We start from the raw sequence: 115,343 nt of genomic DNA, 5'->3' as shown, positions 1-115,343 counted from the left end.
AAATCCACGATAACACAAGAATCTTCCTCTAGTACGTGGAAATTTCGTTTATCAATGTTCAGTCTTCTACAGAAGGCAGAGGAAAGATCCATTCTAACATAGGAATCTTTTTAAATCCTCTACTTGCGAAGGTCCGTAAACACAGTTTCGGCGTATCGATCCGTCATGCCTGCTACAAAATCGCAAACGCTTCTATCCAATCCCTCCGATTCGATTCGTATCCTATAAATCTCGGGAATTTCATTCGGATGTTGTTGGAAGTATTTAAAAAGGACGTGGATCATATCCCTCCCTTGATCGCTCGTCTTTATAACGGAAGGATGTCTATATAAGGTCTTATATAAAAAGGATTTTAATTCTCGAACTTTTTCCCCGAACTCTAGATCGAACCCTATGATTTTTTTTCCTTCTGCATACGATCTATTTAAATCGTTCCGGTCTCTAATTTTATATTCAAGAAGGCGACGATAAACTACATCGATGATATGAGACACCATGCCGTTGGTCAGTTCTCGAATCGTCGTTCGAATCCGGACTTTCTCGTTTACTTTCGGATAGCGCTCCTTGGTTTTACGGCTCGTTTCGTTCCAAAGTCTGATCTCTTCCAACTCTTGCGAGCGAAGATAACCCATCTCCAATCCGTCCTCGATATCATGATTCGTATAAGCGACTTCGTCGGCGAGATCGGCGCACTGCGCTTCGAGACTAGGACCTTCCTGCTTTCTTTCCAATCCGAGGGACGAGATCGAATATTCGGCGCCGTGTTTCATCAGACCCTTTAAAGTTTCGATGGAAAGATTTAGCCCGGGGAATTCGGGATATCGAGTTTCGAGATATCTTACGATTCGTATCGATTGTTTATTATGTTCAAAGCCGCCCGAAACGGACATTAATTCCGCGAGCATATCCTGTCCTGCGTGACCGAAAGGAGTGTGACCTAGGTCATGCGCGAGAGCTATGGTCTCGGCCAGTAAAGAATTCAAACCCAAAGCGGCAGCAATCGTACGGGAAATTCCGGCAACTTCGAGAGTATGAGTTAATCTATTTCTGTAATTTTCTCCGACAGAATAAACGAAAACCTGCGTTTTGTATTGAAGTCTTTTAAACGCGCTCGAATGAACCACCCTATCTCGATCTCGTTGAAACGGAAGTCGATAGGAATGCTCTTCCTCCGGATATTCCCTCCCCCCCGTTCGATCATGGGGAACGGCATATTCGGATAACAGGGAATTTTCCAGCTCAGATAGAGCGAGTCGATCTCGGAACACTTCGTACCAGAATCCGACATGGATAAGTATGCAGCAAGCCAAACATTTGATCCTTATTCGACCGACTAATATGAATTTCGGAATTCTATTTTTTTCTGTCCTCTTTCCCCCCCTGCGGATTTCATTGGTAGGAATTCCTTTTACCGGGAAGTCTTACACTACTCTCTATGGATTTTCTTGCAATTTTAGTAGATTTCTTCTCAGGCTTCGGCCAGGGTTTCGCTTATATTGCCGTATTTGCGACTCTCCTCCTCTGCGGATTCGGACTTCCGATTCCGGAAGACGTTTCCCTGGTTTCAGGCGGAGTGATAGCCGGACTAGGATATGCGAACGAGCATATCATGTTTGCCGTGGGCATGGCTGGGGTTTTATTCGGAGACGGGACAGTGTTCCTGCTCGGGAGAATTTACGGGGTCCGTGTTCTACAGATTCCTTTCATAGCTCGGTTCATCACGCCCGAGAGGTTCGAAAAAGTTCAGGAAAAATTTTCTCAGTACGGAAATTGGGTCGTTTTTATGGGTAGATTCATGCCCGGCCTTCGTATGCCGATTTATTTGACCGCAGGTACTTCGGATCGAATTTCATTCTTTCGTTTCCTAAGTTTAGATTTCGCGGCGGCAGCAATATCGGTCCCCATTTGGGTCTATCTAGGTCATTACGGAGCCAGCAATTTAGATACTCTAAGGCATTGGATGCATCAGGGCCAAGCGACCGTCTTCGGAATCGTCGGGGCCGTTCTGATCATCGCTCTGGCCACATTTTACATTAAGAAGAAACTCGCCGTAAGGGAATAGTTTTACTCGACATTCTTTCCTATTCCACTATTGTCTGGTTAGATATGGACGTCCTCGGTCAGCCGGTCTTGGTGCTGAACGCAACCTACGTTCCGGTTGCCATTCGTACGGTAAGGGATGCGATTGTTCTTCTTCTTCTCAATAAAGCGCAATTAATCAAAGACGAAAAAAAACTCCTGATTCGTTCCGAAAAATTAAAGTTAACCGCACCCAGAATCATCCTTCTGACGGACTATTATAAGGTTCCGAGAAAACGACACAAACTCTCCAGGGAAAATATTTTTCTCCGGGACAATTACGAATGCGTATATTGTAAACGGAAACTCCCTACTTCCAGACTTACCCTAGATCATGTGATACCGAAAAGTCGGTGGGAAGAAATCGCCAAAGAACGGAAACCCGCCGAGTATCATACCTGGGAAAATCTAGTAACTGCCTGCCGCGATTGCAATACTAAGAAGGGCAACAAGCTGCTTCATGAATTGAAATGGGAACTTCCTGAAAATCGGTCGACAAACAGAAGGCGTATCCCACTGTTTTCCGTATCCGACCAATTGGCCGAAAAATTCGGTTGGGCGGAATATATCCGCATATAATGAATCAAAATACCGTAACGATCCGGTCAGCAATTCTTCCAATCTTCTGTCTATTTGTAGCAATTACGGGATGTTCGAGAAATTATTCGAATACTCCCATCGTAACCGCTCCTCCTACGATTATCGGTATCGCCCCGATTGCCACAGGATATGAAATTCGTTTGCGCGCCGGTAATGCCGAATTTCTTTTTAACGGGTATACCCTATTTACCGGAAGCACGGCATTCGATTCAAGGAACCCCTCTAGTTTTTCTCAAGGTATTCCCTGCCAATTACCCCTTAATCTTATTCCGAACCAACCGATCGAATACTCGATCGAAGTCAGTCCGACTGCCGGGCCTCTAGCCGTCGTTCCGACCGGCTCATCGCAAAATCCGAATCGGGTCTGTAAAATCGTTACGACCATTTCAACCGGACAATATGTAACTCTGCGATCTTCCGTATTGGCTTTAAATTTGGTGGGCGGTACGGCCAAAGACGTATTCGTATTCTCTTTACCTTCCAATACGCTTATCGTTCCGTAAAGATTTAGGATCGAAACCAAACTCCGATCCTTTTTAAGGTTTCTTCGGCATCCGATCTCCAAATGCTAGCCGGATAATTCCGGATGAATTCCTGTAATGCGGTCTTCGCTTCCAGTAAGTCGATTCTTAGCTTTCTAAGTTCGGGGTTTTCTTCGGGATTTAAAAAAACGGGATTTCCTTCCGTCTTTTTAAAATATTCCTCCAAAGCATCTGCGGCTATTTGTTTAGCGGCTTTGTACGCTAAAAAACCGTCGGCATCCTCTCTTCGTCTTTCTTTATCAGAATAAGACGGAGATTCTTCCTGTTTATCCAGCGATTCGAGGAGGATATCCCGCAAATTTACCAGTTCCTTAAACAGAACGTCGCTTTCAAATTCGCCGGAATCAGGATGGTATTTTCTGGATAATTCTCTAAACCTAGATCGGACTAAGTCTTCGTTGTATTTTTTGGGAAGTCCGTAAAAATCAAGCGCCCGACTTAACAGGTCCCCGTCTTCCAACCGCTTTTCCTTTGGGCAAGAAATTTCTTTAATTGGATATTGGCTTGAACGAGATTCAATTCTTTCTGGTACTCGGATAAGATCCGTTCCATTAAAGAACCGACTCTTTCGTTTAGAGCTCTCGATTCTTCCAGTTTACGAAAAAGTTCGTCCGCCAACTGAATCATATTGAGAGACTGCGGAGTGGATTCCTCCAAGAGTTCTATCTTTCTGTCCAGGGAAAACATTCTCTCGACGAGATTCGAATTCTGTCCTTCGATTTTCGCCGCAGTCTCCCCGTCACCATGCCCCAAAACTTCGAGCTGCCGTTTTTGGAGTGAAATGACTTCGTCCAACAGATTTATTTTTCGGCCGTACAACTCCGATAAGGAATCCTCTCGGGAACCGAATTGCTTGGTTTCTTTCCGTTTTGGCACTGCGAATTTCCTCCTCCGGCAAAAACCGGAGTTTGTGGAATTAACCTTGGAGAGAGAGTCCCCCGCTACGAGTGCCTGGAGTCGGCATCGCCACTACGGAACCTTTTTCTTTTTTCTCTACTTCGTCCCAGGCGTTTTTAAGATCCTCAAGATATTTGATAATTTCTTTCATAATCTCGGAATCTTTGCGCATATTGGCCTCTAAAAGACGTTTTTTTACGTAAACGTAAATACCGAGCAGGTTATTTGCAACCTCTCCGCCGTCTTCTAAATTCAAAGCCAGCATCAATTCCGTAACAATATCCTGGGCTTTCAGGATATTGTTATTAACCACATCATACTTGCGGGGCGTATTATTTTCTATCGCCACATTTAAGAAGCGAATCGCTCCTTCATAAAGCATTACGATAAGCCGTCCCTGACTCACAGTAGAAATTTCATTGGATTTGTACTGTTCGACAGAGGCCGTCGATTTTCTAGCAAGTGACATGTGTCTCTCCTGAAATACTCTTCGACAAAATCAGGGACCGCCTTAACGTAGGTGGATAATTCTTAAGCGTATCTTGAGCGAAAATTCTTGGCAAGCCTGTTTCCTAAACCTAGAAAAAAGCTTGTTTTTTTAGCCTCCGGCCGCGGGTCCAACTTGGAAGCCGTCCTTTCGGCGTTCAAAAAGCGAAAAATTGCGGGAATTCCTCAGTTTTTGTTTTCGGACGAGCCGAATGCAGCAGCTATCAACATCGCGACCAAGTACAGTCTGCCAAGTAAGGTATTGGACTATAAATCTTTCTCCCGTAAGGAAGAGTATCATGCCTCCCTTCTAGAAATCCTAGATGCGGCAGCCCCTGATCTAATCGTTGCCTGCGGTTATATGAGAATTCTACGACCGGAAATCATTCGTAGATTCGAGAACAGAATCATCAATATTCATCCGTCGTTATTACCCTCTTTTCCGGGATTGAATGCGCAAAGGCAGGCGTTCGAATACGGAGTCAAAATTGCCGGATGCACCGCTCATTTTGTGGACGACGGCGTGGATTCCGGACCCATCATTCTCCAAGGATCCGTGAAAATCGACTCGAAGATGACGGAAAGAGAATTGACTCTAGCCATTCTCAAAGAGGAACATAAAATCCTGCCTCTCGCAGTGAAACTATTCTGCGAAGATAGGCTCTCCATTAAAAATAGGAAGGTCTCCATCCTCTAGCATGATTAAAATAAGCCGCGCACTCATTTCTGTTAGCGAAAAAACCGGTCTCATCGGTTTCGCCAAGTATCTCGATTCCAAAGGCGTCGAAATCATCTCCACGGGAGGAACTCTAAAAGTCTTGCAGGACAGCGGAATTAAAGCAGTCGCAATCGATGACTATACCGGCTTTCCGGAAATTCTAGATGGTCGGGTTAAGACCCTTCATCCGAAAGTCCATGGAGGACTCTTAGGCGTAATTTCCAATCCGGAGCACCAAAAAAAAATGGATGAGCTTGGAATCCCGAAGATAGACCTGGTCGTCGTGAATCTCTACCCGTTCTTAAAAACGGTCTCTAAGCCCGGAGTCCAATTGGACGAAGCCATCGAGAATATAGATATCGGCGGTCCTTCCATGATCCGATCCGCGGCGAAAAACTATCGGCATACGATCGTAGTCACCGACCCGAACGATTATAAAACGGTGGAAGAGTCTATGGCCGTAAACGAAGGCTCGGTCGATGCGGATACTTCCTTTCTTTTGATGAGAAAGGCATTCTCTCATACCAGCATGTATGATACGGCGATCTCTTCCTGGTTCAATAAACTGGCGGGGGAAAAATTCCCCGACATACTCAACCTCTCATTCACTAAAAAGCAAAAGCTCAGATACGGAGAAAATCCTCACCAAGGTGCCGCATTCTACGAACCTCTTTTCACGAAGAGCGAATTCTCTCCCCTGCAAGGAAAGGAACTTTCCTTCAACAACATGTTGGATTTCGACTCCGCTTTCCATATATCCGCTTTATTACCCGATAATACCGTTTGTATCATAAAGCACTTGAACCCGTGCGGAATCGCGTATGCCGACGATCCGTTGGAAGCATTTCGCTTAGCAAAGAGGACCGATCCTATTTCCGCATTCGGAGGAGTCATCGGTATTAAAGGAAATGTTTCGGGGGAACTAGCGGCTTTGATCGGAGAATTATTCGTCGAAGGCGTGATTGCGCAGAAGTTCGATAAGGAAGCTCTGGAGTATTTCTCCAAAAAACCGAATGTTCGTTTAATAGAGATTGAAAACTTCCAAGAAGCGTTGGATGAAATGGACCTGAGACCGATCCATCACGGGCTGCTATTACAGGATCGGGATTACGCTACAATTTCGGAAAAAGACCTAAAAGTGGTGACGAAGAAGCAACCTACCGAGGAGGATATTCGCGGATTGATGTTCGCTTGGTCCACGGTTAAGTTTATTAAGTCGAACGCCATCGTGTACACCGAGGAGAATGCGACTTTGGGAATCGGCGCAGGCCAAATGTCCAGAGTAGACTCCGTCCAACTTGGAGCCACAAAAGCGTTAAATGTAGGACTCTCCGTCGTAGGGTCTTACGTGGCAAGCGACGCCTTTTTTCCCTTCCGGGATGGAATCGACGCGATCGCAAAGGCGGGCGCGAAGGCCATCATCCAACCGGGAGGTTCTATTCGGGATGAAGAAGTAATTCGAGCCGCCGATGAGCACGGCCTGATTATGGTGTTTACCGGCATGAGGCATTTCCGACACTAAAATGGAATTTTTTCTCTATCTAATTTTCTTCGCGTTTACGCTATCTTTTCTGTCCTTAGCGGATTATTATTTCGGGTTATTATTCCTGAGCGGAAAGGATATGTTTGCGAAAAGCGAACTTACGGATTGGATCAGAATTCTTCCTTCTAAAATACTTCAAATTTTCGAAGCCGGAGGAAACCTTCAATACGGATTGATTTCCTTCGGATTATCCGCCTTCGTCTCGTACATCTGGACATTGACGGGAGGACTTATCGGAGCCCCACATTATGCGGATTCGTTCGGAAACTACTTCTTTCTCTCCTTTTTGATGCCCGGCTTATTATTGGCGTTTTATCCTGCCCTGGCTACGGAAATTCTAAAATCTACTTCGAATTCCCGTCCGGATTCTTTCTTAGCCAGATTTTTAGGGCAGGAAATTCCTTTCCTCTCCGGCGTCTTCGTTTCCGTAATCGCATCGAACTTGGCAGTTTACGGACTCTATCACGAAATCGCGTTTTTGTTCGTACTTCCTAATATTGCAATTCTTGCAATCCTCTTGATTCTGAGATGGAACGGAAAGGTCCGATTTGGAGGCATTCGGCTGGATCGACAAGAGCCGCATGAGGATGATTTCGGCGAAGATTCCTAATACAAATCGGTTCTTTTGCCGATAGGGTAATTATGAAAGGGCTAACTTTACCTGCGATTTTCGTTTCCGTTCTTGTTCCGATTTGCGGGGTATTCGCCCAGTTTCCGGGAGACGATACGTCTAGAAATAATCGTCAAGCCGGCAGCCGACCGACCCTTGACGGGTTTGCGGAAGTAGCTTGGGAATCAACCTACGCTCAAGTCAGGGAAAAATTTCTTTCCTTAGCCACCAATCCGGACAGCGGCGAAAAAGTGGAGATCATCAACGAAGATAAAGAGAAGTCCCTGCTAATACGAAGAAACGGAATCTTCTATGTTTATCGCTTTTACTCCACACCTAAACTCGTCCTCGATTCCCGACCAAAGCAAAAGCAGGTTCAGGCGAATCCGCCTCCCGCAAACGAGGAGGAAGGTCATAATGAACCGGGCAAATTATTTTCCGTCGGAGTTTCCTTTCGATATCTTCCGGGAAAGGAAGTGCAAGATAAGCTGGAGAATAAATACGGCAAGCCCAAGAAAGAAACTCTGGATGAGAAAAAAATCGGCGGCGCTGCAATCTGGGAATTAACCAACGAAAAGGAAGTTCCTCCTCGCGGCGGATTCGTCGTTCAATGGAAAGAAGCCTACAAAAAGCAGCCTTTCACTCGCAGAGTCGATTATTTTAGTTCTAAACTGAAGGCTCAGATAGAAAAAGAATATAAGGAATTCTTTTCCGCGGAAGAAATTAAAACTTTGCGGGATCTGATTCCTTGATCCAAGGGCAGGGTTTCCTACTTATTTAATTCTCTCGCAGCCCGGAGCCTCGATCAGCATCTAAAATCGGATTGACCCTCTACCGGGATAGAAACGACTATCCTAGTAGATCATCCTTCGAAATCGGAGCTCACTTGTGGAATTATATTTAGATACGGCAAACGTCGACGAAATCAAAGAGATTGCCTCGTACGGCCTACTCGACGGGGTTACTACCAACCCTTCTCTTATCGCAAAATCGGGACGTAACTTTAAGGAAGTGATCAAGGAAATTTGCGCGATTGTCCCCGGTCCCGTAAGCGCGGAAGTTCTCGCCACTAAACACGAGGAAATGTTGAAAGAGGCGGATGAACTCGTAGCTATCGCCAAAAATGTCGTTATCAAAGTTCCCTTAATCCCGGAGGGATTAAAAGCGGTCGTAAAATTGACCGAAAAAGGAATTCCGACTAACGTGACATTATGCTTTTCCGCTCCCCAGGCTCTTCTTGCCGCTAAGGCCGGTGCAACGTATATTTCCCCCTTTATAGGCAGAGTCGATGATACCTCTTGGGACGGAATGGATTTGATTTCCGAGATCCGCGAAATTTACGATAACTACGGTTACGAGACGAAAATACTCGCCGCCTCCATTCGCGGACCCATGCACTTGAAAGAATCCGCGCTACGAGGAGCCGATTGTGCGACTATGCCGATCTCCGCTTACCAGCAGCTTTTCAAACATCCTCTAACCGATATAGGGTTGGAGAAGTTTTTAGAGGACGCTAAAAAACTAAAATGGTGAAATCAAGGATCTCGATGTAACGTCAAGGCCCGCAAAATTTGCGGGCTTTTTTATACCAGGTGATAAATCGAGAAGCCCTATTTCAGATAAGCCGCCTGTTTTCGAATTATCTAGGCAACTTATATTTTCCGTAATAATCGTTCATTAAAAGCCGAATTTGATCCACTATGCAGAAGATATCCTGATGGGAAGCATCGTAATACTTATCACATGAATTTGCGACGTTCATGTCCACGGAACGTGCATCGTATTTATTTGCGAGTTCCGTTACCCTTGGCCACCAAATTTTGTCCAGACCCAGTTCGTAATATCCTTTTCGATAACCGTCATACACGCGCGGCCATACGATATATGCGACTATTCCATTTTCCTTACAGAGTTTTAAGAATTCTTCCACAAAGAAAAATTGCGTATCGGACACTGTAAAACCGGAAAGGTAAATGCTCTTTAGGCGAATCGCGTCTTTTGCGAGTTTTTTCGGATTGTTGGTCGCGGTCGCATACGCCATTTGCTCCCCGTTGGTCATGTCCAAGATGATTCTTTCGTCGTTGAATGCAGGATCGTATTCGTCCAAATTTCCGGAAATTAATCTCGACCAAAACAGTTTGAAGCTCGGCTTCACTTTTCTATAAACGAAGATCCTTTCCTTGAGTATATCCAATTTATCAGAAATAGTTAAATGATTCCAATAAGCGTGAATGAACTCCGCATCCGCGCCCAGACGTAAGAAAGGTTCGTACAGTAAACCCTTCGAATCGTCGAAGGCCTCAGGACTCACGACAAAAAAGACCGTTTTCGGCTTAACTCCGGCCTGAACCGTCTTTCTCAACCAATATAACCCGTATGCCGGAACGGCCTGAGGTCCAGCAAAATTATAGAGAACCCAATCCTTTCTCATTTTCTCTTCGAGTGCTTTTTCCGAATAAGGATACGCTCTAGAGTCCCCGAAGGCTATCGCTAAATTTCGTTCCCGAATTTTCGGATCCTTTAACATTCTTTGAAACAAGGATCTTCTTTGGGAATAGTAGACGGGATTTCCGTCCTGATAAAATGAATCGCGAAAATATTCGAGAGTGAAAATCTTATCCGCACAAAATAGCGACAGTAAAAAGAGAAAGGGATAATAAATAAAAATACGTTTCATAGTCTTTTCTCAAAATTGCCCGTAAAAGAAGTCCGCATTGCCGTTGGGTAAAGCCAGTAAAATCAGAACCCATGCGAGAGGCAAAGTGAAAGCCTTGATCCTATCCGGAATCCGGAATTTTTCCGGCCACTCCTCGGTACAATGAAAAAAAATCGCAACGATCAAAGCGAACACGCAGGGTTCGGCGTTCGGGAAATCCTGTCCGGGAGCCCAAGTAAGAATCCGTCCGACGGCGTCAAAAGCGGTGCTGACGGTGGGAGTAAAAAATAAGATCCACGAAATACAATAAATATGTAGAACGAAAAGATAGGTTACGATTCGTTTCACGTACGGAATATCCGGAAAAAGCTTTATTCCAAGATCCTTAAAGACACGTTCGATCGAAAGATATGCTCCCGTAAATAAACCCCAAAGTAAGTAGTTCGTATTTGCCCCATGCCACAAACCGCCGATTCCGAAAGCGACCAGATAATTGATGCAGGTCCTCAAAGTTCCCAATCTAGATCCACCGAGCGGAATATACAGGTAATCCCGAATCCAAAATGAAAACGTTAAATGCCATCTTCTCCAAAAATCACCGAAACCGTTCATGAAAAAAGGTGCCTTGAAGTTTTGCGGTAGCTGGAAACCTAGTAATCGGCCTATCCCTCTGGCCATATCCGTTAATCCGGAAAAGTCCAAGTAAAGATAAATCGCAAAAAAATAAATAGTACGAAGTAAGGCCCAGCCGGAAAAGATAGCCGGTTCTCCGAAAACGGGAAAGATCGATCCGGTCATTAAAACGGATAGAACGGATTTCTTCAATAATCCGAAGAGGACCAACCATAAGCCGTCGACCATGTCTTCGGAAGACATCCTCGGAGAATCGAATTGCGTGGAAACATCAGAAAATCTCAAAATGGGTCCGGCAATCATTATCGGAAACAGAAGCACATACGAGGAGATCCGGGAAATCGTTATCTCCTCGGATATCGATCCCTTTTTCTTATCTACGGCAAGTGAAATTAACTGGAACGTATAATAACTGATCGTAAGAGGCAAAATTACTTCGAAGCCCGCCCATCCCAGCGCTTTAGAAACAAGGGCATCCAAATTCGTTTTGCTCTGCAACTCCTGGATACCTAATGCAACGCCGACAAGATCGGCTAAGAAATAGAAGTATTTAAAGAAGGCTAAATTCAAAACGTTGAATCCGATAGAAATCGGCAAAAACCAACTTTTCTTTAGAAAGAACCGAATAAATATCCAGTTAACGAGAATTACCGCCCAGAGGTGGAATAAGAACTGCCAGGAGCCGAATGCGTAAAATAAGGAAGAGGCTAAAACAAGAAAATATCTCTTTAACCGGTCCGGAAGATTCCAATAGATTAGGAAAACGAAGCCGAAGAAAAATAAGAATTCTAAGCTTGTAAAGTTCATGGTCTCCATTTTTGAGGATCCAGGAGTGTGTATTCCCCCTCTCGTATCCCCAATTCTTTCAATCGTAAATTTCCGATTCTCACACGTTGAAGGTCCGTCACCCTCCCTCCCAACGCCGAGAACATTCTTCTAATCTGTCTCTTTCGACCTTGCCGGAGAATGATTCGAAATCGGGACGCTTCGGAGCCTTTTGATTCCGCAAGAATGGATTCTGCTTTTAAGGTTTCCCCCTCGTCCACAATTCCTTCTCGAAAACGGCGCACCGCTTCGCCGACCGAAATAGGTTCTTGCAAAGATACTTCATATTCCTTTTCGGAAGAATGAGAAGGATGGCTTACGAGGTGTACGAGCTCTCCATCGTCGGAAAGTAATAGTAGACCTCTCGAATCCAAATCTAAACGACCTGCGATCGCAAGCTGTCCGTATTTGCTCGGTAATAATTCAAAGACGGTATGGTTATGAAATCGGTCTCCATGGGAGCAAAGATAACCCGCCGGCTTATTGAGGGCTAGGAAAACCGTTCCCTGCCTAGGAATCGCCTTTTTATTCCTTACAAAAACTTCGTCCTTCCCCGGGCGAATTCGAGTGCTTAGATCTCGAACCGATTTTCCATTTAAGAATACGTTTCCATTCAGGATCAATTCTTCCACTTTTCGTCTAGAACCAAAGCCGCAATCGGCAAGGAATCGGTTGATTCTAATCCCATCCCGTTCTTCCGAAAGTTCCGGTTTTTGCCCTCTGTCTTTTTCTCCCAAAACGGGCCCGTCCTATGAGTGTTGCCACCCGAATTCATTCCAGATTAAGTATGGGGGGACAATCCGGCTACCCAAAACACTTGACCTTTCTTGAGGAACCGGACAGGCTATAGAGTGTGAACCCTCTCAAAAAAAAACCTAGAACTTCGTCCAATATCCCGGCTCCGGAAAAACCGGATTGGCTAAAGGTTCGGCTTCCATTTCGAGAAACAGGTAATTCCGTTTCGTTAGTTCGAGAACTCGTGGAGGAAAGTAAATTACACACGGTTTGCGAGAGTGCCTCCTGCCCTAATTTAAATCATTGTTGGTCCAGGAAAACTGCCACGTATATGCTCGCCGGAGATATCTGCACTCGACGCTGCGCCTATTGCGATGTCCCTTTCGGCAAGCCTCTTTCACTAGATGCTGGAGAGCCTCTGAGAGTTGCGGAGTCCGCTAAAGCTCTCGCGTTAAGGCACGTAGTAATTACTTCCGTAAATCGGGATGACTTGGAAGACGGAGGAGCCCATCATTACAAGGAAACGGTGGAATTAATCCGTCAAAGACTGCCCGAGTGTAAGATCGAGCTTCTAGTGCCGGATTTTAAAGCCAGAGAAGAAAACTTATCAATAATTTATTCCTGCAGACCGGATATTTTCAATCATAACTTGGAAACCGTTAAGCGATTATTTCCCGAAATCGCACCCGCAAAAAAATACGATCGTTCCCTACAAGTTTTAAGACACGCTTCCGAAAGAGGATTCCTCACGAAGAGCGGCCTGATTTTAGGATTAGGAGAAACTTTGGAAGAGGTCAAAGAAGCGCTCGGAGATTTGCGAAATTCCGGGGTCAAGATGGTGACTCTCGGACAATACTTGCAACCTACTGCATCGCATCATCCGGTAAAGGAATATGTCCACCCCGATATTTTTAAAGATTTGAAGGAATACGGAAAAAGCCTGGGTTTTTTATCCGTCTTCTCGGGACCGCTGGTAAGAAGTTCCTATCATGCTGACGAGCAAGTACTGTGGAACGAAAATTAAATAGAATAGCGGATTCAGACTCATCCAATTCCCCCGATTCGGGGGAGATAAAAAAGGTTCTATTTCATTCTCTTCTTTCCTATCTGTCAAAAAAGGAAGGTCCGTTATCTAAGGCCGAGATTAAGGACCTTTTATTAAATTCGCTAAATCTAATAAAAGGATTTCGAGTAGAATGGGCCGAAATCAGAAAATTCGGTAAAGGGAAATTGCTGGTCGAGTACCATCACAAAATGATGATACTCGATATGGAAGATACCATAAACAGCATCCTAAAGCTCTGGGAAAATTATTTAGACGCAAAAGAGAGAAATTCAGGCTAACTAAGCTAAGGATTCATAATCGAATCGTAAGATAAAAGCCCCGAATTTCCGGGGCTTTTATCTTTAGGAGCGATTCGATCCAAAAGAAAGATTACTTACTTCCCGGCGGGTTTCGCGTTGGAAGGGTTCGCCGACTCGGATTTCGTATCCACTTGGCGAATTTTCGTTTCGGGAGGAGTTAGATCCAGAATAAACGTCAGTTTTTGTACTTCACTTTCGTTGCCGACGTTATCCACCGATTTTGCTTCTATCGAATGCTGGCCTTGTGCCGTTACGGTAAAGGCATCCTTATAAACCGCCCATTCCGTCGCGCCGTCAAGCTTGACCAATAGTTGCTTAATTCCGGAAAAGGTATCATTCCCTTTCAAAGAAAACGAATTTCCTTTTTTAGTATATAATTTGGATTCCACGGCCACTAACGGAATCGTTTCCGCAATCAGAACGGTAGGTTTTTCAAAATCGACCGTGACCACATAGATTCCCTCTTGAGAAGTATTATTGGATTTATCGGTAGCGAAATATTTAAGAGTATTTACTCCTAATTTATCCAAGCGTATCGGTTGATTATCGTACGTTTTAAATTCTCCCCCATTTACGGAAAATTTGACTTCTTTTACGCCGGCAAGATTGTCCGTCGCCGCGATGGTATAAGTCGTTTCCTTAGGAGCGTAGCTTTGGTCCCTAGCGGAAAAGACGGTTTGACTCGGATTTATTTTGAGAGTCGGAGGGGTGTTGTCGACCAAAACGAGTAGAGTTTTAGGATTCTCCTTATTTCCGACCTTATCAACGCCTCTATAACTTACCTTTACGAGCCCTTCCTTAGCAATGAATATAGGAGCGGTATAAGTAACGTATTCTTCCTCCCCGATTCGATATTCGACAAAGTCGACTTTCGATGCGTCATCGGAAGAGGTTAGTTCGAATTTAATCTTTGAATTAACGTAAACGTCCGGAGTAGTGCCCGCTTTTTCATCTGCGTCGGCTTTTTTTCCGGAGGTACCTCCTTCGGACTTGGGCGCATTCTTAGTGGATCCGCCGGAGGATTTGGTCGAAGGTTGGGTTTGCGATTTAGGCGTTGTTTGTCGTTCGGGTTCGTCGTCTTCCGTATTCTGAGCGGAGGCCGCAGTTGAAACGATAAGTAAGCAAATGGCAATCAATCGGATTGGGGGTGCACCCGTCATTCTAATCTCCTTGGAATTCTACGATGGTGTTTTAGATATCGGAGTCGACTGTATCGGATTCTCAAAATTAGAAAATCCTTTATTTTGATACGCGCAGATCCTTTTTCGGGTTTAGACGGTAAATAATCGAAATTTCTAACTCGATCCTGTCAAAAACGAAGCAAATATTCATAAATTCGCTAGAACTGAGTTCCCATTATTTTCCGAAAAAAGGACGGATAATTCAGTATAGCAGACATAAGGCCCTAGAAAAGAAAAAACCCGGAGGTCAATTTTGACTCACCGGGATTTTTCCACCATTCTTTAAGCTTGCAGTTTAGAGTTTGGTCTTGGTTTGGAAATCGTAAACGACCTCTTGCACATCAGCTTGGTTGATTCTTTTGATACCTTGCTCAGTATGCACAATCATCGTGCTTCCTTGCTGGTCTACGATTGCTCCGATAAATGAAGTTCCGTCAGCCATGACGATCTTCTCAAGTTTCTCGTAGTAATTCACTAGATCTTGTTTGGTTTTCAGATCTTTAGGAGCCGAAACTAACACGCTTTTGAAACGTTTTACTTCGTCTTCCTGGCGTTTAGCTAAGTCGGCTTCGATCTTTTTCTTTTCCGACTCGTTTACGGCCGCTGCTTGCTCATCAAGCTTACCGGAAGAAGACTCTTCGTTTAGTTTTACGATCTTTTCTGCCGTTCCTTTATCAACAGTAACGATCGTGTTGATTTCTTGCTCTTCGGACTTGGAAATACCGGATCCGGAAAGTTTCGTAACCGCCTTCGGAATCTCTTTATCCAAACTGGCAATTTTGGAAGCATCCTTGGTTCCGAACGTCTTATCAGACGCTTTTACAAGGGAAGATTCGTTTTTCTCCAAAATGATCTCCGCCTTATCCAAGGAACTCTGCACTTTCTTAAGATCGGAATTTCCTTCGATTTCCTCGTCGCTCATGCCTTCTAAGGCTTTTACGCGAGGAGCAACCGCAACGGAGCCTTCCAGAACTTTTATGACAGATCTATCCGGCTTTGTACGATCTACGAGAAAGGAAGTTCCACGAACACCGGCGATAGCGGTTGGAGTGATAACCGAAAACTGATCGTCTTTGCTTGCTTTATTGACTTTTGCGAAAACTTTTCCCGAAACCAGCGCGAGACGGGTGTCCGTATTTCCCTTAGAGTCCAATGCCAAAGCGGCAAATTCTAACTGGGAATTTTCGGAAATTCTGACTGCAGAACCGTCCGCAAATTGAATATCGACTTTTGCCTTAGACTTGGTTACAAGCTTGTCGCCGGATTTGAGAGAAGCTCCTAAACCTGCCTTTTCTTCGGTTAGATCAGCGTGTTGAACTTTTGATTCTCCAACGCTAAATACGATGATTGCCGTAGGTTCGCTCTGTTTTGCGTTCGCAGCTTCTGCGTTTTCGGCAGGCTTTTTGCAAGCTCCGGATGCTAACAGACCGACCAGTAGGACGGCCGACGCAACGGAAATGATGTTTTTCATACCCCTATCCTTGATCGAGATTAACCGGATCCGCGGTGGAGGCGGTCCGATCTATATGGGTTAACATTCAAAGAAATAGGTTTTTCAATTTATTTCAATTTTTTTTTACTAATTGATAAATATTTCCACCATTAAAATCGGCAAAATAAATTTCGCCTGCGGAATCTTGACCGAATGTGCTAACGGGAAACCCGACTTTAAAGAGTTTGCGTACAGTACCTTTTTTGTCATTTTCTATCGGCAGAGCCCAGATAACGCCCGCTACAAAATCACCGAAGATATACAACCCATCTAACAACGGTAGTAGTTTTCCTCGGTATACATAACCGCCCGTAATCGATTGTCCAACCTGGTGGTCATACTCGAATATGGGATCTAGTAAACCGGGCCTTTTACATTCCGGATTATTTCGGAAACAATGAAATCCCTCCTTACTATTCCACCCATAATTCCCTCCTTTTTCAATGCGGTCCACTTCCTCGAATTCGTTCTGTCCCACATCCGCTACGTATAATTCTCCGGTCTTGGAATCGAAAGAAAACCGCCATGGATTGCGAAGTCCATAGGCCCAAATTTCCGGAAGAAATCCCGACTTCCCGAGGAATGGATTGTCCTTAGGAACCCTGTACGCCGGACCAAAAGTTTCGAGATTCGGTTCGATTCGAATCAGGGTTCCGAGAAACGTATTCGGATTTTGTCCGTGCAAAAAAGGATCGTTAGCCGCTCCCCCATCTCCAAAGCCTATATATAATTTTCCGTCCAGGCCGAAGGCCAGTTGACCGGCATTATGATTCGAGTACGGTTGATCGACTCGAAGTAGAACACGCTTTCGATCTTTCCAGGAAAGAATTTTTTGCGGTTCCCAAAGAAATTCAAGAATCAGGGTCTGATCCTTGCCGGATTCTTTTGACACTGCATTTATGTAAAAACGACGATTTTTGGAAAAATCCGGATGGAAGGCTAAGCCTAAAAGTCCCTCCTCCGATCTGGTTTCAACATTCCCGGTAAAGTCCGCTGCGAGATTCTTTTCTCCCGAAATAAGATCCACCAGCCAGATTTTACCCTTCTTTTCCAACACTACGAAATTCCGGGGCTGACCGGGAAGAAATTGAATATCAGTCGGTTCCTTAAACCCGCTCGCAACAACCTTCCAAGTTAGGTCGTTCCAGGAGATCGCTTTGGTCGGCTTAGGGGGAACTTCTCTCTTTTTCTTCTTAGTTTCAACTGAATGTAAAATTGAGGTAAATAGTAAAAATACGGAAAGAACTCGAAATATCGGATAAAGGCGGAACATAAGAAAATCTTCGTTCGAAATAGGCTAAGGTCAACGTGAAAAAACGGAAAAACTAGATGCCAAAACTCCTAAGGAAAACAGTCTGTCGTTAAGATGAACGCTAGAAGTACCGTACGCCCCGAATCTTCAATCGCATTGCTCGAGGAGATGGAACGAAAATATAGAACGATCCCTTTGGAAGCCATCGTAAAACAGGACATTCTTAGGCAGGGGATTCATTTTCTACCCGAATCTTTTTTAGTCGGGGAAGACTATAAGACGAAAGATTATTTCATCTTTTCTTTCGATCATATTCCTTTAGCCGACTTAAAAGAAGGAGCCGATTCGAAGGCTCCCGAAGAGATAAAATTGGCTGGAGGACATTTTAATCTATTACCTACCGTTATCTCTACCCGGAATAATCCGACTTCTCCTTATAAAGTAAAACGAATCGCACCGGGACAAAGCAAGGAAGGCTCGCCGGGACTTTTCCTGAATGATACGTTCCTGGGCCATCTAGAATATCCGCCGAAACCGGCCTGGTACCGACATAAAACGAAATCGGGAAAGCTCCCCGGAGAAATCGCACCCGTAATCGAATGGGGTTATCTAATCTACTTAACCGTTTTTCGAAATTGTCAATATTTTGGAAAGGAAGAGGAATGCGCTTACTGCGATATAAACCATAATTATCGTCAGCAGAAAAATGCGGGTCGACCATACACCGGCGTCAAAGATGTCGAAGATCTCTTGGAGGTATTATCCTGGATCGATTCCGAAGATCAGATCGCAAAAGTTTATACGATTACCGGCGGATCCGTTATCACTTCTTTGAAGAAAAAGAATGAAATAGATTTCTATTTGGAATATGCAAAAGCGATTGAAGATAAGTTCCCCGGACGATGGATGGGGAAGATAGTATCTCAAGCCTGGGAGAAAGAAGATTGTCAAAAATTTAAAGACGCAGGCATTCAAGTTTATCACCCTAACTACGAAGTATGGGATAAAGAACTTTTTAAAAAAATCTGCCCCGGCAAAGAGTCTTATATCGGTCGCGATACATGGATTCGAAGAATCGTAGATTCTGCCGAGGTTTTCGGTCCTTCTCATGTGATTCCTAACTTTGTCGGTGGAGTGGAGTTATCTCAACCCTGGGGATTTGAGACCGTTCGAGAAGCGGTTGCCTCGACCGCAGAGGGTCTGGATTTCTTTATGTCGAAAGGGATTATGCCCCGCTTTACGGCCTGGTGCCCGGAGCCATATACCACACTAGGCACTCAACCGGGCCCACCTCTCGAATATTTTTGCGAACTATTGACGGTTTGGAAAAGTACATTTGAAAAATATAATTTACCTGTTCCTCCAGGGTATGGCGAACCGGGACCGGGTAAGGCCGTCTTTTCCGTCTCGGCATTTATGGACGTCATCGGATATACAGAGGACAGAGGACAGAGGACTGAAGACAGTAGCTGCTAGAGTTGGGAAAGTATCAGAGGTAGAGGAAAGATCTATTGCAGCATAGGAATCTTTCTATAGAACACGGAAACTCCCCTAACACTGGATTTTTCCTCTGTCCTCTGTCCTCTGAAAGCTTTAATCACTTGAGGAAGATTTTTCTACGCGACGCCAACTATCGGCCCAGGATGCAAAGGAATTTTGGTTCCGAGACTGCACGTACAATCTTCCCTTTCCGGAAAATTTAGCGACCAGTCCTTCACCGGAGAGGAAAAGAGATTTTAATCCTCCAATGCGATCGATCTGATAATCCAGAGTGGTTTCAAAACCGACAATATGCCCGGTGTCGACGATATACGTTCCGTCTACGTCGACGGTGTGTATGGCTCCGAAACTTGAAAAATAAAGGTCACCGGTTCCGCTTACTTTCAAAAAGAAAAGGCCTTCCCCGGAGAAAAAACCTTTAAACCCTCCCCATTTGCTATCGATCGTAAGTTCGGTCGAACCGGCTACATAGGCTCCTCGACTAAGGATAAGCTCTTCGTTCTTTAAGACTCGGTATTCTAAATCGCCTTGTGTTTCGGAGGTAAGATATAAGTCCCCCGCTCCTCCTTGGGCAAAAAAGGTATTCTGGAAAAAAGATTCGCCGCTCAGCAATGCACGCTTTGCCGAAGCAAAAATGCCGCCCTCGGCTTTTGTTTCCATTTTAACGTTGGGAGCCATCGCCACCATCGCTCCGGATTCCGCTCGAATCGATTCACCGTTTTCTAATGTGATTTTTAATAGCGGAAAGTCGGGTTTAGCTAATATTTCATGTTTCATAATGCTTCTCTCTATTCTATCTTTTCTTAGGAGGGAGTTCCGACCGGAACCAAGAGCCCAGAGTCGGAACATTTCTGGTCTGTATCCAAAGTTTTCCTTTTCCGCTGAATCTTGCCACGAGTCCCTCTCCTCCGAAGAAAAAGGATTTCCAGCCGCCGAACTTAGCGATTTTATAATTTAAGCCTTCCTCGAACGCTACAATATGCCCGGTATCGACTATAAAGTCGCCGTCAACTTCAAGCAACTCTATACCCCCGTAACTCGCTATTAACAGCGTCCCCTTTCCGGAAAGTTTTAAAAAGAAAAGAGATTCACCGCTAAAGAACCCTTTCATTCCTTGAAACTTCGTATCCATATCGATCGAAGGTGAGGAGGCCAAAAAAGAGCTGGATTGAACGAAGACGGTTCCGTCTAAAGCCAGACTTTCGATATCGCCCGGTAATGTAGGAGCTAGGAGCAATTCTCCCGGTTCGGACGCGGAAAACGTATTCATCCAAAATGACTCTCCGCCTAAAAACGCCGCCTTTAGCGATTTCATAAAGCCGCCTTTCTGGGCCTTATGAGTTTCAATCCCGATATGGGAGCTCATGCTCATCATCGCACCGGATTCGGCTTTGATGGATTCCCCCGCCTCCAAATTCACTTTCGCAATACTATAGGATGGCTTGTATAAGATATTAATGTTCATTGTTAAGTCCTATCGATACTGACATTCTTACACGGGTAAAAGACGGGTTAGCCAGCTTATAAAACCGGATGGTACTCTGCTTTGTATCCAAAGAGTTCCATTTCCGGTAAAGTTCGCCACTAAGCCTTCCCCGCTGAATAAAGTGGATTTCCAACTTCCTCCGGCTTTACCTACCGTAAATTGCAGGGAAGAATCGAACGCTACAATATGGCCTGTATCGACCGTGTAACCCCCCTGCACTTCGATCGGAAAAATGGACCCATAGGCGCTCAGAAACGCCTTACCAATTCCGGAAAGTTCCAAAAGAAAGAGACCTTCTCCTCCTAAAAGGGAGCGGAGGCCTCCGAACTTGGAAACGATTTGAACGGCGTCATCCGATGCAAGGTAAGCCCCGGCCTGAACTAAAATCTTTTTCCCATTCATATCCAATTCTACGATATCGCCGGGCAATTCTGGGGCCAGTCCGATCTCGCCTCCGGTGTTAGGCGCGGTATATGTATTGAAGAAGAAGGATTCTCCGCCTAGGAATTTCCGAGAAAGAGCGGAAAGAAAGCCGCTTCCCATTTTAGTTTCAATTCCGATCCCGGAACTCATGTAAACCATAGCTCCAGCTTCCGATTTAATAGATTGACCTGGGCCCAATCGAAGCTTCAATAGAGAGAACGATGGTTTGTGGGTAATCTGGTATTGCATATCGCGGCAGGTTGAAAGTTATTTCCTAAATCGTCAACCCGATTCGGAATTCCTCGTAACCGTTCTTCTTTTAGAAACGTTCCATAGAGTCGGTCTTTCCAATGAAACATGCATTGATAACCGGAGCAAATCGCGGCATCGGGCTAGAGTTGGCTCGAATTTTTTCGGAGAACGGCTACGAAGTATTGGCGGCCTGTAGAAAAGCGTCCGAACCCCTGCGCAGATTAGGCGTGCCTATCTTCGAAGGCTTGGATTTAACCGATTGTAGGAACTTCGACTCCCTATCAAACTCCCTTTCCGGCAATCATTTGGATCTATTGATCAATAATGCCGGAATTTTGATACCGGATAACCTAGATAGTATCGATTTTCAAGAAGTGGAAACGCAATTCTTAGTCAATGCGTTGGGTCCTCTCCAATTGACTCATTCGCTTCTTCCAAAGATAAAGGATGGAGCAAAAATTGCCTTTATTACGAGTCGGTTGGGTTCCATCGGCGAAAATAGCTCCGGAGGCTACTATGGTTACAGGATGTCGAAAGCTGCCTTAAATGCAGGCGCAGTTTCCTTATCCAAAGACCTGAAGTCTAGAAAAATCTCTGTCGCAATTTTACATCCCGGAATGGTTGCAACCGAAATGACCGGTCGCCAGGGAATCCCTCCTCGGGAAGCCGCTGAAGGCTTGTTTAGGCAAATAGAAAGCTGGTCCCTACAAGTCAGCGGTAAATTCTTCCACCAGACTGGAGAGGAATTGCCCTGGTAGTGCGTCGAATCTTATATAAAAAGGGCTCAAAATCGGATCTGCACTCAGAAAATCCGAATTCCCGCGGAATGCTAAATTAGTACTATGGCAACTAGATAAACGCAATCTCTATAAAAGGGGCGCCCGGAATTCTGTCTCCCGAAAACAACACTGTTGTAAAAATGAGACAAAATTAAAGAAATTTCTTACAAATTATGTCTCGTAATATCTCAAACCTCAATCTAAGCCCCTTTTTTACTAGAGTTTTCACCGTCTCATGGCATGGAAGTTGCTTTATTAATCCTAAAGGGCTATTTTTTATTCGACCCACGGTATGGCTGGCAATAAAGAATACCCCCCGATGAAGCCAAAAACTGACCCAGATAGAAACGATCTGGATAGGAAACCGATGAATTTCACGGAACATAGAAAAACAATTAAAGAAACAGTTAGAATTAAAGGGATCGGATTGCATTCAGGAAAAGAAGTCAATCTTGTCGCTCACCCTGCCGCTTCTGGAACGGGGATCTTATTTGAATACAGAAAAGGAGAAGATAAGGCCTCCATTCCGGTAGAGCTAAGCAATGTAGTCGATACAAGTAACGCGACCACATTGGGAGACGGACTCCATCGAGTACAAACGGTAGAGCATCTCATGGCTGCCGTTTTTTCTTTAGGGATAACGGACATGATCCTGGAAATCGATTCCGTGGAAGTCCCGATCATGGACGGTTCCGCATTGCCTTTCTTAGAGGCATTTGAAGCCACCGGATATACGGAATTTGAGGAAGTACAAGAGCCGATCTATGTCAAAAACCCGATGTGGGTCGTGGATGGAGACAAATACCTCGTAATTCTACCGAGTCAGGAATGGAAAATAACTTATACGATCGATTTCCCGCATCCCCTCCTGAAAGGCCAAAACATCACAATCAATCTTAATCGCGAAATACTCAAAAAGGAAATCCTGCCAGCCAGAACCTTCGGATTCTTGAAAGACGTAGAGGCTCTACAGGCAAAAGGGCTCGCGATGGGAGGCTCGTTAGATAACGCAATCGTACTTACGCAAGACGGTTATTTAAACGAATCCTTACGGTACGAAAACGAATGCGTTAGACATAAAATCCTAGATCTGGTCGGTGATCTATCGATTGCCGGAAGACCGATCATTGGGCATTATTTAGCTTCTAAAGCGGGCCATGCTCTGGATGTATCGATGGCCAAACTAGTAATGAGTTCCGAAACAGGAAACGAGCTAGGCAAATACAAGAGTCGTCGTATTCCTCTATTCAAAAGAAAGACCGCGGTCGTTTAGGGAAGAAGACCCGAACATAAGACGGGTTTTTCTTCCTCGACGAATTCCAGCCCGGTCCGATGGCTTAGCGATTCCCCCTTCCGGAACCGAAACCGGGAGAGAATTTCCGTCTTGTAAAGTCCACAGAAAACTCCTTTAAAAAAGCTTGTCCTTACGGGAATTCGTATATATTCCTAATCTTCGCGGAATTTCCTTCTTATGAATTTGCACAGCAGTAAACGTACGACTTATCCTGGAATCATCGCATTTCCGGGACGCTTTTACGGCCGCTGCGTAAAAATCGGAACTAAGAAACGACATCTGGCTCATGGAGCCTATATCCACGAATCCGAGATTCCGAAAGAGTTAGAACGCTTAGAAAAAGCGATTCTCTTGTCCCGCAAAGAACTTAAGGAAATTGTAAATAAGCTGAATCAGAAGGCGGAATCCAAGGAAATGAAAGCGATTCTGGAAACCCAAGTCGTTTTGACCGAAGATCCCATGTTAAACACTTCCTTCAAAGATCGGATTCAAAAGCAGGGAGAAAACGCATTTCTCGCGGTAGAAAACGCGATACGCGAATGGGCCGAAAAGTTTAACAAAATCGAGGATCATTTTTTTCGGGAAAGAGTCGATCACCTGCAGGACATTTCTAATAGGATCCTGGAAAATCTTTTGGACAAAAAAGAGGAGGCTTCGTTCTTAGCGGATTTATCCGAAGACGTCATCCTCGTCGCTCGAGAATTAACTCCTTCTCAAATGATCTTGATGAATAAAAGCAGAATACGAGGGATTGCTACGGACCTGGGCGGGAAGACCGGCCATATGGCGATACTCGCTAGAAATTACGGCATACCGACCATCGTCGGCTTAAAACAATTTTACGGAAGCGTAAAAGATAACGAGTATGTTTTCCTAGACGGCGAAAACGGCCAAATGGTCCGTATGCCTACCATCGAGGAAGTAAAATATTACGGGGCGTCTTCTCCACTTCCTTCGGAGAGTAAATTTCAAAAGCAGAAGAAAGCGATCACTAAGGACGGAATTCGAATCCGGTTAAAATGCAATTTGGAATCCGATACCGACTGGGAACAGGCCAAGAAACAGGAAGTCGACGGAGTGGGACTCTTTCGATCCGAATCTTTATTCCTAAAATACCAGGACAAAAACGTTTCGGGGGAAGAGCAATTTCAGGCGTACAAGAGGATAACCGAGGGACTGGATCCGAATCCGGTCTGTATCCGGACCTTCGATATCGGCGCCGATAAATTTTCGACGGGAGAATTCGAAGAGAATCCCTTTCTCGGAAATCGTGGAATCCGCTATAGTTTACAAAATCCTGAATGGTTTAAGGAACAACTCCTCGCTATTTTAAGAGCTTCCGCTTTTGGAAATTTGAGCATTTTACTTCCTATGGTCACAAACCTCTCGGAAATTCGAAAAACGAAAGAGCTCATAGAAGAATGTAAAAAAGAATTATCGAGTCAAAAGGAACGATTCAATCGAAAACTTAAATTAGGAGTGATGGTAGAAACTCCGGCAGCCGTTTCCGCCATGGATATAATGGCAAAGGAAGTGGATTTTTTTTCGGTAGGAACCAACGACCTTCTTCAGTATTTGATGGCGGTAGATCGCAATAATGTAAACGTTTCGAATCTTTATAATCCGTTTCATATTTCCTTTTTACGTTCGTTAACGCAAGTTGTAGAGACTGCTTGGAAATATGAAAAACCGTTGAGCATTTGCGGAGAGATTGCATCCGACACGGCGTTTACGATCTTATTATTGGGTTTAGGTTTTCGCGAATTGTCGGTGTCCTTACCGTTTGTGGGAAGTATTCGGAATATTCTCGCTTCTACCGGACTCAAGCAAGCGACGTTCCTAGTCCGAAAAGTCATGGAACTTTCGGAATTGGAGGACTACGAAGCGATCGAAGCCTTCCTCTTTAGCAAACATTTAGAGTAGAATGTAAAACGAAAAGACTTCTCCGTTAATCCAACTCGGCAAAGGTTTATTCTTCCGTAATTTGTCGATAATCCAGAGAAAGAAACAAAAATGGCGAATGTATCTGTTCTTTTTCCTGTAAGAAAACTCCACCCAATCCCTCATTCGGTTTTAAGAAATGTAGGTACGACTGTTTTTCGGTACGAAGAAAAAAGTTGCCTTTCGCGTTGGATTTTACCGATAGTTCCGAAATCCATTTCAGCAACGCGGGAATGTCCCTTGTGGTCGAATCTCCCGCACGAAACATCGAAAGGTATCGCTTTCCCTTCCAGCTTCCTAGAAAATTAAACCCGTCTCCGGGAAGAATCGGGATTACAAGCTCTTCCGAATCCCGATCCATCGACCTAGAATATAAGAATGAGGATAAATTTCCTAAAACGGTCGGCAAAAACGCATCGAATTCGACTCCCTTTATTTCTTCCTTTCCGTCTATGAGGCAGATTCCTTTTTTAAAACCGGAAGTGAGTCCCTGAACTTTCAGGACATGGTTCTCCTCGATTTTCGAAGTCATCTCGCCCCGAACCAGCAGGAAAGCCAAGCCCAACGGCGAAAACTCCGTGAGTCTCGAAAAGTCCCAAACTTCGGCGCTTTTTAACGGCGAAAAATACAAATTGTCCAACGCGTACAAGTCCGAATTTCCGTAGGGTTCGAATACGGAAGGTTGCCGAATAAAAGACTGAATCATACTTTATCTATCGGACGGACCGAAAAAACGGGATGGTAAAAAAAAGCCCGAGGAACAATCCACGGGCATTCTTCCGGAAAACGGGATCGTGAAACTTATTTGTCGCTATAAACCTTCTTGATCTTATCCGCGTATTTTTCCGCAATCACGTGACGCTTCATCTTAAGCATATTATTTAACTCGTCGCCGACTTCGAACGGCTTGGTAATGAGGAAGAACGGGGTGACCTGCTCGAAAGACTTGAACCCGTTCTTAGCATTGTTCAAGTTCTTGATCTCTTTGCGGTAAAAATCGATTATCTTAGGATTTTCGATTAATTTTTCCCGATCGGCAACATCGATTCCGTTCTCCTTAGCCCATTCACCCAATTTTTCGAAGTCGGGTATAATAATGGCGCCCAGGTTTTTCTGGTCCTGTCCGATCACCATACACTGGCTAATGTACGGAGACTCTTGCAATTTGTTTTCGATAGGAACCGGCTCTACGTTTTCTCCGCCGAGAAGCACGACGGTATCTTTCGCCCTACCCGTTAAGGTTAACGTCCTCTTAAAGTTGATCATTCCCATATCGCCGGTATTCATCCAACCGTCGACTAAGGTCTTGGCTGTGGCCTCGTCGTTCTTGAAATAACCTTTCATAACTTGGGGCCCCTTCACGAAGACTACGCCTTTTCGACCGAGTTTGCCTTGGGTTATATGACCGCCCTCGTCCACTTCGGTTAACACGTCGTTATTATCGTTTCGAATCTGAAGTCTCGTCTTCGGAACGATGCTCCCTACGGAACCGATTATCAATTTTTGGAAAGTACGAACCGAAAGAACCGGAGAAGTCTCGGTCATTCCATATCCCTCCAACACGTTGATTCCGATATTATTGAAAAATTCGTCCACATGCCGAGGAAGCGCCCCTCCACCGGAAATGGAGGCTCTAAGATTCCCTCCTGTCGCAGTTCTAATCTTGGAGAGAACGACCTTATCCAAGGCGACACTGTTCAGAAATAAAGCCAAACCGGAAACGATATATAACGGAAAACTTAAATACCCGAACGAAGTGGGGGCAAGCGTATACGCCGCGATTGCGGTAATTATACTTAGGGTAAACGGACCGGTCAGCAGATACTGAATGACCATCAGGATCCCGTAAAAGAAAGATTTTACGGGATTACGACCGTGGTAATCCACCTCGTTTCCGGAAAGAAAACGAGTCGATGCGTTGTTCTTATCGGAAAAGAAATATGCCAATTTAAATAAGGCTCGACGAAAAGCAGGAGTTTGGCCCGGGTCGTTGATACGGGTATATATCCCGTTGTAAATATTCTCCCAAAGTCTAGGAGCAGATCCCATGAAGGTGGGTTTTACCGTTGCCAAATCCTGACGAAGGTCCCGAACGTTCGTATAATAGGTTGTCGCGCCGATACTAATGCATACGTATTCTACTACTCTTTCGAAAACGTGCCAAACCGGAAGTATCGAAAGTAGTCTCGCTTCGGCGTTAATCTTCAGCATCGGAGTGACATTCAATACCTGATGCATCATATTCGAGTGCATCAGCTGAACTCCTTTGGGAAGACCTGTCGTACCCGATGTATAGATAAGAGTGAATAAATCTTCTGGTTTAATTCCTGCGACTCTCTCTTCTACCTTTCGAGATCCGCCCGCACGAAGCTGTTTGCCTTTTGCGATCAGATCGTACAACTTCAGAACTCCGGGAGAATTAGAATCCTTGTCCATGATAATAATGGTTTTTACTTTTGCTAGTTGCGATTTATTCCGATTGAATTTTTCAAGCATTTTATCGTTTTCGATAAAGACAATTTCGGATTCCGAATGGCTCACGATATAAACGATTTCCGAATCGGTAATGTCGGTACCACGAGGCACATCCGCGGCTCCGGAAAGAATGATTCCATAGTCGGCGATAATCCATTCTATCCTGTTATCTGCTAAGAGTCCGACATGTTCCCGGGCCTTGACTCCTAAGTCGATCAATGCTTCGGCAAGGTTTAAACCGTACTCGTACAACTGACCGTAGGTGACCGGATGGTACTGTTTATGAGCATCCTTGGAATAGAAGGCAGGTTGGTCCTTGTATTTCTCCGCAGTCTCACTGAACAATTGGGCGAGATTCTCAGCCATGAATCGTAACTCTCCTGATTTTTACTATGGGGTTTTTTTAGGTTTCCGGCGGAACCCGATTACGGTCCCCAGGATAAATGGCGAACCCTAGAGATAAATCCTTTTTTTTAGGGCTTTATCGAAGAGATCAAGAGTTATTTATGGGTATCGTTATGCATAATTGGTGGTTTTAGGGAGATTCGAGCCAATTTCTCAAACGTCCTCGCAAAACAGGGAGATCTTTTTCGGAGATTCCGTATTGGAAATGTAAACGTTTTCCGGATTTACTAAACACGAAAAGGGCCGGCTGGCCCTCTATCTTTAAGAGGTTTACCAATTTCCAGTCGGGATCCAGGAGGCTAGGATAATCCATCCCGAACTCCTGAGCGGCCTCCTTGATCTCAAGTATGCTTAAATCGTTTTCCGTATTTACGCCTAAAACTTTGGCATTCTGAGCATGAAGGTCGTCTTTGAGGGCTTCGACTACCGGCACGGCTTTTTTACAAGGCTCGCACCAACTCGCCCAGAAATCCAGAATTAGAAGCTGTCCCTGGAATTCGGAGAGCCGGTGAGATCGACCATCCCAATCTTGGAGTGCTATTTTGTAAATCGCCGCCTCTTCTCCCCGGGAACAGGAAGATGGAATTAAACCGAAAAAGATTAGGAGAGAAAAAACGGAGAGAAGTCTAAAGCTCATCCTCTCCAGAATGCGCAATCCCTAAGCACCTTCAAGCTAAATCCGCTGGTTTCCCCCAATGGGACGCGATCCTCCTTGCCAAGGCGGCCGTGACTCGTAAAATGGAAGAATCGTTTTTACTCGTGTCCGATTCGATTTATAATTACTTTCTATCCTTGCAAGAATTTGAAGATTATTTGGGAGGATCTCGCTTTTCCGGAAAAGGAATCGCGGCATTGCCCGTTTTTTCCGACTCGAAGCAAATATTTCCGACCGCCTACTGCGAATGGTCGAGCAAAAATGGATTCTCCTTAAAAGTGAATTCATCCGAATCCTCGGCGGCTCACGATAGAGTGGGATGGAACGAATCGGATTGGGAAAGGAAAGAGGATTTATTCAGATTCGCTCCTAATGACAAGGAAGAGGTATTCTTCCAGGCGCTGGATAAAAATAGAATGCATATTCTCTGGAAATCGGATCGAGGTATCGTTTTTTCCGGAACGGTGGAACGGGTCAAGACCGGAATATTACGGAGGCTATTCGGAAAATCCTAATTCGACTTACTTTTTAGGAATTCCAGAAAAACCTCCCCGGTCAGTTTTGCAGAATGAAGCATTTCAAATTTCTTTAAATTAGGCTTCTGTAATTTCCAAGGTTTGATACAATAGCGCTGAAGCGCATCCGCCCATTTTCTAGGATCCTTCGTGCTTTCGTAAACGACCGATTTTCCTCCTATTTCATGAAAAACCTGCAAATCGGCGACTAAGCACTGTTTTCCATGCGCCAATGCTTCCACTAAAGGAATCCCGAAACCTTCATATAAGGAAGGAAACAGGAATAAATCGGTCTTCGAATATAAATAATGCAATTCCTCGTCGGACGGCGCTTCTATCCAAAGCATTTTACCCGATTCGCTTTCGGCTCGCATTGCCCCGACTAACTCCGGGTTTTCCCATCCCGCTTTACCCGCATGCACCCAAAGTCGAGGTTTTTTACCGTCTATCTTTAGATATTCTTGGTATGCCTGTCTTAAGAAAGCGTAATTCTTTCTAGGTTCTACCGTAGATACCGAAAGAAAAAATTTGGACGGAAGATTCGCGACTCGTTTCGTAGGAGGCTTGGCGGGAGTACGTCGAATATCCTCGGGGTCGTAACCGGGATATACAACCGAAATTTTACTTTCCGGAATTTTAAAATACGATTTCGCTTCGTCCCCCACCGCCCTTGAAATCGGAAGAATCTTATCCGCTCGTTTGGCGCTCCAGCGGATTAACAAAGCTTGCTGGAACCAGGCGAGCCGTCTCATCGTATTCGGAAATTTATAAATCACGAAATCTACGCAGGTAAGTACCGTGGGAATATTACTCGGAAAGAATGGCGGTAAAACTTGCTGAGTTCCCCAAAAGAGATCGACTCCGTTCCGACGTAAAAGCCAAGGGAGTGCGAGAGCGAAATAGAGTCCTCCTTTTTTGGCGAGATAGCCTTGTCCGACCTCCACGCTTACGTTCGATAGTTTTGCCAAACCGGAGTGGCTCTCATGCAATGGGCGGTTTAAAAAAAGACGAAAACTGAAACGAGGATCTCCTTCGAAGCCTTTTAGAGTGGCTGAGATCAATCTGCCCACACCTGAAACGGGAGTCGACAACGGTCTGGCATCCACTCCTATAACAAACGGTTTTTGCGCCGGACGGGCGTTTACGGTCTTTCGCTTTCCCTTCAAAATGAACAAACTTCCTTGTTTGAGATATTTTTACCAACTTTCACGAACGGAACCTTGGAGTCTGGTTCCATTATCCTTCCAAAATTCTTGCACCAGCTCTCTCTTTCCAGCCAAAAGCCCCACGCTTAATTTCGATTTTAAAAAATCGAAGGGCAATCCTGTCTTTATCTCTATATCCGATCCACCGGAGGCTCGGAGAATCGCGATGCCTCCCGCGATATCCCAATCATTTTTGGGTCTCAAGGAAAGAGTTAACGGCGTTTTGGCGACCGCCACTAACGCCAATTTATAGGCGATAGAACCCTTAGACTTAGTCCTATATTGGGTTCCGAAGCTTGTCATATCGAAGAGCCCGGCTTTAGTTTCCGAAATTGAAATTAAAATTTCCTTCAAAGAAGGGATTTCGGCATCTTCTAAAAACTTATGAGAAAGATTCCAATCGATCTCTTTGCTTGAAAAAGGCGGTTCTAGAACTTGGTACCCCGCTCCTACGTTTTCCCTTCCCCAGAAAAACTCACCGCTAGCAGGGTTCATGATAATGCCGAAAATCGGTTTTCCTTCCCGAACGAGACCTAAACTCAACGCAAATTCCGGATTTTTTGCTACGAATTCGCGGGTGCCATCAATCGGATCCAAAATCCATACTCGTCCGAATCGATGAGTCTCTTGATCGAAGGGAAGAATTTCTTCCTCCGAAAAAACGGGATCGCCGAATTTTTGACGAATTCCTTCAACCAAGATTCTGTTGGCGGCGAGATCCGCTTCGGTTACCGGGTCTCCTTTCGTTTTTTCTCGAACCGAGAATTCGCTACGATATATCCGGAGAATCTCATCCGCCGCCTCGAGCACGAGTCTTGATACGATATGAGCTTCTTCCGGAAATCGCATTCCGAAAAGATTATTTTGTCTGGCTCGAAGGGGACGTAGGCTGCTGTTTGTCTTCCTTGTGAGCCTCTTCCTCTAAATTATCGGGACGAACATAAAAGACTTCGTTCGTAGGTGTCTGAAGATATAATTCCGGATCCATCAAATACGTATAAAATACGAGATAGGTTTTAAACTTAACGTATACCGAAAACGTACCTTTTTGCTGCTCGTACTGGAGCGAATCGGCCGTTAGACCTTTCGTATATTCTTTGTAATCCAGATACTTTCGGTGAAGACTGTATTTAAGAGCAGAAAGTAGATTCTTTTCCAGAGTAGCCTTTTTGGCCGCTTCCGAGATTTTTCGGTTCTTATTAAATTCTTCCACCTTGTTGAATTCTTCCACTAGACCGGTTACTTTTCCTGCTAGGAGGGGGCTTGCCAAGCCTAAGGCAAGAGCTGCTACTAAGATCCGTTTCATTGGTTTTCCTGTGTTCCTTGGGATAATTATCGGTTTTTGTAAGGAGGAACTTTTCCCTCCGTTATAATTTCTCTAAGGGGGTATAGGCAAGGAAAAAGTTCTTTTCCACCCCTCCGAACCTGATTTTGACTTTTCGGTTTTTCCCGTTCCCGGAGACGCCGACAACAAATCCCACTCCAAATTGTGCGTGCCGAACTCGATCGCCCTCCCCAATTTCAGCCTCCTCGCCTAAAGGACCGGCAGTCCTGGAATCTTCCGAATTTCGAAGGTTTTTTACCGGAGAATCGCCGGTTCCTCCCCAAGCTGCCGGAGGTCCTTCCGGCATTCGGACTCCCCTTCTAGTAGATACGGCTTCTTGTCCGAAACATTCCGAAGGAATTTCCGGCAGAAAGCGAGAGGGAATTCTCGGTTCTACCTTTCCGAATTTTCTAGAATATCTGCAATAACTTAGATAAAGCTTTTTTCTGGCGCGAGTCAGGGCCACATAGAACAATCTACGTTCTTCCTGCTCTCCTTTCGGTTCCTCAAGACTCATTAAATGCGGAAAGGTTCCCTCTTCCAAGCCGGTCAGGAAGACGGTCGGGAACTCCAGCCCTTTTGCATTATGCACCGTCATTAGATGAACATAATCCGTTAGCTGAGCCGTATCCTCCTCGGACGTAAGAAGGCTAATCTGATTTAAGTATTCCTCTAAATTCGGCGAATCTTCCCGCTCCTCGTATTCGGCGATGGAGTTCACGAATTCTCGAACGTTTTCGACTCTGGAAACGGCCTCTTCATCCTGGGAGTTTCGCTCCGTATATTCCACCCAACCCGATCGTTCAATTATTTGGAGTGCAATCTTAGAGGGAAGTTCCCCCCTTTCCTTCATTTCAATCAGATCTTCGAATAAATGATAGAGTTCTTTTGCCTTGGCGATCCCCGCTTTCTTTAACGGCAAATCCGGATGTCCCAACGCTTCCAAAAAGGAAAATCCGCGATCAATGGAAAACTCGCGCATTTTTTCTAGGGAAGCGTCTCCGATTCCTCTTGGTGGATTATTTACGATTCTAAGAAGAGATGTCGAATCCAAAGGATTGGCGACCACATTTAAATATGCGATCATGTCCTTGATCTCGGCACGATCGAAAAATCGGAATCCTCCGAAAATTTTGTAAGGTATACCCGCGGATCTGAGGCTTTCCTCATAATATCTGGATTGGGCGTTGGTTCTGTAAAATATGGCAAAGTCCTTATAATCGGAGCCCTTAACCGCCTCGGATCGGATCTTTTTTACCGCGTCGTACGCCTCTTCGTTTTCATTCTCGAACTCGGAGAGACTTACCGGCGCTCCTTCCGGATTATTGGTAAAAAGTTCTTTCTCTTTACGATCAGGATTATTAGAAATTACCCTTGACGCCGCTCTTATGATTCTTCCCGAAGAACGATAATTCTCCTCCAACTTGACTACGAAAGAATTCGGATAATCATGTTCGAAATTTAGAATATTCGAAATATCGGCGCCTCTCCAGGAATATATGGATTGGTCGTCGTCCCCCACAACGCATAAATTGCCTCGATCTCCTGCGAGTAATCGAACCAGACGATATTGAACTTTATTAGTATCCTGATATTCGTCCACCATAACGTATTTCCATCGGTCCTGGTACTTTGATAATATAGAAGGCTGCTCCTCGAACAGTCGAACGACTCTCAATATCAAATCTCCGAAATCGAAGGCCTGGTTTTTTCGCTTTCTGGCTTCGTATTCGGAGTAGATCTTTGCAACGACCTGCGATCGGTGGGAAAAATCCTCCTTCCTGACGTATTGATCCGGATCGAGCATCGAATCCTTTAAGGAAGAAAAAATGCCCGCCAAAGTGGAGGGTTTGTATTGCTTAGGATCCTCGTGCAGGTCCTTTACGACTTGCTTAATTAAAGATTCCTGAAGGGTCGTATCGTAGACGGTAAATCCCGAATCGATCCCGAGTGCGTTCGCCTCTCTGCGCAATATAAATAGACAAAGAGAATGGAAGGTTTTAATTTGCACATTAAACGGTAGGTCGGGAACCAAATTGCGAACCCGTTCCGCCATTTCCGACGCCGCCTTATTCGTGAACGTTAAGGCGCATATGGAGTCCGTTTTTCGATTCAGAATTAAGTTAGCGATTCGGTGAGTAATGACTCTTGTCTTTCCGGACCCTGCTCCGGCGAGGATCAAAACGGGGCCGTCCAATCGCTCTACAGCCGCTTTTTGCGGTTCATTTAGGCCGACAAGTAAATCGATCACGAAAAATCCCGTCCGTTAGAAACGGTAATCCCCGATTCCGAATACGAATTGAAATGCCCTATCGTCTTCATATCTTTCGAACGGGGCCCAAAAGTTTCCAGTAGGTCGAATTTTCTGGGCGAAATAAATACGCAGCGGAAGAACCGGAATCTGAATCCTTAGACCGATCCCCCAAGAATATCTCATACGGTCCATCGCAACGTTTTGAGAGGATAATACCAATCTCGCAGGATTATTCAAATCATCGTAGGTCACGTCGGCTTTCTTGCCGTTCGATAAGTTAAAATTATTTTGGAGATACCAGCCTACGGGGTCGGCCAGAATCTGTGCCTGTTTGTTCTTATCATAATTCGTAACGTAATCCTTTTTGACGCCGGTGAATCGATTGACTTGCTCGTAGAGCGCACCCCCGTCTAAAAACACCACTAACCACAATAGGCTCGGCTCGATCGGGATCCGAATTTCAGAATCGAACAGAATCCGATGCTGAGCACCGCTTCTCCAGTCCGTCGGAAATTTAGGATCGTTATAGTACCATCCTCGTAAGGACTCGTAACCCCCGATAATCAATAAATCCTGGGGACGGATATACGGATCTTGAACCGGATCCTGATGGCCGTATTTAGGAGACCTCTGAAACGTAAACATATCCGATGTACGAAACTCTTGCACCACCCGCCAACGACGGAGTGAGTTATTTCGTATTAAACCGCCGAAGGTAAAATCGAACCAAGTATGATAGTATTCGGCCGTAATTCTGTACTGATCGAAGTGGGAGGATCCACCCAGATACTGACCTACGTTATCTACTTGTAAAAGTATATCGTAGCCCCGCGTGGGAGCGAATACGTTATCCCGAATATCGAAGGAAATACCGTTTGATATCTGCGAACGAAATTGCCAGCCTTGCCGAACGTTCGCTAAGACGGCGTCGGATACGAGCGCAGTCGGGTTGGAATAGGAATAGAAGGCCGGAGTATACCTGTGAAAGTGTGTCCAGTTCGTGAATACACGGTGGGCAATCCCCATCGTTACACCCAATCCGTTGTTATCGTAAGTGGCGTTCTCGGTCACCGGTGCGGTCGTGCTATCGGAGATTGCAATCGTGGAAGTGGACCCTAAAAATATCGTTCGGGAAAAATAAAACAAGGAAAGAGAAAGGGACCAAGGGGTATCGTTCAGCCAAGGCTCCGTCCAGGAAATCTGGAAGGATCTTCTGTAGGGACCGAATTCGATCCTTCCTGATATTTTTTGTCCGGTTCCATTCAGGTTATTTTCGCCGACTTCCGTAAAAATCGTAAATCCGGTAATCGTTCCGTATCCACCGCCCATGGACACGGTTCCTGTCGGTTGCTCCAAGACTTCGATCACGATATTCATCTTTGAATCGTCGGAGCCGGGCCGCATATTAAAGTTTACTTCTTTAAAATATCCTAAATTATGGATACGTTCCCTAGATCGGTTGACTTTAGTGGAATCGAAAAGATCGCCCGGCTTAAACAGTAATTCCCGTCGAATTACTTTATCTTGAGTTTTCTTGTTTCCCTTGATAATTACGTTTTCGATTTTAGCTAGATTATTTTCTCGAACGGTAAAATCCACGTGCACGAATTTTCTGCCGCGCAAAGCGGTTTTCTTTACGAATACTTCCCGCAGTTTGCGTATGTTCAATTGCTTATATTCGTCTTCGCAAATTTTGCGTTCTAAATCGGTTTTCCTGGAATAACAATTTTCATAATATTGAAGACTTTCCTCATCCAAAGAAATAATTTTTCTGCGAGGGATCACCTGGGCGAAAATATGTCCTTTTGCTCCGTAGAGTTCGTTGACGGAGGATCTATCCCGCATGAATACGGTCTCGTCGAATATTTCACCCACATCTTTTACGCTATAGTCCATCACCTTTTCAATTTCATCCACGGTAAAGAGCGGACTTAACTTATCTTTCGGAGTTTCGGGTGGATTTTTCTCCTTATTCAAGAAGACGGGACGACCTTCGTTATCCAAAGTCATATCGTGGGCAACCGAGTACCCGTTAAAATAATAAACCTGTCCTTCGTACAGTTTTATATTAACGATAATCACTCGCCTGTCTTTCTTTTCGGGATTCTCCCAATGGATCTCCCAATTCGTTCCTTCTCGGAGTAACTCGGAGTCCAGATAACCCTTACTCCGCATATAAGCTTGAATGACTTCCTTATCCTTCTCGAAGGAGCTTTCCTTAAAAGACCCGCCCTCGAATAGACCTTCTTCCTTCAGATCCATCAACCCCAAAAGCTCGGACGTTTCGATGGTCTCGTTTCCATAAACGTTGATCTTGGCGACGGGAATTTCCTCGCCTTCGTCGATCACGAATCTTACTTTGACTAGATTCGTCTTAGGGTCCGGTTTACCTAATTCCGCCTTAACATAGGCTAAAAAGAAACCCTCGTCCCTATATTTTTGAAGTATGACATCCCTTGATTTGGATACTTTCTGAGGTGTGATAACCTCGTTATCCTTTAACGGCATTTTTTCACGCAAGTCGGCGGGAAAAACCTCATCCGCCCCCACGAATTCGATTTCCTTAACGCGAGGACGTTCTTTCAATTCTACGATAATCTTGACTCCGCCTTCTACATCCTCGGCTTGTATATCGATAAAATAGAAAAAGCCGGAGGCGAATAGGGTTTTCAGGTCTCGGTCGACCATGCCTTTCGTCAATTGCTTTCCGCGTTTCAACTCGAGCATGGAGTCGATATCGGCATCGGACGTGTTCCGATTTCCTTTGAACACGACTTCCTTAATCGTTTTACCGAAATAATCGCTCCTCTTAGACAATAACTCGGTTATATCGGCCGAATAGAAAAGGGAGCTCGTCAAGAAAAAGACGGCTATAAATTTATTTACTGGAGGTTTTCGTTTCAAGTCACTTATCAACCTTTTTAGTAGGTTCTAAATTCCTCCAAAATACAGGAAAAACTTCATTGGAAGATCCTTCGTCTCCCCATTTATAGTTCGTTCATTTACCACCAGGCTGACGCACCATCGATAAATTGAATCTGGTAACGCCCGCTTCATTTACTTTATCTATTACTTTTACGATGGTTTGGTAATTTGCGCCGCCATCGCCTCTGATGATAACTCTATTTTTATTGGCTTCTTTTTTGTCCTTATCTTCAGGACCCATGAATACCCTAATCTTATCCGTCAGTTTTTCCAGAGCGACAGGTTCCGTATCTTTATCTAAGAAAATCTTTCCATCCTTATTGATGGTAATGACTAGCTCGTCCTTCTTCTTTTCCTGTGCAGTGCTGGAAGAACGCGGCAATTCGATTTTAATCACTGTCGATTTTTCCAAAGTAGCGTTCATAAGGAAGTAAATAACGATAAAGCAGATAACGTCGATCATAGGCGCAAGCTCGATTTGCCCGGCCCTATATCCGTTGCTTTGACTTCTCCACTTCTTGAATCTCATCGTTATTTCAAATACCTTAAGGCTTGCTCTGAAAGTGTTTCCATTTCGGAAATTGCGTCATCCTTCTTCTTTTGAAAAAAATTATTAAAAATGTACGCAGGAATGGCAACTGCCAGCCCCATTGCGGTGGTGATCAAGGCCTCGCTAATTCCGACCTCCGCGCCTTTGGTTCCGGAACCTTCCGCAAAGGAGCGAATAATTCCCACAACCGTTCCCAAAACTCCCAATAACGGTGCGATGGTCGCAATCGTCGCCAGAGCGGAAAGAAATTTATCCATCCGTTGAATCTGGCTTAAACCCTGGCTTAGAATTTCGTCTTCTACTGCCGAAGTCTTTCTCTTAAACTGAGCAATACCTGCTTGTATGACTTGAGATGTGGGGCCTTGGCTTAGGCTGCGAAGGAGATCCGAAGCGGAATCATAATTTTTCTCGTTTAATAGATCTTTTACTCGTCTCCATTCGTCGGGAGAAATCGCTTTCCAACGCGAAAAAAAGATCAATCTTTCAATTATAATTGTGAACCCGATAATCGAAACTAGAAGGATTAAAATCGGGATCGTTTCCGGAGGAATGATGGAAACCAAAGAATCAGTTTTGGCAAGAATCATGTCGGTCGAAGTTCTCCAAGGAGTAGAGTTTCTGACTCGGCTGTACCTGCCAAACGATTTTTAGAAAGAATGCTTCCTTTTTACCGGCGACGAAAGTCCCCGGTAAAATCATTGGAAGACTGTCTAATCATACCGCCTTCTTTTTCAGCAACTCTTTCGCATGGTCAAGAGCACCCCGCGAAACAGTCTGACCCGAGATCATTCTAGCAAGTTCCAAGGTTCTCTCTTCCATTCCTAAAAATTCAGTGTCGGAAAGAGTTCTACCTTCTTTTACTCGCTTACTCACTTTGAGATGGTGATCGGCCGCTGCGGCAATTTGTTGCAGGTGAGTAACAAGAAGAATCTGGTGAGTCTTCGCTAGCATTCGTAATTTCTTTGCAACATCCATTGCGATCTCTCCGCCTAGACCGGAATCGATTTCATCCAGCACTAGAACTTTTCCATCATGATTCGAGCCCAATACACTTTTAATGGCCAGCATCACTCTGGAAATTTCTCCCCCAGAAGCGATTTTACGCAGGGGCCGAGGTTTTTCTCCCGGATTCGGACTGAAATAGAATTCCGCCTGGTCCAGTCCATACTCATTGACTACGTATGATTTTCCCTGGGCCTCGACTTCTCCTTCGGCGCTGGATTCCCAACGTAATACTACCTGAATCCCTGCACCGGGCATGCCTAGGACATCCAATTCGGATTTGAGTCTAGTTTCGAAACGATTTAAAGATTCCCGCCTGGCCTTAGACAATTGCATGCATAGTTGCGCAAGCTTTTCAGTCGCCTTTTTCTTCTCTCTCTCGAGGGATTGCTTCGAATCCATATTCTGCGCCAATGCTTCGAGCTCGTTTTCCGCATTTTTCTTGGAAAGTAAAATTTCCTGAATACTCCCCCCATATTTCTTCTTCAGCTTTTGTATCAGATCCAGTCGGCTCTGTACATGTGCCAATCTGTCCGGAGAAAAAAAGACTTCGTCCTTCTGATCTTGTGCAGTCGTATTAATTTCACGGAGAGTAACGTATGCTTCCCGAATGGATGATTCCAATTCCGAGTAATCGGAATGAATCGCTTTCATCTTTTCCGCAGCCACTAAAATACGAGGGAATACGCTCAAAACCGAACTTTCGCTTTCCGATAGCAGTCCGCTGATTATTTCTAAATTCTCGGAAAGCCGCTCACCGTGAGAAAGAAGCTTTTCTTCCTTTATTAGATCTTCCTCTTCTCCTTCCTTTAAACCTGCCGCTTGAATCTCATCGATTTGGTATTGAAGGATTTCCTTTTTTCGATTCTTATCCCCGTAATTTGCCTCGATCTCCTCTAAACGCTTTCTTAGACTCCGGTATGTCAAAAATGATTCTTTTACTTCGGATCGGAGAGGATATAGGCCTGCATATGTGTCTAAAATATCGATCTGCTGTGTTTTGTCTAAAAGCAGAATCTGATCGTTTTGGTTATGAACTTCAGCGAGTAATTCGCCTAATCCACGTAATACCTGGGCGGAGGATAAGGTGTGATTGATTTGAATCTTGGATTTTCCGTCCCTTGCAAACTCTTTCCGTAGAATCAGCTCCTTTCCCTCGGAAGGAATCCCCTTTTCCTGTAACCAATCCCTAACAGGTAAATTGGCGCTAATGTCCCAAACCGCCTCCAAGATATATTTGTCCGCCCCAGTTCGAATATCGATCGCACTGCTTTTCCCACCTAACAGAGACGAAACGGCATCCAATAAGAGCGACTTTCCCGAGCCGGTTTCCCCGGTAATTGACGTTAAGCCTGCTCTAAATTCAATTTGGGCCGATTCAAGTAAGGCGAAATCCCGGATCAATAACATCTGAAGCATATCAATATCCTACTCAATTAATTGCTATATATTAGTTTATCAATAGATTTTTGACAACTATTTTTTTGTATAGTAATCCTAAAAATAAGCGCCAGTTTAGGATCTAAAAAAGACCCGAACTAACGAAAAGAATCTAGAGAAAAGGAGGGAAACCCTCCGAAAGGATTACTTTTTTCCAAAAATCCAAACGGATTCCGAATTTATAAGGTGAAGAATTTTCAAAACGATGGAATTCGACTAAGTTTCGACTAATTTAACCTTTTTTGCAAAAATCGAATATAAGACAAAAATCAATTTCGAGCGACGACCCTGCCGATTTACTTTAGAATAAATTACCTTTTTGTAAGAATTCCAATGGTTGAATGATTCGGATTTTTGATTGCATGAATCCGGGAAATCGAAAGACTGGACCTCGATCCTCACACCTCGAAGGACGAGCATGGCAAAAAGCTTTAAACATTTAGACGCCCAGCTCACTGATTACATCAAAGGCCGTTCCCGAATTTCCGTTCAATCCTCCCGAATGAATTCTAAACTGGAAAAGTACGTTCTACGTATCCTTACGGAAGTTTTAGAGAAAGTCGGACAATCTAGATATATCGAAATGCTTTACACGATCACCAAGGAAATGGCAATCAACGGGGTCAAAGCAAACCAAAAGCGGATCTTTTTCGAGGACCTAGGCCTGGATATTCGAAATCCAGAGCATTATGACCAAGCGCTCTCCCAATTTAAGGAAAATTTTTCCGAAAAAATGGCCGACGAGTTCGGAAAACGATGCCTAGCGCGCGGAGTTTATGTAAAAATCAACGTTGTTTACAGTTCCGACGGTTTGGTCGTCGAAGTAGCCAATAATACCCCCGTCATCGATATCGAAGAAGTTCGGATGCGTGAGAAAATGAAAAAGGCGATGGAATACAACGATATCGCCGAGTTCTATATGGATAATATGGACAATACGGAAGGAGCGGGACTCGGAATCGCGTTGATTATGATTTTATTAAAAAGCGAAAATATAGACCCGAACCTCTTTCGAATCCAAACGCAAGCTTCCGAAACAGTCGCTCGCGTTGAAATTCCCTTCACGGATAAATACGTAACAATAAGAAGCAAGGAAATCAACCAAGTTGGAAATAACAGGTAAAACCGCAGTCATTACCGGTTCGGCCGGAGGCTTAGGCAAAGCGATGGCCGAGCATTTTGCAAAACTAGGCGCAAACATCGTTCTTTCCGATATCTCGGAGGAAAAATTGGCCGAAGCGTTAAAGGAAATAGAAGCGTTAGGCGTCAAAGCGATCGCGGTGCGAACCGATGTTTCCAAGGAATCCGACGCAGAGGCTCTCATGGAAACGGCCGTTTCAAAATTCGGAAGTTTGGATATTGCGGTGCTAAACGCGGGAATTCTACGAGACGGATTACTCGTAAAAACCGATAAACAAACCGGCAAGGTTGCATCCAAGCTTTCCTTATCCAATTGGCAATCGGTGATAGATGTCAATTTAACCGGAGTTTTTTTAACGGGAAGAGAAGCGGCCGTACAGATGATCAATACCGGATCTAAAGGAATCATCATTCCAATCGCTTCTGTCGCTATGCATGGAAATCCAGGTCAAACCAACTACTCTGCCGCAAAAGCGGGAGTTGCCGCCATGACGAAACTTTGGGCAAAAGAGCTAAGTCGTTACGGGATTCGTGTAGCTGGAATCGCTCCCGGCTTTATCGCCACCGAGATGGTCATGAAGGATATGAATCCGGAAGCATTAAAAAAGTGGGAAACTCAAATTCCGATCGGAAGACTGGGCTATCCGAGTGAAATAGCCGAGACTGCAGCATTTATCGCGACTAACGAACTCGTAGACGGAGTCGTACTCGAAATTTCAGGCGGAGTGAAAATTTAAGTCTCCACCTAACCGACCTTGAGCGGATGAAATCGATAAGTCCGCTCCTTTCATTCCTACAACAATCTCCATCTTCAAATTTCTCTCTTAATTCTTCAGAATATACTAATTTTTTACCGTAGCACGGATCTCCGATCGTTCTCTCTTCGAACCCAATTCGAAGGATCTGTAGAATTCCATAATATTCGAATTTTTCTAAGCCGTACATTCAAATAGAATATTAATGTAATCTTTTACCTTTATAATTTCATAAAAATATCATAATTTACACAATTAGACATAACGATAAAAAACCGCTAATTAAGACGTAAATCCTTGAAAAATTGTGACTCTCCTATATTATGGATTCAAACTCTATTGAAGGAATAAAATGGCAGCCCAAAAGTTAGAAATCAAGAAAGCCCACCTGGACTCGACCATCCGCGGATTAAAAGCAGTAGCTCATCCTGACAGATTAAAAATTCTACTGTATTTATCTAAAAAAGAACACAGCGTTGGTGAGTTAGTCGACGCGTTAGGAATCAGCCAATCAGCTGCTTCCCAACATTTAAGTAAGATGAAGGAAGCCGGATATCTTGGTAGTAAGAAAGTATCCAATCAAGTTTTCTATTCCATTAAAGATCAGAAATTCAAAAGCTTCGCAAAGTCTTTACTTCAAATTTTCTCGAAGTAAGAACCTCTACTATTTATGGGGGCCGCCCGGCCCCCTTACTCTAATTGGGTTTGCAGAAGTTTTACGTAATCCGCAATCGCAGTTTTAAGATCGGTAAAACCTTCTGCATAACCGGTGGAAAGTAATTTTTCCGTAGAGGCTTTCGTATAATATTGGTATTTTGCCTTTAGACCCTCCGGCATTTCCACGAATTCGACCCGATTCGGTCGATCTAAAGCGCTAAACAGTCCATTCGCTAAATCCAACCAAGTTTCCGCCACACCTCTTCCCACATTGAAAAGACCGAAATGATTTCCCGAAAATAGGTGGATCGCGATTTTAGCCGCGTCTTTTACGTATAGAAAATCGCGCTTCTGCTCTCCGTCCGCATATTCTAGCTTATAAGATTTAAACAGCCGGATCTTCCCTTCCGATAAAATTTGTTCATATCCTTTCAAAACCACGGATCGCATATCACCCTTATGCGCCTCACCGAAACCGAAAACGTTAAAGAATTTTACGCCTGTGATCTTTGAGAGATAACCTTTCTTTTGGGCGTATAAATCGAACATATGCTTGGAATAACCGTACATATTCAGAGGACGTAAATCTGCAATCGAAGCCTTATCGTCATAACCGTAAGTCCCGTCTCCGTACGTCGCCGCCGAGGAAGCATAGAGAAAGCGAACATTCTTATCCAAACAAGCTTCCGCGAGCACTTTCGTGTATTCGAAATTATTTTGGATCAGATAGGATGCATCCGATTCCGTCGTAGACGAACAGGCTCCCATATGTAAAACATGAGTATAACCCTTCGGTAATTGCCCCGAAATCACTCTGGATAGAAAATCTTCTTTCTCGAGATAATCAGTATAGCATAAGTCTCGCAAATTTTTCCATTTGGATGAGATTCCCAAGTGATCCACGAGTAAAATATCTTCCACACCTCTCTCATTCAGAAGACGCACCAGATTGCTTCCGATCAAACCCGCTCCGCCGGTAATAATAACTCGAATCCTAGACATGAGTTCCATTCGATCAAAGGGAACTTAAAAGTCCACCAAATCTATCTTCGACCCGTTTAGCTATCTTAGGGTCCGGCTCGAGAACGTCAGGATACCAATCTTTAAGACGAGCGTCGATGACTACCGGCGAAGAAAAAGAAAGATGATTCCTTCGAACTTGAAAGTTTCCGTAAATGTCTGCCGCCGGTTCGAATCGAGTAAATATGTTCCAAATGAAATCGTGATCCGATGCGGTCGCCTCCTCCGAATCATCCACTAAAAATACGAATGTAAATTCCCGAATAGCGGATTCCTTCAGCAATAGTTCCGCCAGCTTGTCTCCGCGCTTGTAAGGAGTCCCCGAGACGACGAGGGCACCCGGGCAATAGACCTTGGGTTTTTTAAATTTGGAATTTTTGAAGGAGACATCGATTTTGGATTTTAGTTTTCGCAATTTGTTCCCCACTCCCAAGAAGACCGCCTTACTCCCTTCATTCACCTTAGGTCCGGTATAATCCAACGTGTCCTGCGCGATATTCGAGAAAATATGGAGATCGGTTTCCGGATCGAACCTCTCGAGAATCGTCGAAAATACTTTCTTAAAATCCTTCAGCTCGACTTCCTGATCCGTTACCATCAGTACTTTCGTAAGCGAGAGCTGGCCCTCTCCTAATATACGCAAGGCGCCCATAAATGCTTCTTTCCCGTAACGCTCCTGCACGATCGCCGCCGCAAGAGAATGGACTCCGGATTCTTCGTAAGCCCAGACGCCTTTTACTTGCGGCATGACTAAAGGAAACAAAGGAGATAATAAATCTTGCAGGTACTCAGCAATCCAATGGTCTTCCTGAGGGGGACGTCCTACTACGGTAGCAGGCCATACCGCATCCTTTCTGCGAAAGATACGATCCACCTCGAATACGGGATAATCGTGCTTAAGAGCGTAGTAACCGTAATGATCGCCAAACGGTCCTTCAGGCTTCCTGATTTTCGGGGGAATTTTTCCGATCAAAGCGAAATCAGCGTCCGCAATTATGGGCAACGGACTTACCGGAGGTTTTCCGGAAATTCTCAATCTCTCGCCCAATAACAGCGAAGCCAAAAGAAATTCGCTGATTTCTTCAGGAAGAGGAGCGACTGCGGCGATCGTAAGGGCCGGAGGACCTCCTACGTAAATATGGGCCGGTAAGGCTTGGCCTTTTTTCTCCGCCTCGTGGTAGTGAAATCCTCCGCCTCGATGGATTTGTATATGCATTCCGGTTTGTTTCGGTCCGTGAAATTGGATTCGATACATTCCTAAATTTCCCTTTCCCGTTGAAGGACTTTCCGTATAAACTAAGGGTAGCGTAATAAATCGGCCTGCATCCTTTGGCCAGGATTTGATTGCGGGAAGCGCATCCAAGCTTTCTTCCTCGATTTCCAAAACGGCCGGAGAGGAAATTTTACGCAGGCCGATTTTAAGAGCCGCCCAAGCCAGGGACCTGAGTTCCCAAACTTTTCCGAAAGTAGGCGGCAGCAGATGTTTTGCGGAATATGCGATCCTTTGCACGAAGCGTTCCGGATCCTCCCCGAAAGCGATACGAATCCTCTTTTTTGATCCGTACAGATTCGTAGCCACGGGAATCTTCGATCCGATTACATTCCGAAAAAGTAATGCCGGTCCGCGTTTGGCTACGACTCTTCGCTGCAATTCCGCGAGCTCCAAAATCGGATCAATCGGATCCGCGATTTCCAATAATTCATTCTGCCTGGAAAGTTCCCGAAGAAAATCACCTGTTGATCGAATATTCATATGCGCTTACTGCCTTTTGCCTTCTTTGCTAGAGCCGGAATTCCGGGCAAAATCGGCTCTTTCGGAGAAAGAGCCGATTTGATTTTTCCGGCGATCGAGGAAGGAAACTCGGTTTCCAAATCATCCCACTCGCACCATTTATAGTCCACTTCAGCGTGCTTCTTTCGAATCGAATCGGAGAGATCACGCGATCGTTTGGCGGAAATCGAAGTTTCCCAAATGGAACCTAGGATCTTATGATGTGTGATCGTATGCCTAAACTTCATTCCGGTATCCTGAAAGGTAAGACCAAGTTCCGTAACCGGATCGACGGCGTAAGGTGAGTCTCCTTCCCATGTAAACGGCAACGTGAAAATAGTCTTAAAAAATCTTCTTTTAGAGTGCTTAAGTAAAAGAATTCCTTCCGGTGCTCGGATGATCAGGAATCGAATGCCCAGCGCAATTTCTTTACTTTTCTTTTCCGCGATCGGAATTTCCTGCTGAACTCCTTCTCGGTAGGCCTTGCATTCTTTTTGCAGAGGACATTCTCCGCAAAGAGGAGTCGTCGGTAGGCAAATCCTTGCCCCTAATTCCATGACCGATTCATTATGATCCCCCGCATATTCCTTATCCAGAAATTGATTCGCTAGTCCCTGCAAAATCGAAGCCGATTTTGAGGGACTTCCTCTGAATAAAAAAAGTCGCGAGAGAACTCTCTTGGCATTTCCGTCCAAAACTGCCAGAGGAACATTATAAGAAATGGAAAGAATCGCGCTTGCGGTATACTGTCCGACTCCCGGTAAAGAAAGCGCCTCTTCCAGAGTTCGCGGGAAGATTCCCGAAAATTCCGAAACTAATTTTCGAACTCCTTTATGTAAGTTCTTCGCTCTCGAGTAATAACCTAATCCCTTCCAGTACCGTAGGACCTCCTCTTCGTCCGCTTCCGCCAAATCCTTAGGTTCCGGAAATCGTCGCAAAAATGATTCGTAAAGCGGAATCATCGCCGCCACTCTGGTTTGTTGGAGCATTACTTCGCTTACCCAGGTCGAATACGGGGTTCGGTTCTTTCGAAACGGAAGATCCCTTTTTTCCCGCAAAAACCAACTCCGCAATTTAGTCCGCGCCGAATTTAGAAAATTTTCATCGTCGAATTTGTGTTGAGGATTGCGAGAACCGGGAACCGCCATGGCTTCTTTCCATTTGATGATCTTGTCCGACTAGGGAAAGGAGTTTTCGTTCCTTCCTGAATCGATTTTATTCGGGAGAATTCTAGGAGAAGTTCGATGATGGCGGACCGATCGAGGTAAAGTAAGTTACCGACTCAATTCAGGAGAACCACTGATCAGATGTTTGCAAATATAAGTATAGCCAATCGATTGCGCGGATCCTTTTTTTTAATCGTTTTAATTTTGCTAGTGATTGCCAGTGTGGGAATCGTTTCTCTGGATCGGGTTTTCGAAGCGATCAATGGACCGATGCGCGAGGCGATTCTCAAAAAAGATTTGGTCTCTAAACTGCTCAGAAGTACCGTCGAGATGGAATTTCGACAAAGCAAAGCTTTCAAACTCGATAGAACCAATGAAATACCCGAAAGCCCCCGGGAGTTTCTAACGGAGTTCAAAGAGAGAACCGATCGTGATCTTCGAGCTTTGGAACCGCTTATAAAGAGGCCGAAGGGAATTAAATTATTAAAAGAATTCAAAGGGGAGCGGGAGCGTTATCTTAGCATTCTGGAAAAAGTCCTGCTCTTACAGAATTCCAAAGCCGGTCCGATCGAAATCACATCGATCTTTCATTCGGAAGTGGAGCCCTCTCAGAAAAAGCTTACCCATTTGCTGGACGAAATTTATTCCTTTCAAGCCGAGATACTGGAAATCGAGACGGGCGAGCTACAAAGAATTCATAAATTCAGTTTCTGGTCGGATCTATCGCTCTCTCTCTTTGCCCTGATCGGTGCCTTAGGATTATCCTGGGCCCTCATTCGAAGTATAACACGGCCATTAAATCACGCCTTATCCGCCTCGGAAACCGTCGCCTCAGGGAATTTAAACATAATCTTAGCCACGAATCGAAAAGATGAAACGGGGAAACTGCTTTCTTCGATGGATATCATGGTAGTTAACTTAAAATCGCTGATTACGGTCGTAAGAGATACTTCGCAAATCGCGAAAGAAAGTTCTTTCGAAATCGAAGCTCAGGTTGAAAGCGTAAATAATACTTCGCAACAAATAGCGGCAGGTTCCGAGGAATCTTCCGCTTCCTTAGAGGAGCTCTCCTCTTCCTTTCAAAATGTGGCCGCCGCCGTCGAGCGGGAAGCTAATCTTGCGTCGCAAATCGACACGAGATCCCGAAATTTCGTGAAGCAATTGCGCGAAGTGGAAATGTCTTTGTCCAATTTGGTAAAAACCTCGCAGGCCGCCGAAATCTCGGCCGAAAAAGGAAGAACGACGGTTTTAAAAGCGACCAAGGCCATGGAAGATATACGCGGAATTTCGCAGCAAATACAGGGGATCGTCGAAATAATCACCGAAATTTCAGAACAAACTAATTTACTTTCTCTGAATGCGTCTATCGAAGCAGCGCGCGCGGGAGAAGCCGGAAAAGGATTTGCGGTCGTAGCCTCGGAAATATCCAAGTTATCGACAAGAACGAATGAAAGCATAAAGGGCATCCAGGATTTGATTTCCAGTACGGACGGAATCGTGGAGCAGGGAACGAAAAACGTGGACGAAGTAATACTTTCCATCGAATCCGTATCCGGAGACATTCGGAGTATTCATTCGGCTTCCGAATCCGTTATTGCTGCGTTAGGTGAACAACTTCGATCCGCGGAGGATATTTCGGCTACGATTCGCGAAGTTTCGGAACTTTCGTTCGAAGTTGCCGATGCTACCAAGGAACAAAAAGCGGCCGTTGCGGAAATCAGCGAATCGATGCAGAATTCCACTGCGGAAGCTCAAAGACTGGCCACTATTTCGCAGAAATTAGCGAGCCAGGCCCAAGGTTTAAAAGCAAGGACCGAGCAACTGGACTCTAATTTATCCCGCTTTCAGATATAAACGAAGAGTTGCCTAGGAACATATCCGTCGTCTATTCGGAATTCACGGTGATCAGGTTCCGACGGAATTGTGCATAAGAAATCCGATTGACGGCCGCATCGGAAAATCGACGCCGAAATTCCTCTTCGGTAAGCGTTCGCATAGCCGAAGCGTCGGTCTTAAAAAAATCGCGAACCTTAAATTCTTCGATTTCAGTCCTCGCCCCTTTTCTCCTAGCTTTTACACGATTCCAAGGACATACTTCTTGGCAGATATCGCAACCGTATACCCACCCGTGTAATCCTTGGACGGTGGGAGAACGATCTTCGATCGTTTTGTAAGAAATGCATTTACGCGCGTCTATTTGATATGCGGAAAGTGCGCCGGTAGGACAAGCTCGAATGCACTCATCGCAGGTTCCGCACCGATCCTTGGCGCCGATGGAGGCAATTCGAAGAGGAAGATCGGTAAAAATTACGGTCAAAAAAAAATAGGATCCTATCTCTTCGTTTAACAGATTCGTATTTTTTCCGATCCATCCCAGACCGGCTTCCCTAGCTAAAATTTTCTCGGGAACCGGCAGAGAATCCACCCCTTGTCTAAAAACATTATTCGGAAATCGATCCCTGAGAATTGCCAGCAGTTCTCGAGCCGATTTTTTTAATACGGCGTGATAATCGGCACCGGTAGCATATCGGGAAAACCGAAACGGAAGCTTGGAAGTGATCTCTTCGTACTCGGGATCAGAATACAGCGCACCTAAAACAAAGACGGTTTCGGGGGAAAATCCTAAGCCTTCCAATTCCAATCTGAGTTTCATATTACGAGGATACCAGTCCATCTTTCCGTGTCTGCCCTCCCGAACCCATTCTAGAATATTTCTCTTATCATTTTCCGGCACGGTGGCTCTCGCGGCTCCGAATAATTGGAAACCGTTTTTGTGAGCGAGTGATTCCAATTCGGGCAGAAGTTCTTTACTTTCTATGAACATAGCTCTATAAAAACGATATGGATACCGGAGAAAACGAACTGGGTCTTTCTCTCTCCGTTTTAAGCGGTGGGATTCCGATACAGGATCTTCTCGTCGCCGCAAAGGAAGCGGGACTTCCCGCACAAATAAACGATAATTCTCTTTTGAACCGTTGTTTACTGGCAGGATTAGTCGGAGCTTTAAAAGGATTTTCCGAACGAGAACTTTCCCCCTTCCTTTCCACGCATAAAACCGTCTTTCCCGAAATCAAGAAGGAACTTGCCGAGATTTTTTCCACCCTCGTTATAGACGAATCGGACGGACCAAGCTGGTTACGGGAATCCTTCGAATACGGAACCAAGAAAGTCTATCATCTCGAATGGAAATTATATTCCTCCCAAGAATTATTTTAGCCGAATTCTTAAACCGCAAAGAATATAATCGCGGAAAAAGAAACTAGTACGACCGCTTCCAGTAACCCGGCCCCGAAATTCTGATCTTCGGCTATCTCATGCTTTAAGGTCGATCCGGATAAGATCACCCTTCCTGCAAAAAAATGAAGAACAGGTATGATCAAAAACGCAAAGCCTAGATCGAGCAAAAGTAGAATACCGGTCTGCATAATCGAATCGAATTCCCGAAATAAGGCTCTTGTTAAAAGAATTCCTATCGCCAGGAGCGCTCCGGCAAACGCGATTCCTGCGGCTAAATTCCGTTTGGATTCGAGCTCGTCCTTTAACTTATAGGGAATCCATAGTTGATAATAAAACGTAAAAAGAATCATTCCTAATTGGCCGATTAAAAAGAAAATAACGGATAATATCGCTCCGATTAAGGTCCGCTCCCAAATCGGGGAAATGGACAGCCCTAATCCTTCCGGAAAAACTTTCGATCCGATGTCTCCGTTTAATGCGGCAGCGATAAAAAAGGAACTAGCGATCGTTCCTCCGAATAATACCGTCCCTACAGCCAAATTTTTGTTTTCGTAAACTTCTTCTTGCGCATCGATTCCTCGAAGAATAAAGGCGTCGTTTAACCATTGAGATACTAGAAGCAAGACCACGCCTAAAAGTGAATATGCCGAAACTTGAATTACGTCCCCTACAAGGCCGGTTCCGTCACTCGGATGGGCGACGATTGTGATGAATAATACGATGATTCCCAGATAATATCCGGATAGACTTAGAGCCAGGGCTCCGTTATCCGATCGGACAAGTTCCTCGTCCAATTTTCTAGGTTCTAACCAATCTTTGACTTTTTTACCGATATAAAAGACAAGGAAGCCGAGTAAAAAGAAGACTAAGTCCTTTCCCATCAAGGAAAGATATTTCCAGACAAAATCCATGCCCTCCAAGATACTATGAGAGGGTTAAAATTTCATAGCCTTTTTCGGTGACAAGAACCGTATGCTCGAACTGAGCGGACCATTTTCCGTCTTTTGTCGTGACCGTCCAACCGTCTTTCTTAGAAAAAATAACTTCCCAAGTACCCAGATTTACCATGGGCTCGATAGTAAAAGTCATTCCCGGTTCGAGTTTCGTTAATTTGCGGTTGGATCGGAAGTGAGGTACCTGAGGTTCTTCATGAAATCCTCGACCGATCCCATGTCCCATAAGGTCCCGTACGATTCCGTACCCTTTCGGAGTTAGATAATCATCGATCGCATTTGCAATATCGTTAATGCGATTGCCTGGTCTGACCTGCTCGATTCCCACCCACATCGCCTTCTCGGCATCCTGAACTAAGTGTTCCGCTTCAGGAATGCTCTTGCCGCCGACGATGAATGTTCGAGACGAGTCCCCGTGATATCCATCCACAATCGGAGTAACATCGATATTCACGATATCCCCCGACTTTAAAACGTCGGTCGCCTTCGGAATCCCGTGACAGACAACCTCGTTGATGGACGTACAGACCGATTTCGGAAATCCCTTGTATCCCAAGGGCGCCGATTTGCCTCCGTTCTTTTTAGTGAACTCTTCGCAAAGATCATTGAGTTCTAATGTACTAACTCCGGGCTTGATGTACCCGGAAATATAGTCCAGAAGTCTGGCGGCCAGTTTTCCTGCCGCCCTCATTTTCTCGATTTCGGTCTTGTTCTTGATGTAGATCAAGAAAGCTTAGAAGTCGGTGGGTCGAACCGTCGTACGTTTGTTCGCCTCGGTCCGTTTCAGAGCATCGTCGATCAGAGCGTATAGCTTCTCATTCAAACCGTCGACAGCATCACCGGAGGTCATAAAACCTTTCGATTTGATATAGGCTTTCACCTTGCTTGCGACGATGAGGGTATCCTTTTCAGCGCTTTGAGCCATGGAATTCTTCCTCTTAACTGTAGTTTTCTTTTTTTGTACCATATCAACGTGCTTTGAGAGCTTTCTCCTTTCTCATCCGGATTTCCGGAACGTATCGGTTATACTTAGATACGTTTCCAAAAGCCTTCAAAAAAGGAACTACTTTCGCTAGAGCCCCCTCGATTATTTAAAGTTACCTTTATTTAAAAAAGGAATCCCCCTTTGATCGTAAACGCATAGTATGATACAAGTAGGAACGAGACATATTGGGCCGAAAGACTAGGGTCAAGAACAAAATCATCCCCTTTTTGCCGCCTCGCTCTGAATAATGGTTTGAACTAAGGAAGTTTCCAGACCGAGTTTTTCGGCAATGGTCTCCGGAGCCCAATGAAAATTATGAAATAAATTCAAGACTGTGGCTTTTTTTCTACTAACCATCGGATTCTGCTCCGAGGACTTTCCACTTTTGCCTGAGGCCGGTTTCGGGGCCGTCGTTTGTACCACATCCAAGAACGAAGATAATTTTTCGAACGTGTCGTCCGCTTCGGCGAGAAGACCTTCCAGTTCATCCTTAACCGAGCTTGCACCCTCACGAAGGTCTTCTACGCGTTGCAGTAAAGTGCTGGTTTGTTTATGGCGCTCGGAGAGTTCGGACATGAGGTCTTCCACCTTGTCGAACTTCGCTTCGACCGAGAGAATTTCTTCCTTTCTTCCGGCTAAAAATTCAAGGCGTTCGTCGGTTTTACGAAGAGTGTTGGCCACTTCCTTTTCCCTGGTTTCCATTACGGAAATTTCTTTTTCCAGCTCGCGAATTCTTTGAGCGACTCTGGAAGAAGTCTCCTTCTGCTCATTGGTCTCCTCGGCTAGGTTATGCAACTCTCCCCTCACCTCGTCCAAATGACCGAGTCTCCCCTCTAAATCCACGAATTTCGACTCCATTTCGGAGGCACGAGTTCCGGCTTCCTCGAGTTTTTGAATGGTTTCTTCCCAACGAGAAGATTCGCTTAACATTCTAGAAAACTCTTCTTTAAGACTCTCCGCCTTTCCGGCAACGTCCAATATTTCGCTTTCACGCTCTTCGGCTTTCTCCAAACGAGATTCCAGCTCTTCCTGGTATTGTTTTAGTCTGTGAAAGTTTTTATCCAGCTCCAGGGATAAGGACTCGGAATGATTCGCTTCTTCTACGGCGGCTCTCATCCGTTCTACGAACTCTTCGGAACGATCGATCATTTCTTTTACGTCCAGGAATAATACCGACTTAGATTCGGCTTCCTGCATCTTCTCGGAAATTTCTTGAACCGAGTTTCGAAGAGATTCGGCTTCCGTCTCGAGTTCGCTGAAAAGGGAATTTTTGGCTTCCTGAATTTCTCGCAGATCCGTTTTTAATTCCATCTGCAGCCTGCGGTATTCCTCCTGCGCCGTCTGGAATTCTTCCCGACCCGAACGTAGAAATTCTTCGGAGGATGTTTCGGTCTCCCGCAGCAGATTGCGAACCTGGCTCTGGAAGCCCTTCATCTGCTCTTCACTTTCCCGTTTACCCGTTTTCAAGGCTTCTTCTAAATTTCGTTTTACGTCCTGTAGATGTTTCGAGATCCGCTCTTCGAGCTGACCTAACTGAACATGACCCTTATCCAGAAGAGCGGACAATTGCTTATTGATTTTTGCGTCTATGGTTCCGTTCAAGCGACCGATTTTTTCTTCCTGTCTTTCGAAGAATTCTTCGGCAGATTCACGTAGTCTCTCCAGAACGGATGTTGCCTCTTCGGCGGCATGACCCAGTTCCGCTTGGGTCGAAGTCCGAATTCTTTCGGCTTGGGCCTCCAGTAATTTTTCATTCTTCTTGATTAGATTCTCGAATTTCTCTCCGATTTCGGAGTAATCTTCTTTTAAGGAAGAAACAAGGCTTTGTCCTTCCGTTTTAATCTCCCTGAACCTTTGCGTCAGCTCTTCGCGGACGTCTTCCCCTTCCTTACGGAAATTGGTTTTATATTTAGAAACGAATTCTTCGATCTTATCTTTCTGGGAAGCGTAGACCGTGCCGAACTCTTCCAGAAGCTCGGCTCCGCGAAGATGAATCTGACCCAGTCTTTCTTCCAAACCTTGGATGGCTTCTTGGGTATGGCTCTTGAGGGAAACGACCTCCTCTTCCCAGGAACGGCCGAAATGTTCCAGTCTCCGATCCATTTTGCGGAATTCTTCATCAATGGTCCCGTTCAATTGGGAAATTTTTTCCTCTGCCTCTCCTAAAATATCCCCTGCGCTACTTTCCATAGCGGAACGAATATCCTTCACGTACGCGTCCATTTCCCGCATGCGAGTGGAAACTTGGATGTCGAAGGATTTCAAATTTTCCCGAATTTGATCCCATTCCGAGCGGAATCTTTCGGAATGGGAAGCATGCAAGGCATGAACTTCATCCTCCAGAATTCCGCGAATCTCTTCTATTTTGGAACGGGATTTTCTTTCTTCTTCGCTTCTAACGACTTCCAATGTGGAATGGAATTCCTGAGCGGAAGCGAAGACTTTCTTGCGAAGGTCTTCCGATTCCTCTCGGAGAGAACCCAACTCTTCCTCCAACGAATCGCGCACGTCTTCGATACGCGTGCGCGCTTTCTTTTCCTCGTCTCCGCGGGCCACTTCCAAGGAGGAATGAAACTCTTTCAGACCGAAAAGAATTTCTTTTCGTAAATCGTCCGCCTCGCTCCGAAGAGAGGAACTGATTCGATTGAATTCCTCTTCGAAAGAATCGATTTGACGCATAAGATCGGATTTACGCGAATCCGCCTGCTTTAATAGCTTATTCTCCGCTTCCAGATACTTTTCTTGGAAGATATTGATAGAATCGTTAATTCCTTCCGCTTGACGACGGGTCTCGTTCAAAATTTCGTCTCGGCGAGTCAGAGTTTCCAGACTCATGCCTTCGATTTCCCTGCGAATCGCATCGATCTCGATCTTAACCCCGTTAAGGTAGGCTTCCTTAGAATGGATGACTTGCTCCAATATTTGATCGAATTTTTGCCGAAGAAGAGATTCGGATTTTGCAAAAAGATCATCCAGCTTTCTCGCGGCAAGCTCTCCCTTTTCGTCCACTCTCGAATCCATTCGATCGATCTTTTCGGTTACCGTTAAAAAAGCGGATTGGATCCGATCCGTTTGTGCATCCAAATCCTCTTCCTTGGCTTTCATGGAATCCAAAAGACTCGAAACTTCTTCCCGGGCCAATTCCACTTTTCCGACGGTATCGCCCATGATGGCCTTGGTCTGGGCTTCTAATTTCTGGCGATACGATTCGCCTAACGAGTCTAAGCCGATTTCGACCCGGTCTGCCTTGGCTTCCAATAATCCTTCCAGTTCTACGATTTTAGAGGCTAGGGATTGTAGGATATCGTCCGAGCGAAGATTGATTTTTTCCTGAAATGCACCCAGTAAGGATTCCGCTTCGGAACGGAGTTCCTGAATTCGAATCGCGACTCCGTTTAAATCTTTTTTGCCGCTTTCTAAACGGTTCAGGCCGTCTTGGATGGATTCGGATTCTTTTCGAATATCTCCGGAGAGATGGACGACTTCCTTTAAATCCAGAGTTACCGCATTTAAAAATTCCCGGTTGGAACGAATGGTTTCCAATAATTGCCGCGACTCGTCGTTTAAAGTCCGAACTTCTTCGGCCAATTTGCGAGTCTGTTTGAGAGAAATCTCCAATTCTATGCCCGAATCTTTCACGGATTGGATTTTTTCCATAGCGATTTCTTGCAATTCTTCCTGGAGCTTTCCGGTATACCGTTTGATTTGGCTTAGCTTATAATTCGACTTGTCCATCCTACGAAGTAGGATAGTTATGCCAACGCTAGCTAAAAAGGGAAAAAGGAGTTCTAGGCCCATAGATTTTTAGAGCTTCCGGAGTAAGCTTCGAAAAAGTGCTTCCTGAGAATTATGTCGCATCAAATGGATAGAAATACTGGTAACCAAGCTAAAAGATCAAGAATTATTTCTCATATCCCACAAAAAAAGCCTTATACGGCTTTTTCAGGCGTTTATGACCGGGTCATGAGGGGCGCCGCCTACCGACTTTGGGCCCAGGTCGCTTTGGGTGCATACACTTCTGCAACCGGAAATTCAATTCCGGGGAAAATTCTGGATCTAGGATGCGGAACCTGCGCGCTCTGGAAGGAACTCCCTTCTCCGTCGGAAATTTGGGGAATCGACGCCTCCCAAGAAATGTTATCGATGGCCGAAAAACGACGAATTCCGGGAAATCGCGTCCAAGCAAATTTACTGCATCTTCCCCCTTTGCCGGCTCCTTTCGATTTGATCCTTTCCGTACATGACACATTTAATTATTTCTTAGAGGAAGGACAGCTACGTAAAATTTTTCGGGAAATTTCCGGTCTTTTAGGAAAGACAGGAATCTTTTTCTTCGATGTGAGCACGGAGAGGAACTTCGAAAAAAATTTCGATGGAGCGATTTTAGAAGAAACGCATGACGGGATTCATCTCATTTGGGAAAACGAGTATTCTAAGAAAGACATGATTCTGACTACAAGGCTAAAATTTCTGGAAAGGGGAACGGAAATCGAAGAAGTGCATCTTCATAAAGCATATCCACCCGAAGTCTGGAGATTTTTACTGGAGTCTTCCGGATTGGAGATTTTGAAAATCGGTTCCGATTACAACTCTTGGAAAATCTCTCCCAAAGCGGAATATCTAAATTTCGTATGCAAAACCGCATAAATGTAATTTCTTCCGAAATTCTTGTAGAATCTTTCAGGGTCTTTCAGTCTATTCTTACAAACGACTCAATTATGGCAAAATTAGAACTCCAAGGGAAGCAGGGCACGGTTCGGTTCGATAACCAACTTTTGGACGGGTATGAAAAAGTTTTTGATGAAATTTCCGACTATGCTTCGCGTGGTCAATTTCAGAATCTGATCTTGGATTTAACTTCCACCAGAAAGATTACCTCGAGTGGAGTCGCAAAGCTTCTGACTCTTAAGAATCTCATGGATCATTTCGGAGTAAAGCTGGAAGTGATGAATCTTCACCCGCCCCTACTCGACGTCCTCAAGAAATTTAAAGTCGATGTAATGTTAAAGATCCGTTCCTAAGTCTTAGGAAAAACGGTTGCGGGCGATGGGACATGAACGGACCGTACTCGAATGGGTTCCCTGCAGGCGAATCGACTCACAAAATCTTTTTCCAATCAGCCGGCTCTTATCGAAGTAGGCTTTTCCATCCCGAAGGGAAGAATAACCGGTCTTCTAGGTCCGAATGGAGCCGGAAAGACCACCACAATGCGTCTCCTGACCGGATTCCTGGAACCCGACACCGGAACCGTGTCTTACGGAGACATCTCCCTGCATCAATCCCCTATCCAAGTAAAACGGAATCTCGGATACTTGCCGGAATGGGCCCCTATCTATCCGGACTTAACGGCTCAGGAATATCTGGAATTTATCGGAGGTGCAAGAGGTTTACGCGGGGAAACCCTACAACATCGAATTCGGGAAATGAGGGAACTCTGCGACCTAGGAGATTCTTTTTTTTCCGAGATAGGAACTCTTTCGAAAGGATTCAAACAACGCGTTGCATTGGCAGGCACTCTGATCCACGATCCTGAATATATAATCTTGGACGAACCGAGTTCCGGCCTGGATCCGATACAAATCAATCAAATACGATCGATGATTCGGTCTTTTGGGCAGGAAAAAGTCCTTATACTTTCCACTCACATACTGCAAGAAGTGGAGGAGATTTGCGATCACGTTTTAATTCTCCACAAAGGGCGACTGGTTGCGGATATGAGCGTAAAAGAGATCAATCGAGGCGATTCAATTTTGCTCCTCGCTAAAACGGATTTGGAAACTTTAGGGCATTGCTTTAAAAATACGGATACCGAGATTCTGGAATCGAAAGATTCCGGAGATGCCAAGGAATTTCATCTTCGATCCGATACGCATTCTCCCGAGTTCCTATTCGAGAAAATTCGCTCCGCAACCTTCCCCGTTTTAGAATTTCGTCCCGTTCGTCGATCCCTCGAATCGGTCTTCCAGGAATTGACTGCGATTCCATGAACGATTCCTCTCGAATTTTCGAATTCTACTCCAATGTAAGGACGGTTTTCTCAAAGGAATGGATCGGCTATTTAAACACTCCGATCGGATACATCTTTGCGGTTCTCTTTCTATTGCTCTCTTCTTTTTTATTTTTCTTCGGATTGGGAGAAGACTCGTTCTGGGATAGAAACGTCGCGAGCCTAGAGCAATTTTTTCTTTGGATTCCCCTCCTGTACATCGTATTCGTTCCCGCAATCACGATGCGAGTTTGGTCCGAGGAGGAGCGAACGGGAACTACGGAAATATTATTCACTCTTCCGTTAAGAGAATACGAAATCGTTTTCGCGAAATTCGTAGCGGCTTGGTTTTTCCTGGGAGCAGTTCTTTTAACGACCGTTTCGATTCCGTTCACCATTTGGGCATTAGGCGACCTGGATATCGGAGCCGCGTTTGCCGGATATTTAGGTTGTTATTTATTAGGAAGTTGTTATATATCAATAGGTCTATTGATTTCGGCTCTTTCGAAAGACCAGATTAGCGCTTATTTGCTGACTATGCTTGTCTGCTTGTTCTTCTTTTTACTCGGATATCAACCCGTTCTACGCTTTTTAGGAGGAGCCGCATCTTCCTTTGCATCCTTTATCTCTTTGTCCAGACATTTCGAACCGTTCCGATTGGGAATTTTAGACGGAAAGGAGATCTTTTATACCGTCAGCTTTACGGTGACCACATTGGTCGCTAACGTGATCGTCCTCTTAGGAAAAAAAAGATGAAGGATTTGCTGAAACCCTTCTTGGAAATTTCCAAACGTCGATGGTTTATCCTAGGGAACCTTTTTCTTTTTTTTCTTTTGACGAACGGAATCGTTTCCTCGGGTAATTGCCGTAAGGATCTTTCGAGGTCCCAACGATTCGAACTTACCGTAAGTACTCAAAAGCTCCTGGAGAATTTGGAATCGATTCTGTATATCGATGCGTTCTATTCCTCCAAGGTACCGGGAGAATACAAGGCGAGATTGGATCTGACAAAGGAAATCCTAATCGAGATCGCCGCCGTCGGAGGAAAGAAAGTCGTACTTCGTTTTTTCGATCCGGACTCATCCCAAGAAGACGCTCTGAAGGCTTCCGAATCGGGAATCGAACCTCAAATTCTACAAAAATCCGACCGCGATTCCGCGTCGGTTAAGCAAGCGTATTTGGGTCTTACGCTCACTCTCGGCTCCGAAACAGAAGTTCTACCTGTGGCATTCTTCGCAGAGCAAATCGAGTATCAAATCCTCTCCGGAATTCGAAAGATAGAAAGAAAGGGCCAAGATAGCGGATTAGTGCTTTTAAAAACGAACGGAAGTCTGAGCCCGCAAAATCCCGGTCCGGGTTCGGGTAAAGACACGGTCGGCGTTTTTGTGCGCCAGGTCCTAGAAACCGAGATCGGAGCGATTCCGGAATTGAATCTGGAATCCGACGAAATTCCGGAAGGAACCAGCACCCTGCTTTGGATCGGATCCGGCTCATTATCGCAGACGGAACGATATAGGATCGATCAGTTTCTAGTAAACGGCGGAAGCTTGATCCTTCTTTCAAAATCCATGGACTTCCGAATGGAATCCTCCGGCAATAGGATGGGAATCTTAACGGGAGAAGCGGGGGCGGGAATGGCTCAAACGGATCCCTTTGCCCACGATACGAATTCATTTTTAGAACATTATGGAATTCGAATTCTCTCGAATATCGTCTTGGATCCGGATAATTCCTTACCGATGGGAGCACTTATAGAAGTGGAGCCCGGCGTTCTCGGCAGATACCCCTACCCCGCATGGATCGTCGCCAGCCATAAAAATAACACTTTGAACGGCGATAGCCCGTTTACCAGGGATCAGGAGAATTTACTTCTCCCCTGGAGTTCGAGTCTAGAACTGATTCCGGGAAAACAGAAGGACGCACTCGGAATCCCTTTGATCTTTAGCGGCTCCGACGCGGAAATTCGTTCGGAACGAGTCACGCTTGGTGAAAAGCAGCTCCGGCAAACTCCGATTCAACCCAATGGAGGTCCCTTTGTACTCGGCGCAATCGTTGAAGGTCCACTCGAATCCTATTTTGCGGATCAATCTCTCCCGAAAGGAGTCGGCAAAAACGGATTCCTTTCCCGATCTCCGAAAGATAGAATCGGAAGAATTCTCGTAATAGGCACCCCCTATCTTGTTTCCGATATCTTAGCGTTTCCGGATTACCGAGAAATATTTCGAGATACGAATATTCCATTTCTTTTAAATGCGATCGATATACTTGGTGGAGATACCGATTTGCTGGCGGCCAGGAGTAAACAATCCTTGATTCTTAAAATGAGCCCGGTATCCCCAAAAATGAAAGTTTTCTCAAGCTTAATAAATGTCGTAGGGATTCCTTTGTTCGTGAGCGTCTACGCTTTCCTGCATCTTCGTCGAAGAAGAAGGAGTAGGCAACGATGAGGTGGTCAAAATTACTTCGTACTGTTCCGGAATTTATCCGGTCGAATCCCGGCATCTCCCTTTTCCTAGCCAACCTATTTTTAGCCTTACTCCTTTTACTAGCACGGGATCCTTGGGAAGTCTTTAAGGATACGTATGCGCACGCGGACCCGTTCTTTCCGGTGAAAGAATCGGAAATCTCAAAAGTCGTAGTCGGAAGAAAGGGTGAAGCGGTCGTTTTGAGCCGCACCATCGACTCCTGGGAAGTCTGGCTCTCGAACGGCAAGCGTGGCCGAGGAGATTCCGAGAGGATCGAAACCTTCCTAAAAGGAATTCTTGCATTACGAAAATATACTCTTCTATCGCAAGGAAATCCCCCCCGATCGCTTTCCCCGGAATTCGGTCTGGACGGAGACGAGCCTAGCTTGGAAGTATTCGACGCTTCCGGATCTAGTCTAGGAATTCTTTATTTAGGCTCGTTAGCGACTCGTCATGCAGGCATGCACGTGCTGGAACCGCGATCCGGGAAAATCTGGCTTGTGCGGGAAAATCTGAAACTTTTATCGGGAAATAGTAAACCGGATTATTTCTTTTCCAGAAGTTTGTTTTCGGAGGTTTTGTCCGATGCTTCGATTCAGTCGATTCGCTTAACATTTTCGGGACATTCTGAAAAGAATTTTTCCTTAGTTAATTCGGCCGACGATTGGAATTTATCCACTTCGGAATTCTCCAAACCCGCCTCTGCCGAAGAAGTAAATCGTTTTGCCGAAATGCTATTCCGATTGAAAGCGGATGAAATTTCGTTCGAAAATAAGGAGGAAATCGTTCCGATCCGAAGCGACGAAAACTTTCAAGTCGAACTTCAATCCGAATCCGAAACCGAGTTACTTTCCCCTATCGGTAAAACAAAGCAAGGAAGCTGGGTATTCCAACGAAAAGACCTGAACTATAAGTTGATTTTAGACCCTTGGACTCTCGAGCCGATTTTACGAAAAGACTTGGCGGACTTTACGTACAGGGGAAGGCATTCATTCCAGTGACGACGTCCTGGAATCATTGATTGACAGCTATCGAGAACCTAGGTTTCCTTCCAAAAAACCTCCGGTACGAAGGATACTACATGGCTCTGATCGAAGAACTAGACAAACAAGGAATTTTCCTATTTCGCTGGAGATCCTACATTCCCGGCTTTATTCTGCTCCTAAGTTTGTATGCTCTAAAAGACTATCAATTTCTAAACGGATCCTACGAAATCAATTTATACTACGCAGCGGCTTGCTTTTTCGTAAGCTTACTCGGTTTATTCGTTCGTTGCTTCGTGATCGGTTATGCGCCCGCCCGCACCTCGGGTCGAAATACCAAAGAGCAGATCGCCGATGTGGTAAATCGGGAGGGAATCTATTCTTTAGTTCGCCATCCATTGTATTTGGGGAACTTCCTATTATACCTAGGACCGATACTTTATTTACGGGATCTCCCCTTACTTCTGGTATTCGCTCTTTTTTTCGGGTTCTATTACGAAAGAATTATGTTCACGGAGGAAAAATTTCTTCGGGAGAAATTCGGCCGCGAATATCTCGATTGGGCGGACAATGTTCCCGCCTTCCTTCCGAAAGGGAAGGGTTACGTAAAACCTCAACTTTCCTTTTCCTTCAAGAATGTCTTAAAAAGAGAGTATCCTAGCCTTTTTGGAATCGTCGTGATTTTCGTCTTGTTCGATTTCTGTGCGAGCTTCTTGAATAATTTCGGCTCATGGACTGCGCCCTGGGAAGTCATTACCGAACCCCAAATTTGGGTTTTTGGAATCGGAGCCGGATTTTATATTATTGTTAGAGTAGTCGTAAAAACGACCCGCTGGCTACAAGTCGAAGGCAGATAGATAAGAACGTTTCCCTCTGCGAATCCGACTCGATACGAATAACAGGATTGATTCTCGACGAATCTCGATACCTATAGTTTCGAAGTATATTCCAAGTAATTTTTAAATCGCTCGGTTTCTTTCGTCAAAAAAATCGGAGTCGGAAATTCTCGCTTCGCAGGTAAGAGGGCGAAGCCTTCGTCGTAAAAGATCACTTTTTCCACCTCGTCCAGTTTATAACTGAACTCGGAATTTAACGCGTGAAATGCAAAGCCACCCGGAATTTCTCGAACTCTGCCTTTACCGATTCTTCTAAATCCCTTGAGTTGTTCGGGTCTGATTTTTTGCTTCAATCCTTCGTAAGGCAATTTTCCGGAAAGGTCCAGGAATAAAATCCCTTCCATAGACCACTCTTCCTCGCGGGACTCTGTACCAATTTCCACTCTTTCCTCCGGAGGCTGCTCTCTTGGTCGAAACGTTTCCTCATGTGGAATCGGTTCCGTCTTAATTTCTTCTTCCCAAACTTCTTCTTCCGGAATCATATTCGATTCTTCACTTCGTTCGGATGCGCGGGTAAAAGGACGAATCTTTCGCTCCTCCGCAAATACTCGATCTAGGTGAGAGGATGATTCGGTTCGAACCGGCCTCTTAGCCGAGGTCAACGCTTCTGCGACATTTTTTCTGTCTCTCGGAATCGGAGTAGGCGTTCGTACAGAACCGGACGAATCCGCGCGATTCTTCAAACTTGGCTGGAAGGATACATAAATGAAACAAAGGAGTCCGACCAGAATGAGTGCGAGTGCGATATAGAGCATCAGTATATGTATCTACCATCCGATCGCCTTTCTGAAGCGTTTTTCGTCGGTTTTTCTCCTTTACAGATTCTACCCGCCTCTCACCCTTCCTATCATACGGATTTTTATGACAAATACTGAAGGAACATCCTTTAAAGACATTTTTTTCAAAGTCGGGTCAGCTCTTTTTTTGGGCGTTCTGGTTTTAATGCTGATTTTTACTCTTCTCCGTTCCGACGTGGAACAAGCCGGAATGGATATGTTGACCGGCAAAGCTAACATCAAAGCCGGAAAGATCGGCGGAAAAGATGTACCCATGGATTCCTTTAATGCGGGTCGTAGGTACTGCTATCAAATATACCAGGGTCAAATTCCGGACAGCCAACTGGGTGAATGTGCCTTTATGATTCTGAAAGGAATGTTCGTCGCGAATACGATCGCAAATTCGCTAGGTTATAGCGTTTCCGAAGAATTAATCCGGCAAAATCTTTGGGAAGAAGCTCAAAAAAGGGTGAAACTTTCTTATCGGGGCGCGGGATATTCGGACGACGAAGTGGAGAAACCCGACCAAGTATATCGTCAGTTCTTAAAGGAAGCGCCCATGCGTTTCCGTATCGAGGCTGCCGTGCAAGGTTCTATCCAGGCAAATCTACTCCAATCGGATCTACGGAAAACCGATGACGAATTGCGGGTGCAATCCGAAGCATCTACGGCAAGAGTCGATTTGAACGCTCTCGTCTACACGGAAGAAGATCTGACAAAACTGGCCAATCAGAATGTGGAGCCGACGGATCTGCAACTAAGGGAGCTTTATCAGAAGGAAATCACCGATTCCAACGCGCCAAAAGGTAAAGACGGGAAAATCCCCTCTTTCGAAGAAAGAAAGTCCATCCTGCGCGGGAAATTTCTAATCGAAGCCCGTAAATCGGCGATCGAAAACTTAAAAGCAAAAATTAAGACCTTACAAAGCGAACCGAATGGACTGGGCAAAGTAGCCGCCCTATTCGGAACCGGCACCGTAACGATTCGAGATAAAGCATTCGCGGATCTAAAATCCGTCGCTTCTTCGAAAGGAAGTTTTTCTCTCCTTTCGGATAAACGATTTTTCCAAGATCTAACTTCTCAGGCGTTCGGCCAGAAGAAGAGCCTGGGCCCGTATAAGGATGCGGACAAGTATGCGCTCGTCGAATTTGTAGCCGTTCGATTCGGAAAACCGGAAACTTCCACAGTACTTAGAATCAGAGACTCCTCCGTACTCTTAAACGGATTTCTGTCGGAAATCCCTCAAAGTGTGGCGGAAGAAATGACCGTAGAAAGGTTAGCTAAATCAGCGGAGGAATAATGCAAATCCGTGCCGAACTCGTAAATCCGTTCTTGGAAGCGGCGACCATAGTCTTCCGAGACGTACTAAAAACCGATTTGATCCGCGGAAAAATCGGAGTGAAGGATTCTCCCGAAACGACATTGGAACTCGCGATCATCATCGGCGTTTTAGGAACCTTTACGGGAGAAGTCGTTTACGGATTGAATTATGACGCCGCTTACAAGATTGCAAGTAAGCTGATGCCGGGAATGAGTGAACAGGATATTAAAAACGAGTACAAGGATATCTTGGGGGAAATCGCAAACATGACCACCGGAAATGCTATGAATATTTTCGCGACGGCAGGCCAGTCCATCGAGATCACCGCTCCGAATATCGTAGACTCCAAAAACGAGACGATTAAGATTCCGAAAAAGCAAGCGCTTGCCATCAACCTATTTTCCAAATTCGGAAAGTTGGAAGTAAACGTCTCTCTTTCGTGAGGAAATTTTTAAAGACTAAAAACTCTCCGGGATCGATTGCAAATCGTTACGTCCTCTCCTAAGAGTGCCGATCAAATCCGACGTTCTATAGATCTCTCTTGGAAAGATTTTCCAGTTCGGTTCGCAATGGGGAGAACCTTCCCTTAGAATCCTCAGAACTTTTTTCCAGATACTTTACCAGAAATCTTCTTGCCCATTCGGTTTCACCGGCCTTGTAGCTGGATTTAAATAAAAGATAAGCGCCTAAATCTCTTTCTTCCAATTGTCTTTTGAATTCGGGCGAATTCGGATCCGATGAAATCGGGTACTTGCGACCGAAACGATTCCAGAAATCGATCAGATAGGCGCGGGAATCCGAGAATCGTCCCTGCCGAAAAAGAGAATCACCTAATTGTAATAAAGCCTGCGCGCGGTATTCCGAAGGAGCCTCGGTCGCTACTTGCAAAAGCGAGGTTTGAGCCTCCGAATTTTTTCCCTGAGACCGCAATGAACGCGCCGACTCCAGCAGGGTTTTCCATTTCATTTCCTCGTCCTGGCTCTCGGGAGCCGAGGAATTTGTCTGAGAATCTACGAGTTTGGACAGTTCCAGTTTTGCCTTTCCGGAAGCTTCTCCTTGGCTGCCAGCGGCCTTCGTAAATTCCTCCTGAGCCGCGTTCTTTTCTCCATTACGAAGTCTTAATAGCCCTCTTTCGTAGGCGGCCTGACTCGGATCTTGATCGTCCTTCTTTTTTGCTTTCCGGTTTTTTTTCTCGGTTATATTCGGCAATTGAGTCGTCTTCGATTTTGCGGGAGGCGTTTGGATCGCCACTGAATCGGGCACCGTAGGTGTAAGGTTCGAATCGTTTCCGATCGCAGCTTCGGTTGTTTTGTTCGTCTTGCTAGAATCCGCTTCCGACGTGGACCTCGGCTCTTCTCCAGCAACGCTATCGGAGGATTGAGAAGGTGCTACACCTAGGGAAGTTTGCCGGGATTCGGCTTCTTCCGTGCCGGGTCGATCTTCCGGAAACGGTAAAGGCAGGTCCGCCCAGAGCCAGGTCGGTAAAAGTAAATAAACAATAAGAGTGTAGTACGATTTCAAATTCATTCTCTCAATTGTGGCCCGGTGGTCTTTCTAGGCGGCTTTTCCAATCGTGACGAGGAATCGCTCCTGGAAGAGGAGTTCTGCTCCGATTGGGATTTCGGCTCCAATTTGGGCGCGCTGTCGGAACTATTACTAGGAGCCGAATCTTCTCGCGGAGGTCGTTCATTCTCGTTCGGGAAGAAAACCCGGGAATCTCCCTCATTCCTTCTCGAATTGGAAAGCGTATTCCCCTCTTCCAGGCTGGCTTTCGGAGCGGAAGGACCTGCCTTAGGTCGATCCTGAGAATACCTTTCAATATCCAGCGAATTCGATTTCGAATCGTTAAGCCCCGGGTCACTCCAACGGATCTCCTTTCGCTTGCGATTGTATTCTCGTTCTATATCCTCTAAAAAAAGTGCCTTTCGGTCTAAGACCTTGGCCCTATCCTCTTCCCCCGCCATTTCCAAGCCTTTCTGAAAGCTCAGCCAGGCCAATGCCAACCCGATCAGGACCGCGAGGGCCATGCCGGCCTTACCGATCAGTTTAACCGTTTGCGGGGGCAGGCCGCCTAGAATTCCATCGATCGACTCACGAATATTTGTAAGAAATGAAAACGGATTAAAGGCCATTGCGAATCCCTATGAAAATCATCGGTTTTTTTCCGGTTTTTTTCAAGGACATAATTACCGGAAAGCGACCGGATTTCTACGTTCCAATGCGGCGACTTCCTCGCCGGATAAGGAAGCCAAGCATTCGATCCGATTGAAAAGCGATCAGTAAGAAGCATTCGCAAGATTATCGCGGCGACAAAAATTTCAATAATTTATTTCCAAACTCTTTCCAGAGACCGAACGAAGATTCGAATTCGTCTCCGAATCGCTATTAAGAAAGATTCTCAAATGCAAAAACGACTAACGCAATCCACCACATTCCATTTTAGAATTATTTCGGTTAATTCAATAAATCGAATGTATCCTAACGTTGACAATTATCACCGGTCTAAATCCTCTCCGACTCACTTCCTTGCTTGGCTTTTTATTCGAGTATCGAATCGTTGGAAGTATCCCTTTCCACGGGACGGAGAAACGATGAATTCCCAAAAATATAACGATCAAATCGTAAAAGGATTTATTATCTCTGCATTGGTATGGGGCGTGGCTTCGATGCTAATCGGAACCTGGATCGCTTTCCAAATGGTATTCCCCGAATTAAATTTCGGTCCGTACTTCACTTTTGGACGATTGCGCCCACTTCATACGAATGCAGCCATATTTGGTTTTGCGCTCAGCATCATTTTTGCGACGGCTTACCACACCGTACAAAGACTATGCCGAGTTAGAATTTGGAGCGATCGGTTAGCGAATATTCATTTTGTTTTATACAATTTGACGATAGCATTAGCCGCAGTGACCCTTCCATTAGGGCTGAATCAATCGAAAGAATATGCGGAACTTGAATGGCCGTTAGATCTCCTAATCGTTATTTGGTTCGTAATCTTTATCGTGAATTTCTTCGGAACGATTTTCACTCGCGAAGAAAAACAACTTTATGCTGCGATTTGGTTCTATATAGCCTCCTTTGTTACGATTCCGATCCTATTCATCGTAAACAACCTAGCGGTTCCTGTCGGCTTAACCAAATCATATTCGCTGTTTTCCGGCGTGTACGACGCGAACATCCAGTGGTGGTACGGACACAATGCGGTCGCATTCGTATTGACCACTCCATTCTTAGGATTGATGTATTATTATCTTCCTAAGCACATCAAACAACCGATCTATAGCCATAGATTATCGATCATACATTTCTGGTCCTTGATCTTCATTTATATCTGGGCCGGCCCGCACCATTTGCTCTATACTCCTCTACCCGATTGGTTGCAAACCACCGGAATGGTTTTTAGTATCATGCTTTGGATGCCGTCCTGGGGAGGAATGTTAAACGGATTTTTGACCCTCACTCAGGCGAAGGAAAAGATCAAGACGGATGCTACTCTGAAAATGTTGTTGGTAGGAATTACCTTCTACGGTATGTCCACCTTCGAAGGCCCGTTATTGTCGATTCGATCCGTAAGCGCTCTAGGCCATAATACCGATTGGATTATCGGTCACGTTCATGGAGGAACCTTAGGCTGGGTGGGAATGCTTTCCTTCGCGGCTATTTACTATCTAGTTCCTCGGCTTTGGAACACGAACCTCTACTCGGAAAGGTTGGCCAATTTTCACTTCTGGGTAGCTACTCTCGGAATTTTACTCTATATCGTTTCGATGTGGGTCTCCGGAGTTACGGAAGGCTCGATGTGGAGAGCCGTAGACGAAACCGGAGCATTAAAGTACCCTAATTGGGTACAAATCACGGAAGTTCTAAAACCGTTCCGTCTTTTCAGAGGTATCGCAGGCGTTCTTTACGTTAGCGGATTATTCGTGATGATCTACAATGTGATCAAGACGATCAAAACCGCAGGAAGCGGATGGAAAGAAATCGATCTACGCGTAGGCCTCAAGGAGGCAAAAGCATGAGTTGGTTTGATAAACTTTTAGATCGCTTTTCGAATCTCACCGAAAAATGGGAACAGAACGGAGTTAAATTCACGATCTATACTACGATCGCGGTTTTGTGCGGCGGTATCTTCGAATTAATTCCTCCCTTCTTCCTCTCGAAGACTGCGGAACCGATAGCGAATGTAAAACCCTACACCGCCCTAGAACTGGCCGGGCGGGACGTTTACCAGAAGGAAGGCTGTAATAATTGCCATACCCAAATGATTCGTCCGTTTAAGTGGGAGGTCGATCGATTCGATCCGCAAAAAGCGTTCGGTCGAGACGGGTATTCCAAGGCGGGAGAATTCGTTTACGATCACCCATTTTTATGGGGATCCAAGCGGACAGGACCGGATCTAGCTCACGAATCTCAAATACAGCCCTCGGCAGAATGGCATAAAACGCATCTCATCAATCCGAGAGACACTGCAAAAGGTTCGGTCATGCCTGGATACCCTTGGCTATTCGAAGAGAGTGCGAAGCTCGATCCGGAAAAGATCGCCGCCCATTTGAGAGGGTTACGTAGCGTCGGAGTTCCTTACACTGATGCGGAAATTCAAGCCGGAGTCGCAGAGCTTTCCGGGAAAACCGAAGGAGAAGCGCTAATCGCGTATCTGTTAAAAATGGGTCGGGACAGCGCCGAACTTTCGAAAAGTTTAAAGTAGGAAGCATAGATGGATTTAGATACATTACAAATCTACAAAGCGCTAAGACTTCCGGTCTTAGTCATTGCAATCGCGATCATCTTTGCGTACGTTTACGCTCGAAAACGCAAAGATCGCATGGAAAAACCGAAATACCGTATGTTAGAGGAGGATTGATCTATGAGCGATCCAAATAAGGAATTTGACGGCATCAAGCAATCCAACAATCCTCTTCCTGCGTGGTGGGTTTGGGTTTGGTTCGGCTCGATCGTATTCGCGATCGCCTATGCAATATATTTTCACGGTTTCTCGTCTTGGGAAACCAAAGAGCAATATGAAGCACAGGTATCGGATTACGAAAAAGAATTTCCGAATAAAAATAAGGTGATCGTATCGAACGGAGGTGCGAATCCGTTCCGCGGGGACGTAAAAGCGATTGCTGCGGGTCAGACAACGTTCCAGACTTATTGCGTCGCCTGTCACGGACCGACGGGAGAAGGTTTGGTCGGACCGAATTTAATGGATAAAGAATGGCTGCACGGAAATACGGATGCGGAGCTTTATGAAGAGATAATGAAAGGAATCGGTCCCGATAAGGCGAAGTTGGGTCGTGGGCCGATGCCTCCACACGAAAATTCCTTAGGTTCCGAAAAAGTCTACCAGGTTATCGCTTGGTTAGCTTCCAGGAATCCGAGTTTAAAAGCCTCCAAGTGAAATTTGATGCTCGCACCCGCCGCTTCGCGGCGGGTCGATTCGGAGGAATCTAAATGGTTATTTCTCGCCCGATGTCGGGAAAGATTAGAAGTGCCAGAACGGTAGTTCAAACTTTTCTAATTCTATTATTCTTTGGAACGCCTTGGCTACGTTGGGATCAACTCCCCCTCATTCGTTTGGACATCCCGGAGAGGAAATTCTTTCTGTTAGGTAATATCTTCACTCCCCAAGAAGGCTACTTTTTACATCTATTCCTCTTGGGAATGGGACTTTCCCTCTTTCTCTTCACCTCTTTGATCGGGAGGGTTTGGTGCGGATGGGCCTGTCCGCAGACGATCTATACCGATTTATTCGACGTCGTCGGAAGATTCGTTCTAGGATCGAAATACGGCAAGAAGGATGCTCCTATCTTCGGAAAAGTCGGCACTCATCTCGTCTGGATCCTCGTAAGTTTATTGGCATCTTTAGCATGGATTTCCTATTTTGCGGATCCTTATCTGATGCTAGCGGACATTCGATCGATTTCCGAAACTCATTCATTGCCTAGTTGGGCCTACTTCACGGGATTCTTCACATTTGCGATGTACGCGGATATGGCCTTCATTCGCGAACAGTTTTGCAAATATGCCTGTCCATATGCTCGCTTTCAGACAGTTATGATGGATGCGGATTCCGTTAATATAACGTACGATTATACGAGAGGAGAACCTCGCCGAAAAGGGACCGTTAAGATCGGAGATTGCACCGCATGCAATATGTGCCTCGTCGTTTGTCCTACCGGGATCGATATTCGGGAAGGAACCAACGTAGGCTGCATCGCCTGCGGAAAATGTTCCGACGCGTGCACCCATCAGATGGCAAAAGAAGGGAAGAAGACTCTCATCGGATACTGGTCGGAAAACGAAATCGCTTCCCATAATCGCCGGATAAGATGGATCCGGCCTCGAACCCTGGTTTACGGCGGATTATTAACATTGGTTCTTACGGTTGCGAGTCTCTTGTTATGGACCCGAGTACCTATGTATCTTTCGGTACTGCCCGATCGGAATATACAACCGATGACGCTTCCCGGAGGAACGGTCCGTAATTTTTACGAAGTGCAAATACAGAATCTGACCTTTGAAGAAAGGAAACTTAGATTCCAAATCGAAAAAACCGATATCGATGGGGAACTGCATATTCTGGTGGGCGGAACCGAAGAGGCAGTCGTAAATCTTCCTTCCAATTCCAACATGCACTATCGATTAATCCTAGAGTTAAGGAATCTCCAGGGAAAAGACGCTTCCAAAAGAAGCCACGAAATTGTTCTGAAAGTATTCGATCTTGAAAAACCGGTTTTTGCCAAAACGAACGCGATTCCTTTCCTACTACCGGTAGGAATTGCGATTAAGCAAATAGGAGGAACTACCATTGCATCCCAGCCTTAAACGAGCATTTATTCTAATCGGTCTTTGCTTTGCAGGACTGATCTTCGCGACCGTTTGGACGGTAAACGTGGCTACGTCGAGCCATACGCAGCCGGTTGAAAAAGATTATTACGAGAAGGGACTGAAATACGAAGCCGCGATTGCAGAACAGCGAAGTATGATTTCGAAAGGATACGAATTCCAAGGAGCCTGGCTTAACGGAGAAGTTCCTCTAAGAGTCGGAAAACAAAAATTACAGCTAACGCTTCTTAAGCGAAATTCTCCGATCGTGGGTGCGACGTTGAGAGTTCGGTTCGAAAAAAGCGCAACGGACGCGTTCAACAGACAATCGGAATTTAAGGAACTGCAGCCCGGGATTTACGAGGCCGAATTAGAGATTCCGATGTCCGGTGCTTGGTCGGTAACGGTTTTTGCAAAAACGGACGAGGGAGCGTTTGAACGAACCAAGCAGTTAAGTATCGTTCGGTGACGGAATATTGCTACCATTGCAATTCCCCCATCGGGAAGCACTTGATAGAAAAGAAAATTCTAGGAGTCGATAGACATTACTGTTGCAACGGATGCGCCGAACTTTCTTCCCTCCTCTTAGGAAGCGAGCTCGGCCGATTTTATGAGATCAGAGGTGGGCAGAAACTGGATCCAGTGGGCGATATTCCCGAGATAGCCGGAGACACTCGGCTCGAAACCGAATCGGTATATAAAGAATATGTGGAAAATCCCGAACCTGGCAAATCGATCGTTAGGATCAGCGTCGGAGGAATTCATTGCAGTGCATGCATTTGGCTGATCGAAACCGCCCTTTCTAAATTGCCGGGCGTTTTTTCCGCTAGAATGAATTTTGCCACTTCCAGATTGAGCGTGGAATTCGATCGGAATCGACTCGATCTTACGAGCTTATTCTCTTCCATTCGAAAACTCGGATATACTCCGAGCTTATATTCTCCCTACAAATCGGAAGCGCAAGTCGAAAAACCGTTTAAAGACTTAGCTCTTCGAATGGCCGTTGCCGGATTCTGCTGGGGAAACATCATGCTCTTCTCCGCCGGATTATACGCGGGCTATTTCGAAGGAATGGATCTAGGAATAAAAAAATTATTTCATTACGTTTCTTGGATATTAGCCACGCCGGTCTATTTATTTTCCGGTTATCCGTTTTGGAAAGGCGCATTGGAATCCTGGAAAAGAGGATTTTTGTCCATGGATACTCTCCTTTTTTTAGGAGTGAGCATGGCCTATTTTTATAGCGTCTATGTAACGATCTCCGATAAAGGTGAGGTCTATTTCGATTCGGTCTGCACGATCTACTTTTTTATACTTTTAGGAAAGTATCTCGAAGCCCATATTCGTTACAAAGCGAGCGCGAAAGTCGGGGAACTGCTTTCTTTTTTACCGGAAGAATACGAGGTGGAAAGAGGCGGAGATTGGAAAAAAGTTCCGACTTCGCTGATTGATGCCGGAGATAAAGTCAAATTGCTCTCCGGCAGTAAGGCCCCGGTCGACGGAAAATTAGATTCCGCGGACGCCTATTTCGACGAATCCGTAATCACCGGCGAAAGCCGACCGGTTCATAAAACGAAAGGAGATTCGATTCGTGCAGGTTCACTTTGTCTTTCCAGCGGAATTTATTTTTATGCGACCGGAACATCGTCTCAAAGCACGTTAGCTCAGATCGGTAGGCTTTTAGAGGAATCCCTGCTGACAAAACCGAAACTACAGAGAACGACGGACAGGTTAGCGTCCATATTCGTAAAGGTAGTCTTGTTCGTGGCAATGATCACATTCGCGTATTGGTGGAAGACCGTTTCGTTAGAGGTTGCGATCTTAAATACGATCAGCGTTTTAATTGTGGCCTGCCCCTGTGCATTGGGCTTAAGCGTTCCCGCGGCTTTGGTCGTAAGCCATTTGCTTCAGTCCCAGGCGGGAATTTTAGTAAAAAACCCCGAGTCCGTGGAAACGTTGGCAAAAGCGGACAGGATTGTCTTCGATAAAACGGGCACTCTTACCACCGGAAAGTTGGAGTTGGTAGAAGAGAAAATTCTCGGTCCAGAAGAACCGTTCGAATACAGGAATTTGGCGTACGCGTTAGAAGTGAATTCTTCTCACCCGTTAGCTCGATCTCTTGTACGCGCTTTAGAAGCCCAAACTTCCATAAAGACGAAGGGAACGTCGCTCCCAAACGGATTCTTCTGGAAGGATCTAAAGGAAATATCCGGAGGAGGAATCGAAGCCAAACGAGCCGGCGAAAACGGAACCGTCTACAGGATCGGAAGCAAAGGATTTACCTCGGAAATAGGCTCCGTCAACGACGGCTGGATTTATCTGAGTAAGGACCGGCACCCGATTGCGGCCTGGAAATTCGGAGATACACCGAGGCCCGATGCGAAAGCGAGCATTTCATTGCTGAAAGCGACAATTCCGAATCTAGAACTTTTATCCGGCGACTCGCCCGAAAAAGTCGAAGCCCTTGCCGCCGAATTGGGAATCCTAGAATACACCGGGAACCTTTCGCCCAGCGATAAAAGACAACGAATCATCGATGCGCAGAGAAAAGGAGAAACGGTCGTAATGGTCGGAGACGGAATCAACGACTCGGCCTGCATCGCCCAAGCAAACCTCGGCATTTCCATGGGAATCGGATCCGATTTAAGTCTAGATCGTTCCGATTTGATTTTAGTCCAGAATCGACTCGACGCGCTCCCTAAGGCCGTTTCCATTTCCAAATCGACCCGTCGCATCATTCTTCAGAATATTATACTATCCTTAACTTATAATTCCATTATGATTCCGATAGCGGCCTTCGGATGCATGCTGCCCGTTATCTGCGCTGGATTTATGACTCTAAGTTCGATAACGGTCGTATTAAATTCTATATCATTGAGAAGGAGAGTTTCACTTTGAACGCCTTATACATGACGATTCCCTTAGCGTTAATAATCGCATTCGGTTCCTTCTTTGTCTTTCTTTGGAGTTACAAGTCCGGTCAATACGAGGATATCGAAGGACCGAAATATAGAATGCTATTCGATGACGATCCGATCGAACCCGATCATGCGGAAAAGGAGCCTAAAAAATGATTCTTCCGATTTTAGGTGCGGCGTTCTTACACGGATTGACGAGTTCCCTTCATTGCGTGGGAATGTGCGGACCTTTTGCGGGAACCTTATCCCTATCTTCCGGCCAAGGCTCGAGAAAGGAAAATGCGTTCTTACAGCTCTGCTATAATCTTGGGCGACTAGGCTCATACTCTTTGATCGGTACTTTACTCGGATTCGTCGGCCAGGGAGCGAATCTAGTTTCTACCGAACTCGGATTTATTCGAGAAATCGCCGCATGGATCTCCGGGATTTTTGTGATACTATTCGGTCTCTCTCTTTTGCTCGGAGGAGGAGCATCGTTTGCTTCCGCCTTTGCCGGCCGAATTTTAGGAAAGGTTGCAGGGCCGATCTTGGAAGCTCTGCGTAAAAATAGCGACAAGCCGTTTCGACTCGGTTTCATCGGATTTAATTTCGGTTTAGTGACCGGCCTTTTGCCTTGCGGAGTTTTGTATCCTGCCTTCGCACTTGCATTTGCAACGGGTTCTCCTTGGACTGGAGGCGCAGTGATGGCTAGCTTCTTCATCGGAACTTTCCCGCTACTTTTTGCCTTCGGCTACGGCTTCCGATCGCTTGCCCTTAGATTAAAGGGGAACGCGGCAAGATTTGCCGGAACATTGGTCATCTTGGTCGGAATCGGATGGATCTTCCTCCGCTTCGGTCATGATCATTCCGAACATACAGGACAAAAATCAACTCACTCCGAATCTCATTCCCACCACGAACCTTGAGGGACTTCCTAGAGACGGAATAAGATCGCAAAAAAATTGTCTTTTTCCGTTTGAGAGGAATTTTCTTTTCGATTATTTCCCGCCCGTCCCTTCCGTTTTTCCAGATTCTATCTAAAGTCTTTCCCTAGGATTTCGATTGTAAAATATAGGATGGGCACTACTCTCCAATATCGGAACTATCGAATGACTGACTCGATTCGTAATTATACGGATTCCCTCCTCCGGGATTTAGAAGAAAACGAGGGCGGTTTTTTTAAGATCGAGAATTTGGACGGATCGGCGTATTTAACGGTTTTTCCCTCGGGAAAAAAAGGGAAGAGCGTAGAAATCAGAGAAGTTTTCAAACGTCTAGAGGTCTTTAAAATTTCAGAGAGTTCCGAAGAGGAAGTGAAGCGAGTCGTCACAGACAGGGATGGAGAACCTCATTTTATCGGGAAATGGCCGGGAAAACCGGAAGCCAGTTACCTAGAACTGAAAATCTCCGAAGATAAAATGGCCGTGCATGCGATATTGCAACCGCCCAAATACGGCGGTAAAGTTCTTTCCGAAACGGAAATCCTTTTTGAACTAAAAAAAGTAGGGATAGAATTCGGAATTAAAGCGGAAGAGGTCGCGCGTCTTGCGAAAGCCGAAGAGTACGGAAAGCGGGTTTTACTCGCGACCGGCGAGGCTCCGGTTCCGGGAAGCGACGGAGATTTACGAATTCTATTCCAACACCCGAGCACTCCGAAATTGAAAGAAGACGAATTCGGCAGAGTCGATTTCAAAAATATTCAAATCATCCAGAGCGTGAAAAAAAACCAAAAATTAGCCGAAAAGATCGCCCCTTCCCCCGGCAAACCGGGTAAGAACGTTATGGGGGATATCCTTCCGTTTGAAGAAGGAAAACCTGCGGAGTGGAAATTAGGCTCCAACGTAAAAATCTCCGAAGATAAAAATCAGATTTTCGCTCTCATAGACGGGAGACCGATCGTAGATCGATACGGAGTCATTCGCGTAGACGAGGTTTGTCATCTGGACCATGTGGATTTTTCCACGGGTAATATCAACTTTCCCGGAACCATCATCGTAGAAGAATCCATTGCCGACGGATTTGTTCTCGAGACGGAAGGTTCCATCGTCGTAAAAAAATCGGTGGGCAAGGTCTTTTTAAAAGCGGGCGGCGACATCGTCCTTTCGGGAGGCTTCATGGGTCGCAACGGCGGCTTAATAGAATCGGGCGCGGATATCTACGCCAAGTTCGTGGAGCAGGGCAAAATGATCGCAAAGAATTCCATCTTTATCGAAGAAGCCTCGATGCACTCCGAATTGATCGCAGGCGAGTCGATCGTTGTTCGTGGAGGACGCGGGGAATTGATAGGCGGACAATGCGTCGCCGGAAAGAACATCACCTGTTCTAAACTCGGAGCCATCGTGGAAACTAAGACGGTATTGAGCTGCGGAATGCCTCCGGAATTATTAACCGAACTCGAAGATTTAAAGGCGGAAATTCGAAAAAATCACGACGTTTTGAAGAAAGTAGAGGCGAGCATCGTAAAATTAAACGACGATTCGCAACGAAGATCCCTTTCTAACGAGGAAAAAGAAAGCCTACCCAAGCTCCAGGCGATTAAACAAAAATACCAATCCATTCTTGAAAACTTATTGGCTCAAGAGCAGTCGGTCATACTTTCCTTCGATCCGGATAAAAACGCTTGTATCGAAGTCGAGCGGGAAATTTTTCCGGGTGTCGATGCGAACCTGGGTAGAAATCGAAGCTTTAAGGTTAAATTAAAGGAAATTCCCGGACCGTCATTTTTATTCCTCGGAACGGACGGACAAGTGACTCATTCTAAAGTCCGTCCGAAACGATTGGGAATTCTACAGGAAGATTCCCAGGGCTCCGAATCAACTAACCGTCTCGATTAAGCGAAGAGACTTCTTCGGGTCCGATCGGGGAATTTCATTCGATCGATCGGAACAAATCCTGGCAGGAAGGAATCCCGCCGGATTCCTCCATCGAAGCGCACGGTGTCTTGAGTAAATCATCCATGCAATGCCGAACTTTCGCGATTTGTTCGTCGGTCACTTTTTCATAATCGTCCGGGAGAATGCTCTGGTCCTTTTGGTTCTCCATACATTGTTCTAAAGAGTAGAATTCGGATTTCGCCTCCTCCTGTTCGGACGCGGATAAGGATTCCAGATACATTGCGGAGCATTCCAGATTCTTACGGCATAATTCTCGAATATAAGAAGAACTTAAATTTTTAACTTCTTCCCGCGACAGTGACGGCCCTTTGCGACAGGCCGAAACGAATAACGAACAAGATAGAAAAAATACGATAATTTTCGGGTTCATCGGCTCGGATAACCTTTTTGAAACGATTACGAGTATTAGGAAACAAGATTTTGCCTAAAAATTCGGGCTAAAATCCTATTTCATTTTGGTGAGAATGAGTCGATTCCCTTTCCCGGATTGATCCACATAAAAGTGATCGGTGAGTTTACGTACTAGATATAATCCGATTCCTTCTTCCCGATAGTCCCCGAGATCGTATCCTCTCATTTCCGAAAGATTCTTCTGCACCCCGAAGTCGCGAATCCTGACTTCCATTCGATTATCGAAAATCAGGATTTCCAGAAAAATCGGATATTCGTATTTGCCCAAATAGGCGTGCTTAATCACGTTGAGAAGACATTCGCCGACCGCCAATTTCAGATCGGCGGAATCGTATAACGAAAAGCCGGATTCCCTGGCTAGATTATAAACGAAGTTCCGCGCCACGGAAACGTAGCGCGGATGAGACGGGATCTGGATCCGAAACTGGTTTGAATAGCTCGTTTGTTTAGGGTCTGTCAACCTAAACTCCTCAATGGTTTCGGATCATTCTAGGAGATTATCCTCTCGGATGGAATTTCTTGTGAACTTCCTTCAGGGTCTTATTAGCCATATGAGTGTATATCTGAGTCGTAGATATATCGATATGTCCCAATAGTTCCTGAACCGATTTGAGGTCTGCGTGATTTTCCAAAAGATGGGTCGCAAAGGAATGCCGCAACGTATGAGGAGTGACTTTCTTTTTGATGCTCGTTCTTTTGATATAATGATTCAAGAGTCTCCAAACCGATTTACGATTGATAAACGATCCTTTCTTCGATACGAACAAATAATCGCAATTGCGGTTCTTCAGAATATAAGGTCTACTTTGTTTAAGATATCTATTGAGAATATCCAAGGATTTCTCGCCGAACGGAACCAGTCTTTGGCGTCCGCCTTTACCTTCGACCGTTAAAGTCATCCCGGCCATGTCCATGTCCGTTAAGCGAAGATTGCATGCCTCCGAAATCCGGAGACCTGACGAATATAAAAGTTCGAAGATGCACTTATCTCTCAGTTCGTAGAGATGATCCTCGCGAATCGCGCTAAAAAGTTCTTCGATTTCTTCCTGAGTCAGATAGTCGGGAATGGAGCGCATCACTTCGGGAGTTTCGATTTTCTCCGTCGGATTCGAATCCAATTTCTTTTCGTCTTTAAGGAATTTATAAAATTGTCGAATTGCGACGACTTCCCTCGCGATCGTCTTAGCGGAAATTTTTCGATTCCGTTCTTCGTTCAGGAAACGGACGATATCGTTAGCCTGCACTTCTAAGAAGTCGATATGTTCCTTCTCCAGGAAGTTCTTAAACTTGTTTAAATCGTACCCGTACGAGTAGATCGAATTGTCGCTCAGACCCTTCTCTACCGAAAGGTATTCCTGGAAATTTTGGAGTAAATTCTTATGAGAAGATGTCACTTTCTTAGTCCCGCTTCTACGTATTACAGTACTAATTCCTTCGGACAAATTCTCCCACTAGATTGAAACTTTTTTAAGATTGCGGTATGGGAAGGCCCGTAAATTGTACAAATTCGACGGAAGATAATGACTTTTTTTAGTCAAATTTTATCCATCCACCGGAAAAAACCTACGGAAATGAGACAGAAGTTCCGACACGTATTTGCGCTTCTTATGTCCCTAATCCTTCTTTCCTGCGATTCTTCCCAGGAATGGGTAAATCTCGCCCGAGAAAAACACTCCCAGGGCAATATCGCCGAAGCACTTTACTACTATGATTTGGCGCTTAGAAAAAATCCCGATAACGTCGTCGCAAATCGGAATTTGGGAATTCTTTTGGCGGAAAGCGACGAAGCCCCGGGCTCCGCGGCATTTTATTTAGAAAAAGCGCATATAAAGGATCCGAAGAATCCGGACATCCTTCTCTATTTATTAGAAATTTATTTAAAAGCGGGTTCGAAGACCGAATCGGATCGGGTTTTAAAATCTTTCGCCGATGGATGGGATAAGGATAGGGAAAGCCTGGCAAAGTTTTTGAAAGAATGTTTGTTGGATGATAAAAAAAATCCGAGTGAAAGAAAGCGCTTTCAGGAAAATCGAATCCCGGATGCAAACCCTGCTTCCAAGCGAATGTTCCGAGAGTGCGAAGAAAAACTGTATCCCGATAATTCGACAAAATCCTGAACGCGGAATCCATTGAAGTCGCTTGTCTATCTTAAAATCGGAATTTTACTTTCATTCATTTTTATAATATTAGAAATATCGCTTAGACTCCCCTACTTTGAATCCGTTCGATTCGGATTAGCCGATAAGGAACTGCACTGTCTTTCCAAGGATCTTCTTCCATGGATACGATTGTGTCCGAATAGGCGACTGACCCTCTTTCACCCCGCAAAGAAATACTCGTACAGTATACGGACCGATGAGAACGGAGAACGAATCAGCTACGAACCGGGAACAACACCGCTTACCGCTCAAAAGGAAATCTGGATATTAGGAGATTCCGTCGCAATGGGGTATTTAGTGGAAGATCGGGAATCGATTTCATGGAAGTTGGGCGAAAGGATCGGTTCTTCCGTCCGAGTCAGGAATCTAGGCGTGGATGCGGTAGGCACGTTAGGAATTCGGGAGAGGCTGCGAGAATTACTGATGCGATCCGACCCACCGCATACCGCCTATTGGATTTATCATATTTCCGATGTCGCCGACTCGTTTCGGGAAGAAGCTCTGTTTGAATCTAGAGTAAGACGATTCTTAACCAGAGTCTCCTTCTACTTATCCAGATACAGCGCCGTCTTTAACGGATGGAAAGCATTGCGGGAGAAATACCTCCCCTCCCTTGCCGACAATCGAATTTCTTTGCAGGAGGAAACCGCGACGGAATCGCTAAAGAAAGATCACCCGCATCGCCTAGCTCTAAAGCGATTATTTTCTTTTTGTAAAGATAAAAAAATTCCCTTGGTGATCGTATTTCTACCGGAACCGAATTCCGCAAATAAACCCGTCTTTCAATCGCCGATCTTAAACGACGTCCAGTCTCTCGCCCTTGAAAATCGAATTTCAGTCTTGGATTTGAGACCGAGGTTGGAATCGATTTGGAAAGAGAAGCAAGAACCTTTTTTCCTGGCCCGGGATGGACATCCCAATCCGTATACGTACGGACTCGTTGCCGATTTCCTGAGCGAAGATTCAACCCGCCGTTAAAACTGGAAATATAGAAACGGCTGGCTTACGGTTACGCTATAAAGAATAAAACAAATGGAAAGTAAAACCGCGGAAATCGAGTAAACCCAAAGCGGTCTATCCGTAAGCTTCTCCAATAACGGAATCTTTCGATCCACGATATAATCTCCTGCCATGAGAGCGACTACCGCAACCAATAACGGGAGAGGGACATCCAGCGGTAATCCGTTAGCAGCGGTAAACGCACGCGTGGTCATGGTCCAGGCGATATCGATACTGCCCTCATATCCGGGTACGGCTTTCGCTCGAAAGAAAAACATCGATACCGCAAAGAAAAAGAAAGTATATGCAACTTTTATAATTTGCGGAACTTTTTCCCAAGCCTCCGAAATCCGTTTAAACGACAGGATAAATCGCTCTAGTACCATTAAGAAAGCGTGAATCGCTCCCCAAATAATGAAATTCCAATCGGCGCCGTGCCAAATCCCGCTCACAAAGGTGGTAAGAAACAGGTTTAGATACATTCTAGGAATGCCTTTCTTGTTTCCCCCGAGAGGAATGTACACGTATTCTCTCAGCCAGGAACTGAACGAAATATGCCAGCGCCTCCAAAGCTCGGTAATGGACTGGGATAAAAACGGCTCCCGAAAATTGGCAGGGATATGATAGCCCATGATCCGTCCTGTCCCGATAGCAACGTCGGAATAGCCGGAAAAATCGCAATATACTTGAAAGGAAAATAAAACGGCGGAAATCGACAACGCCTCCCATCCGAATACGGACGGGTTTCCATAAACGGGATCAATGATTAAGGCAATCGGATCGGCTACAAACGTCTTCTTAAATAATCCCCAGGCGATTTGTCGAATCCCAGGAAGCAGATTCTCTTTTTGGAATCTATACTCTTCCAAAAATTGGTGGAGCATATCCTGAGCGCGAATAATGGGCCCGGCCACTAATTGCGGGAAGAAGCTCAAAAACAGACCGAACTGAAAAAGATTCTTAGCTTTCTCCACATGACCACGGTAAACGTCCACCGCATATCCGATCGCTTGCAACGTAAAGAACGAGATTCCCATCGGAAGAAGGACTCCCGAGGGATAAGCGAAGCAAGACTGGCAAGGCTGCAGACCCAGAATCGTATTCCAAGCGATAAAGGAAAAATCCAGATACTTGAAAAAATAGAGAAGGAGCAGATTTCCCCAGACGACCAAATTCAAAAAAAATAATTTTCCGAATTTGGTGACGGCCTTATCCATCCACACTACGCAGTAATAAGTCAGGACGATGGAATAAATTAATAACGCGACGAACGGAACCCTAAAAACCGCATAGAAATACAGGCTCGTTAAAAGTAGCCACCACTTCTGAAACCTAGCGGGGAGTAGAAAATAAACTGCGATGACAACGGGCGCAAAAATTAAATATTGAACCGAATTAAAGAGCAAATGGGCTCTCCTTCAAATGTTTGGCGATCGCTTCCGCCAGCCATTGGTTTCCGATCTTAGTAAAATGTCCGTCTTCCGGGATAAAATAATCTAGTATGCCGATGCGCCGTCCGTCCGCTCCGATCTTACACATACTTACGGTATCCTTCTTCAGTCTCATCACCGGGATTCCTTTCTTTTCGAAATAGGACGCGGACCGAATCGCGTAATTTTCCAATTTATGATATTTCCCGTTATTATAACAGTATATCTCTTCCACCTGAATGGGAACGATCACCGGAATCAATCGAAACCCTTTCTCCTTTGCGAGAGCGATCATTCCATCGTAGCTACGTTGCGTTAATTCAGGTAAAGGCTCTAACTCGGTCAATTTCGGTATAGTATCCGAACAGCGAACATCGGCAGGAACCGGTTCCGGACAAATCGGTCCTAACGCGACCTCCTGCATTACCGGCGCCAGGGGGGAACAGTTCGGCCGCTTAGGAGGATGATAAAAGGAATTCTTAATATACGATCCTAAGTTTTCTCCCGGTTGCGAATTTTCGGACATTCCCGCTGACTTAATTTCGTTCGCGATATTCATTTTGGTCACTGAGGCAGTGACCGATAATTGCTCCCAAGCCAGCTTCATGGCTTGCAAAGCGTAAGACCATTTCGTGAGTTCGAATTGAATTCGAAAATTTCTTCTATAATTCGGATCCGATTCTCTCGCAGCATCCGTCTGATCGTCGGGAAGGATTCCTTTAGCAGCCAACGCTTCCGGCATATCGAAATCATTCGGCGAAATAAAGAATAGAACCTCGGAAACATGATCCAGTCGAGCGCCGATATCTTTCAGCCTCAGATACGAACCCGAAGAACCGTAGGCATCCACTCCTAAATTCAGGGATTGCCGGGCGCCTCCCTTTAGCTCCAGACCATCCAGCAAAGAGCAAAACGTATCCGGATCCCCCACTCCAAATCCCATCACAAGGCTATCGCCTAGACATAAGAGCTTGGGTCGGTTCGCAATCGGATCTTTAGTTCCGCGCAAGCCCAGGGAATTCGTGGAAATCCGTCCCTCCCATTTCCCGGCAAAATGCCTTACGAAAAGGGACTGATTCGGCTCTAGACCCACGTAGTAATCCGGATGGTACCGATGCAGAACTTTTAGATCTCTATAGTACTGGAGAGAGGGGGATTTGAGGAACCGAAGTCCGATTTCCGTGCCCAGGAATGCGATTCCTACCAAAAAGAGGGTCCATCCTGCCTTTTTCGCAAAACTCATGGATACGGGAAGCATCGGCGAAGGGGCTGGACTGGCAAGCCAATTCGATTCCAATCGATTAGTTTCCAGGAGCCGAATCAGCTCTCGGAAAAAAGATATACTTTACAAGAAACCAGTCTAAACAATACAATCAATTTAGAATCATTCTAAATCTATAGGGGTTTTCAGATATGTCTCATAAAGTCGTAATTATCGGTTCCGGTCCTGCCGGGCATACGGCAGCAATCTATGCAGCGAGAGCCAATCTTCGCCCAGTCATGTACGAAGGTTTTATGGCCGGTGGAATTGCTGCCGGAGGTCAATTAACTACGACAACCGAAGTAGAGAATTTTCCCGGATTTCCGGAAGGAATCGACGGAACTCATCTAACACAGCTTTTCCGAGCTCAATCGGAAAAGTACGGCACCACGATCCATACTCAAAACATTACGAAAGTGGATTTTTCTTCCAGACCGTTTAAGCTCTGGTCCGACGACGAATTGATCGAAGCCGAGTCCGTCATCATCGCGACAGGAGCGACCGCCAAAAGAATGTTCATTGCAGGAGAAGATTCTTATTGGCAAAAAGGAATCTCCGCTTGCGCGGTTTGCGACGGCGCACTTCCGATTTATAGAAACAAAGAACTGGCCGTAATCGGAGGCGGAGATTCCGCCGTCGAAGAAGCGTCTCACTTAACCAAGTTCGCCTCGAAAGTATATTTGGTGCACAGACGAGACAGTCTGCGTGCTTCTAAGATCATGCAAAAGCGCGCGACAACCCATCCGAAAATCGAGATTCTTTGGAACACGACGGTGGAAGCGGCGTCGGGAAACGGAAACCAATTAACCGCGCTAACAGTAAAGGATATTCCTTCCGGTAAGACCAGAGAACTTCCTGTCGGAGGTCTCTTTTATGCGATCGGTCATAAACCGAATACGGAAATCTTCGAAGGTCAATTGGAGTTGGACGAGACCGGTTATATTAAAACGATCCCGGGAACCACGAAAACGAATATCGAAGGAGTTTTTGCTGCCGGAGACGTTCAGGATAAAAATTATCGACAAGCGATTACTGCGGCGGGTTCCGGTTGTATGGCCGCATTAGAGGCGGAGCGCTGGTTGGAATCTAGAGAGGAATAATTTTAAAAAAGACAAGCAGTCGCGAAACGACTTATGGTCTCGCGACGAGCTGGCCCTTTTTAGAGGCGGTATCGTAAATAAATACCGTCGGTAGAGAGGGTTTCTTCTTTCCTCCGGAAGCCGTATCCTCTTCCCTGCGAACGATCATAACCAACCGATCTTTGGGAGAATCCGGAAGAAATTTTTCCAAATAATGTTTTTTAGGAAGCACCTGTATCAATTCTTCGCTAATCGGATCGTATACGAATACTTTCTTGGAATCCTTCTGATTCAAATACCCGTCCTTATTGGTATCTTCCGGCATTCCCACTACGATAAATTTTCGACCGGTCCGTAATCCGGGAAAAGTATCCGGATTCGGTTCGACGGATTCGCTGGAACGGAAAATTTCCGTCTCTTCCTGAGCGTAGAAATAATCCCAAATATAAACACTCTTGGAAAATACTTTCCGAATTTTGCCGCTTAACAAATCGACAACGACCAGATTCTGAGCATGATTTAAGGTTTTGCGCGGTCCGAAATTTTCCCTATCCCGATTCAGATTTAAGGGATAGTAAAGAAAGCGCCCCCAAGCAACCGAGGAATGCTCCAATAAATCGTCGTCGGGTTCCACATATACCGTCTCACTTTTGTTAGAGGACGATTTGGAAATTTCGATCCCTCGGTCATAGACAAACCAGCTTTTTAACAAGGCATATACCAGAATCACAACTATGATCGCAATGACCAAGTAAACCGATAAGCGAAGCTTTTCCATGGTGGGAAGCAAAGATTCCGGCTAGCAAGGTTCTAGGTCAATCTAGATTTAGTCCTGCGATGCTCTTCCTAAATCGGACTTTTTATTTTCTCTCCAAGACACCGGAACGTTCGGGTACGTTTAAGGCGGATGAGATCTCTCCCGTGTCTTCGCGTAGCAGAGTCAAGGGATTGTAGGTGTCGGGTATCACCTTGCCGTCCACAACGAAATTATAAAGGTATTCTCCCGGTTTCAATTTCTTCAGGATTCTAAAAACGCCGTTTCTTTCTTTCTCCATAAAATCCGTTTCCGGATCCCAATGATTGAAATCCCCGACAAGGGTCACCGACTCGGCTTGGGGTTGATAGATTCTAAATTCGACGGTTCTAAATTCTTTTTCTTCGTGGGGCGAATCCTCTAGTATTCTGGTACTAATTTGTTTATTCGGCCCGCCTTGACGATACGCGATTCTAGATACCAGAGAACCTGCCCCATCTTCGTAGGTATCGGGATTACCGGGATCGTGGGTAAAAAGGCCATCCACCCGAAATTTATATTCGTAGGCCGGCTTCGGATCGTAAGAAGGTTCCCCGACTATATCTATGATTCCGTAAAAAACGCCCTTATCATTTTTTTGTAAAGGAACACATTGCCAGTGATTGAATTCCCCGCAAACGCTTACCTCGTCGTTTTGTAAACCTTCGTACGAAAACAAAACTCCTCGATTCAGCAATTTTCCCGTTTGTAAGGAAGTAGCCGTATCGACGTATCGAATAAACCTAGGAGGCACCGCCCGCCTCAAATTTTCTAACTGCCAGAAATAATAGATTTTTTCCTCGGTAAGGGCTTCTTCACCCTCTTCGTAATCTGCGGATCGGAAAGCACCGATCCAGTCCTCCGCCTCGTCGGCGGCTAAAGCGAAAGTAAGAATTAGGGTCAAAAATACGACTGCCTTGGTTTTGTTGGCCGGAATCATTCTGTTGCGATTGTCGTAGAAAAACCCGGAAACCCTAAGCGGATTTCCCGAGTCTTATAGATGGATCCGACATAAGGAAAAATTCTTTGATCTTTTTCGATTAAGCCGATAGTATCCCTAAGGACTTTATGGCCGAGCCCTCATCTCCAGAATACTCCCCCCAGGACTTGGAGCAAATACGCTCCATACTGGACCCACTGAGTCGAAACCCCGAAACATCGGAAGATCTCAACCCGATGCTTTCCGCATTTCGGGACAAGATGGGCTTTACCATGCCCATTTCCATCGGCGAGGAAGAACCGGAAGAAGAAAACCGAGAAGAGTCCGAGAGTGAATTCGGAGAAGCGGAAGAAGACGGCGAACCGACTCCGTCTACCGGAAGACCCAAGCCCATTTCTTTTTCCGACGAAGACGATATCGACTTAGATGAATTATTAAATCAACCGCCGTCCGGAGCGGGAAAAACTTCCGAAGAGGAGGATCCGTTTGCTCGGATGGGAGAAGGGGAACCGACCGCAGCGGACGATTTCTCCACTCCTCCCGAAGATCCCTTTGCCGAAGAATTTCCGAGTGAAGAGCCCTCACCGACTGGGATGGAAGATTTCGGATCGGGAGAAGAGGATCCCTTTGCCGGGATGGATTCAAGCCAAGAGCTGGAATCCCCCTTCGATTCTCCCCCTAACGAAGAATTTAGCCCTGCAGAATCGGATCCGTTTGCAGACATGGGTGGAGCTAATCCTGAAGAACCGGTCACCGACCCGTTCGGAAGTTCGGGAGCAGAAGATCCGTTTGCCGATATGGGTGTAGGAACTTCGACTACGGAAGATCCATTCGCCGACTTTGACGCAAGTTCAATGGAAAATGCACCGGGTGATGAATTCGGTTTGGGCGAAGGGGATCCCTTCGGGGCCTCCCCTTCCCATGAAAGTGATTTCGGAGATCTAGGATTCGATTCGGGAACGGGGGAAGGCGAGCCGTTTACTGCGGAACCTGGCCCTTCCGATTCCGATCCATTCTCGGACTTTGCACCCGTTTCAGGAGCGGGCGGACAAGATCCCTTCTCCGATCTTTCCGGGGCGACTTCCCTACCCGAAGCCGATCCGTTCGCGGATTTTTCCTCGGAACCGGTATCGGAAATGGATCTGGGTTCGACTCCGCCAGGCCAGGATTTTACTAGTTTCTCCCCTGATTTGGATGCGGAATCCGACTCGGACGGAGATCTAGGCGCGCCTTCGTTCGAAGATGATCTCCGTTCCTTGGGCGGTGAAGATAAGGAAGACCTGGATCGCTCCCTAAGCGACGAAGAACTGGCGATCATTCAAAAGGAAATTCTAAGATATCCGCCGGTATTACGTAGGTCCGTAATAGAGGCTATCGTACAAGATAAACTCTCGAAGAAAGCGCAACGGGATCTTTTAGAACTCATCAAGGTCGAAAGTACGCCCGAAGACGTCGCCGCCTTCTTATCCGCAGCGTTAGGGACGACCATCAATTTAACGGATCGTTCCGGCGCTTATTCGGCGGACGGAATTCCTATCATCGCCTCCGATCCGATTTACACGAAAGAGGGATTACTAGAAAAAAGAAAACGAGTTCGCAGAACTATCTATACGATCGCAGCAGGGCTCCTCTTGGCCTTCGGATCCTATTTCACCTATTTCGGAATTATTCGCCCAAGGCAGGCAGCTCAACATTACGAAAATGGATTGGAACAAATTCGTGAGATGGGCGCTAAAAAAATATTAGGCCAGCTCGGCGAGGACGAAAGAAAGAAGTATTTAATCTCCATTGAAAGTAATTTTGACAAAGGCGCGGAAATTCTCCCCAACGATTTAAAATACTTGAATTTATACGGAGTCGAGTACAGTCGCGCCGGAGAATACGAACTTTCTTTCGGAAAATTATTCGGGAGAATCGAGCCCGATCTCGGATTCAGCGGAACCGTGGATTCATGGAATCGGAGAGAAAACGCCCCACTCGTTAAATTAGCTCCCGGCGAATCCTGGAACGATAAGAAATTAAAGAGTCATCTAGGCATCAATCAAGGAGTCGAAGGAATTCGATTTCTATTGGATCAGGAAAAAACTCCCAGAAAAGTAGTGGCTGCCGGCGCGTTCTTGGTGATGCGACTCAAAGAGAGAATTCATGAAAACGATACGTATAGGAATTTAGGTTGGTTCCATTCCCAAGTCACACCCGACTTTGCCGAGCCGGACGGGAAGCGCGGAAAATTCAAAAACGACGCTCTCTCGATCGATTATTATCGTAGAGTCTTTACCGACGGCGAGAGTCCTTACGACGAGAAAGCGACTGCAGGTATCGCTAAAATCTATTATAATCGAAGGGAATTCGGAAAGGCGGCATCCTTTTATAATAGAATCGTAGAAGCCAATCCCAAAAGCATTCCCGGTCAGGCAGGTTTAGTTTCCACTTATATAGAAATGTGGAAAGAAAGCGGGGACCCTCAATTCGTGCTAAACCACCATAGACTTTTGCGGAACAATTTGGATATGGAGTCCGAACTTCCCTTTTATATCCTCACGAAACTAGCCTCCTTTTACACCGCGTTGGATTCCGAGGAGTTGCGAATCAAATATAATATCAATCCGGTCGATCAGGTTTCGGGAATCGAAATCGAAGAAAGCGCTCTCAGAATGTTGGATACGATCTATCGTAAATCCCAGGAAGACGAACGAACTAAAGTGGAGATCGACGGTAAAAATTATGCGGAAGGCTATTACCAACGCGGCATTTATTATTTAGCATTAAAAGAAAACGTTCAGGCCCGCCGGTTTTTTGAAAAAGCGGCGAGCTTGGACGAAAAGCATTGGCTTGCCGTTCTGGAACTGGCGGAGCATTCCATTCGCGTCGGCAACTTCGAGGAGGCCGGAGACCTTTTACGGGAAGCGGAAAACAGATACAATAGAAACGTCCGCTGGTTTGGTACGAAGGACGAGGACGAAACCCTTTTGGAAGGAAATCCCACTCGGATTTATTTCGACCAAGGAAAAATTCGATATCTACTTTCCGCCGGATTAACCGGTAAGGAATCGATCAAGGAATTCCCGGGACGAAAAATTTATCCGTTCCGTGCCCGATTTGAAGAAGACGGAAAAAGTCTTTCGGTTCTAAAAGAGGAAGAGGAAAGAAAGAATCGCCGCAACGAATTAAAAGCCTCTCTGGCGGAATTCGCAAAAGTCAATTCCGACGAACCTAAATACGATCTTATCCGTAAATGGAGAAGAGAACTTCCTAGTTCCATACGGCGTGAAATGAAATTCTTTCAAGGCTGGGTGGAATATATGGATGCGGACTTCGATAAGGCCTTGGCGGATTGGACCGGATTCGAAGATAAGGATGAATATTATAATCCGACTCTGCTGATGGGCAAAGGGAACGCTCTCTTTTATACCAAGCAAACCAAGACCGCTTTAGGTTATTATTTAAGGGTCAAAGACGATATGGAAGAAAAAATTCCCGCTATGGGCATCCCGAAAGCGGACGATCCATATCACCAGGAAGTTTACCAGACGCTTACCGCCGCTTACAATAATATAGGGGCTTGCTACGAGATTTTAGCTAAGAAAGCGACGGGTCAACAATCCGAATCGTATACTGCGGAAGCCCTGCAAAATTACTGGAAAGCGATCGAAACCGCGAGAAAAATCGGAGAATCCAGCGAGATATCCCTCTCGAATAAGGATCTCTTGTTTAAGCGGGAAGCATTGAAGCAGGATCCTATCCTGGAAGATTGGGTCTCGCCGACCCTGGAATCGATTCGTGATTTAGTTCGGAAATAGAACCCGAAGTCCGTTCGGATTTTGCGAGCGGCTATTTCTTCTTGCGAAACAACGATTTGATCCAGACGAAAGCGAAAAAGCCGATCATTCGGCCGAGTCGGATCAATCTCCAAGGACGGACAAGTATTCTCCAAAACCAAGTCAGCCCGTGCAATTTAAAATAGTTCGGAGCCTTCCGCACTTTTCCGGATAAAATATCCATGGCTCCCGCAACGCCGATCACGACCGCATGTCCGAAGAAGGCCGTATTATTTTCGATCCAGACTTCCTGCTCGGGAAAATCCATTGCAAGAAATATAATATTGGGACTGGTTTTACGAATCGATTCCTTTACGAGTAATTCCCTTTGGGTATTCATGTGTCCCGCGTGACGACCTACGATACGCACGCCGGGGAAATGTCTGGAAAGATTAAAATATACTTTTTCTATTATATCTTCTTTTCCTCCTAGAAGGAAGATGGAATAATTTCTCAATTCGCAAAGTCGAACTAGATCCATCATTAACGCGATTGTGGGAATTCTTTCCTTCAACTCGCCGCCGAGTCGCTTAGCCGCCCATTGCAATCCAGCGCCTTCCGCAAGAATTAGGCTGGCTTTTTGCGCGATTCGATGCAGCTTCTTTCCTTTTCGGATGGCCATGGTCTTAACCGGATCCAAGAGAAGAACGTGATGATAGTGATCTTTCTCTTCCATCAGATGATAGATCTTAGCCACCGACTCGTCTAGGCTGGCGTTCTCGAAAGGAACTCCTAAGATCTCCGTCTTTTCCAGATTGTCTATGTCCATCGATTGATAATCGAGGAGGTAATCTCGGTCGTCTTTCGCCGAGAGATGACGGATTTCCCCTGGTTGCTTCATACGGAGCATCCTATTGGACATAATCTCTGAGTCAATTGAAAGTTCTTCCCGCTTTTGAGAACTATACGGTTCCGGATTCTTGGAGCAAGCGTAAGGATTTTAGAACATCTTCAGTTTCTGCAGCGCCTGAGATCATTGCGACAAGGAAGTTTCCCTTCGACAAGATCCTAGGCAAGGTTTCGGAGCCGATCCCCCCGATAGGAGTCACTGGAACGGAACTCAGTCTCAATGCCTCGGAAAGCTCGGCAATTCCTAGAACCGGATGAATTTTTTCCTTGGAAGAGGTATCGAAAATCGGACCGAAACCGGTGTAATCCCAGGCACCCGTCTCAATATTGCTCAGGTCCGCTAAGCAATGAGAAGAAGTTCCTAAAAAAAGTTCGCTAGCTCGAATTCGGTTTCTAGCCTCTTGATCCAAATTCTCGTAATCTTCCTTGCCGATATGCAGCCCGAAGGAACCTAGATCCAGAGCCAATTTCCAATGGTCGTTCAAAATCACGGGAAAATCGGGAAATGTTTCCCTCAGACTTCGGTATAAAATCGTAATTTGTTCGACCGTTTCTTTCTTGGCCCTTAATTGAAAAAAAGGAATATAGTCCCGGTACTTCGCCCATAGGGAAACTAACTCGAAGGGATTTTTTTGGAATTTGGAGCAATATTCCAAATCCAGAATAGGATACAATCCGGGCGCCTTCCACAGTTCGACACGGGGACGAATCGTGCTAGAAAGATTTTTCCGATTTGGATTCATCCGCCGCCTACGAATTTTAAAATTTCAATTCGATCTCCGTCTTGAAGAATGACTCCCGACCAAGCCGCCTTTTTTAAGATTTCTCCGTTTCTTTGAACCGCGACCATTTCAGGTTTTAATTTTAAAGATTCGAGCAAAGAAATCAAACCAGGGGAAGAGAGCTCACTTAGAGACATCTGTTTACCGTTGACCAACATTGATGCACCTCGGTCTAGTTCTGCTTCTATTCCAGGTTTCCAGTTTGTCGAGTCCAATGTTTTTTAGTTTACCATTACCTAACGACCGAAAACCTTTTACTTATATGACCCTGTCCCTACGACTTCTTTTGATCATTACTGCAATTTTTCTGACGGCTTGCGAGCATAAAGAGCGGGATATAAAGGGTGCGGCTATCAATACTTATTTAGCCGGTTGCGTCGGCGGAGGATTAGGGTCTTGCTCGGCCAATTGCCAGAACCAGTATGGCGCGACAGTTACCGGAAACAATTTATTGCAACTGAATACCTGCCTTTCCAATTGCAATACTGCCTGCAGTATCGTAACTCTTTGCTTACAACTCCAACAGGCTTGTACACGCGATTGCGGTCATAATTATACCAATTGTCTTTTATTCTTAGGGACAAGCGGAGTCGGTAAATAGCCGGCTCGCTATAACGAAGCACGGAATAGAGACGCCGCATATAAACAGGCGGTCTCTATTCTTAAAATCGAATTTCCGGCCTTGTAACCGGGAACTCCGTATTTCCGAAACAATTCTTTTTCTTCCTCACGAAAACCTCCTTCGGGACCGATCAGAACCGTTCGGCTCCGAATGGAATTCGTATCAAGTTTTCCTAATCCTTCCGGATCGAGAAGGAGCACTTCTTCGCTCGGATTTTTCAGGGATTCTAAATAACGAAGGAGGGACATCGGGCCAAGGATTTCCGGAAGAAATTCCCGTTTGGCCTGAGCGCAAGCCTCGCCCGCGACTCGGAGTAACCTTTCCGCATTCAAATCCTTTCGATCCGAGTGTGCAAAGGTTAAAAAGATAAACTCCGTTATTCCTAGTTCCGTCCCCTTTTGGATCAACCACTCTAGCCTATTTCCTTTCGGAATGGCGGTTGCAATTACGGCCGGAGGAGAGGTATTTTCCTTAAATTCGGTTTCGAGAATCGTTCCTGTCTTGGCGGAAGGCGGAACTTCGAAGAGATAACTGGCTCCTTTTCCGTCCTTAACGATTACGATTTTCTTATCGTTAAAAATACGAAGAGCCTTGAGATGCGAGATTTCCTCGGGATCCAGTCGCAAATTTGAATCGGGACGAAAGTTCGGGCGAAAAAAAACGGATTCCGAATCGGACATTTTAGAGTCGATTTAAGTTTTCCAATTCAAAAAGAGACGGATCCGGCTTAACGTCCCGATCCACCTCCGTGTATTCAAGTACGGTGATCGAACCGGAATTCAAATCGAGCATTTCGAGTCGGCTCGCAATCTCGTCCCGGGTGACTTTTTGTTTAGACTTAACCTTAACCGGACCGTACTTGATGTTTAAAGTCTTGTATAAAACTCCGTCCTTATCGTGAAAATCCAATCGAGTCGGCCTTAAAGTATCCGGCTCCAGAAGTAGAACTAATTTGGAATAAAAGTACGGAACGATCGGACGCATCGAAACTCGTTTCATTTTTTTGCCTCCGACTTCGAGATCGCTTTGCACGATGGGATTATAATTCGCCTGGTACGATGTTCCGGATAAATCCACGAAACTGAAACCGGTGTTCAGGTGATTTTCGTATTTTTCTTCGTCCGTTTTTCGGAATATTTTCCGTGAAAGAGCGTTAAACGCATAAATTAATTCCCCGTCTTCCTTAAACAAAATCTTATATTCCAACCCGCGTCCTTTACTTTCAAAAAGGGAGAGGGAATCTTCCCCCTTTCTAAAAACGCTCATATCCCAATTCCATGTATCTCCGGAGCGTTTGATCAAAATGAGATTGGCCTTAACTAATCCGTCCGCCTTTAGCAGGGCCTGGTCTAAACGAGCCACGAGCTCCTGAGCCACCCGCGTTTTTTCCGCAGTGCTTTGGGCGTGACTCAGCGATCCCGACAGTACAACCAAGGCCGAAAGAAAAACGGATTTAGGAAGGAATCTCAGCAATTCTTCTATCCTCTAATTTGTTCTACCAAGGGATCCTGAAATTATTCGGCCCTCAGACTCGGTGCACTGTACGAATACAGGCTGTGGACGGAGCCTTGGGCCTGAGCGGATTCGCTTCTTCTTTCGAATCTCAGCTTTCCTTCGCGTAGAGCCTTGTGCAGCTCTTGAATACTTTTATAACCCATGTCTTGGAAAGAAAGGCGAATTCCTTGGCTCAAATAAGGAATGAAGTTTAGAATCGATCCCCGGTCTACGACGGACCCGCTGACTCCTTGAGCTACCTTGACTTTTTGCCCCTCGTTAAAATACCGCTTATCCCCGCCGGCTTTCATCGCTTCAATACTGGCCATTCCCCTATACTTCTTGAGACGGATTCCGTTCTCATAGAAATACTCGCCGGGAGCCTCGTTTGTTCCGGCGAACATGAACCCCATCATACAAGCGGAAGCTCCGATGGCGAGGGCATTTGCAATATCGCCTATATTCGTGATTCCGCCGTCGGCGATAACCGGAACATCGTGCTTCGCGGCATGATTTGCAGTTTGATAAACTGCAGTCGCTTGTGCCCGCCCGACTGCCATAGTATCCTGAGTGATGCAAATCGATCCGGGACCCATTCCGATACGGAGACCGTCCGCACCTGCCTGAATCAAATTTTCGGCCTGAGCTCTAGTGACTACGTTCCCCGCCACGACTTCCAAATTCTGAAAATTCTTTTTGATGAATTGCAGCATTTCGATTTGGTAGATCGAATTCCCCTGAGCAGAGTCTATAAATATCACGTCGACGCCTGCTTCGTACAATGCCGCGACTCTCTCCCTGGATTCGTGTAAGGTAGAAACGGCAGCACCGCAACGTAGCCGCTTGCTTTCATCCTTGGAAGAATCCGGAAAATCCTTATTTTTTTTCAGGTCCGAACGACTCACCAAGGACACTAATCTTCCGTCCTTGTCCGTGATCGGCAATTTTCCGATCTTTTCTCTTTTAATGATATCGTTTGCTTCCTTCAACGTAATCCCCGACTTCCCGGTAATGACGTCCGTGGTCATCACTTTATCCAGGGAGATGGTTCTATCTCTTTCAAAGTCGATATCTCTGTTGGTGACGATTCCGATTAATTTAGAAGTTCTTGTCCCGTCTTCCGTGATCGGAATTCCCGTAAATCCTTGGCGCTCCTTAATCCGATCCAAATCTTCTATGATATTTTTCGGGCCGAGCACAACCGGGTCGGTGATGAATCCGTTTTCAAAACGCTTGACTTTCGTTACTTCGGCCACTTGCTGGTCGATCGTATTATTATAATGAATGATTCCGATTCCCCCCATCAACGCTTGGGCGATTGCCATTGCCGATTCGGTTACCGTATCCATCGGAGAACTTACAAAAGGTCTTTTTAATCGAATTTTTCTGGTGAGCCGAGTTTCAAGCTCAACTTCGGATGGATGAAAATCGATAAAACCCGGTAGAACTAAAAAGTCCCGATAGGTCAGCCCGATTTGCATGCTGAAAAGTTCTTCGCCGGAGAGGCCGTCTAAAAATTGGGAGTTGCGGTAAGATTGGTTTGACATTAGTGTACCTTACCTATTACATCAAAACGAAGCGAAAGGCTGGAATCAAGAGAATTTCCGCCCCCCACACTTAGGAATTTAATGGAAAAGGTAGATCGGAAACAGAGAGATCGGGAACTCATATCTGAACCTGAAAAAAGACTCCATATCATCGGAAAATTCCTTCTGAAAACCGAACTCTTGGTTCGAGATACAGACAATCACGATTCAGTCGAACTTGTCTCGGTCAGCAAGGACGCAAAAAAAATTCTAGTGCAAGGAAAGGCTCCGGAACAATTCAAACTCAATTCTCGCGTCGTTTTGTACAAACTTTTGGCTCGCTACCTGGAATTGGAATGCGAAGTGCTGGAAGAACGCCCTAATAATCAGTACGTTCTGGAAGTCGAATCCGTTTCCATCGCAAGCCGTGAGCGCAAATTTCCTAGGATCAAACCTCCCGACGGTACCGTCTGGATTACGAATCTTCGCACCAGTAAAACCACAATTGATGCAAATTTGTTCAATGTTCCGACCTCGGTAAAAGTGAACTTTGCCGATTACGAGAGAACCCTAAAGCCAAAGTATGATATTCTTAAAATCGACGTATTTCGTTCCATAGGTGATAAATTCGACTTAGTCAAGAAAAGCGGTAAAATTCTGTTTATCCCGAACACGCAAAAACCGGAAAGTTACGGAACTTCCGATAAGAACGGTTACATCGATTATGAACATGAATTGGGTGACGACGAGGATGTTCGAAGAAAAATCATCGAATATGCGAATCAAAAGATCAAATCGGAACTAATTGTTCCGATCGTTTATATCAATCATGACGAACAGGCGATTCCGATCGGATACGTACTCGCTCAGAATCGTACGCGTGAAATCGATATGACCGACGTAATGGAGATCAAGACCCTTACGTTCGAAATGGTGGATAGGATACGGGAATCCAACACGATTTTGGTCAAAGAAAGATTTCCGGTCTTGGATTTATCGACAGGCGGCTTGCGGGTAAAAATCAATCACCCCGACTTGAACGACGATTTACCTAGACGAATCGGATTTACGTTCGATATCTTTTTTAAAATGCAAGCTCCTTTGACGGCGTATGGGGTCGTTCGGTCCGTAGCGAGAGACGCCGATAATAATTTGTATGTCGGATTATCGCTGGAAGGAAACTCCGCTCGACCGGGAGAGAGAAAAAGATATATAGATAACGTCAACCGGCTCTTAGCCGATGCGGGTGTAAAAGTTTCCCCGTCTTAGGGAAAATCCCACATTCTGACGTCTACAAAGAGAACGTTGCCTTCCGATAATCTTCTGGAATAAGTGACCAATAGGATCCGACTATCCAGATCGAAATACGGGTTACTAGCGATCCAACCTTCCGACGGATTCTTAGCGTTTTTATAGAATTGTTCCAGAAAATACGGTCTCCAGCTCCAGTTTCTTCCCAAATAACTCTCGTCTTCCTGCATGATTTCCTGTGATAATTCCGTATAATTCGGAGAGAGTTGTCTTCCCTCTTGATCGGTTACGTACATTCTAAAAACCGAATCTTTTAGAAGATATGCGTTGCGAATCCGAATCTTAAGAAACTCCTGTTCGGAAGAAACTTGGATCCCGGCCGATTCGAGCCTATCTTCCAATTCCCGTTCTTTTTTAATCCGCCTGAGTAGCTGGTATTTCTTATAAGAAAAGAATAATTCATGCAGCTGGGAAAATCGAATGCTCAGGCCGGAAATATCGATAAGATTCGGGCTCGGTTCGGCAAAGTAAAACCCTTGGAGAAAGCGGGCGCCGTATGTCAGAGCGTTGTATAACTCCGTTTCGGTTTCGATTCCCTCGAATAATAAGGAGCAGCCCAAACTTTCCGCCAGTCTGGACAGGGTAAAAAGGATTTCCTGAAAATTTCTGGAATCCACCGAGCTTCGTATCAATCCCAAATCGACTTTTATAATATCCGGATGGAGGGCGCCGATTCGATCCAGATTGGAAGATCTTGCGCCCAAATCGTCGATCGCGACAAGAAAACCTTCTCTTTTATAAAGATTTATCAATGGTTTTAACTGAGCGATTTCTCCCGAAAAATGCTCCTCGACGATCTCGATGACGATTTTCCGGGGATCGACCCCGATGGATTTCGCGGATTTTAAAGTATACGGATCATCGTTCGAGCCGGATATGAGGTAGTCCTGCATAAACGTGGGGGAAATATTCAGGAATAGTTTCGTATTCGGAGGTAAATTTGCGCTCTCCGACAGGATTTGAAGCGCCTTGGTTCGAATCGAACGATCCACGTCCCGCTTTAAGTCGTGAAATCGAATTCTTTCCTCCGGGGAAAACGTATGGGAAGGTTCCGATAGAAAGAAGGGACCTAGGCTATGGATAGTATTGTTTTGATCCCTAAATCGACCGAGCGCTTCGAAACCGAAGATCGAATCGTTTTCCACCGAAAGAATGGGTTGGAAAAACGGGACAAGTTCGCCGCTAGAAAACCATTCTTTCCACCGATCGACTGTCCATAGGCTCTGGCTTTCACCCATTCTCCACTCAGGATGGAATCAGGCTGGAATGGATCAAGGAAATTCCTAGTTTATCAAAGTAGTTGATAAAAAACGAATTCAGTTTTTCGAAAATTGAAAATCGTTTTCTAAAATCCCTTGCCCAACCCGCAACTTACTCCCGGTGGGATCGGTTGCCATTCCGAATCGTCTTTATATTGATCGATTAGTCGCTTATTTACGCCGATATTTTCCCGGAAAATTTCAAAAAGACGATCTCGCGTAAAAAGATCCTCCGCTTCGGTTAACAATCTAACCCTTTCGTAGTACTCTATTAGATTTTTATCCTTAATCTTGTTCTCTCCGCTCGCTACGGACTCGATATAACCTTGCGGTATATTCCTTCCGAAGTGACCGATCCTCCAAGGCTTTGCCGCCTGCAACTTACTCAGGAAGGGGTCGGTCAACGCATAAACGTCGATGATCTTTCGTTCGGGCCCCGAGAAATAACCGAAGTATCCGACATTCAACGTAGCACAAACCGGAAATACGGACGGCGAAGCCTTTAGATCGGCTCGGTATTTTCTTCCATGCTGAGCCCAGGCATGGTCCGGAAAGTCCTTACCATACAGGGAGCGAAGAAAATTAGAGGTAGGAAAATACGCGCTCTTTTCGTCTGCGATATGTCCATCCATACGAAGCCTTTGGTATTCGGGCGTCGTATACAAATAAGAGCGTTTGTTCAGCAGAGTAAAAAGAATAAAGCACAGCAATCCGAATGTAAGCACCGATCGATGCCGAATTCTTGTTAAAAGAAATACGGCGGCAACGAAAGGCAAAGAAACGAATCTTCCCGCCATAAAATCTCCGCCGATTTTTATTATATAAAGTAAATATAATAAAATTCCCGAAAGCGGTAGGAAAAATTCCGGTCGAATTTTTTTTCTAAACGAACGAAGAAAATAAACGGTCGGGAAAATTAAGGTAAGAATTGAAACCGGATCCCAAACGAGGGCATTTCGCAGATACGACAATCCCGCCAGCCAAAGTTCGCTCGAGGGAATTCCCGTATTCAACTTCGCATACGCCGTGTTTGGAAACGGATATCCGTAATAAAGAATGGAAAAGAGAGTCCAAATCACTGCGGGAAGCAAACCCAGGAATCCCGAACAGATGGTGCGTAAGACTCTTTTTGATTTCAACGAAGACAGAAAGAAATACCCGAGATATGGGAGACCGAAAAGAACCGTGTCCTGGCGATTCAAGTACAAGAAGGCTAGAATCAGACCGAAACGAAAAATGGAAGTATCGGATCTTTCCTTAAGAAGCCGTTCCCCTTCTAAAAAGAGTAAAATCAAAAGAAAAAAGGAAAGAGGGTTCTCCAGACCGGAAGTGGAATAATCGACGAAGGCCCGAGATGAAACCAGTAATAAAGCCAGCCAGACAATATCGGTTTTTTGAATGGATTTTTCTTTAAATGCTAAAAGATAAAAAGTGCCGGCTATGCAGATCCAGGATAATAATAGAACGGCGTAGAATAACGGAATTCGAAACATTCCGAAGAAGGAGATCCCGAACATCCAAAGCGGATGAGTGTACGCCTGCACTCTTTCGTACGTATTCCAACGAAGGCCGAATCCGTTTAGAAAATTCTCAACCGTACGGAACGTGATGTACGAATCTTCTCCCACCCAAGAATTGACGAGCAGGATATATATAAAAAGTACGATGGAGACCGGGCCAAGCCATTTAGAAGAAGCGATCCGATCATAAATACGATTCAAGAAGGAAGAAGTCATTCGAGTCCTTATTTAAAACTAGGAAGTATTTTTTAAAAATTCGTTTCGATGGATCCTGTCACTCTTATTTCGGAGGCCGGCTGTTTAAACTTCCCGTCCATATTCGAATACGATCCGAACGAATATCTTTGGGCGCGATTAAATACGTCCGAACGATTCTTTCCAGTTCGACATCGTTCCATACCGTCTTCCGGAAACTTTCCGCGAATGCCGGGTTGGTTTTCATCGCCTCCTTCATTCTTGCATCTATTTTATCCAGATCCATATGAAAGAGTCCGACTTTGGCTTGCGGCCAATTCGCTTTGAGTTTCGGGAAAAGAATCTCCAAATCGGAAGTTTTAGATACTCGGAATATGATTTTGTGAAAGTAATCCGTTCCGGACATGTAGGCAATCGAGTCGTCGGGAAAAATCCAGATATCCGTTTCCGTAGAATTATACAATCGATTATTGAGAGTCTGTTGTTTTCGACCCTCCGCGATGAATTTGATCCCTAAAATTCCCATCAAAAAGGAAAATCCGATACAAAGGAGCAAAACGAATTGAAGCGCACGGTACTTACGTTTTTTTTTCATATAATAAAAGTATTTAGAAAAAAGAATCACGAAAGGAAAAACGACGGGTCCGAAAAAACGAGGTCCCCAATTCGTGAATCCATCGTTCGGCACGATTGCGAGCACAGAAAAAATATAAGTAATCGTGGACCCGAAGATAAGGCGATTATTGCGGGATAATTTTTTCCAGGAAAAAAGAAGAATCGGAAAGAGAATCAAGGCCGCCGGCATATAACCGAAATATCCGAGTTTAAATCCGCCAAAAAATAATAGGCTTTTTGCCCACTCGAGCCGCATCACGAACGGCACACCCAATCCTTCGCGATTGATCAGGTATCGAGGACCCAATGGATGACCGTAATCGAAATAATTAAAAAGAAGAAAGGCTCCGACCGTAATTCCCGCACCGGTACAAAAAAGTAAAACGCGCGAGGGAAACTTGAATTTTGTCTTCGGTTCGGTTAAGAAAATCCATGTTGCGAGGCTGGCGCAATAAACGAGGCCCTCATGACGGAACCAAACCGTTAAGCCGCAAAGCATGCCTGCGAAAAGAATCCTCCATTCCCCTTCACTTCGTACTTTAACAGTAAACGTTAATGCTAGTAACGAAAATAAAATAAAAACGCTGTGCTCTGAATATTCTACACCGAGAATCCATAGGAAAGTCGCAAATACTGCGGTCATTAAAACGAACGAAGTCGGCTTCCAGTATTTCGCGAAAACGAATAAGGAAAGCAGCAGGCCGAAAGCGCTCGCATACGGTAAGGACGACAATCCTAGAAGCCAAATCCACGGAGCCGAAATCGCAGCGAATGCTATCGGGAAGGCGCTCAAGTTCCTGCCTTGAATTTGCAGAAAGACATTTCCCTGTTGAGGAAAGTACCGAAATTCAGGATCGGCGACCCGGCCCGGATAAAATAATTCTTCGGAAAGAAATCGGTTTTTCAATAACGAGAAGGACTGAACAGCTTTGTTGTGAATGTCCCAATTGAATGAATATTGCGGTTTTAAATAGGCCACCGATCCGAACAGGACAAACGCTAAAAGAAAGAGGACGAGGCTTCTTCGGATTTTTGTAGTAAGAGACATGAATCGCCATTATCCTCGCGAACGTCGCCGATGATGTAAAGGAAAATCCTCGGTTCTAATCCTCGCCCCGCTTCTAATTCGACGGGAGAATTTACTTGACCTCAGTCCGAACGTACATTTCCTATCTACAATGTTCCAAGCCGCATCGTCTCGACTGATTTCCTTCGGAAATACGGCAAAAGGATTCATGACCTTAGGTGTGGTCTTTCTACTCTTTTTCTTGGCGTGGCAATATCAGACAGGCATCCGAGTCGGAGACGGCGCGATTAAGCAACAACAAGTTGCGGATCTGCTCATCCAAGGGTTTCCCGATTTTTCCTGCAGATATTTCGGAAAAAATTTCGATCCGGAATTTCGTTTTTTACCCTTAACGATGGAAAAAGGCGCGACGATGGTTCATGCTTACAAGGGCAAATGCTATTACGTCTTTCCTTTTTACTACGCGGCGATTCAGGCGCCTTTCGTTTTTATTCTGGGTAGGTTCGGAAGTTTTCTCGTTTCCTTAATTTTCGGCACGTTAACTCTTCGCTCGCTGTATTTGCTAAGCCAGGAATTGAAACTCGGCGATAAGTTTCGATTTCTTTTCCTGTTCTTTCTGTTATTCGGTTCCACATTTACTCTGTTTGCGACCGACTTATCGGAGTATATTATTTCGATCGGAACAGTTACGTACGGTTTTTATTTTTTATTTCGCAATCATGAAAATGAAAAGACTCGGGATGCGATTTTTGCAGGACTATTATTCGGATTTGCGGCTTTCTTTCGCCAGGAGGTGGTCTTACTTGCAGGATCCTTAATCTTGGCTCAGGCTATCCTAAAACCGAAGGATATTCGCCTAGTTTGGTTCCCTCCTACCTTCGGAATTCTGTTTTTGATCCAGGCACTCTGTAATTATATGGTAGTGGGACATCCCCTCGGATCGAGAGGATATCTTCAATCCTTTAACTCCCAGGAATACGATGTGTTTGCACAAGCGGCTTTTCTCTGGGAACTACTAGCGTTCGGGCACGGTTCTTTGGGGCTACTCGGAGCCTACCCGATTTTGATTTTTACCTGGAAATATGCGTTTGCAAAGAGTGAGCATCGAATAGCGTATATCGGAATTCTTTTTTTCATCCTTTTCTCGGCAATTTTGACTTCCACAAAATTCTGGCAGGGTGTTTTATTCGGTCCTCGTTTTTTACTGACTGTCACTCCTATCCTTCTTCTTTACGCGATAAAATCCCTGGAAGAAGCCGGAGTCTTCCGGAGGAAAATTCACCGGATCGTTTCAATTTCGCTTATATCCTATTCCATAATCGGCTCCCTTACCTATGATGTTCTTTATAGAAAATTTACGAAATCCATCATCGAAGAACGCCGGGAATTGGATTCATTCTCCGAAAAGGTAATCATCTATCGTAACGGCTCCGCCTTATTTCCGCCGAATTCCTTCGAAACGGAAAGAATGGTATTCGAACTCCCGAACGAGAAGGAATTCGATATCCTTTTGAACGGGCTTTATAAATCCGGTATAGGAAAATTTACGATGATCGGCGCTAAAGATTTTTATTCTGCCGACGCCTTGATCCCTCGTTCGCGCGAATTCGAAATTTCCAGGATAGCTTTCAGAAAAAGCCCTTCCATCAACATGGAAACCGCGGAATTTCGGCCGACTTTAAAATGACCCAGGACAATCCTCATGTCAGCTATTAAGCATTATCTTTTTGGAATATTCAAATACGATCCGAGAGAAATCGCGCCCTTAAACGGACTCCGCACACTTGCGTATTTTTTAGTCATCGGCACACACATGTATCGCCCGTTCGAGCCTTATATAAAAGAACCGAACGATATCGCCCGAAACGTCTTCAATTCGGGAAGTTTGTGCATGGATATTTTTTTCATTCTGAGCGGATTCCTGATTTCGGGACCTCTATTTAGGGAGCTGGATCGAACCGACGATATTCGATTAGGCGTTTTCTTTTCCAAACGAACGATCCGGATATTTCCGCCTTACTTTATTTTTTTGTCGATTCAAACCTTCCTATTCATTCCGATATTGATGAGGCTTCAGCCGGAATCGATGGAGGCGTTAGCCAAGTTTCAAAGCACCGCTATATTCGATTTTCTGTATATATCAAATTACTTTTACGGGACGGTCCCGCATGGATGGTCCTTATCCCTCGAAGAGCAATTTTACCTGCTCTTTCCCGTCTTTTTGTTGCTGGTTTTTAAGCGAATACCGAAAAAATTCCGATTTGCGTCCCTATTGCTATGGATCGTCATTCCGACTATTTATCGATTCTTCATTTACAAATATATGATCGAAGGAGTTACGGATCCGATTCGCGCAAAACAACTTTACAGCGGATGGATTTACTACCCCTTGCAAGGACGCCTCGATTCCCTATTCGCCGGAATCATATTGGCCTATACTCTCAATCGCTATCCGGAAAGAATATACGCGTTCTTAGACGATAAACGGAAAAGCTCAATTGCTTTGGGAATTGCAATTGCTTCGATCGCTTATATTTCGATTTTTGTATTCGAATTCCAGTCTTCCCTCATGTCGATGGTATTTCGTTTCAACCTCAATACGCTCGCGTGGTTAATCATAGTCATTCTTTCATTGAGACCGGAATCATTCGTCGCAAAGATTTTCTCCCTAAAAATTTTCTCGCCGATCGCAAAATTATCGTATTGCTCTTATTTAATCCACTTCTTCCTAGTAGGGATCTTAACACCGGCGGTCGTTAACATCAAAGATCCTCATTACATGGACTTCGCGCTATGGTTTGTGCCGACCGGAATCATCATCCTGTGTTTCGGGTATCTATTCCATCTTGTGGCGGAAAGACCGTTTATGGTCTGGAAGGAATCCAAATACGGTAAGGAAGTGATTCTCGCTAAAACGGAGAACTCTTCTCTAGCGGCAACGCGAACGGATTGAATTTTTTCATATTTTCGCGGTAAAGGGCGTTGTTTGCAGGCGCCAATTCCTCCAAACGTTTATAGCAAGACCAAGGATTGGAGGAAGTTCCTACACAGCCTTCGAATCTTTTTACGGCGAGATTAAGGTATGACTCATCTCCGGTTTTTTTAAATAAGACCCGATTTAACTCCGCATTCTCCTGCAAAAATATCGCGTCCTTAGGAAATAAGGCGACTAGCTTCTCCGATATTTCGTAGGAATTACGCAGAAGAGGAACCTTACCTTCCGATAGGACCCTTTCATCCAAGACAAGGTCGTTTAATAGATTTCGATAACGAAACCCTTTAGTTAACGCGATTTCACTCGAGTGCAAATATTGAATCTGCAATAAAACGCAGGCGGACAGTATAAATGCCGTCGTTAAACCGATCAAGCCCCACTTTCCGATTCCGTGAGAAAGAAATTTCAAATTCGGTGCGGCATTTCTCGCCTTATCGACCGGCAGCGATGCCAGTAGCAACAGCGAAAATGCCATATGTAAACCCGGAATATTAAACGAATAATTCGCTAATGAATAAATCCCGAAGCAAAATAATGCGATGCGAAAGCCGAAGGATTTACTTTGAAATTTGATACGATCCGATTCAAGGAAAGGCGAAAGGGCACACAAAAAACAGCCTATCAGTCCTAGGACCGGAAGGATTCCCCAATTTAATCCGACTTGTAAAAAAAGGTTATGAACATGGATTCTTCCTAAATCTTCCTGCATAAAGATTCCGGGAGGGAGGTCCTGCGGATCGCCCCAAACGAGTAACCCCTTGTATTGGAACTCACCGATTCCGAACAGCCAATTGTCCATCAAGGCTCTGACTGCCAATCTCCATAGAAGAGTTCTTGCCCAGAGAGAATGGAAATTATCGAATAAGGGAAGTTTAAAGTTATGAAAGAATACCCAGGAAAAAATCAACAGTCCGACCAGCAGTATCCCGACGTATAATAAGCGCAATTTTTCCGAAATAAATTTAAGAAAAAAGAAAATGAATACAGTTGCAAAAAACGCAATATAGAGTCCACGAACATGAATCACGAATGCGGCCGCGGAAAGTAATCCCAGACTAATCAAAAAAAAGACCTTACCTTTCCAGCTCTTGGAATTAAAGAATCCGTGAACGACCCAAGGTATGGAAAGAGACAACAAAGTCGCGATATCGTTCGTATTGGTACCGGCGAGTATGGTCTTTTTTACGAAAATTAAGGATAGGAATCCGTTTTGAATGGAAAAAAATAAAAGTGCGGCAAACAAAAAGAATCCGCTTAGAATAAAAAGCGTTCCCACCGATTTCTCCACCAATTCTTCCCAGGTCTGATACCTGATGGTTAAAAAAAGGATGAACGCACATATCGGAATTCCCTGGAGAAAAAAGCCGTCGGCAAAATCCGCCATCGGGGCCCTGAAGCCGCCGTAGAACCAGGGTAATAACGCGTACAATAAGAAGGAAAATACGAAGAATTTGGAAACGTTTGTTCGAAAGACGCGAATCTCTCCGAATCCGAACAGTCTATCCGAAAGAGTCGCCAACAGGAAAAAGAACGGTAATGCCGCTTTATACGGAGTTTGCAACTGTAATGCTAAATACGGGAGGCTTCCGAAAAAACATGCCAGAATAAGATTCGTACCGATTCTCGACCGTCCCTGAACATATCGGACCATGAGGAAGACAATCGTACCGAGATACGCAAACCTCCCGAACAACTTTAAGCGAGGTATTTCCGTGTTGATTAGATACGCGATAAAAAGCGCCGTCGATACGGCCGAGTAAAGTAGGCCGAATGCGAAGCCTAGGTTGAAAATTCGATTGGCTCGAGGATCCTTCGCGAATCTCAAGTAGGCATAACCTAATCCTGCGAAGAAAAGTCCGCCGAGAATTAATTCGTAAAATGCGGTTTTAGAAACCGCCGGGTCGAATCCCATTCTAAGAAGAATCGCGGAGAAAAAGAATATATTTACGGCACGCTTTAGCGACTTAGAGTGTTCGCGAAAGAAGCCAAGCTTTGCTTTAAGCATTATGTAAAATTCCTTTCATACCGCAGGGACTACTTGGGAAAAATCATCCCTCCTATCGCCAAACCCTCCTATATAAATCGGACTCGAGTAAACCCTTCGGATCTAACTTCTTCTTTAAGGATTGGAATTTATCTAGATTTTTCTTCGGAAAGGCCCTTTTCACGATTTCAGGACGGAGAGTGCTATCCTTAGCGAAATAAAAACGTCCACCGTATTTCAGAACGATCTCATCCATTTCTTTCGCTAATTCCCACAGTCTTTCCTTATTTCCTTTCGTGACCGGAAAATCCATCGCCATCGAATATCCGTCCAGCGCATGCGTGAGTAGAAATTTATCCGGACGATGTTTTTTAAAGACTGCCAACCATGTGACAATCCCTTTTCGCTGACCTGCGGAAAGTAATTCCTCGAATCCACGCACTGCGTTTTCCTTAGGAATGAAACTCTGGTATTGAATCATCGCCCCTGGCTTGTACATATATTTCCAATTGGGAACGTAATCCAAAAGAAACGCATATTCGGCATGACCCTGCATATACGGTTTATTATTGTTTAAGAAACCTGAAAGCCATTTTCCTAAATTAACGAAACGCATACCGAATTTATTGCTGAACGGGTACATCAAAATCCACATCCAAGCTTTCGGGATGATTCCTAAAAATGTGGGAGGTAGAATTTGTTTCTCCACTTTGCAATTTTCCGGGAAATCCGGGTCCTCTCCGGGCTTCAAATGAACCGCTTTGTGGATTTGTCCCCGACCGAGACCTTTACCGGAACCGAACCCATCCACCCAACCGACCAAATAATCGGAGTTTTTATACTCCTTTTCGAAATAGTCGTACATTTCGCGTAAGTTAGAAGTATTCACGGGCCAAACTCTCATCTTTCCCGCATAAATCTTTTTTAATTTAATCGTAATCGTAAGGAAAGCGCCTAACATTCCGAAGCCTGAGATAGCGGAATAAAATAAATCCGAGTTCTTTTTAGGAGTGCAGACACTTTCTTTCCCATCGACGGTGAGAAACGTAAATTCAAGAATATGATCTCCGATCGGTCCGACCGCAAAATTATTCTTACCATGAATGTTCATGGACAGCGCCCCGCCCAGGGTAGGAAACATCGTACCGCTGACAACCGGAGGCCAAAAACCTCGTTCCACGCCGAACTCCCAAAGCTGTTTGATGGTTGCTCCGGATTCGGCTTTCAAGACTCCCGTTTTTTCATCGAAAGATAGGATCCGATTATAATCCTTACTATCGACAACCAATCCTTTTTGATTCGTCGCCGCATCCCCGTAACTACACCCGCCGCCTCGAAACGTAATTTTCGTTCCTGTTTTACGCGCGTACTCGAAGACATCATGAAAATCCTTGTCCGAACTCGGATAAAAAACCGGGCTAAACGAGGAATGATTCATTCCCCAAGCTTCGACTTTTCGGGGAGGCCCTAGTTTCGATTCAAAGGCGGCGAGATTAAACGATTCGCTTTTCTTTTTAGCGGGAGAAGTTCGTGTAGATTTCTTTTTAAGAGCAGTAGCCATGTCTTGCCTACCTTACTAGTAGCTGTTCGTATTTATATCGATAGTCTTCGAAAGATAAACGAAGGAATAGATCGAATGATCAGAGACACAAGTGCCCAGCGAGCCGGAACGTAAAAATCTTCCTTACCGGAGTCGACTTTATGAAGGATCACCTCGGCCGCTTCCTTTGCAGTGATCAGCCAGAGAAGTCCGGATAATCCCGCCGTCATGGGTGTTTCGATCATTCCGGGACGAACCGTGACGACTTGAATTCCTTTTACGGCTAATCGATTCCTAAGAGCTTCTAAATACGTAGTCATCCCGGCCTTCGATGCATTATAGACCGGATTTCCGCGTCGTCCCCTGTCCCCGGCAATCGAAGAAATTCCGATAATTTTTCCCGACTTTTGATTTTGAAAAAACTTTGCCGCCAAATCCAGCCAGGCAACGCACCCTAGAAGATTTACTTCCAGCATTTCCAAATCTTTTTCAACCGAGAATTCTTCCGGTTCTATTCTATGCATTACGCCCGAGGCATAATAAATCTCATCTAGGCCACCAAGAAACTTTATCGCTTTCGCAAACGTCGTAGAAACTTGCGAATACTGGGTTACGTCATGCTTAGCTATGAAAACTTGATCCTCTTTTACGCCCTTAAAAGAGCCTGCGATCTTTTTCAATTCCTTGTCTCGTCGAGCAAACAAGGCAACCTTGTTACCTTGTCCGATAAGTTGGGAGGCGATTTCTTTCCCAATGCCGCTAGACGCCCCGACGACGATGATCTTTTTAGCCATACCTGCCTTTTTAAGGAATTGAGTTCCCCTGACAAGTCTTTCTAGAAGCTTTCTCTCCGGTCCCAAAGCTTATCCGTTACTATATTTGAAAGGATTTATGAATTCGACATCACAAACGACTACCGTCCATGTTCATCTTAGAAAAATACTCCTTTAAGAATTTCTCGGATTCGATCCATTCTCCCGTTTCCTGATCTAAAATTTCAGCAGGTTTCCAATTTGCTTTATAGTTCATTTTTTTATGACCCGGAAGAAATAAGCCCAGGTGGTAGTCTTTATAACCGATCTCTTTAGCCCAGAGAATCGATTTACCGATTAAAAACTTCCCCAAACTTCTGTCCTGATACTCGGAATCAAATACGGAATAGACCGCAGACACGCTAAGCGTACCTCGATCCAAGAGAATCCAGCCTAGCAATATTTCCTCTCTTCGAATTTGCAACTCTATCGAATTTTCGGAGCCTTTGTACATTTGTGCGACCATCGTCTCATGCAATTCTAAGTCCGTACTGCCATAACTTCCGGGGTGACGGGATTTTTGGTATTTTATGTAAAGTTCTATCTTTTCGGAAGTAATTTCCGGATTAGAGACGTTAACAGATAAGTCCGAATTTTTTTTCAGAAGCTTCTTCAGATTTTTGGAAATCGTAAATTTTTGCAAAGGCAGTCGGTAGCTCAAACAATGGCTGCAAGTTTCGCAGGCTGTCCTATAATAAGAATTCCCGGAACGCCTAAAACCGGATGCTAGTAAAAAATCCATGACCGAACCGTCCGGCGGAACGGAGAGTAGAAACCCCTTTACCTTCGATTGTCTTCCCGGATAATACGAGCATTCGCTTGAAGGCGATGCGCCGATTGATTCCAGGAAACGCAGATATCTTAGATTCATCGCATCAAATCTTCCAAAATAAATTTTTAACGGAATCGAAAGGATCTTCGAGGACTCTCAAAGCGGATCTTTTTTTCCGTTGCCAAGGAAAAGCTTCGGCAGGATAGGACATTCGATGGCGTTCCGTCTTTTCGTTGAAAATTTTACCCGTTCTTCCGCGTATCGAATGGCTTTCGGTTTAACCGGACTTAGTTTTCTCTTTTATTACCTTGGCCTTCCCTGGCTTTTATTTATCTGCCTAGGTCTCGGCTTGCTGTGTTTGCTCGCGGGAATCTTTTTCCCGGCAGCCTTCGACGAAATATACAGGACTTCGCAATCGATTCTTTTGGGCAGCCTATCTTTTTTTATATCTTTGCTGATTCTAATCGGATATGTCTTTTTTTGGAAACCGATTCTTTTTCTTTTCGGGAAGCGGGAAGAGCAAAATTGAGAAAATTCACGATCTTCTGCGACGGCGCTTCTAAGGGAAATCCGGGCCCTTCTTCGATCGGTGTCGCGATTTTTGAGGGGGAAGAAGAAATTCACTCTATTTCGGAAAGAATCAAAGACGGAACGAATAATACCGCGGAATGGGCCGCCTTAGAGGCCGGGCTGCTCTGGTGTTTGGAAAATAAGGCATCCGAAGTGAAGGCTTTTTTGGACTCGGAATTGGTGGTCAAGCAAGTGACCGGCGAATACAAAGTCAAATCCCCTCACTTGATAGAGGCAAAACGGAGAGTGCTGGCTTTGAGCTCCAAATTAGCCTCTTTCAAAATTGCGCATGTTCTTCGGGAAAAAAACAAGAAGGCCGATAAGCTGGCCAATCTAGCATTTTCGCCGACGGTCGAACCGTAAAATTCCGAAAAAGGACTTTCCCTTTCCACTTTCCTTTTAAATCTTTCTATCGTATGGTTCGGATCAAATCCATTTTGTTCTGCGTTTCGTTACTACTAGTCTTTCATTGCGGAAGCGATGTCCGCAGTCGGATGTTGGAACTAAAGAAAAACGGAAAGTTCCTAGAATTATCGATTCTCTGCGCCGCACACCCCGAGCTAGAATACAAAGATATTTGCGATGAGGCTCTGAAGGAAACTAGCCTGATCATAGACGGAATTCTTTCGCAGAAAGCGGATCTACCCTTCTTGAGAATTTCCGTAGACCAAAAAACCGGGAAACAGATCGAGGAACTTCTTTCTAAAAACGCTCAACTTCGCGAAAAGTACCTTCCTCTTTGGAAGAAGTTTACCCAAGAATGAAATTCCCCTCCGCTAAAGAACTTATCCAAGGCATACCTTCCCCCTATATAGAAGACCTACTAGAAATCGCGAACACCATTCAAAGCTTCGGCGGTAAATCCTATCTTGTCGGAGGATCCGTTAGGGATCTAGTTCTGGGAAAAACGCCTCACGAATATGATATTGCGGTTTCTCTTCTCCCCGAACAGATTCAAAAATTGTTTAGAAGAGTCGTGCCAACCGGTATTAAGCACGGAACCGTAACCGTACTGATCAAGGATCGATCCTACGAACTCACCACATTTCGTAAGGATGAAGAGTATAAGGATGGTCGACGTCCCGAGCAGGTTTCATTCGGGGTCAGTCTGAGTGAAGATTTAAAGAGGCGCGACTTTACGATGAATGCGCTGGCTCTGGATATTTTGAGAGAAGATCTCGTAGATGAACATGAGGGCCTGAACGATATTGCGGAAAAAACGATACGGACGATCGGCGTCGCCCGCTCCCGATTTGAAGAAGACGGGCTGCGCCCGGTCCGCGCCATTCGATTCGTATCCCAGCTCGGTTTTACGATTCATCCCAAGACGGCTTTGGCGATTCAGGAGAGTAAGTCCATCACGGCCAAGGTTTCCGCGGAGAGAATTCATGACGAATTCCTAAAGATCCTAAAAGCGAAGGACCCGAGCGCCTCTTTATCTCTTCTCCGCAAATTCGGAATCTTAGAACTTTTCTACGGAAAAGATTTATACGAAAATGCGAATCCTGCTTGGGAAGAGAAGATAAAATCGATCGCGGAATTAGCAACAGCGCCGGATCGGTTGCGAATCTCCTATTTTCTGAAAGCTACATTCGGATCGTCGGCTGTCGCGGACCCCGGAAAGCGGTTTTGTAAGGCGCTTCATTTTTCCAATCAAAGAACCAAGGATTCTCAATTTCTGTGCGGAATATTGGAAAACCTGCTTTCCTCGGAGAGTTCCCTTTCTTCTCCGATCGGACTCAGAAAAATATTATTGCATCCGATTGCGCAATATTCGGGAAAATCGGAAATCCGGCAGGTATGTTTGGAGCTGGCTTCTTTTTGGAAAGCTTGGACCGGACAGAGGGCATCTTGGGTCGATAGAGCCAAGGAAGTGTTGGAGACAAATCCCCCCCTATTGTTAAGCGATCTGGAGTTGGACGGCACTAGAATTTTAGAAGAGTTACCCGAAATTCCCGCTAAAAAAATCGGAGAAATACTAAAATCCAGCCTGGACTTAGTTTTGAATTTTCCCGAAAAGAACCAGCAAAGAATATTACTGGAGTTCGTTAAAACGACGTATCGGCTCAATTAAAAAACCGTCATATAGAATCCGATTCAAGAACGGACCCTGATAAGGCCGTAGATTTCTAAATGAAATAATTTATTCCGAAACGATACGAATCCCCGCCTTCGTCTACATCTTTTGGATGAATTTTAACCGTCGAAAGCCGGTTAGAACCGTAGCATGCCCATTTATTAGACAAATAAGCAATGTCTAATATTTAAGCACACTGTAAATCTACAGCAAATTTAAGAGAGTAAGACCAAATCCAACACACAAAATTTCCCTTTGAGATACGTTTTTGAGGCATATTTTGTCTCATTGCTTAATTTTTTTCTATTGGTACGCTAGTTGCATATAAAGCGGCATAGGAGATTTAGGAGAATGATGAGAACAAAAACAATCAGCCTCATTGCTTCCCTGGCCCTGATGAGTGCTTCTTCGGTTTTTGCCCAAGCCAAGAAGCCCGCAGCAGAAGCCGCGGTAGCAGCTCCGGCCGCCGCCGAGCCGGAGCCAGTCGAGCAAAAATGGTACGATAAGGTAGAGTATTCCGGATTCGTGGATGTGTATTATATGTACAATAATAACCCACTCCAAGGAAACTCTGTAGATACGACCCGCGCTTTCGAAACGAACAATAAAAACTTTGCGATCAACGCTGTATCCTTGGTTGTTCAGAAAGTTGCGGAGAAATCAACTCCCTGGGGATTCCGAGTAGACTTCCAAAACGGACAGAACAACGCATTCCAGGAAACACCCTACACCACCTCGAACCAAATTTACAATATGAACATGCTAAAGCAGGCATATGTAAGCTTTTATTTCCCGGTCTTAAAGGGGATGACACTGGATGTAGGAAAGATGGCTACGCATATCGGCTACGAGGTTCTCGAGTCGATGAACAACCCCAACTACTCGATAGGGGCCATCTTCCAGAATACGATCCCTTTCATTCACACCGGTGCCCGTTTAACCACTCAATTTAGCGATAAATGGTCTGGAACCTTTTATCTCTATAACAGTGGACAGGGAACCGGTTATCTCGCTCCTACTAGTGCGGCTTTGACGGACACCACTCACAGCCCTTATGTTGAAGCATACACTCAGCATAAATCGGTAGGAACTCAGTTAAAGGGTCAATTGATCGAAAATAAACTCGCGATCACCTGGAATACGATCTACTCTTCGGATATGGCAAACGGACGCGTTGATGTTCATCAGGCTTTATTAGCGAATGCTTTAGCTGGAGACCTCAATACTCCTGCATCAGTTTCTCCGACGGCACCGCGTAATCGATATAACAAAGACTATTGGTTCATGAACCATGCAATCTTATCGATTACACCTACCGACAGAATTCAGATCGACTTGGATTATACTTGGAGCCAGAAAGGGGGAACTCTATCTAACGGTGGATTGAACCAACAAGGTTATAACCCGAACAATGCGGTAACTCTCGGCGGACTCGCAATGGGTCAGGTAACGAGTGAAAACAACAAGAGTATCTACAAAGCTTACGGTATTTTTTCCAAATTCAAAATCAACGAATCTTGGGGAGTCAATATTCGTTATGAGTATTTGGACGATAAGCTAAACAACGGTGCGTTGAACACATTCGCTCCTGGTGCTTTCGGTACCACGGGTATCAATAATACTCTTAGTACCTACCAAGTGGCTACCGATACGGCAATTGCGAACGCTATTCTTGCAGCAAGTCCCAGGTTGAACGGAATTTTGAATAGTACCGCCGGTTTGGCCGAGATCAATGCCCAAGGCTATGCGACTGCAGCGGATTGGGTCAAATCCAAACTAAGCGATAACTATAAGCATTACAACGGAATGAACAACTACGGACAGTACAGAACCTTCACGATAACACCTGTTTGGAACTTTACTGAAAACCTTCTCATTAAATTGGATATGAGAAGAGACTGGTCCTTAGGTAAACAATTCGTCGACTCTTCCGGTCATAGAAGAAGCGACCAAATCGGGTTTACTCTCGGAGTTGTAGCTAAGTTCTAAATTGTATTCTTTCCTAAGGTATGGGAAAAAGAATTGAAAAAGGCGTCCCCCAAGGGCGCCTTTTTCATTTTCAATGCAGATGACAGAAGCTGCTCGAGGTTTGGAAAAGTTACAGAAGTAGAGGAAAGATCTCCTGTACACAGGAATTTTTCTCTAGTACGTGGAAATTTCGTTTATCAATGTTCTGCCCTCTGTCTTCTGTCCTCTGCAAACCCGGAGAGTAGAATTTACTTAATAAACCCCGCCCTTGTGGGCCATAACCTTACCCACAAGTCTATTTCTGTGTGAATAATTTATACATGAAGGCCAGATCCAAAAGTCGGGTTAGACCTTTGAATATGGTTAATGGTCCGGGAGGTGTGTCCGACTTCCGGGCTAAGTGACCTCCTAATTTTGCAATCCAATCCAGAACCGTACTTAATTCGGGTTCTTCCTTCGGAGGCTTGGATGTTTCGTAGAGTCTACAATATGCACCTTTCCATTCAAAAGGTTCGAACATAATCGAAGCTTTTAGACCGGGAATATTTCTGCCTAAGAATGTCAGCATCATCACCCTCCAAGCTACGACTGCACTGACTGCAATACAAGCTTTGAATCGATTGCCAAATTTAAACTGAGTAGATTCTATCATGCATCCGGACTTTAGAATTTTGAAATAGACTTCGATGCCCCAACGACTTTTGTAATAGGCGATAATTTTCTTTGCGTCTTCCGAAGTTTGAATCGGAATTGTCGTTAAAAATTTCCATTGAATCGATTCATCGGAAGACCCATTAATCTCCGTTGCGGATACGGCATACATATCTATACTTTCAAATTCCTTAAATTTAGGAGGCTTTATTGATAACTTTTCGAATCGAATTTCGATTTGGGCCTCTCTGCTGGCTTTTCCTTTTTTTCTTGGAACTGAAATCGTGTATGTATCTACAGGCTTCAAAGTTTCAAGATAGGACCAAGAATGTTCGCCACCTTCGATCCTTCTGTCGTAAACCGCACGTATAAGCAGATCCGGTGCATTTTCACCGGCCTTTACATATTCATGAAATAGTTCGAAAACATCCGCTTCTCTATCGCAAATAAATATATATTTCGCATCCGAATCTTCGGCGAATTCGCATGTCGCTCTATATCCTTGAAGCCATTTTATGCTTTCCTTATTTTCTATAGGCGTTTTCTTTCTTACGTCCCGAGATAAGTGCTTTGAACCTAAACTTAAACGAGTCCACATCTTAAAATCCAAGATTCCTAAAGGTATCCCTTCGGTCGTAAATGCTATCGAAGGATGTAAAAGAAGTCCCTGGTCGAATTCGGAATTCATCGGTCCTAAACCTTCGACTCGAACTCTATTTCGATAATAAATTTCTGTTGTGTCGCTTAATACCAAAACCGTTTCTTGATTTTGAAGTCGCTTCTTTGTTGCGATTGAATGCGGAGTAACAATCTTTTCCGCCGATACATTCGGATTGGAAAAAAAACGATAGGCTGCTTTAGTCCCGGCCCAATTCCCGAATATGTCAGGTAAGCTCGAATCAGTTCGTTTAGACATCGCACTTATGATTTTTTTAAACGCTTATTTAATCGCTTATCTCCAAGATTCAGCGACAAAAACTCCTCTTCGATCCAATCTAAATCGGTTTCAAAAGTACTACTCCAATGTTTAGTCTTCATCTTAGGTCCCATCTAGATCTAAAGACTAAAATTATGAAAAATCTAGTCTTTTTATCCGTCTTGTGGGTAAGGTTATG

At 45.1% G+C, this 115,343-nt stretch carries 106 protein-coding genes and 3 pseudogenes; 52 read left to right on the top strand and 57 right to left on the bottom strand.

Annotated features, from left to right (window positions below; genetic code table 11):
* Positions 1-119: 119 nt before the first annotated feature.
* Entirely contained in the window at positions 120-1,268 is a 1,149-nt protein-coding gene (locus tag LEP1GSC047_RS13700; RefSeq protein WP_010419161.1) for a deoxyguanosinetriphosphate triphosphohydrolase, read from the bottom strand.
* 167 nt (positions 1,269-1,435) lie between these two features.
* On the opposite strand from LEP1GSC047_RS13700, the gene LEP1GSC047_RS13695 reads away from it, so the two are divergent.
* Genes LEP1GSC047_RS13695 through LEP1GSC047_RS13685 form a run of 3 tightly spaced genes read left to right on the top strand, consistent with a single transcriptional unit; the run spans position 1,436 to position 3,182 of the window.
* Positions 1,436-2,062: a DedA family protein gene (locus LEP1GSC047_RS13695; RefSeq protein WP_010419159.1), complete on the top strand. Its 627-nt coding sequence runs from the start codon at positions 1,436-1,438 to the stop codon at positions 2,060-2,062.
* 44 nt (positions 2,063-2,106) lie between these two features.
* Positions 2,107-2,658: an HNH endonuclease gene (locus tag LEP1GSC047_RS13690; protein WP_010419157.1), complete on the top strand. Its 552-nt coding sequence runs from the start codon at positions 2,107-2,109 to the stop codon at positions 2,656-2,658.
* Positions 2,658-3,182 carry an LIC11661 family lipoprotein gene (locus LEP1GSC047_RS13685; protein ID WP_010419154.1) on the top strand — a complete coding sequence of 175 codons (525 nt, stop codon included), beginning with the start codon at positions 2,658-2,660 and terminating at the stop codon, positions 3,180-3,182. The genes LEP1GSC047_RS13690 and LEP1GSC047_RS13685 overlap by 1 nt, the downstream gene beginning before the upstream one ends.
* Before the next feature lie 4 nt (positions 3,183-3,186).
* On the opposite strand, the gene LEP1GSC047_RS13680 is transcribed toward LEP1GSC047_RS13685, so the two are convergent.
* From LEP1GSC047_RS13680 to fliS, 3 genes are read right to left on the bottom strand one after another with little or no spacing between them, the layout of a single operon-like run.
* Positions 3,187-3,681, bottom strand: a complete 495-nt coding sequence (locus LEP1GSC047_RS13680) for a molecular chaperone DnaJ (protein ID WP_010419152.1) — start codon at positions 3,679-3,681, stop codon at positions 3,187-3,189.
* Entirely contained in the window at positions 3,660-4,097 is a 438-nt protein-coding gene (locus LEP1GSC047_RS13675) for a hypothetical protein (protein ID WP_010419149.1), read from the bottom strand. Before LEP1GSC047_RS13675 ends, LEP1GSC047_RS13680 begins: the two co-directional genes overlap by 22 nt.
* A 40-nt stretch (positions 4,098-4,137) precedes the next feature.
* On the bottom strand, positions 4,138-4,587 hold the full coding sequence (gene fliS, locus LEP1GSC047_RS13670; RefSeq protein ID WP_010419145.1) for a flagellar export chaperone FliS: 450 nt from the start codon (positions 4,585-4,587) through the stop codon (positions 4,138-4,140).
* An 87-nt stretch (positions 4,588-4,674) separates the two neighbouring features.
* Between fliS and purN the strand changes: the two genes are divergently transcribed.
* From purN to fsa, 5 genes are all read left to right on the top strand, one after another.
* A complete protein-coding gene (gene purN, locus LEP1GSC047_RS13665; RefSeq protein ID WP_010419142.1) occupies positions 4,675-5,301 on the top strand; it encodes a phosphoribosylglycinamide formyltransferase in 627 nt (208 codons plus the stop codon).
* Position 5,302: 1 nt separating this feature from the next.
* Positions 5,303-6,844, top strand: a complete 1,542-nt coding sequence (purH, locus tag LEP1GSC047_RS13660; RefSeq protein WP_020988817.1) for a bifunctional phosphoribosylaminoimidazolecarboxamide formyltransferase/IMP cyclohydrolase — start codon at positions 5,303-5,305, stop codon at positions 6,842-6,844.
* 1 nt (position 6,845) lies between these two features.
* A complete protein-coding gene (locus LEP1GSC047_RS13655; protein ID WP_010419140.1) occupies positions 6,846-7,475 on the top strand; it encodes a hypothetical protein in 630 nt (209 codons plus the stop codon).
* Between the two features lie 32 nt (positions 7,476-7,507).
* The gene (locus LEP1GSC047_RS13650; RefSeq protein WP_010419137.1) at positions 7,508-8,227 is read left to right on the top strand and encodes a hypothetical protein; all 720 of its coding nucleotides are present in this window, start codon (positions 7,508-7,510) and stop codon (positions 8,225-8,227) included.
* A 136-nt stretch (positions 8,228-8,363) separates the two neighbouring features.
* Positions 8,364-9,008, top strand: coding sequence for a fructose-6-phosphate aldolase (gene fsa, locus LEP1GSC047_RS13645; RefSeq protein ID WP_010419136.1), 645 nt, complete (start codon positions 8,364-8,366; stop codon positions 9,006-9,008).
* Positions 9,009-9,114: 106 nt separating this feature from the next.
* Here the strand turns inward: fsa and LEP1GSC047_RS13640 are convergent, their stop codons facing one another.
* The 3 genes from LEP1GSC047_RS13640 to LEP1GSC047_RS13630 are packed head-to-tail and all read right to left on the bottom strand — an operon-like array spanning position 9,115 to position 12,326.
* Complete coding sequence (locus LEP1GSC047_RS13640; RefSeq protein ID WP_010419133.1) at positions 9,115-10,152, bottom strand: DUF1574 domain-containing protein; 1,038 nt, start codon at positions 10,150-10,152, stop codon at positions 9,115-9,117.
* 9 nt (positions 10,153-10,161) lie between these two features.
* Positions 10,162-11,571: an MBOAT family O-acyltransferase gene (locus LEP1GSC047_RS13635; protein WP_010419129.1), complete on the bottom strand. Its 1,410-nt coding sequence runs from the start codon at positions 11,569-11,571 to the stop codon at positions 10,162-10,164.
* On the bottom strand, positions 11,568-12,326 hold the full coding sequence (locus LEP1GSC047_RS13630) for a pseudouridine synthase (protein WP_010419127.1): 759 nt from the start codon (positions 12,324-12,326) through the stop codon (positions 11,568-11,570). The genes LEP1GSC047_RS13635 and LEP1GSC047_RS13630 overlap by 4 nt, the downstream gene beginning before the upstream one ends.
* 116 nt (positions 12,327-12,442) lie before the next feature.
* Between LEP1GSC047_RS13630 and lipA the strand changes: the two genes are divergently transcribed.
* Together lipA and LEP1GSC047_RS13620 are read left to right on the top strand one after the other, a co-directional pair.
* Entirely contained in the window at positions 12,443-13,348 is a 906-nt protein-coding gene (gene lipA / locus LEP1GSC047_RS13625) for a lipoyl synthase (RefSeq protein ID WP_010419123.1), read from the top strand.
* Complete coding sequence (locus LEP1GSC047_RS13620) at positions 13,333-13,668, top strand: hypothetical protein (protein WP_010419121.1); 336 nt, start codon at positions 13,333-13,335, stop codon at positions 13,666-13,668. The genes lipA and LEP1GSC047_RS13620 overlap by 16 nt, the downstream gene beginning before the upstream one ends.
* Before the next feature lie 95 nt (positions 13,669-13,763).
* On the opposite strand, the gene ompL47 is transcribed toward LEP1GSC047_RS13620, so the two are convergent.
* The 3 genes from ompL47 to LEP1GSC047_RS13605 all read right to left on the bottom strand — a co-directional run bounded on the left by ompL47 (position 13,764) and on the right by LEP1GSC047_RS13605 (position 17,635).
* Complete coding sequence (gene ompL47, locus LEP1GSC047_RS13615; protein WP_020988838.1) at positions 13,764-14,849, bottom strand: multi-beta-barrel domain surface protein OmpL47; 1,086 nt, start codon at positions 14,847-14,849, stop codon at positions 13,764-13,766.
* Between the two features lie 316 nt (positions 14,850-15,165).
* Entirely contained in the window at positions 15,166-16,341 is a 1,176-nt protein-coding gene (locus LEP1GSC047_RS13610; RefSeq protein WP_010419119.1) for a lipoprotein LipL45, read from the bottom strand.
* A 94-nt stretch (positions 16,342-16,435) separates the two neighbouring features.
* Positions 16,436-17,635, bottom strand: a complete 1,200-nt coding sequence (locus LEP1GSC047_RS13605; protein ID WP_010419117.1) for a PQQ-dependent sugar dehydrogenase — start codon at positions 17,633-17,635, stop codon at positions 16,436-16,438.
* A gap of 93 nt (positions 17,636-17,728) precedes the next feature.
* On the opposite strand from LEP1GSC047_RS13605, the gene LEP1GSC047_RS13600 reads away from it, so the two are divergent.
* On the top strand, positions 17,729-19,090 hold the full coding sequence (locus LEP1GSC047_RS13600; protein WP_010419112.1) for a radical SAM protein: 1,362 nt from the start codon (positions 17,729-17,731) through the stop codon (positions 19,088-19,090).
* Positions 19,091-19,207: 117 nt separating this feature from the next.
* Here the strand turns inward: LEP1GSC047_RS13600 and LEP1GSC047_RS13595 are convergent, their stop codons facing one another.
* From LEP1GSC047_RS13595 to LEP1GSC047_RS13585, 3 genes are read right to left on the bottom strand one after another with little or no spacing between them, the layout of a single operon-like run.
* Entirely contained in the window at positions 19,208-19,891 is a 684-nt protein-coding gene (locus LEP1GSC047_RS13595; protein ID WP_010419110.1) for a TIGR00266 family protein, read from the bottom strand.
* 16 nt (positions 19,892-19,907) lie between these two features.
* Positions 19,908-20,579: a TIGR00266 family protein gene (locus tag LEP1GSC047_RS13590; protein WP_010419108.1), complete on the bottom strand. Its 672-nt coding sequence runs from the start codon at positions 20,577-20,579 to the stop codon at positions 19,908-19,910.
* 27 nt (positions 20,580-20,606) lie between these two features.
* Positions 20,607-21,272 (bottom strand): TIGR00266 family protein, encoded by a 666-nt coding sequence (locus LEP1GSC047_RS13585; RefSeq protein WP_039935072.1) that lies wholly within the window; start codon positions 21,270-21,272, stop codon positions 20,607-20,609.
* Positions 21,273-21,373: 101 nt separating this feature from the next.
* Between LEP1GSC047_RS13585 and LEP1GSC047_RS13580 the strand changes: the two genes are divergently transcribed.
* From LEP1GSC047_RS13580 to ptsP, 3 genes are all read left to right on the top strand, one after another.
* Positions 21,374-22,033: an SDR family oxidoreductase gene (locus LEP1GSC047_RS13580; RefSeq protein WP_020988835.1), complete on the top strand. Its 660-nt coding sequence runs from the start codon at positions 21,374-21,376 to the stop codon at positions 22,031-22,033.
* Between the two features lie 388 nt (positions 22,034-22,421).
* Positions 22,422-23,327, top strand: coding sequence for a UDP-3-O-acyl-N-acetylglucosamine deacetylase (lpxC, locus tag LEP1GSC047_RS13575; protein WP_010419101.1), 906 nt, complete (start codon positions 22,422-22,424; stop codon positions 23,325-23,327).
* Positions 23,328-23,525: 198 nt separating this feature from the next.
* On the top strand, positions 23,526-25,271 hold the full coding sequence (ptsP, locus tag LEP1GSC047_RS13570; protein WP_010419099.1) for a phosphoenolpyruvate--protein phosphotransferase: 1,746 nt from the start codon (positions 23,526-23,528) through the stop codon (positions 25,269-25,271).
* Positions 25,272-25,317: 46 nt separating this feature from the next.
* On the opposite strand, the gene LEP1GSC047_RS13565 is transcribed toward ptsP, so the two are convergent.
* The 3 genes from LEP1GSC047_RS13565 to LEP1GSC047_RS13555 form a co-directional block, all read right to left on the bottom strand.
* Positions 25,318-25,995 (bottom strand): LIC11631 family protein, encoded by a 678-nt coding sequence (locus LEP1GSC047_RS13565; protein ID WP_010419097.1) that lies wholly within the window; start codon positions 25,993-25,995, stop codon positions 25,318-25,320.
* A gap of 95 nt (positions 25,996-26,090) precedes the next feature.
* Positions 26,091-28,130 (bottom strand): AMP-dependent synthetase/ligase, encoded by a 2,040-nt coding sequence (locus LEP1GSC047_RS13560; protein WP_010419095.1) that lies wholly within the window; start codon positions 28,128-28,130, stop codon positions 26,091-26,093.
* A gap of 169 nt (positions 28,131-28,299) precedes the next feature.
* Positions 28,300-28,806: a TlpA family protein disulfide reductase gene (locus tag LEP1GSC047_RS13555; RefSeq protein WP_010419092.1), complete on the bottom strand. Its 507-nt coding sequence runs from the start codon at positions 28,804-28,806 to the stop codon at positions 28,300-28,302.
* Positions 28,807-28,907: 101 nt separating this feature from the next.
* Here LEP1GSC047_RS13555 and LEP1GSC047_RS13550 point away from each other — a divergent pair, with 101 nt between their 5' ends.
* Entirely contained in the window at positions 28,908-29,339 is a 432-nt protein-coding gene (locus LEP1GSC047_RS13550; protein WP_010419090.1) for a hypothetical protein, read from the top strand.
* Here the strand turns inward: LEP1GSC047_RS13550 and LEP1GSC047_RS13545 are convergent.
* The 8 genes from LEP1GSC047_RS13545 to recN all read right to left on the bottom strand — a co-directional run bounded on the left by LEP1GSC047_RS13545 (position 29,336) and on the right by recN (position 40,018).
* Complete coding sequence (locus LEP1GSC047_RS13545) at positions 29,336-30,505, bottom strand: glycosyltransferase family 4 protein (protein ID WP_020988837.1); 1,170 nt, start codon at positions 30,503-30,505, stop codon at positions 29,336-29,338. The genes LEP1GSC047_RS13550 and LEP1GSC047_RS13545 overlap by 4 nt on opposite strands.
* Before the next feature lie 30 nt (positions 30,506-30,535).
* Positions 30,536-31,393, bottom strand: a complete 858-nt coding sequence (locus tag LEP1GSC047_RS13540) for a 3'(2'),5'-bisphosphate nucleotidase CysQ family protein (RefSeq protein WP_010419083.1) — start codon at positions 31,391-31,393, stop codon at positions 30,536-30,538.
* A gap of 10 nt (positions 31,394-31,403) precedes the next feature.
* The gene (locus tag LEP1GSC047_RS13535) at positions 31,404-31,850 is read right to left on the bottom strand and encodes an LIC11625 family surface-exposed protein (protein WP_010419080.1); all 447 of its coding nucleotides are present in this window, start codon (positions 31,848-31,850) and stop codon (positions 31,404-31,406) included.
* Positions 31,851-31,911: 61 nt separating this feature from the next.
* A complete protein-coding gene (locus LEP1GSC047_RS13530) occupies positions 31,912-34,119 on the bottom strand; it encodes an ATP-dependent helicase (RefSeq protein WP_010419077.1) in 2,208 nt (735 codons plus the stop codon).
* 15 nt (positions 34,120-34,134) lie between these two features.
* Positions 34,135-37,026, bottom strand: a complete 2,892-nt coding sequence (locus tag LEP1GSC047_RS13525; RefSeq protein ID WP_020988844.1) for a BamA/OMP85 family outer membrane protein — start codon at positions 37,024-37,026, stop codon at positions 34,135-34,137.
* Between the two features lie 94 nt (positions 37,027-37,120).
* A complete protein-coding gene (locus tag LEP1GSC047_RS13520) occupies positions 37,121-37,576 on the bottom strand; it encodes an ExbD/TolR family protein (RefSeq protein WP_010419071.1) in 456 nt (151 codons plus the stop codon).
* Between the two features lie 2 nt (positions 37,577-37,578).
* On the bottom strand, positions 37,579-38,184 hold the full coding sequence (locus LEP1GSC047_RS13515) for a MotA/TolQ/ExbB proton channel family protein (protein WP_010419068.1): 606 nt from the start codon (positions 38,182-38,184) through the stop codon (positions 37,579-37,581).
* 127 nt (positions 38,185-38,311) lie between these two features.
* On the bottom strand, positions 38,312-40,018 hold the full coding sequence (gene recN, locus LEP1GSC047_RS13510) for a DNA repair protein RecN (RefSeq protein ID WP_010419065.1): 1,707 nt from the start codon (positions 40,016-40,018) through the stop codon (positions 38,312-38,314).
* Positions 40,019-40,457: 439 nt separating this feature from the next.
* Between recN and LEP1GSC047_RS13500 the strand changes: the two genes are divergently transcribed.
* The 3 genes from LEP1GSC047_RS13500 to LEP1GSC047_RS13490 all read left to right on the top strand — a co-directional run bounded on the left by LEP1GSC047_RS13500 (position 40,458) and on the right by LEP1GSC047_RS13490 (position 42,589).
* Positions 40,458-41,162: a hypothetical protein gene (locus tag LEP1GSC047_RS13500; RefSeq protein WP_010419059.1), complete on the top strand. Its 705-nt coding sequence runs from the start codon at positions 40,458-40,460 to the stop codon at positions 41,160-41,162.
* Positions 41,146-41,916 carry an SDR family NAD(P)-dependent oxidoreductase gene (locus tag LEP1GSC047_RS13495; RefSeq protein ID WP_010419056.1) on the top strand — a complete coding sequence of 257 codons (771 nt, stop codon included), beginning with the start codon at positions 41,146-41,148 and terminating at the stop codon, positions 41,914-41,916. The genes LEP1GSC047_RS13500 and LEP1GSC047_RS13495 overlap by 17 nt, the downstream gene beginning before the upstream one ends.
* Positions 41,917-42,286: 370 nt before the next feature.
* A complete protein-coding gene (locus LEP1GSC047_RS13490) occupies positions 42,287-42,589 on the top strand; it encodes an ArsR/SmtB family transcription factor (protein WP_010419051.1) in 303 nt (100 codons plus the stop codon).
* Between the two features lie 35 nt (positions 42,590-42,624).
* Here the strand turns inward: LEP1GSC047_RS13490 and rfaD are convergent, their stop codons facing one another.
* The 3 genes from rfaD to mutY are packed head-to-tail and all read right to left on the bottom strand — an operon-like array spanning position 42,625 to position 46,530.
* Positions 42,625-43,593: an ADP-glyceromanno-heptose 6-epimerase gene (gene rfaD / locus LEP1GSC047_RS13485; protein WP_010419048.1), complete on the bottom strand. Its 969-nt coding sequence runs from the start codon at positions 43,591-43,593 to the stop codon at positions 42,625-42,627.
* 13 nt (positions 43,594-43,606) lie between these two features.
* On the bottom strand, positions 43,607-45,364 hold the full coding sequence (locus LEP1GSC047_RS13480) for a UbiD family decarboxylase (protein ID WP_010419044.1): 1,758 nt from the start codon (positions 45,362-45,364) through the stop codon (positions 43,607-43,609).
* The gene (gene mutY / locus LEP1GSC047_RS13475; protein WP_010419041.1) at positions 45,361-46,530 is read right to left on the bottom strand and encodes an A/G-specific adenine glycosylase; all 1,170 of its coding nucleotides are present in this window, start codon (positions 46,528-46,530) and stop codon (positions 45,361-45,363) included. Before mutY ends, LEP1GSC047_RS13480 begins: the two co-directional genes overlap by 4 nt.
* A 159-nt stretch (positions 46,531-46,689) precedes the next feature.
* Between mutY and LEP1GSC047_RS13470 the strand changes: the two genes are divergently transcribed.
* A complete protein-coding gene (locus LEP1GSC047_RS13470; protein WP_020988820.1) occupies positions 46,690-48,402 on the top strand; it encodes a methyl-accepting chemotaxis protein in 1,713 nt (570 codons plus the stop codon).
* 31 nt (positions 48,403-48,433) lie between these two features.
* Here the strand turns inward: LEP1GSC047_RS13470 and queG are convergent, their stop codons facing one another.
* On the bottom strand, positions 48,434-49,372 hold the full coding sequence (gene queG / locus LEP1GSC047_RS13465; RefSeq protein WP_020988831.1) for a tRNA epoxyqueuosine(34) reductase QueG: 939 nt from the start codon (positions 49,370-49,372) through the stop codon (positions 48,434-48,436).
* A 17-nt stretch (positions 49,373-49,389) separates the two neighbouring features.
* On the opposite strand from queG, the gene LEP1GSC047_RS13460 reads away from it, so the two are divergent.
* The gene (locus LEP1GSC047_RS13460; protein ID WP_010419035.1) at positions 49,390-49,764 is read left to right on the top strand and encodes an LIC_11502 family protein; all 375 of its coding nucleotides are present in this window, start codon (positions 49,390-49,392) and stop codon (positions 49,762-49,764) included.
* Positions 49,765-49,772: 8 nt separating this feature from the next.
* On the opposite strand, the gene LEP1GSC047_RS13455 is transcribed toward LEP1GSC047_RS13460, so the two are convergent.
* The 5 genes and pseudogenes from LEP1GSC047_RS13455 to LEP1GSC047_RS22555 form a co-directional block, all read right to left on the bottom strand.
* Positions 49,773-50,696 (bottom strand): DUF350 domain-containing protein, encoded by a 924-nt coding sequence (locus LEP1GSC047_RS13455; protein WP_010419033.1) that lies wholly within the window; start codon positions 50,694-50,696, stop codon positions 49,773-49,775.
* 13 nt (positions 50,697-50,709) lie between these two features.
* Positions 50,710-51,465, bottom strand: coding sequence for a type I methionyl aminopeptidase (map, locus tag LEP1GSC047_RS13450; RefSeq protein ID WP_010419031.1), 756 nt, complete (start codon positions 51,463-51,465; stop codon positions 50,710-50,712).
* A 6-nt stretch (positions 51,466-51,471) separates the two neighbouring features.
* Complete coding sequence (locus tag LEP1GSC047_RS13445; RefSeq protein ID WP_010419029.1) at positions 51,472-51,705, bottom strand: hypothetical protein; 234 nt, start codon at positions 51,703-51,705, stop codon at positions 51,472-51,474.
* A 234-nt stretch (positions 51,706-51,939) separates the two neighbouring features.
* Positions 51,940-52,965: pseudogene (locus tag LEP1GSC047_RS22560) on the bottom strand (SpiroCoCo family coiled-coil protein); the annotation flags it as partial.
* Between the two features lie 1,221 nt (positions 52,966-54,186).
* Positions 54,187-55,521, bottom strand: a pseudogene (locus tag LEP1GSC047_RS22555) (SpiroCoCo family coiled-coil protein); the annotation flags it as partial.
* Positions 55,522-55,584: 63 nt separating this feature from the next.
* Between LEP1GSC047_RS22555 and LEP1GSC047_RS13435 the strand changes: the two are divergent.
* The 7 genes from LEP1GSC047_RS13435 to lmtA all read left to right on the top strand — a co-directional run bounded on the left by LEP1GSC047_RS13435 (position 55,585) and on the right by lmtA (position 62,014).
* Positions 55,585-56,370, top strand: a complete 786-nt coding sequence (locus tag LEP1GSC047_RS13435) for a class I SAM-dependent DNA methyltransferase (protein ID WP_039935097.1) — start codon at positions 55,585-55,587, stop codon at positions 56,368-56,370.
* A gap of 71 nt (positions 56,371-56,441) precedes the next feature.
* A complete protein-coding gene (locus LEP1GSC047_RS13430) occupies positions 56,442-56,744 on the top strand; it encodes an STAS domain-containing protein (protein ID WP_020988823.1) in 303 nt (100 codons plus the stop codon).
* Between the two features lie 51 nt (positions 56,745-56,795).
* The gene (locus tag LEP1GSC047_RS13425; RefSeq protein ID WP_010419019.1) at positions 56,796-57,710 is read left to right on the top strand and encodes an ATP-binding cassette domain-containing protein; all 915 of its coding nucleotides are present in this window, start codon (positions 56,796-56,798) and stop codon (positions 57,708-57,710) included.
* On the top strand, positions 57,707-58,465 hold the full coding sequence (locus LEP1GSC047_RS13420) for an ABC transporter permease (protein WP_010419017.1): 759 nt from the start codon (positions 57,707-57,709) through the stop codon (positions 58,463-58,465). The genes LEP1GSC047_RS13425 and LEP1GSC047_RS13420 overlap by 4 nt, the downstream gene beginning before the upstream one ends.
* Entirely contained in the window at positions 58,462-60,156 is a 1,695-nt protein-coding gene (locus LEP1GSC047_RS13415; RefSeq protein ID WP_010419016.1) for a GldG family protein, read from the top strand. The genes LEP1GSC047_RS13420 and LEP1GSC047_RS13415 overlap by 4 nt, the downstream gene beginning before the upstream one ends.
* Positions 60,153-61,175, top strand: coding sequence for a DUF4340 domain-containing protein (locus LEP1GSC047_RS13410; RefSeq protein WP_010419013.1), 1,023 nt, complete (start codon positions 60,153-60,155; stop codon positions 61,173-61,175). The genes LEP1GSC047_RS13415 and LEP1GSC047_RS13410 overlap by 4 nt, the downstream gene beginning before the upstream one ends.
* 80 nt (positions 61,176-61,255) lie before the next feature.
* Positions 61,256-62,014: a lipid A Kdo2 1-phosphate O-methyltransferase gene (gene lmtA / locus LEP1GSC047_RS13405; protein ID WP_010419011.1), complete on the top strand. Its 759-nt coding sequence runs from the start codon at positions 61,256-61,258 to the stop codon at positions 62,012-62,014.
* Positions 62,015-62,085: 71 nt separating this feature from the next.
* Here lmtA and LEP1GSC047_RS13400 read toward each other — a convergent pair whose 3' ends face one another.
* Complete coding sequence (locus LEP1GSC047_RS13400) at positions 62,086-62,808, bottom strand: LIC_11490 family protein (protein ID WP_010419009.1); 723 nt, start codon at positions 62,806-62,808, stop codon at positions 62,086-62,088.
* Between the two features lie 106 nt (positions 62,809-62,914).
* On the opposite strand from LEP1GSC047_RS13400, the gene LEP1GSC047_RS13395 reads away from it, so the two are divergent.
* Entirely contained in the window at positions 62,915-64,129 is a 1,215-nt protein-coding gene (locus LEP1GSC047_RS13395; protein WP_010419007.1) for a hypothetical protein, read from the top strand.
* Complete coding sequence (locus LEP1GSC047_RS13390; RefSeq protein ID WP_010419005.1) at positions 64,129-64,593, top strand: chemotaxis protein CheX; 465 nt, start codon at positions 64,129-64,131, stop codon at positions 64,591-64,593. The genes LEP1GSC047_RS13395 and LEP1GSC047_RS13390 overlap by 1 nt, the downstream gene beginning before the upstream one ends.
* Before the next feature lie 85 nt (positions 64,594-64,678).
* Here the strand turns inward: LEP1GSC047_RS13390 and LEP1GSC047_RS13385 are convergent, their stop codons facing one another.
* Both LEP1GSC047_RS13385 and LEP1GSC047_RS13380 read right to left on the bottom strand, forming a co-directional pair.
* The gene (locus LEP1GSC047_RS13385; protein WP_020988812.1) at positions 64,679-65,677 is read right to left on the bottom strand and encodes a tetratricopeptide repeat protein; all 999 of its coding nucleotides are present in this window, start codon (positions 65,675-65,677) and stop codon (positions 64,679-64,681) included.
* Positions 65,674-66,282 (bottom strand): LIC_11485 family protein, encoded by a 609-nt coding sequence (locus tag LEP1GSC047_RS13380; RefSeq protein ID WP_039935061.1) that lies wholly within the window; start codon positions 66,280-66,282, stop codon positions 65,674-65,676. The genes LEP1GSC047_RS13385 and LEP1GSC047_RS13380 overlap by 4 nt, the downstream gene beginning before the upstream one ends.
* A gap of 459 nt (positions 66,283-66,741) precedes the next feature.
* On the opposite strand from LEP1GSC047_RS13380, the gene ccoN reads away from it, so the two are divergent.
* The 10 genes from ccoN to LEP1GSC047_RS13330 all read left to right on the top strand — a co-directional run bounded on the left by ccoN (position 66,742) and on the right by LEP1GSC047_RS13330 (position 76,709).
* Positions 66,742-68,172: a cytochrome-c oxidase, cbb3-type subunit I gene (ccoN, locus tag LEP1GSC047_RS13375; protein WP_020988829.1), complete on the top strand. Its 1,431-nt coding sequence runs from the start codon at positions 66,742-66,744 to the stop codon at positions 68,170-68,172.
* The gene (locus tag LEP1GSC047_RS13370; protein WP_010418994.1) at positions 68,169-68,858 is read left to right on the top strand and encodes a cbb3-type cytochrome c oxidase subunit II; all 690 of its coding nucleotides are present in this window, start codon (positions 68,169-68,171) and stop codon (positions 68,856-68,858) included. Before ccoN ends, LEP1GSC047_RS13370 begins: the two co-directional genes overlap by 4 nt.
* Before the next feature lie 9 nt (positions 68,859-68,867).
* A complete protein-coding gene (locus tag LEP1GSC047_RS13365) occupies positions 68,868-69,014 on the top strand; it encodes a hypothetical protein (protein ID WP_010418992.1) in 147 nt (48 codons plus the stop codon).
* Between the two features lie 3 nt (positions 69,015-69,017).
* Positions 69,018-69,551 (top strand): cbb3-type cytochrome c oxidase N-terminal domain-containing protein, encoded by a 534-nt coding sequence (locus LEP1GSC047_RS13360; RefSeq protein WP_010418991.1) that lies wholly within the window; start codon positions 69,018-69,020, stop codon positions 69,549-69,551.
* Between the two features lie 53 nt (positions 69,552-69,604).
* Positions 69,605-70,978 (top strand): cytochrome c oxidase accessory protein CcoG, encoded by a 1,374-nt coding sequence (gene ccoG / locus LEP1GSC047_RS13355; RefSeq protein WP_010418989.1) that lies wholly within the window; start codon positions 69,605-69,607, stop codon positions 70,976-70,978.
* Positions 70,962-71,447, top strand: coding sequence for a FixH family protein (locus LEP1GSC047_RS13350; RefSeq protein WP_010418987.1), 486 nt, complete (start codon positions 70,962-70,964; stop codon positions 71,445-71,447). The genes ccoG and LEP1GSC047_RS13350 overlap by 17 nt, the downstream gene beginning before the upstream one ends.
* Positions 71,444-73,876 carry a heavy metal translocating P-type ATPase gene (locus tag LEP1GSC047_RS13345; RefSeq protein ID WP_039935056.1) on the top strand — a complete coding sequence of 811 codons (2,433 nt, stop codon included), beginning with the start codon at positions 71,444-71,446 and terminating at the stop codon, positions 73,874-73,876. The genes LEP1GSC047_RS13350 and LEP1GSC047_RS13345 overlap by 4 nt, the downstream gene beginning before the upstream one ends.
* Positions 73,873-74,052: a cbb3-type cytochrome oxidase assembly protein CcoS gene (ccoS, locus tag LEP1GSC047_RS13340; RefSeq protein ID WP_010418983.1), complete on the top strand. Its 180-nt coding sequence runs from the start codon at positions 73,873-73,875 to the stop codon at positions 74,050-74,052. The genes LEP1GSC047_RS13345 and ccoS overlap by 4 nt, the downstream gene beginning before the upstream one ends.
* Positions 74,049-74,801: a sulfite exporter TauE/SafE family protein gene (locus LEP1GSC047_RS13335; RefSeq protein ID WP_010418981.1), complete on the top strand. Its 753-nt coding sequence runs from the start codon at positions 74,049-74,051 to the stop codon at positions 74,799-74,801. The genes ccoS and LEP1GSC047_RS13335 overlap by 4 nt, the downstream gene beginning before the upstream one ends.
* A gap of 183 nt (positions 74,802-74,984) precedes the next feature.
* A complete protein-coding gene (locus tag LEP1GSC047_RS13330; protein WP_020988824.1) occupies positions 74,985-76,709 on the top strand; it encodes a DUF342 domain-containing protein in 1,725 nt (574 codons plus the stop codon).
* Positions 76,710-76,743: 34 nt separating this feature from the next.
* Here the strand turns inward: LEP1GSC047_RS13330 and LEP1GSC047_RS13325 are convergent, their stop codons facing one another.
* The 3 genes from LEP1GSC047_RS13325 to xerD form a co-directional block, all read right to left on the bottom strand.
* Entirely contained in the window at positions 76,744-77,139 is a 396-nt protein-coding gene (locus tag LEP1GSC047_RS13325) for an LA_2478/LA_2722/LA_4182 family protein (protein WP_010418979.1), read from the bottom strand.
* A 75-nt stretch (positions 77,140-77,214) separates the two neighbouring features.
* Positions 77,215-77,640 (bottom strand): ATP-binding protein, encoded by a 426-nt coding sequence (locus LEP1GSC047_RS13320; RefSeq protein WP_010418977.1) that lies wholly within the window; start codon positions 77,638-77,640, stop codon positions 77,215-77,217.
* Between the two features lie 37 nt (positions 77,641-77,677).
* Entirely contained in the window at positions 77,678-78,574 is an 897-nt protein-coding gene (gene xerD / locus LEP1GSC047_RS13315; RefSeq protein ID WP_039935053.1) for a site-specific tyrosine recombinase XerD, read from the bottom strand.
* A gap of 126 nt (positions 78,575-78,700) precedes the next feature.
* Between xerD and LEP1GSC047_RS13310 the strand changes: the two genes are divergently transcribed.
* Both LEP1GSC047_RS13310 and LEP1GSC047_RS13305 read left to right on the top strand, forming a co-directional pair.
* Positions 78,701-79,297, top strand: coding sequence for a tetratricopeptide repeat protein (locus LEP1GSC047_RS13310; RefSeq protein ID WP_010418973.1), 597 nt, complete (start codon positions 78,701-78,703; stop codon positions 79,295-79,297).
* 12 nt (positions 79,298-79,309) lie between these two features.
* Positions 79,310-80,317, top strand: coding sequence for an LA_2486 family SGNH/GDSL-type esterase (locus tag LEP1GSC047_RS13305; protein ID WP_010418971.1), 1,008 nt, complete (start codon positions 79,310-79,312; stop codon positions 80,315-80,317).
* Here the strand turns inward: LEP1GSC047_RS13305 and LEP1GSC047_RS13300 are convergent.
* Positions 80,314-81,744 (bottom strand): MBOAT family O-acyltransferase, encoded by a 1,431-nt coding sequence (locus LEP1GSC047_RS13300; RefSeq protein WP_020988825.1) that lies wholly within the window; start codon positions 81,742-81,744, stop codon positions 80,314-80,316. The two genes, LEP1GSC047_RS13305 and LEP1GSC047_RS13300, sit on opposite strands and share 4 nt — an antisense overlap.
* Complete coding sequence (locus LEP1GSC047_RS13295; protein WP_020988827.1) at positions 81,734-83,011, bottom strand: LA_2490 family SGNH/GDSL-type esterase; 1,278 nt, start codon at positions 83,009-83,011, stop codon at positions 81,734-81,736. The genes LEP1GSC047_RS13300 and LEP1GSC047_RS13295 overlap by 11 nt, the downstream gene beginning before the upstream one ends.
* 170 nt (positions 83,012-83,181) lie before the next feature.
* Here LEP1GSC047_RS13295 and trxB point away from each other — a divergent pair, with 170 nt between their 5' ends.
* Positions 83,182-84,129 (top strand): thioredoxin-disulfide reductase, encoded by a 948-nt coding sequence (trxB, locus tag LEP1GSC047_RS13290; protein WP_010418967.1) that lies wholly within the window; start codon positions 83,182-83,184, stop codon positions 84,127-84,129.
* Positions 84,130-84,160: 31 nt separating this feature from the next.
* Here the strand turns inward: trxB and LEP1GSC047_RS13285 are convergent, their stop codons facing one another.
* Positions 84,161-84,886, bottom strand: coding sequence for a hypothetical protein (locus LEP1GSC047_RS13285; protein ID WP_010418965.1), 726 nt, complete (start codon positions 84,884-84,886; stop codon positions 84,161-84,163).
* 82 nt (positions 84,887-84,968) lie between these two features.
* Complete coding sequence (locus LEP1GSC047_RS13280; RefSeq protein ID WP_010418963.1) at positions 84,969-85,841, bottom strand: early set domain-containing protein; 873 nt, start codon at positions 85,839-85,841, stop codon at positions 84,969-84,971.
* A gap of 128 nt (positions 85,842-85,969) precedes the next feature.
* Here LEP1GSC047_RS13280 and LEP1GSC047_RS13275 point away from each other — a divergent pair, with 128 nt between their 5' ends.
* Positions 85,970-89,641 (top strand): tetratricopeptide repeat protein, encoded by a 3,672-nt coding sequence (locus LEP1GSC047_RS13275; RefSeq protein ID WP_039935051.1) that lies wholly within the window; start codon positions 85,970-85,972, stop codon positions 89,639-89,641.
* 31 nt (positions 89,642-89,672) lie between these two features.
* Here LEP1GSC047_RS13275 and LEP1GSC047_RS13270 read toward each other — a convergent pair whose 3' ends face one another.
* From LEP1GSC047_RS13270 to thiS, 3 genes are all read right to left on the bottom strand, one after another.
* Complete coding sequence (locus tag LEP1GSC047_RS13270; protein WP_010418959.1) at positions 89,673-90,500, bottom strand: WecB/TagA/CpsF family glycosyltransferase; 828 nt, start codon at positions 90,498-90,500, stop codon at positions 89,673-89,675.
* Between the two features lie 61 nt (positions 90,501-90,561).
* Positions 90,562-91,251 (bottom strand): thiamine phosphate synthase, encoded by a 690-nt coding sequence (locus LEP1GSC047_RS13265; protein WP_010418956.1) that lies wholly within the window; start codon positions 91,249-91,251, stop codon positions 90,562-90,564.
* Positions 91,248-91,448 (bottom strand): sulfur carrier protein ThiS, encoded by a 201-nt coding sequence (gene thiS, locus LEP1GSC047_RS13260; protein WP_039935044.1) that lies wholly within the window; start codon positions 91,446-91,448, stop codon positions 91,248-91,250. The genes LEP1GSC047_RS13265 and thiS overlap by 4 nt, the downstream gene beginning before the upstream one ends.
* A gap of 104 nt (positions 91,449-91,552) precedes the next feature.
* Between thiS and LEP1GSC047_RS13255 the strand changes: the two genes are divergently transcribed.
* Positions 91,553-91,891 carry a hypothetical protein gene (locus LEP1GSC047_RS13255; RefSeq protein WP_010418952.1) on the top strand — a complete coding sequence of 113 codons (339 nt, stop codon included), beginning with the start codon at positions 91,553-91,555 and terminating at the stop codon, positions 91,889-91,891.
* An 8-nt stretch (positions 91,892-91,899) separates the two neighbouring features.
* Here the strand turns inward: LEP1GSC047_RS13255 and LEP1GSC047_RS13250 are convergent, their stop codons facing one another.
* Genes LEP1GSC047_RS13250 through guaB form a run of 3 tightly spaced genes read right to left on the bottom strand, consistent with a single transcriptional unit; the run spans position 91,900 to position 94,953 of the window.
* Positions 91,900-92,592, bottom strand: a complete 693-nt coding sequence (locus LEP1GSC047_RS13250) for a 16S rRNA (uracil(1498)-N(3))-methyltransferase (RefSeq protein ID WP_010418950.1) — start codon at positions 92,590-92,592, stop codon at positions 91,900-91,902.
* A gap of 1 nt (position 92,593) precedes the next feature.
* Positions 92,594-93,385 carry an outer membrane lipoprotein-sorting protein gene (locus LEP1GSC047_RS13245; protein ID WP_010418948.1) on the bottom strand — a complete coding sequence of 264 codons (792 nt, stop codon included), beginning with the start codon at positions 93,383-93,385 and terminating at the stop codon, positions 92,594-92,596.
* Positions 93,386-93,426: 41 nt separating this feature from the next.
* Positions 93,427-94,953 (bottom strand): IMP dehydrogenase, encoded by a 1,527-nt coding sequence (gene guaB, locus LEP1GSC047_RS13240; RefSeq protein WP_020988818.1) that lies wholly within the window; start codon positions 94,951-94,953, stop codon positions 93,427-93,429.
* An 81-nt stretch (positions 94,954-95,034) separates the two neighbouring features.
* Between guaB and LEP1GSC047_RS13235 the strand changes: the two genes are divergently transcribed.
* Positions 95,035-96,201 carry a DUF1577 domain-containing protein gene (locus tag LEP1GSC047_RS13235; protein WP_010418946.1) on the top strand — a complete coding sequence of 389 codons (1,167 nt, stop codon included), beginning with the start codon at positions 95,035-95,037 and terminating at the stop codon, positions 96,199-96,201.
* On the opposite strand, the gene LEP1GSC047_RS13230 is transcribed toward LEP1GSC047_RS13235, so the two are convergent.
* The 3 genes from LEP1GSC047_RS13230 to LEP1GSC047_RS13220 form a co-directional block, all read right to left on the bottom strand.
* On the bottom strand, positions 96,198-97,481 hold the full coding sequence (locus LEP1GSC047_RS13230) for an EAL domain-containing protein (RefSeq protein ID WP_010418945.1): 1,284 nt from the start codon (positions 97,479-97,481) through the stop codon (positions 96,198-96,200). The two genes, LEP1GSC047_RS13235 and LEP1GSC047_RS13230, sit on opposite strands and share 4 nt — an antisense overlap.
* Positions 97,482-97,588: 107 nt before the next feature.
* Positions 97,589-99,238: a hypothetical protein gene (locus LEP1GSC047_RS13225; RefSeq protein ID WP_010418944.1), complete on the bottom strand. Its 1,650-nt coding sequence runs from the start codon at positions 99,236-99,238 to the stop codon at positions 97,589-97,591.
* Positions 99,239-99,302: 64 nt separating this feature from the next.
* Positions 99,303-100,880, bottom strand: coding sequence for an LA_3751/LA_3752 family putative glycosyltransferase (locus LEP1GSC047_RS13220; protein WP_020988845.1), 1,578 nt, complete (start codon positions 100,878-100,880; stop codon positions 99,303-99,305).
* Between the two features lie 130 nt (positions 100,881-101,010).
* Here LEP1GSC047_RS13220 and LEP1GSC047_RS13215 point away from each other — a divergent pair, with 130 nt between their 5' ends.
* Together LEP1GSC047_RS13215 and LEP1GSC047_RS13210 are read left to right on the top strand one after the other, a co-directional pair.
* Complete coding sequence (locus LEP1GSC047_RS13215) at positions 101,011-102,546, top strand: LA_3751/LA_3752 family putative glycosyltransferase (protein ID WP_020988830.1); 1,536 nt, start codon at positions 101,011-101,013, stop codon at positions 102,544-102,546.
* A 15-nt stretch (positions 102,547-102,561) separates the two neighbouring features.
* Positions 102,562-103,812, top strand: a complete 1,251-nt coding sequence (locus LEP1GSC047_RS13210) for an acyltransferase family protein (RefSeq protein ID WP_010418939.1) — start codon at positions 102,562-102,564, stop codon at positions 103,810-103,812.
* Here LEP1GSC047_RS13210 and LEP1GSC047_RS13205 read toward each other — a convergent pair.
* From LEP1GSC047_RS13205 to LEP1GSC047_RS13190, 4 genes are all read right to left on the bottom strand, one after another.
* Positions 103,769-105,859: an O-antigen ligase family protein gene (locus LEP1GSC047_RS13205; protein WP_010418938.1), complete on the bottom strand. Its 2,091-nt coding sequence runs from the start codon at positions 105,857-105,859 to the stop codon at positions 103,769-103,771. The genes LEP1GSC047_RS13210 and LEP1GSC047_RS13205 overlap by 44 nt on opposite strands.
* A gap of 52 nt (positions 105,860-105,911) precedes the next feature.
* Positions 105,912-107,399: an FAD-binding oxidoreductase gene (locus LEP1GSC047_RS13200; protein WP_010418937.1), complete on the bottom strand. Its 1,488-nt coding sequence runs from the start codon at positions 107,397-107,399 to the stop codon at positions 105,912-105,914.
* A gap of 32 nt (positions 107,400-107,431) precedes the next feature.
* Entirely contained in the window at positions 107,432-108,172 is a 741-nt protein-coding gene (locus tag LEP1GSC047_RS13195) for an SDR family NAD(P)-dependent oxidoreductase (RefSeq protein ID WP_039935088.1), read from the bottom strand.
* A gap of 109 nt (positions 108,173-108,281) precedes the next feature.
* Positions 108,282-109,061, bottom strand: coding sequence for an arginyltransferase (locus tag LEP1GSC047_RS13190; RefSeq protein ID WP_010418935.1), 780 nt, complete (start codon positions 109,059-109,061; stop codon positions 108,282-108,284).
* 115 nt (positions 109,062-109,176) lie between these two features.
* On the opposite strand from LEP1GSC047_RS13190, the gene LEP1GSC047_RS13185 reads away from it, so the two are divergent.
* The 5 genes from LEP1GSC047_RS13185 (at position 109,177) to LEP1GSC047_RS13165 (ending at position 113,598) form a co-directional block, all read left to right on the top strand.
* Complete coding sequence (locus LEP1GSC047_RS13185; protein ID WP_010418934.1) at positions 109,177-109,491, top strand: hypothetical protein; 315 nt, start codon at positions 109,177-109,179, stop codon at positions 109,489-109,491.
* A complete protein-coding gene (locus LEP1GSC047_RS13180) occupies positions 109,488-109,895 on the top strand; it encodes a ribonuclease HI family protein (RefSeq protein WP_010418931.1) in 408 nt (135 codons plus the stop codon). Before LEP1GSC047_RS13185 ends, LEP1GSC047_RS13180 begins: the two co-directional genes overlap by 4 nt.
* 131 nt (positions 109,896-110,026) lie before the next feature.
* Positions 110,027-110,296, top strand: coding sequence for a hypothetical protein (locus tag LEP1GSC047_RS13175; protein WP_010418929.1), 270 nt, complete (start codon positions 110,027-110,029; stop codon positions 110,294-110,296).
* Positions 110,293-111,606 (top strand): CCA tRNA nucleotidyltransferase, encoded by a 1,314-nt coding sequence (locus LEP1GSC047_RS13170; protein WP_010418927.1) that lies wholly within the window; start codon positions 110,293-110,295, stop codon positions 111,604-111,606. Before LEP1GSC047_RS13175 ends, LEP1GSC047_RS13170 begins: the two co-directional genes overlap by 4 nt.
* A 354-nt stretch (positions 111,607-111,960) precedes the next feature.
* On the top strand, positions 111,961-113,598 hold the full coding sequence (locus LEP1GSC047_RS13165) for an outer membrane beta-barrel protein (protein ID WP_010418925.1): 1,638 nt from the start codon (positions 111,961-111,963) through the stop codon (positions 113,596-113,598).
* 274 nt (positions 113,599-113,872) lie between these two features.
* Here LEP1GSC047_RS13165 and LEP1GSC047_RS13160 read toward each other — a convergent pair.
* Positions 113,873-115,266 (bottom strand): annotated as a pseudogene (locus LEP1GSC047_RS13160) (IS4 family transposase).
* Between the last annotated feature and the right edge of the window lie 77 nt (positions 115,267-115,343).

This window comes from Leptospira inadai serovar Lyme str. 10, assembly GCF_000243675.2.
Taxonomy (GTDB): domain Bacteria; phylum Spirochaetota; class Leptospiria; order Leptospirales; family Leptospiraceae; genus Leptospira_B; species Leptospira_B inadai.
This window is presented reverse-complemented; position numbering and strand designations above follow the sequence as displayed.

Bases quoted from the DNA above. Each gene is read 5' to 3' on its own strand.
- LEP1GSC047_RS13695 (WP_010419159.1), top strand. From the start codon at position 1,436: ATGGATTTTCTTGCAATTTTAGTAGATTTCTTCTCAGGCTTCGGCCAG.
- LEP1GSC047_RS13690 (WP_010419157.1), top strand. From the start codon at position 2,107: ATGGACGTCCTCGGTCAGCCGGTCTTGGTGCTGAACGCAACCTACGTT.
- LEP1GSC047_RS13685 (WP_010419154.1), top strand. From the start codon at position 2,658: ATGAATCAAAATACCGTAACGATCCGGTCAGCAATTCTTCCAATCTTC.
- fliS (WP_010419145.1), bottom strand. From the start codon at position 4,587: ATGTCACTTGCTAGAAAATCGACGGCCTCTGTCGAACAGTACAAATCC.
- purH (WP_020988817.1), top strand. From the start codon at position 5,303: ATGATTAAAATAAGCCGCGCACTCATTTCTGTTAGCGAAAAAACCGGT.
- LEP1GSC047_RS13655 (WP_010419140.1), top strand. From the start codon at position 6,846: ATGGAATTTTTTCTCTATCTAATTTTCTTCGCGTTTACGCTATCTTTT.
- LEP1GSC047_RS13650 (WP_010419137.1), top strand. From the start codon at position 7,508: ATGAAAGGGCTAACTTTACCTGCGATTTTCGTTTCCGTTCTTGTTCCG.
- LEP1GSC047_RS13640 (WP_010419133.1), bottom strand. From the start codon at position 10,152: ATGAAACGTATTTTTATTTATTATCCCTTTCTCTTTTTACTGTCGCTA.
- LEP1GSC047_RS13635 (WP_010419129.1), bottom strand. From the start codon at position 11,571: ATGAACTTTACAAGCTTAGAATTCTTATTTTTCTTCGGCTTCGTTTTC.
- ompL47 (WP_020988838.1), bottom strand. From the start codon at position 14,849: ATGACGGGTGCACCCCCAATCCGATTGATTGCCATTTGCTTACTTATC.
- LEP1GSC047_RS13610 (WP_010419119.1), bottom strand. From the start codon at position 16,341: ATGAAAAACATCATTTCCGTTGCGTCGGCCGTCCTACTGGTCGGTCTG.
- LEP1GSC047_RS13605 (WP_010419117.1), bottom strand. From the start codon at position 17,635: ATGTTCCGCCTTTATCCGATATTTCGAGTTCTTTCCGTATTTTTACTA.
- LEP1GSC047_RS13600 (WP_010419112.1), top strand. From the start codon at position 17,729: ATGAACGCTAGAAGTACCGTACGCCCCGAATCTTCAATCGCATTGCTC.
- LEP1GSC047_RS13595 (WP_010419110.1), bottom strand. From the start codon at position 19,891: ATGAAACATGAAATATTAGCTAAACCCGACTTTCCGCTATTAAAAATC.
- LEP1GSC047_RS13590 (WP_010419108.1), bottom strand. From the start codon at position 20,579: ATGAACATTAATATCTTATACAAGCCATCCTATAGTATTGCGAAAGTG.
- LEP1GSC047_RS13585 (WP_039935072.1), bottom strand. From the start codon at position 21,272: ATGCAATACCAGATTACCCACAAACCATCGTTCTCTCTATTGAAGCTT.
- LEP1GSC047_RS13580 (WP_020988835.1), top strand. From the start codon at position 21,374: ATGAAACATGCATTGATAACCGGAGCAAATCGCGGCATCGGGCTAGAG.
- lpxC (WP_010419101.1), top strand. From the start codon at position 22,422: ATGAATTTCACGGAACATAGAAAAACAATTAAAGAAACAGTTAGAATT.
- ptsP (WP_010419099.1), top strand. From the start codon at position 23,526: ATGAATTTGCACAGCAGTAAACGTACGACTTATCCTGGAATCATCGCA.
- LEP1GSC047_RS13565 (WP_010419097.1), bottom strand. From the start codon at position 25,995: ATGATTCAGTCTTTTATTCGGCAACCTTCCGTATTCGAACCCTACGGA.
- LEP1GSC047_RS13560 (WP_010419095.1), bottom strand. From the start codon at position 28,130: ATGGCTGAGAATCTCGCCCAATTGTTCAGTGAGACTGCGGAGAAATAC.
- LEP1GSC047_RS13555 (WP_010419092.1), bottom strand. From the start codon at position 28,806: ATGAGCTTTAGACTTCTCTCCGTTTTTTCTCTCCTAATCTTTTTCGGT.
- LEP1GSC047_RS13550 (WP_010419090.1), top strand. From the start codon at position 28,908: ATGGAAGAATCGTTTTTACTCGTGTCCGATTCGATTTATAATTACTTT.
- LEP1GSC047_RS13540 (WP_010419083.1), bottom strand. From the start codon at position 31,393: ATGCGATTTCCGGAAGAAGCTCATATCGTATCAAGACTCGTGCTCGAG.
- LEP1GSC047_RS13535 (WP_010419080.1), bottom strand. From the start codon at position 31,850: ATGAAACGGATCTTAGTAGCAGCTCTTGCCTTAGGCTTGGCAAGCCCC.
- LEP1GSC047_RS13520 (WP_010419071.1), bottom strand. From the start codon at position 37,576: ATGAGATTCAAGAAGTGGAGAAGTCAAAGCAACGGATATAGGGCCGGG.
- LEP1GSC047_RS13515 (WP_010419068.1), bottom strand. From the start codon at position 38,184: ATGATTCTTGCCAAAACTGATTCTTTGGTTTCCATCATTCCTCCGGAA.
- recN (WP_010419065.1), bottom strand. From the start codon at position 40,018: ATGCTTCAGATGTTATTGATCCGGGATTTCGCCTTACTTGAATCGGCC.
- LEP1GSC047_RS13500 (WP_010419059.1), top strand. From the start codon at position 40,458: ATGGCAAAAAGCTTTAAACATTTAGACGCCCAGCTCACTGATTACATC.
- LEP1GSC047_RS13490 (WP_010419051.1), top strand. From the start codon at position 42,287: ATGGCAGCCCAAAAGTTAGAAATCAAGAAAGCCCACCTGGACTCGACC.
- rfaD (WP_010419048.1), bottom strand. From the start codon at position 43,593: ATGTCTAGGATTCGAGTTATTATTACCGGCGGAGCGGGTTTGATCGGA.
- LEP1GSC047_RS13480 (WP_010419044.1), bottom strand. From the start codon at position 45,364: ATGAATATTCGATCAACAGGTGATTTTCTTCGGGAACTTTCCAGGCAG.
- mutY (WP_010419041.1), bottom strand. From the start codon at position 46,530: ATGGCGGTTCCCGGTTCTCGCAATCCTCAACACAAATTCGACGATGAA.
- LEP1GSC047_RS13470 (WP_020988820.1), top strand. From the start codon at position 46,690: ATGTTTGCAAATATAAGTATAGCCAATCGATTGCGCGGATCCTTTTTT.
- queG (WP_020988831.1), bottom strand. From the start codon at position 49,372: ATGTTCATAGAAAGTAAAGAACTTCTGCCCGAATTGGAATCACTCGCT.
- LEP1GSC047_RS13460 (WP_010419035.1), top strand. From the start codon at position 49,390: ATGGATACCGGAGAAAACGAACTGGGTCTTTCTCTCTCCGTTTTAAGC.
- LEP1GSC047_RS13455 (WP_010419033.1), bottom strand. From the start codon at position 50,696: ATGGATTTTGTCTGGAAATATCTTTCCTTGATGGGAAAGGACTTAGTC.
- LEP1GSC047_RS13445 (WP_010419029.1), bottom strand. From the start codon at position 51,705: ATGGTACAAAAAAAGAAAACTACAGTTAAGAGGAAGAATTCCATGGCT.
- LEP1GSC047_RS13435 (WP_039935097.1), top strand. From the start codon at position 55,585: ATGGATAGAAATACTGGTAACCAAGCTAAAAGATCAAGAATTATTTCT.
- LEP1GSC047_RS13430 (WP_020988823.1), top strand. From the start codon at position 56,442: ATGGCAAAATTAGAACTCCAAGGGAAGCAGGGCACGGTTCGGTTCGAT.
- LEP1GSC047_RS13425 (WP_010419019.1), top strand. From the start codon at position 56,796: ATGGGTTCCCTGCAGGCGAATCGACTCACAAAATCTTTTTCCAATCAG.
- LEP1GSC047_RS13420 (WP_010419017.1), top strand. From the start codon at position 57,707: ATGAACGATTCCTCTCGAATTTTCGAATTCTACTCCAATGTAAGGACG.
- LEP1GSC047_RS13415 (WP_010419016.1), top strand. From the start codon at position 58,462: ATGAAGGATTTGCTGAAACCCTTCTTGGAAATTTCCAAACGTCGATGG.
- LEP1GSC047_RS13410 (WP_010419013.1), top strand. From the start codon at position 60,153: ATGAGGTGGTCAAAATTACTTCGTACTGTTCCGGAATTTATCCGGTCG.
- lmtA (WP_010419011.1), top strand. From the start codon at position 61,256: ATGGCTCTGATCGAAGAACTAGACAAACAAGGAATTTTCCTATTTCGC.
- LEP1GSC047_RS13400 (WP_010419009.1), bottom strand. From the start codon at position 62,808: ATGCTCTATATCGCACTCGCACTCATTCTGGTCGGACTCCTTTGTTTC.
- LEP1GSC047_RS13395 (WP_010419007.1), top strand. From the start codon at position 62,915: ATGACAAATACTGAAGGAACATCCTTTAAAGACATTTTTTTCAAAGTC.
- LEP1GSC047_RS13390 (WP_010419005.1), top strand. From the start codon at position 64,129: ATGCAAATCCGTGCCGAACTCGTAAATCCGTTCTTGGAAGCGGCGACC.
- LEP1GSC047_RS13385 (WP_020988812.1), bottom strand. From the start codon at position 65,677: ATGAATTTGAAATCGTACTACACTCTTATTGTTTATTTACTTTTACCG.
- LEP1GSC047_RS13380 (WP_039935061.1), bottom strand. From the start codon at position 66,282: ATGGCCTTTAATCCGTTTTCATTTCTTACAAATATTCGTGAGTCGATC.
- ccoN (WP_020988829.1), top strand. From the start codon at position 66,742: ATGAATTCCCAAAAATATAACGATCAAATCGTAAAAGGATTTATTATC.
- LEP1GSC047_RS13370 (WP_010418994.1), top strand. From the start codon at position 68,169: ATGAGTTGGTTTGATAAACTTTTAGATCGCTTTTCGAATCTCACCGAA.
- LEP1GSC047_RS13365 (WP_010418992.1), top strand. From the start codon at position 68,868: ATGGATTTAGATACATTACAAATCTACAAAGCGCTAAGACTTCCGGTC.
- LEP1GSC047_RS13360 (WP_010418991.1), top strand. From the start codon at position 69,018: ATGAGCGATCCAAATAAGGAATTTGACGGCATCAAGCAATCCAACAAT.
- ccoG (WP_010418989.1), top strand. From the start codon at position 69,605: ATGGTTATTTCTCGCCCGATGTCGGGAAAGATTAGAAGTGCCAGAACG.
- LEP1GSC047_RS13335 (WP_010418981.1), top strand. From the start codon at position 74,049: ATGATTCTTCCGATTTTAGGTGCGGCGTTCTTACACGGATTGACGAGT.
- LEP1GSC047_RS13330 (WP_020988824.1), top strand. From the start codon at position 74,985: ATGACTGACTCGATTCGTAATTATACGGATTCCCTCCTCCGGGATTTA.
- LEP1GSC047_RS13325 (WP_010418979.1), bottom strand. From the start codon at position 77,139: ATGAACCCGAAAATTATCGTATTTTTTCTATCTTGTTCGTTATTCGTT.
- LEP1GSC047_RS13310 (WP_010418973.1), top strand. From the start codon at position 78,701: ATGACTTTTTTTAGTCAAATTTTATCCATCCACCGGAAAAAACCTACG.
- LEP1GSC047_RS13295 (WP_020988827.1), bottom strand. From the start codon at position 83,011: ATGAGTTTTGCGAAAAAGGCAGGATGGACCCTCTTTTTGGTAGGAATC.
- trxB (WP_010418967.1), top strand. From the start codon at position 83,182: ATGTCTCATAAAGTCGTAATTATCGGTTCCGGTCCTGCCGGGCATACG.
- LEP1GSC047_RS13285 (WP_010418965.1), bottom strand. From the start codon at position 84,886: ATGGAAAAGCTTCGCTTATCGGTTTACTTGGTCATTGCGATCATAGTT.
- LEP1GSC047_RS13280 (WP_010418963.1), bottom strand. From the start codon at position 85,841: ATGATTCCGGCCAACAAAACCAAGGCAGTCGTATTTTTGACCCTAATT.
- LEP1GSC047_RS13275 (WP_039935051.1), top strand. From the start codon at position 85,970: ATGGCCGAGCCCTCATCTCCAGAATACTCCCCCCAGGACTTGGAGCAA.
- LEP1GSC047_RS13270 (WP_010418959.1), bottom strand. From the start codon at position 90,500: ATGAAGCAACCAGGGGAAATCCGTCATCTCTCGGCGAAAGACGACCGA.
- LEP1GSC047_RS13265 (WP_010418956.1), bottom strand. From the start codon at position 91,251: ATGAATCCAAATCGGAAAAATCTTTCTAGCACGATTCGTCCCCGTGTC.
- thiS (WP_039935044.1), bottom strand. From the start codon at position 91,448: ATGTTGGTCAACGGTAAACAGATGTCTCTAAGTGAGCTCTCTTCCCCT.
- LEP1GSC047_RS13255 (WP_010418952.1), top strand. From the start codon at position 91,553: ATGACCCTGTCCCTACGACTTCTTTTGATCATTACTGCAATTTTTCTG.
- LEP1GSC047_RS13250 (WP_010418950.1), bottom strand. From the start codon at position 92,592: ATGTCCGATTCGGAATCCGTTTTTTTTCGCCCGAACTTTCGTCCCGAT.
- guaB (WP_020988818.1), bottom strand. From the start codon at position 94,953: ATGTCAAACCAATCTTACCGCAACTCCCAATTTTTAGACGGCCTCTCC.
- LEP1GSC047_RS13235 (WP_010418946.1), top strand. From the start codon at position 95,035: ATGGAAAAGGTAGATCGGAAACAGAGAGATCGGGAACTCATATCTGAA.
- LEP1GSC047_RS13230 (WP_010418945.1), bottom strand. From the start codon at position 97,481: ATGGGTGAAAGCCAGAGCCTATGGACAGTCGATCGGTGGAAAGAATGG.
- LEP1GSC047_RS13225 (WP_010418944.1), bottom strand. From the start codon at position 99,238: ATGACTTCTTCCTTCTTGAATCGTATTTATGATCGGATCGCTTCTTCT.
- LEP1GSC047_RS13220 (WP_020988845.1), bottom strand. From the start codon at position 100,880: ATGTCTCTTACTACAAAAATCCGAAGAAGCCTCGTCCTCTTTCTTTTA.
- LEP1GSC047_RS13215 (WP_020988830.1), top strand. From the start codon at position 101,011: ATGTTCCAAGCCGCATCGTCTCGACTGATTTCCTTCGGAAATACGGCA.
- LEP1GSC047_RS13210 (WP_010418939.1), top strand. From the start codon at position 102,562: ATGTCAGCTATTAAGCATTATCTTTTTGGAATATTCAAATACGATCCG.
- LEP1GSC047_RS13205 (WP_010418938.1), bottom strand. From the start codon at position 105,859: ATGCTTAAAGCAAAGCTTGGCTTCTTTCGCGAACACTCTAAGTCGCTA.
- LEP1GSC047_RS13200 (WP_010418937.1), bottom strand. From the start codon at position 107,399: ATGGCTACTGCTCTTAAAAAGAAATCTACACGAACTTCTCCCGCTAAA.
- LEP1GSC047_RS13195 (WP_039935088.1), bottom strand. From the start codon at position 108,172: ATGGCTAAAAAGATCATCGTCGTCGGGGCGTCTAGCGGCATTGGGAAA.
- LEP1GSC047_RS13190 (WP_010418935.1), bottom strand. From the start codon at position 109,061: ATGAATCTAAGATATCTGCGTTTCCTGGAATCAATCGGCGCATCGCCT.
- LEP1GSC047_RS13185 (WP_010418934.1), top strand. From the start codon at position 109,177: ATGGCGTTCCGTCTTTTCGTTGAAAATTTTACCCGTTCTTCCGCGTAT.
- LEP1GSC047_RS13175 (WP_010418929.1), top strand. From the start codon at position 110,027: ATGTTGGAACTAAAGAAAAACGGAAAGTTCCTAGAATTATCGATTCTC.
- LEP1GSC047_RS13170 (WP_010418927.1), top strand. From the start codon at position 110,293: ATGAAATTCCCCTCCGCTAAAGAACTTATCCAAGGCATACCTTCCCCC.
- LEP1GSC047_RS13165 (WP_010418925.1), top strand. From the start codon at position 111,961: ATGATGAGAACAAAAACAATCAGCCTCATTGCTTCCCTGGCCCTGATG.